This window comes from Clostridium acetobutylicum ATCC 824, from assembly GCF_000008765.1.
Classification (GTDB): Bacteria; Bacillota; Clostridia; order Clostridiales; family Clostridiaceae; genus Clostridium_S; species Clostridium_S acetobutylicum.
Genome location: NC_003030.1, coordinates 2,880,047 through 2,995,389, shown reverse-complemented (window position 1 = coordinate 2,995,389; position 115,343 = coordinate 2,880,047). Strand labels below are relative to the sequence as shown.

The 115,343-nt window shown below is 30.4% G+C and carries 104 protein-coding genes, 5 tRNA genes, 2 pseudogenes and 4 riboswitches (2 of these 115 running past the window's edge); of the genes and pseudogenes, 83 read left to right on the top strand and 28 right to left on the bottom strand.

What is annotated here, in order from left to right; genetic code table 11:
• From spoIID to CA_RS14715, 4 genes are all read left to right on the top strand, one after another.
• A protein-coding gene (spoIID, locus tag CA_RS14730) for a stage II sporulation protein D (RefSeq protein WP_242663032.1) crosses the window boundary here: on the top strand, positions 1–28 show its 3' portion. Its footprint begins 1,007 nt before the window's first position; 28 of the gene's 1,035 nt are visible here — the last part of the coding sequence; its start codon lies beyond the left edge, outside the window; it ends in the stop codon at positions 26–28.
• A 220-nt stretch (positions 29–248) separates the two neighbouring features.
• Positions 249–998: a M23 family metallopeptidase gene (locus CA_RS14725; RefSeq protein ID WP_010966144.1), complete on the top strand. Its 750-nt coding sequence runs from the start codon at positions 249–251 to the stop codon at positions 996–998.
• Positions 999–1,088: 90 nt separating this feature from the next.
• Complete coding sequence (gene spoIIID / locus CA_RS14720; protein WP_010966143.1) at positions 1,089–1,343, top strand: sporulation transcriptional regulator SpoIIID; 255 nt, start codon at positions 1,089–1,091, stop codon at positions 1,341–1,343.
• A gap of 180 nt (positions 1,344–1,523) precedes the next feature.
• Positions 1,524–2,546, top strand: coding sequence for a rod shape-determining protein (locus CA_RS14715; RefSeq protein ID WP_010966142.1), 1,023 nt, complete (start codon positions 1,524–1,526; stop codon positions 2,544–2,546).
• A 187-nt stretch (positions 2,547–2,733) separates the two neighbouring features.
• Here the strand turns inward: CA_RS14715 and yyaC are convergent, their stop codons facing one another.
• Positions 2,734–3,300 (bottom strand): spore protease YyaC, encoded by a 567-nt coding sequence (gene yyaC / locus CA_RS14710; RefSeq protein ID WP_010966141.1) that lies wholly within the window; start codon positions 3,298–3,300, stop codon positions 2,734–2,736.
• 236 nt (positions 3,301–3,536) lie between these two features.
• Between yyaC and CA_RS14705 the strand changes: the two genes are divergently transcribed.
• The 15 genes from CA_RS14705 to galT all read left to right on the top strand — a co-directional run bounded on the left by CA_RS14705 (position 3,537) and on the right by galT (position 19,715).
• Positions 3,537–3,621, top strand: a tRNA-Tyr gene (locus CA_RS14705).
• 13 nt (positions 3,622–3,634) lie between these two features.
• A tRNA-Val gene (locus CA_RS14700) sits at positions 3,635–3,707 on the top strand.
• Between the two features lie 18 nt (positions 3,708–3,725).
• Positions 3,726–3,801 (top strand) — tRNA-Thr (locus tag CA_RS14695).
• A gap of 5 nt (positions 3,802–3,806) precedes the next feature.
• A tRNA-Tyr gene (locus CA_RS14690) sits at positions 3,807–3,891 on the top strand.
• Between the two features lie 91 nt (positions 3,892–3,982).
• Positions 3,983–4,093, top strand: a riboswitch (SAM riboswitch).
• A gap of 67 nt (positions 4,094–4,160) precedes the next feature.
• Positions 4,161–5,336, top strand: coding sequence for a methionine adenosyltransferase (gene metK, locus CA_RS14685; RefSeq protein ID WP_010966140.1), 1,176 nt, complete (start codon positions 4,161–4,163; stop codon positions 5,334–5,336).
• A gap of 722 nt (positions 5,337–6,058) precedes the next feature.
• Positions 6,059–8,278: an SF1B family DNA helicase RecD2 gene (locus CA_RS14675; protein WP_010966138.1), complete on the top strand. Its 2,220-nt coding sequence runs from the start codon at positions 6,059–6,061 to the stop codon at positions 8,276–8,278.
• 7 nt (positions 8,279–8,285) lie between these two features.
• The gene (locus CA_RS14670; RefSeq protein ID WP_010966137.1) at positions 8,286–9,293 is read left to right on the top strand and encodes a hypothetical protein; all 1,008 of its coding nucleotides are present in this window, start codon (positions 8,286–8,288) and stop codon (positions 9,291–9,293) included.
• The gene (locus CA_RS14665; protein WP_010966136.1) at positions 9,266–9,946 is read left to right on the top strand and encodes a ComF family protein; all 681 of its coding nucleotides are present in this window, start codon (positions 9,266–9,268) and stop codon (positions 9,944–9,946) included. Before CA_RS14670 ends, CA_RS14665 begins: the two co-directional genes overlap by 28 nt.
• Before the next feature lie 294 nt (positions 9,947–10,240).
• On the top strand, positions 10,241–10,870 hold the full coding sequence (locus CA_RS14660) for a TrkA C-terminal domain-containing protein (protein WP_010966135.1): 630 nt from the start codon (positions 10,241–10,243) through the stop codon (positions 10,868–10,870).
• 192 nt (positions 10,871–11,062) lie between these two features.
• Positions 11,063–12,196: a betaine/proline/choline family ABC transporter ATP-binding protein gene (locus CA_RS14655; protein ID WP_010966134.1), complete on the top strand. Its 1,134-nt coding sequence runs from the start codon at positions 11,063–11,065 to the stop codon at positions 12,194–12,196.
• Entirely contained in the window at positions 12,189–13,760 is a 1,572-nt protein-coding gene (locus CA_RS14650) for a glycine betaine ABC transporter substrate-binding protein (protein WP_010966133.1), read from the top strand. Before CA_RS14655 ends, CA_RS14650 begins: the two co-directional genes overlap by 8 nt.
• A 486-nt stretch (positions 13,761–14,246) precedes the next feature.
• On the top strand, positions 14,247–14,771 hold the full coding sequence (gene hpf / locus CA_RS14645) for a ribosome hibernation-promoting factor, HPF/YfiA family (RefSeq protein ID WP_010966132.1): 525 nt from the start codon (positions 14,247–14,249) through the stop codon (positions 14,769–14,771).
• Between the two features lie 225 nt (positions 14,772–14,996).
• Positions 14,997–17,516, top strand: coding sequence for a preprotein translocase subunit SecA (gene secA / locus CA_RS14640; protein ID WP_010966131.1), 2,520 nt, complete (start codon positions 14,997–14,999; stop codon positions 17,514–17,516).
• A gap of 101 nt (positions 17,517–17,617) precedes the next feature.
• Positions 17,618–18,731, top strand: a protein-coding gene (gene prfB / locus CA_RS14635) for a peptide chain release factor 2 (protein WP_181244843.1) whose coding sequence is annotated in 2 segments (ribosomal slippage) — positions 17,618–17,695 and positions 17,697–18,731 — 1,113 coding nt in all. Because the reading frame shifts where the segments join, the coding sequence is not laid out codon by codon here.
• Positions 18,732–18,770: 39 nt separating this feature from the next.
• Positions 18,771–19,715 (top strand): galactose-1-phosphate uridylyltransferase, encoded by a 945-nt coding sequence (gene galT / locus CA_RS14630; RefSeq protein WP_010966129.1) that lies wholly within the window; start codon positions 18,771–18,773, stop codon positions 19,713–19,715.
• A gap of 42 nt (positions 19,716–19,757) precedes the next feature.
• Here galT and CA_RS14625 read toward each other — a convergent pair whose 3' ends face one another.
• On the bottom strand, positions 19,758–21,107 hold the full coding sequence (locus tag CA_RS14625; protein WP_010966128.1) for a M28 family metallopeptidase: 1,350 nt from the start codon (positions 21,105–21,107) through the stop codon (positions 19,758–19,760).
• Between the two features lie 150 nt (positions 21,108–21,257).
• Here CA_RS14625 and CA_RS14620 point away from each other — a divergent pair, with 150 nt between their 5' ends.
• The gene (locus CA_RS14620; RefSeq protein WP_010966127.1) at positions 21,258–23,414 is read left to right on the top strand and encodes a Tex family protein; all 2,157 of its coding nucleotides are present in this window, start codon (positions 21,258–21,260) and stop codon (positions 23,412–23,414) included.
• 53 nt (positions 23,415–23,467) lie between these two features.
• Positions 23,468–23,584, top strand: a riboswitch (FMN riboswitch).
• A gap of 80 nt (positions 23,585–23,664) precedes the next feature.
• Complete coding sequence (locus tag CA_RS14615; RefSeq protein WP_010966126.1) at positions 23,665–24,294, top strand: ECF transporter S component; 630 nt, start codon at positions 23,665–23,667, stop codon at positions 24,292–24,294.
• A 19-nt stretch (positions 24,295–24,313) separates the two neighbouring features.
• On the opposite strand, the gene rimI is transcribed toward CA_RS14615, so the two are convergent.
• From rimI to CA_RS14595, 4 genes are all read right to left on the bottom strand, one after another.
• Positions 24,314–24,754, bottom strand: a complete 441-nt coding sequence (rimI, locus tag CA_RS14610; RefSeq protein WP_010966125.1) for a ribosomal protein S18-alanine N-acetyltransferase — start codon at positions 24,752–24,754, stop codon at positions 24,314–24,316.
• Positions 24,747–25,460 (bottom strand): tRNA (adenosine(37)-N6)-threonylcarbamoyltransferase complex dimerization subunit type 1 TsaB, encoded by a 714-nt coding sequence (gene tsaB, locus CA_RS14605; RefSeq protein ID WP_010966124.1) that lies wholly within the window; start codon positions 25,458–25,460, stop codon positions 24,747–24,749. Before tsaB ends, rimI begins: the two co-directional genes overlap by 8 nt.
• On the bottom strand, positions 25,457–25,915 hold the full coding sequence (gene tsaE / locus CA_RS14600; protein ID WP_010966123.1) for a tRNA (adenosine(37)-N6)-threonylcarbamoyltransferase complex ATPase subunit type 1 TsaE: 459 nt from the start codon (positions 25,913–25,915) through the stop codon (positions 25,457–25,459). The genes tsaB and tsaE overlap by 4 nt, the downstream gene beginning before the upstream one ends.
• Positions 25,916–26,003: 88 nt before the next feature.
• A complete protein-coding gene (locus tag CA_RS14595; protein ID WP_010966122.1) occupies positions 26,004–27,257 on the bottom strand; it encodes an HDIG domain-containing protein in 1,254 nt (417 codons plus the stop codon).
• Between the two features lie 276 nt (positions 27,258–27,533).
• Between CA_RS14595 and CA_RS14590 the strand changes: the two genes are divergently transcribed.
• The 5 genes and pseudogenes from CA_RS14590 to CA_RS14570 all read left to right on the top strand — a co-directional run bounded on the left by CA_RS14590 (position 27,534) and on the right by CA_RS14570 (position 33,535).
• Positions 27,534–28,454, top strand: coding sequence for a metal ABC transporter substrate-binding protein (locus CA_RS14590; RefSeq protein WP_010966121.1), 921 nt, complete (start codon positions 27,534–27,536; stop codon positions 28,452–28,454).
• Positions 28,455–28,618: 164 nt separating this feature from the next.
• Positions 28,619–29,900 (top strand): annotated as a pseudogene (locus CA_RS14585) (GntP family permease).
• Positions 29,901–29,925: 25 nt separating this feature from the next.
• On the top strand, positions 29,926–31,068 hold the full coding sequence (locus CA_RS14580) for a glycerate kinase family protein (RefSeq protein WP_010966119.1): 1,143 nt from the start codon (positions 29,926–29,928) through the stop codon (positions 31,066–31,068).
• 146 nt (positions 31,069–31,214) lie between these two features.
• Positions 31,215–32,249: a CdaR family transcriptional regulator gene (locus CA_RS14575; RefSeq protein ID WP_010966118.1), complete on the top strand. Its 1,035-nt coding sequence runs from the start codon at positions 31,215–31,217 to the stop codon at positions 32,247–32,249.
• Between the two features lie 104 nt (positions 32,250–32,353).
• A complete protein-coding gene (locus tag CA_RS14570) occupies positions 32,354–33,535 on the top strand; it encodes a pyridoxal phosphate-dependent aminotransferase (protein WP_010966117.1) in 1,182 nt (393 codons plus the stop codon).
• Positions 33,536–33,581: 46 nt separating this feature from the next.
• Here CA_RS14570 and CA_RS14565 read toward each other — a convergent pair whose 3' ends face one another.
• Positions 33,582–34,277, bottom strand: coding sequence for a Bax inhibitor-1/YccA family protein (locus CA_RS14565; protein ID WP_010966116.1), 696 nt, complete (start codon positions 34,275–34,277; stop codon positions 33,582–33,584).
• A gap of 255 nt (positions 34,278–34,532) precedes the next feature.
• Here CA_RS14565 and CA_RS14560 point away from each other — a divergent pair, with 255 nt between their 5' ends.
• The 7 genes from CA_RS14560 to CA_RS14530 all read left to right on the top strand — a co-directional run bounded on the left by CA_RS14560 (position 34,533) and on the right by CA_RS14530 (position 40,786).
• Positions 34,533–34,808, top strand: a complete 276-nt coding sequence (locus CA_RS14560) for an acylphosphatase (protein WP_010966115.1) — start codon at positions 34,533–34,535, stop codon at positions 34,806–34,808.
• Positions 34,809–34,873: 65 nt separating this feature from the next.
• Complete coding sequence (locus CA_RS14555; protein WP_010966114.1) at positions 34,874–35,413, top strand: membrane protein; 540 nt, start codon at positions 34,874–34,876, stop codon at positions 35,411–35,413.
• A 227-nt stretch (positions 35,414–35,640) separates the two neighbouring features.
• The gene (locus tag CA_RS14550) at positions 35,641–36,027 is read left to right on the top strand and encodes a (deoxy)nucleoside triphosphate pyrophosphohydrolase (RefSeq protein WP_010966113.1); all 387 of its coding nucleotides are present in this window, start codon (positions 35,641–35,643) and stop codon (positions 36,025–36,027) included.
• A gap of 15 nt (positions 36,028–36,042) precedes the next feature.
• Entirely contained in the window at positions 36,043–36,651 is a 609-nt protein-coding gene (locus CA_RS14545; protein WP_010966112.1) for a class I SAM-dependent DNA methyltransferase, read from the top strand.
• A gap of 292 nt (positions 36,652–36,943) precedes the next feature.
• A complete protein-coding gene (locus tag CA_RS14540) occupies positions 36,944–37,549 on the top strand; it encodes a DJ-1/PfpI family protein (protein ID WP_010966111.1) in 606 nt (201 codons plus the stop codon).
• A gap of 295 nt (positions 37,550–37,844) precedes the next feature.
• Positions 37,845–38,291, top strand: a complete 447-nt coding sequence (locus CA_RS14535) for a YaiI/YqxD family protein (RefSeq protein WP_010966110.1) — start codon at positions 37,845–37,847, stop codon at positions 38,289–38,291.
• A gap of 14 nt (positions 38,292–38,305) precedes the next feature.
• On the top strand, positions 38,306–40,786 hold the full coding sequence (locus tag CA_RS14530) for a DEAD/DEAH box helicase family protein (protein ID WP_010966109.1): 2,481 nt from the start codon (positions 38,306–38,308) through the stop codon (positions 40,784–40,786).
• A 24-nt stretch (positions 40,787–40,810) separates the two neighbouring features.
• Here CA_RS14530 and CA_RS14525 read toward each other — a convergent pair whose 3' ends face one another.
• Positions 40,811–41,122, bottom strand: coding sequence for a nucleoside triphosphate pyrophosphohydrolase (locus tag CA_RS14525; protein WP_010966108.1), 312 nt, complete (start codon positions 41,120–41,122; stop codon positions 40,811–40,813).
• A gap of 241 nt (positions 41,123–41,363) precedes the next feature.
• Between CA_RS14525 and CA_RS14520 the strand changes: the two genes are divergently transcribed.
• Positions 41,364–42,362 (top strand): tetratricopeptide repeat protein, encoded by a 999-nt coding sequence (locus CA_RS14520; protein ID WP_010966107.1) that lies wholly within the window; start codon positions 41,364–41,366, stop codon positions 42,360–42,362.
• Between the two features lie 213 nt (positions 42,363–42,575).
• Complete coding sequence (locus CA_RS14515) at positions 42,576–44,612, top strand: methyl-accepting chemotaxis protein (RefSeq protein WP_010966106.1); 2,037 nt, start codon at positions 42,576–42,578, stop codon at positions 44,610–44,612.
• 47 nt (positions 44,613–44,659) lie between these two features.
• On the opposite strand, the gene CA_RS14510 is transcribed toward CA_RS14515, so the two are convergent.
• Both CA_RS14510 and CA_RS14505 read right to left on the bottom strand, forming a co-directional pair.
• Positions 44,660–45,949 (bottom strand): NCS2 family permease, encoded by a 1,290-nt coding sequence (locus CA_RS14510; RefSeq protein WP_010966105.1) that lies wholly within the window; start codon positions 45,947–45,949, stop codon positions 44,660–44,662.
• Between the two features lie 364 nt (positions 45,950–46,313).
• Positions 46,314–47,765: a UDP-N-acetylmuramoyl-L-alanyl-D-glutamate--2,6-diaminopimelate ligase gene (locus CA_RS14505; RefSeq protein WP_010966104.1), complete on the bottom strand. Its 1,452-nt coding sequence runs from the start codon at positions 47,763–47,765 to the stop codon at positions 46,314–46,316.
• Between the two features lie 156 nt (positions 47,766–47,921).
• Here CA_RS14505 and CA_RS14500 point away from each other — a divergent pair, with 156 nt between their 5' ends.
• The 13 genes from CA_RS14500 to CA_RS14435 all read left to right on the top strand — a co-directional run bounded on the left by CA_RS14500 (position 47,922) and on the right by CA_RS14435 (position 61,332).
• Entirely contained in the window at positions 47,922–48,761 is an 840-nt protein-coding gene (locus tag CA_RS14500) for an AraC family transcriptional regulator (RefSeq protein WP_010966103.1), read from the top strand.
• Between the two features lie 105 nt (positions 48,762–48,866).
• The gene (locus CA_RS14495) at positions 48,867–49,613 is read left to right on the top strand and encodes a hypothetical protein (protein WP_010966102.1); all 747 of its coding nucleotides are present in this window, start codon (positions 48,867–48,869) and stop codon (positions 49,611–49,613) included.
• Positions 49,614–49,820: 207 nt separating this feature from the next.
• Positions 49,821–50,369 carry a hypothetical protein gene (locus CA_RS14490; RefSeq protein WP_010966101.1) on the top strand — a complete coding sequence of 183 codons (549 nt, stop codon included), beginning with the start codon at positions 49,821–49,823 and terminating at the stop codon, positions 50,367–50,369.
• 472 nt (positions 50,370–50,841) lie between these two features.
• On the top strand, positions 50,842–51,297 hold the full coding sequence (locus tag CA_RS14480; protein WP_010966099.1) for a hypothetical protein: 456 nt from the start codon (positions 50,842–50,844) through the stop codon (positions 51,295–51,297).
• Between the two features lie 8 nt (positions 51,298–51,305).
• Positions 51,306–51,494 (top strand): tyrosine-type recombinase/integrase, encoded by a 189-nt coding sequence (locus CA_RS14475; RefSeq protein WP_010966098.1) that lies wholly within the window; start codon positions 51,306–51,308, stop codon positions 51,492–51,494.
• A 540-nt stretch (positions 51,495–52,034) separates the two neighbouring features.
• Positions 52,035–52,349 (top strand): hypothetical protein, encoded by a 315-nt coding sequence (locus tag CA_RS14470; RefSeq protein ID WP_010966096.1) that lies wholly within the window; start codon positions 52,035–52,037, stop codon positions 52,347–52,349.
• Between the two features lie 59 nt (positions 52,350–52,408).
• A tRNA-Trp gene (locus tag CA_RS14465) sits at positions 52,409–52,484 on the top strand.
• A 366-nt stretch (positions 52,485–52,850) separates the two neighbouring features.
• Entirely contained in the window at positions 52,851–55,037 is a 2,187-nt protein-coding gene (locus CA_RS14460) for a glycoside hydrolase family 15 protein (RefSeq protein ID WP_010966095.1), read from the top strand.
• Between the two features lie 344 nt (positions 55,038–55,381).
• Entirely contained in the window at positions 55,382–55,642 is a 261-nt protein-coding gene (locus CA_RS14455) for an HD family phosphohydrolase (RefSeq protein ID WP_242663031.1), read from the top strand.
• Between the two features lie 99 nt (positions 55,643–55,741).
• The gene (locus tag CA_RS14450; protein WP_010966093.1) at positions 55,742–57,961 is read left to right on the top strand and encodes a serine hydrolase domain-containing protein; all 2,220 of its coding nucleotides are present in this window, start codon (positions 55,742–55,744) and stop codon (positions 57,959–57,961) included.
• A 136-nt stretch (positions 57,962–58,097) separates the two neighbouring features.
• Positions 58,098–58,838, top strand: a complete 741-nt coding sequence (gene bglS / locus CA_RS14445; RefSeq protein ID WP_010966092.1) for a beta-glucanase — start codon at positions 58,098–58,100, stop codon at positions 58,836–58,838.
• A 99-nt stretch (positions 58,839–58,937) separates the two neighbouring features.
• Positions 58,938–59,891 carry a metallophosphoesterase family protein gene (locus CA_RS14440; RefSeq protein WP_010966091.1) on the top strand — a complete coding sequence of 318 codons (954 nt, stop codon included), beginning with the start codon at positions 58,938–58,940 and terminating at the stop codon, positions 59,889–59,891.
• A gap of 196 nt (positions 59,892–60,087) precedes the next feature.
• Complete coding sequence (locus CA_RS14435; protein ID WP_010966090.1) at positions 60,088–61,332, top strand: aminotransferase class V-fold PLP-dependent enzyme; 1,245 nt, start codon at positions 60,088–60,090, stop codon at positions 61,330–61,332.
• Between the two features lie 46 nt (positions 61,333–61,378).
• On the opposite strand, the gene CA_RS14430 is transcribed toward CA_RS14435, so the two are convergent.
• Positions 61,379–62,200: an MBL fold metallo-hydrolase gene (locus CA_RS14430; RefSeq protein ID WP_010966089.1), complete on the bottom strand. Its 822-nt coding sequence runs from the start codon at positions 62,198–62,200 to the stop codon at positions 61,379–61,381.
• Positions 62,201–62,410: 210 nt separating this feature from the next.
• On the bottom strand, positions 62,411–64,132 hold the full coding sequence (locus CA_RS14425) for a methyl-accepting chemotaxis protein (RefSeq protein WP_207717162.1): 1,722 nt from the start codon (positions 64,130–64,132) through the stop codon (positions 62,411–62,413).
• A 253-nt stretch (positions 64,133–64,385) separates the two neighbouring features.
• Here CA_RS14425 and CA_RS14420 point away from each other — a divergent pair, with 253 nt between their 5' ends.
• The 3 genes from CA_RS14420 to CA_RS14410 all read left to right on the top strand — a co-directional run bounded on the left by CA_RS14420 (position 64,386) and on the right by CA_RS14410 (position 68,039).
• Positions 64,386–66,269 carry an LTA synthase family protein gene (locus CA_RS14420; protein WP_010966087.1) on the top strand — a complete coding sequence of 628 codons (1,884 nt, stop codon included), beginning with the start codon at positions 64,386–64,388 and terminating at the stop codon, positions 66,267–66,269.
• A gap of 142 nt (positions 66,270–66,411) precedes the next feature.
• Positions 66,412–67,233, top strand: coding sequence for a tetratricopeptide repeat protein (locus CA_RS14415; protein WP_010966086.1), 822 nt, complete (start codon positions 66,412–66,414; stop codon positions 67,231–67,233).
• A gap of 128 nt (positions 67,234–67,361) precedes the next feature.
• On the top strand, positions 67,362–68,039 hold the full coding sequence (locus CA_RS14410; RefSeq protein WP_010966085.1) for a manganese catalase family protein: 678 nt from the start codon (positions 67,362–67,364) through the stop codon (positions 68,037–68,039).
• Between the two features lie 54 nt (positions 68,040–68,093).
• Here the strand turns inward: CA_RS14410 and CA_RS14405 are convergent, their stop codons facing one another.
• Positions 68,094–68,552, bottom strand: a complete 459-nt coding sequence (locus CA_RS14405) for a DUF1259 domain-containing protein (RefSeq protein ID WP_010966084.1) — start codon at positions 68,550–68,552, stop codon at positions 68,094–68,096.
• Positions 68,553–68,694: 142 nt separating this feature from the next.
• Between CA_RS14405 and CA_RS14400 the strand changes: the two genes are divergently transcribed.
• The 6 genes from CA_RS14400 to CA_RS14375 all read left to right on the top strand — a co-directional run bounded on the left by CA_RS14400 (position 68,695) and on the right by CA_RS14375 (position 73,719).
• Entirely contained in the window at positions 68,695–69,882 is a 1,188-nt protein-coding gene (locus tag CA_RS14400; RefSeq protein WP_010966083.1) for an NADH:flavin oxidoreductase, read from the top strand.
• A 120-nt stretch (positions 69,883–70,002) separates the two neighbouring features.
• The gene (locus CA_RS14395) at positions 70,003–70,434 is read left to right on the top strand and encodes a hypothetical protein (protein WP_010966082.1); all 432 of its coding nucleotides are present in this window, start codon (positions 70,003–70,005) and stop codon (positions 70,432–70,434) included.
• A gap of 164 nt (positions 70,435–70,598) precedes the next feature.
• A complete protein-coding gene (nirJ1, locus tag CA_RS14390; protein ID WP_010966081.1) occupies positions 70,599–71,783 on the top strand; it encodes a putative heme d1 biosynthesis radical SAM protein NirJ1 in 1,185 nt (394 codons plus the stop codon).
• An 11-nt stretch (positions 71,784–71,794) separates the two neighbouring features.
• Positions 71,795–72,802, top strand: coding sequence for a putative heme d1 biosynthesis radical SAM protein NirJ2 (gene nirJ2, locus CA_RS14385; protein WP_010966080.1), 1,008 nt, complete (start codon positions 71,795–71,797; stop codon positions 72,800–72,802).
• Positions 72,795–73,247 carry a siroheme decarboxylase subunit alpha gene (locus CA_RS14380; protein ID WP_010966079.1) on the top strand — a complete coding sequence of 151 codons (453 nt, stop codon included), beginning with the start codon at positions 72,795–72,797 and terminating at the stop codon, positions 73,245–73,247. Before nirJ2 ends, CA_RS14380 begins: the two co-directional genes overlap by 8 nt.
• A gap of 4 nt (positions 73,248–73,251) precedes the next feature.
• Positions 73,252–73,719, top strand: coding sequence for a siroheme decarboxylase subunit beta (locus CA_RS14375; RefSeq protein ID WP_010966078.1), 468 nt, complete (start codon positions 73,252–73,254; stop codon positions 73,717–73,719).
• A gap of 86 nt (positions 73,720–73,805) precedes the next feature.
• Here CA_RS14375 and CA_RS14370 read toward each other — a convergent pair whose 3' ends face one another.
• Positions 73,806–74,408 carry an RDD family protein gene (locus CA_RS14370; protein WP_275541663.1) on the bottom strand — a complete coding sequence of 201 codons (603 nt, stop codon included), beginning with the start codon at positions 74,406–74,408 and terminating at the stop codon, positions 73,806–73,808.
• A gap of 305 nt (positions 74,409–74,713) precedes the next feature.
• Between CA_RS14370 and CA_RS14365 the strand changes: the two genes are divergently transcribed.
• Positions 74,714–76,099, top strand: coding sequence for a radical SAM protein (locus CA_RS14365; RefSeq protein ID WP_010966076.1), 1,386 nt, complete (start codon positions 74,714–74,716; stop codon positions 76,097–76,099).
• A gap of 173 nt (positions 76,100–76,272) precedes the next feature.
• On the opposite strand, the gene CA_RS14360 is transcribed toward CA_RS14365, so the two are convergent.
• On the bottom strand, positions 76,273–76,437 hold the full coding sequence (locus CA_RS14360; RefSeq protein ID WP_010966075.1) for a hypothetical protein: 165 nt from the start codon (positions 76,435–76,437) through the stop codon (positions 76,273–76,275).
• A 257-nt stretch (positions 76,438–76,694) separates the two neighbouring features.
• Between CA_RS14360 and CA_RS14355 the strand changes: the two genes are divergently transcribed.
• The 8 genes from CA_RS14355 to CA_RS14320 all read left to right on the top strand — a co-directional run bounded on the left by CA_RS14355 (position 76,695) and on the right by CA_RS14320 (position 83,132).
• Positions 76,695–76,967: a hypothetical protein gene (locus CA_RS14355; RefSeq protein ID WP_010966074.1), complete on the top strand. Its 273-nt coding sequence runs from the start codon at positions 76,695–76,697 to the stop codon at positions 76,965–76,967.
• A 226-nt stretch (positions 76,968–77,193) separates the two neighbouring features.
• Entirely contained in the window at positions 77,194–78,270 is a 1,077-nt protein-coding gene (locus tag CA_RS14350) for a M24 family metallopeptidase (RefSeq protein WP_010966073.1), read from the top strand.
• Between the two features lie 15 nt (positions 78,271–78,285).
• On the top strand, positions 78,286–78,951 hold the full coding sequence (locus CA_RS14345) for a metallophosphoesterase family protein (RefSeq protein ID WP_010966072.1): 666 nt from the start codon (positions 78,286–78,288) through the stop codon (positions 78,949–78,951).
• A gap of 168 nt (positions 78,952–79,119) precedes the next feature.
• Positions 79,120–79,422: an MTH1187 family thiamine-binding protein gene (locus CA_RS14340; protein ID WP_010966071.1), complete on the top strand. Its 303-nt coding sequence runs from the start codon at positions 79,120–79,122 to the stop codon at positions 79,420–79,422.
• A 66-nt stretch (positions 79,423–79,488) separates the two neighbouring features.
• Entirely contained in the window at positions 79,489–79,680 is a 192-nt protein-coding gene (locus tag CA_RS14335) for an aspartyl-phosphate phosphatase Spo0E family protein (protein WP_010966070.1), read from the top strand.
• Positions 79,677–80,441: a prepilin peptidase gene (locus CA_RS14330; protein ID WP_010966069.1), complete on the top strand. Its 765-nt coding sequence runs from the start codon at positions 79,677–79,679 to the stop codon at positions 80,439–80,441. Before CA_RS14335 ends, CA_RS14330 begins: the two co-directional genes overlap by 4 nt.
• Positions 80,442–80,548: 107 nt before the next feature.
• A riboswitch (SAM riboswitch) is annotated at positions 80,549–80,657 on the top strand.
• 114 nt (positions 80,658–80,771) lie between these two features.
• The gene (locus CA_RS14325; protein WP_010966068.1) at positions 80,772–82,055 is read left to right on the top strand and encodes an O-acetylhomoserine aminocarboxypropyltransferase/cysteine synthase family protein; all 1,284 of its coding nucleotides are present in this window, start codon (positions 80,772–80,774) and stop codon (positions 82,053–82,055) included.
• Between the two features lie 144 nt (positions 82,056–82,199).
• On the top strand, positions 82,200–83,132 hold the full coding sequence (locus CA_RS14320) for a DMT family transporter (RefSeq protein WP_010966067.1): 933 nt from the start codon (positions 82,200–82,202) through the stop codon (positions 83,130–83,132).
• A gap of 112 nt (positions 83,133–83,244) precedes the next feature.
• Here CA_RS14320 and CA_RS14315 read toward each other — a convergent pair whose 3' ends face one another.
• The 5 genes from CA_RS14315 to CA_RS14295 form a co-directional block, all read right to left on the bottom strand.
• Entirely contained in the window at positions 83,245–83,787 is a 543-nt protein-coding gene (locus tag CA_RS14315) for a hypothetical protein (RefSeq protein WP_010966066.1), read from the bottom strand.
• A 264-nt stretch (positions 83,788–84,051) separates the two neighbouring features.
• A complete protein-coding gene (locus tag CA_RS14310; protein ID WP_010966065.1) occupies positions 84,052–84,348 on the bottom strand; it encodes a spore coat protein in 297 nt (98 codons plus the stop codon).
• Positions 84,349–84,367: 19 nt separating this feature from the next.
• Positions 84,368–84,565 carry a hypothetical protein gene (locus CA_RS14305; protein WP_010966064.1) on the bottom strand — a complete coding sequence of 66 codons (198 nt, stop codon included), beginning with the start codon at positions 84,563–84,565 and terminating at the stop codon, positions 84,368–84,370.
• A gap of 115 nt (positions 84,566–84,680) precedes the next feature.
• A complete protein-coding gene (rd, locus tag CA_RS14300; protein WP_010966063.1) occupies positions 84,681–84,845 on the bottom strand; it encodes a rubredoxin in 165 nt (54 codons plus the stop codon).
• Positions 84,846–84,905: 60 nt separating this feature from the next.
• Entirely contained in the window at positions 84,906–85,136 is a 231-nt protein-coding gene (locus CA_RS14295) for a glutaredoxin family protein (RefSeq protein ID WP_010966062.1), read from the bottom strand.
• Between the two features lie 319 nt (positions 85,137–85,455).
• Here CA_RS14295 and CA_RS14290 point away from each other — a divergent pair, with 319 nt between their 5' ends.
• Both CA_RS14290 and CA_RS14285 read left to right on the top strand, forming a co-directional pair.
• Positions 85,456–86,316 carry a DNRLRE domain-containing protein gene (locus CA_RS14290; RefSeq protein ID WP_010966061.1) on the top strand — a complete coding sequence of 287 codons (861 nt, stop codon included), beginning with the start codon at positions 85,456–85,458 and terminating at the stop codon, positions 86,314–86,316.
• Positions 86,317–86,430: 114 nt separating this feature from the next.
• Positions 86,431–87,294 carry a metallophosphoesterase gene (locus tag CA_RS14285; RefSeq protein WP_010966060.1) on the top strand — a complete coding sequence of 288 codons (864 nt, stop codon included), beginning with the start codon at positions 86,431–86,433 and terminating at the stop codon, positions 87,292–87,294.
• Between the two features lie 43 nt (positions 87,295–87,337).
• Here the strand turns inward: CA_RS14285 and CA_RS14280 are convergent, their stop codons facing one another.
• Together CA_RS14280 and CA_RS14275 are read right to left on the bottom strand one after the other, a co-directional pair.
• Positions 87,338–89,107, bottom strand: a complete 1,770-nt coding sequence (locus CA_RS14280) for a methyl-accepting chemotaxis protein (protein WP_010966059.1) — start codon at positions 89,105–89,107, stop codon at positions 87,338–87,340.
• 196 nt (positions 89,108–89,303) lie between these two features.
• Positions 89,304–89,918: a TetR/AcrR family transcriptional regulator gene (locus CA_RS14275; RefSeq protein WP_010966058.1), complete on the bottom strand. Its 615-nt coding sequence runs from the start codon at positions 89,916–89,918 to the stop codon at positions 89,304–89,306.
• 421 nt (positions 89,919–90,339) lie between these two features.
• Positions 90,340–90,441, top strand: a riboswitch (purine riboswitch).
• A gap of 315 nt (positions 90,442–90,756) precedes the next feature.
• Between CA_RS14275 and CA_RS14265 the strand changes: the two genes are divergently transcribed.
• The 8 genes and pseudogenes from CA_RS14265 to CA_RS14230 all read left to right on the top strand — a co-directional run bounded on the left by CA_RS14265 (position 90,757) and on the right by CA_RS14230 (position 99,515).
• Positions 90,757–92,046 carry an NCS2 family permease gene (locus CA_RS14265; protein ID WP_010966057.1) on the top strand — a complete coding sequence of 430 codons (1,290 nt, stop codon included), beginning with the start codon at positions 90,757–90,759 and terminating at the stop codon, positions 92,044–92,046.
• A gap of 391 nt (positions 92,047–92,437) precedes the next feature.
• Positions 92,438–93,829, top strand: a pseudogene (locus CA_RS14260) (amino acid permease).
• A 76-nt stretch (positions 93,830–93,905) separates the two neighbouring features.
• Complete coding sequence (locus CA_RS14255) at positions 93,906–94,430, top strand: peptidylprolyl isomerase (protein WP_010966054.1); 525 nt, start codon at positions 93,906–93,908, stop codon at positions 94,428–94,430.
• Between the two features lie 193 nt (positions 94,431–94,623).
• Positions 94,624–95,274 (top strand): TetR/AcrR family transcriptional regulator, encoded by a 651-nt coding sequence (locus CA_RS14250; RefSeq protein WP_010966053.1) that lies wholly within the window; start codon positions 94,624–94,626, stop codon positions 95,272–95,274.
• Position 95,275: 1 nt separating this feature from the next.
• Complete coding sequence (locus CA_RS14245) at positions 95,276–95,677, top strand: FMN-binding protein (RefSeq protein ID WP_010966052.1); 402 nt, start codon at positions 95,276–95,278, stop codon at positions 95,675–95,677.
• Entirely contained in the window at positions 95,674–96,633 is a 960-nt protein-coding gene (locus CA_RS14240; RefSeq protein WP_010966051.1) for an FAD:protein FMN transferase, read from the top strand. Before CA_RS14245 ends, CA_RS14240 begins: the two co-directional genes overlap by 4 nt.
• Before the next feature lie 164 nt (positions 96,634–96,797).
• Positions 96,798–97,553 (top strand): MCP four helix bundle domain-containing protein, encoded by a 756-nt coding sequence (locus CA_RS14235; protein WP_241393094.1) that lies wholly within the window; start codon positions 96,798–96,800, stop codon positions 97,551–97,553.
• Between the two features lie 246 nt (positions 97,554–97,799).
• On the top strand, positions 97,800–99,515 hold the full coding sequence (locus tag CA_RS14230; protein ID WP_010966049.1) for a methyl-accepting chemotaxis protein: 1,716 nt from the start codon (positions 97,800–97,802) through the stop codon (positions 99,513–99,515).
• Between the two features lie 67 nt (positions 99,516–99,582).
• On the opposite strand, the gene CA_RS14225 is transcribed toward CA_RS14230, so the two are convergent.
• The 4 genes from CA_RS14225 to CA_RS14210 form a co-directional block, all read right to left on the bottom strand.
• Positions 99,583–100,740: an FMN-binding protein gene (locus CA_RS14225; RefSeq protein ID WP_010966048.1), complete on the bottom strand. Its 1,158-nt coding sequence runs from the start codon at positions 100,738–100,740 to the stop codon at positions 99,583–99,585.
• The gene (locus CA_RS14220; protein ID WP_010966047.1) at positions 100,740–101,723 is read right to left on the bottom strand and encodes an FAD:protein FMN transferase; all 984 of its coding nucleotides are present in this window, start codon (positions 101,721–101,723) and stop codon (positions 100,740–100,742) included. Before CA_RS14220 ends, CA_RS14225 begins: the two co-directional genes overlap by 1 nt.
• 252 nt (positions 101,724–101,975) lie before the next feature.
• On the bottom strand, positions 101,976–103,424 hold the full coding sequence (locus tag CA_RS14215; protein WP_010966046.1) for a sensor histidine kinase: 1,449 nt from the start codon (positions 103,422–103,424) through the stop codon (positions 101,976–101,978).
• The gene (locus CA_RS14210) at positions 103,425–104,111 is read right to left on the bottom strand and encodes a response regulator transcription factor (RefSeq protein WP_010966045.1); all 687 of its coding nucleotides are present in this window, start codon (positions 104,109–104,111) and stop codon (positions 103,425–103,427) included. It lies immediately after the preceding gene.
• A gap of 224 nt (positions 104,112–104,335) precedes the next feature.
• Between CA_RS14210 and CA_RS14205 the strand changes: the two genes are divergently transcribed.
• Entirely contained in the window at positions 104,336–105,202 is an 867-nt protein-coding gene (locus tag CA_RS14205; protein ID WP_010966044.1) for a DUF1002 domain-containing protein, read from the top strand.
• A gap of 73 nt (positions 105,203–105,275) precedes the next feature.
• On the top strand, positions 105,276–106,145 hold the full coding sequence (locus tag CA_RS14200; RefSeq protein ID WP_010966043.1) for a hypothetical protein: 870 nt from the start codon (positions 105,276–105,278) through the stop codon (positions 106,143–106,145).
• Between the two features lie 49 nt (positions 106,146–106,194).
• Here CA_RS14200 and CA_RS14195 read toward each other — a convergent pair whose 3' ends face one another.
• On the bottom strand, positions 106,195–107,973 hold the full coding sequence (locus CA_RS14195; protein ID WP_010966042.1) for an ABC transporter ATP-binding protein: 1,779 nt from the start codon (positions 107,971–107,973) through the stop codon (positions 106,195–106,197).
• Complete coding sequence (locus tag CA_RS14190; RefSeq protein ID WP_010966041.1) at positions 107,936–109,666, bottom strand: ABC transporter ATP-binding protein; 1,731 nt, start codon at positions 109,664–109,666, stop codon at positions 107,936–107,938. The genes CA_RS14195 and CA_RS14190 overlap by 38 nt, the downstream gene beginning before the upstream one ends.
• Positions 109,667–110,065: 399 nt before the next feature.
• Between CA_RS14190 and CA_RS14185 the strand changes: the two genes are divergently transcribed.
• The 5 genes from CA_RS14185 to hcp form a co-directional block, all read left to right on the top strand.
• Positions 110,066–111,190 (top strand): jacalin-like lectin, encoded by a 1,125-nt coding sequence (locus CA_RS14185; protein WP_013913596.1) that lies wholly within the window; start codon positions 110,066–110,068, stop codon positions 111,188–111,190.
• Between the two features lie 92 nt (positions 111,191–111,282).
• Entirely contained in the window at positions 111,283–112,515 is a 1,233-nt protein-coding gene (locus CA_RS14180) for an MDR family MFS transporter (RefSeq protein ID WP_010966040.1), read from the top strand.
• Between the two features lie 297 nt (positions 112,516–112,812).
• Positions 112,813–113,394 (top strand): ECF transporter S component, encoded by a 582-nt coding sequence (locus tag CA_RS14175; RefSeq protein WP_010966039.1) that lies wholly within the window; start codon positions 112,813–112,815, stop codon positions 113,392–113,394.
• A 218-nt stretch (positions 113,395–113,612) separates the two neighbouring features.
• Positions 113,613–114,116 carry a GNAT family N-acetyltransferase gene (locus CA_RS14170; protein WP_010966038.1) on the top strand — a complete coding sequence of 168 codons (504 nt, stop codon included), beginning with the start codon at positions 113,613–113,615 and terminating at the stop codon, positions 114,114–114,116.
• 138 nt (positions 114,117–114,254) lie between these two features.
• Positions 114,255–115,343, top strand: the 5' portion of a protein-coding gene (hcp, locus tag CA_RS14165; RefSeq protein ID WP_010966037.1) for a hydroxylamine reductase. The gene runs 504 nt beyond the window's last position; the window shows 1,089 of its 1,593 coding nt (coding positions 1–1,089); it begins with the start codon at positions 114,255–114,257; the stop codon falls past the right edge of the window.

Here is a 115,343-nt window from a genome sequence, read left to right as displayed (position 1 = left end):
GGTAGAGATTAAGGATATAAGTTACTAAAGGCTATTTATAAGTTTGCTAATTAAACAAGTATAATTATAGAAATAGGTTAGTTTCAGAGAATAGTGGAATTATAATTTGAACAAGTTCATGTTATATTCTACTTCGATGAAACTAGCTTTTTATTTTTACAATTTTTACATTAGTTTTACAAAAAAAAGTCATATAAAATGTATTTTTTGCTATGTTATGGACACAATACTAAAAGGAGGTGTTAGCAATGAATAATGATTGGAAAAACAACAAAAGTAATAAACAAAGTAGGGTGATGGATTTTTTAAAAAGAAATGCTTTTTACATAGTGTTATTTCTTTGTTTGTGTATTATAGGTGCAGTTAGCATATATATGAACATAAAGACTAACACTAAGAGTGTTTCGGTAAATCAGCCTAGTCAGAAAAGTACTTTACAGAATAAAAATAAAACATCGAAAGTAACTGATAAGGGAAATGCAGCTAAAGAAAAAATAGAGAATGCAAAGCAAGTTAATCAAAATCAAAATTTAATTAAGAAAGATACTCAATCAACAACACAAGCATCATCTAATAACGTTGTAAAAAAGAGTTTTATGGAACCAATTCAAAATGGCAATATAGTAGTTAAATTTGATACTTGGTATTCTAAAAATGGAAAGTATACTAGTATACCAGGAGAATATATATCTCCTAGTAAAGATTCCAATGTTATAGCTGCTTGTGATGGAGTTGTAAAAGCTATTGATGCTGGTAAAGTTACTATTTCAAATGATCAAACAGGTTACACTACAGTATATGATAATTTAGATGAAAAGAGCATAACTGTTAAACCGAATGATAATGTTAAACAAGGTCAAACTATAGGTAAAATAGGTGACAGTAATTACAGTAATAAATTGATAACAGATACAAGTTGTTTGTATTTTGAAATTGATCAAAAGCAAAACGATGGAACTTATTTAGCTGTAGATCCTGAAAAAATTTTAGTTCATTAAGATTAATAAATTACTTTGAAAACACTCAAAGTAATTTATGGTGATATTAATGCATATTTATTAATTAGAAGGGTTAAGGAGGTAGCAACTTTGAAAGATTACATTGAAGAAAGAGTTATGGAAGTTGCGAAATATATAATTGAGTCTAAGGCTACTATTCGAAAAACAGCTAAAGTTTTTGGTGTTAGTAAGAGTACAATACACAAAGATATGACAGAAAGATTACCTCAAATAAATCCTCAAATTGCTGAGCTTGCTAAAGGTGTGCTGGAGTTAAATAAAGCGGAAAGGCATATAAGAGGAGGAAAAGCAACAAAAATGAAGTATAAAGCTATTGAAGGTTAAAAACATTCCGTTTATAATAATATAGAAGATATATAAATATATATTTTAGTATTATTACACTGTAGGATATATTGTTTAATTTTTTAATTAAGGGAAATGTAGTTTGGATATTTTAGGATTAAAAAATATATCTATATTTAAAACGTAGAAATAAACGTATGAGATGGAGTGAATAAAGGAATGTTTTTTGGTATAGGAAATGATATGGGAATAGACCTAGGAACCGCTACGGTATTGGTTTATTTAAAAGGTAAGGGTGTTATTCTGAAAGAACCATCTGTTGTAGCAATCAATCGTACTAATAATGAAGTTTTGGCTGTTGGAGAAGAAGCAAGGCAAATGATAGGTAGGACACCAGGTAATATTACTGCAATACGTCCATTAAGAAATGGTGTAATTTCTGACTATGATGTAACAGAGAAGATGCTAAAGCATTTTATCAGAAAAGCTTGCGGTAAGAGAAGAATTTCTCAACCTAAAATTATAATATGTGTTCCTTGTGAGGCTACTGGAGTTGAACAAAGAGCAGTAAAAGATGCTGCAAAAAATGCAGGGGCTAAAAAAGTTAGTTTGATTGAAGAGCCATTAGCAGCTGCAATTGGAGCAGGTCTCGATATTACTAAAGCAAGTGGTAATATGGTTATAGATATAGGTGGAGGAACTACAGATATAGCTGTAATTTCATTAGGTGGTATGGTTGTAAGAAGCTCTATAAAAGTAGCAGGAGATACATTTGACGAATCTATAATAAAGTATATAAGAAAAAAACATAAATTAATGATTGGCGAAAGAACGGCTGAAGATTTAAAGATAAATATAGGTTCGGCATATAAGAAGGAAATAGAGGAGACTATGGAGATTAGAGGAAGAGATTTAGTTACTGGACTCCCTAAAAACGTTGAAGTATCTTCTTCAGAGATGCGTGATGCACTTAAAGAGGCTGTAAGTTCAATTGCAGAATGTGCACATGCTGTTCTTGAAAAAACTCCTCCAGAGTTAGCGGCAGATGTATCAGATAAGGGTATAATGATGACAGGCGGAGGTTCTCTATTAAATGGACTTGATAAGTTCATACAAGAGGTAACACAAGTGCCTGTATATGTGGCTGAAGATCCTGTCTCATGTGTTGCCTTAGGAACGGGTAAATCACTTGAGTATATAGACAAGATAGATATGAATGATGAGTTAAGTCTTATTAGGTAACTTTAGTTATAAATTATAGTTAAGAATAAAATTTGTAAGCGAGAAAATTAAATTTAAAATATAAGTATTCATTAAAGTCAATTTTTATATGCAAATTATAAAATATTCTAAAAATTGAATGGGCATGCTGCCCTTTCAATTTTTCCTTTAATGACTAGAATGTATTTTAATTATATTTTCTCGCTTTCTATTTTAGTGTAGATGCGCTATCTGGAAAAATACTATCACTAAAAGTTTTATGAAGATAATAAGAATGAATAATCGTTTGAACTATGACTTTTGACATTTCAAAGATTAAGTTTAAACGTATATTTCTATTAGTAAATAATTCGCTGCTTTCACAGGAATCAACTATTCCAACAATAGAAACTTCGCCAACATCTGGAAGTGACTTTCCAACGCCCTTTCCAGGATGAATAGCATAATCTCGTACTTGAATCTCACCTATATTTTCAGTATCACCTAAGCAAGCATCTATGCCTATTATTGTTGAATTTGTATGATCTTTTTTTATTTTGTACAGTTTTTTATCTATATTTAAAGCGTGGATAGGTTCCGAAATTGTCCCGTAAACGTTTAGTGGAAAGAACTTTTCCTTAAGCATTGTTCCAACCATAGGGCCAAGGCAGTCACCTATGCAGCGATCTGTTCCTATACATATTATTATTGTATTATCATCTATATAATGTTTTAAAAAATTTGAGAGCCTGTAGTATGCCATTGGTAGGTTATAAAAAGCTTTGATTTTGTTCAACAGAATCACCTCCTAGATAATTTATATGTACTTAACACTTTTAATATCACTAATAGATTTTAAAATAATAATATATATAAATGATTTGCGTGCTAAAAGTGGAGTAATTAAGAGATATTGCTGAAAAATATAATGATATTTGCCGATAATGGTCTATTATGGCCATTGATTTTTAAAGGGTATCAACGTATAATATTACTTGTTGACGCGGTGAAAACTGCTGATGCAAGTCTTGTGGAGGAATTCCCGAGTGGCTAAAGGGGGCAGACTGTAAATCTGTTAGCTCAGCTTTCCATGGTTCGAATCCATGTTCCTCCACCATTTAAATAAACTAGGGCGTTTAGCTCAGCTGGGAGAGCATCTGCCTTACAAGCAGAGGGTCACAGGTTCGAGCCCTGTAATGCCCACTTAATAAAATTTAATAAGCTGGCATAGCTCAATTGGTAGAGCAACTGACTTGTAATCAGTAGGTTGTGGGTTCAATTCCTACTGCCAGCACCAAATGTGGAGGAATTCCCGAGTGGCCAAAGGGGGCAGACTGTAAATCTGTTAGCTCAGCTTTCCATGGTTCGAATCCATGTTCCTCCACCATAAAAGACACACAAGTGTCTTTTTTTAAGTTTATATTGACTAAGATTGTTATAAAGTGTATTATTTAGTGTGTAATATAATTGAATGGAAACTCTTATCAAGAGAGGTGGAGGGAAAGGGCCCGTTGAAACCCGGCAACCGATGTATTAATTTAAGTACATAATGGTGCCAATTCCTGCAGAATTATTCTGCAAGATAAGAGAGAGAATGTTAAGTCTCTTCTTATTGAGGAGACTTTTATTTTTATATTGTAGGAGGAAGTGGATATAATGAGAAAGTTATTTACATCTGAATCAGTAACAGAAGGGCATCCAGATAAAATCTGCGATCAAATATCAGACGCTATTTTAGATGCCATATTGGAAAAAGATCCAAATGGAAGAGTTGCTTGTGAAACTACAGTGACTACAGGAATTGTTAATGTTATGGGAGAAATATCAACAAATTGTTACGTTGATATTCCTAAAATAGTAAGAAAAACTGTAAGAGAGATTGGATATACTAGAGCTAAATATGGTTTTGATTGCGATACATGTGCAGTTGTAACATCTATTGATGAACAATCAGCTGATATTGCAATGGGAGTAGATGAAGCTTTAGAATCTAAAAAAGGTGAAATGGATAAAATTGATGCAGTTGGTGCAGGAGATCAAGGTATGATGTTTGGTTATGCGACAAACGAAACTAAAGAATTTATGCCTATGCCTATTGCGCTTGCTCATAGATTATCTAGAAGATTAGCAGAGGTTAGAAAAGACGGTACTTTGGACTATCTAAGACCAGATGGAAAAACTCAAGTTACAATAGAGTATGAAGATGATAAGCCAGTAAGGGTAGATGCTATTGTAATATCAACACAGCATGGACCTGAAATAGGACATGAGCAGATTGAAAAAGATTTAATTGAAAAAGTAGTAAAGTATGTTATATCACCTGAACTTTTAGATGAAAATACAAAATATTATATAAATCCTACTGGAAGATTTGTTGTAGGTGGACCTCAAGGAGATTCAGGACTTACAGGAAGAAAGATAATAGTTGATACTTATGGTGGATATGGAAGACACGGAGGCGGTGCTTTTTCAGGAAAAGATCCAACTAAGGTTGATAGATCAGCAGCTTATGCAGCAAGATGGGTTGCAAAGAATCTTGTAGCAGCAGGAATTGCTGATAAACTTGAAATACAGCTTGCATATGCAATAGGAGTTGCAAAACCAGTATCTATTTCAGTTGACACTTTTGGTACTGGTAAGATAGAAGAAAGTAAGATTGTTGAAATAGTAGAAAAAGTTTTTGATTTGAGACCAGGAGCTATAATAAGAGATCTTAACCTTAAGAGGCCAATATACAGACAAGTAGCAGCTTATGGCCACTTTGGTAGATTAGATGTAGAATTACCATGGGAGCAGTTGGATAGAGTTGAAGCGATAAAAAAATATTTATAATAAATGCTTGATATAAGAATGGCACTGAAAAGCTTATAGTTTTTCAGTGCCATTCTTATAAGTGGCTATTTTTATTCTAGGATAACTTTAAAATATATTAGTATAATATTATACTTATGTTAAAATCTTTATATAGGATATTTTAAATTTATATATATTATGATATTATAAGAGTATTGGTTATGAGAAATCAAAATGAGAATTAATTCATAGGGAAATGGATTAATTCTTGTTCGAGGTAAATAAATTAGTAGTATACTTATTTTGTATAATATTATAAAAGAAGGTAGAGTTATGAAAAATCCATATGAGGGTGGATTTTTGCATATGATTTGGAACGTGAAGAATTTCATGATAAAGGCTTTGGTTTTTGCATTAGTTATATCTTTGGGATTGACATTTTTAGCGATTAAAACTTTCCTACATATTTTAAACCATTTGTACATTTTTGCGGGGAAGAGAGTTAGCATTGAAATATTATATCTTTCAATTTATATAGGTATTATACTAGTTCTGGAATTAGTTGAAATCATTTGCAATAAGCATCTTACAAAAATGTAAAGGTATGAGGGGGGTACATAAATTTATTGTATCTCTTTTTTACGTGAATGTTAATATTAATGTAATTATAAAATATTTATAGTGAAACTGAATTAACTACAAATACAGTTGTATTTTTTATAATAGCAAAAGAGGAATCACTATAGTAAGGAGAAATCTATATGGTAGAACTTCGTTGTGTTATTGAAGCTGTTGTGTTCAAAAATGAAGAAAATGGGTATGTTGTTGCAAACGCAAATGCAGAAGGAAAAGATAAAATTACAATTGTTGGATGCATACCGTATATTATGGAAGGCCAATCTTTAAAGATTTCAGGAGAATGGATTGTTCATCCACAGTTTGGAAAGCAATTTAAAATTGAACGCTGCGAAGAAATACTACCTAATTCTTTATTAGGTATAGAAAAATATTTGGCATCAGGAATTATATCGGGAATAGGTCCTGTAACAGCAAAAAAGATAGTTAATAAATTTGGAGAAAAAACTCTTGAGATATTAGATAATGATATATATAGATTAAGTGAAATAGAGGGAATAGGTAAAAAGAAAATAGATAAAATATATGAGGCGTATTCAGAACAAAGAGAAGTAAGAAATATTATGATTTTTCTTCAGAATTATGGCGTTACGCCTAAACAATGTGTGAAAATATATAATCACTATAAATCTAAGGCTATAGAGGTTGTGAAACAAAACCCATATATTCTTGTAGAAGAGATATCAGGAATAGGTTTTAAGACGGCAGATAAAATAGCTCGTAGTCTTGGAATACAAGGAAACTCTCCATTTAGAATTGAAAGTGGAGTATGTTATGTAATAAATGAATTTTGTGCTTTAGGTAATACATATATGCCTATAGATAAACTTGTAAAGAACTGTATTAATGTATTAAATGTAAAAAAAGAAGAGGTTGAAAAAGCAATATATGAATGTACTCTTTCTCAAAAGATAAAGGTTGAAATAATAAATGGGGAAAATTGTGTTTTTACAATGGAATATTACTATTGTGAGATAGGAATAACAAGAAAGATAATAACTCTTGCCTATGATAGTTATAAAAGCTTAGAGATAGATGTAGACCAAAAGATAATACAGTTTGAAAATGAAAATAAAATAAAATTTGCACCATCACAAGTAGAAGCTATTGAAGGAGCGTTTTCAAATGGTATAGAAGTAATAACAGGAGGGCCTGGTACAGGTAAGACAACAATAATAAGATGCATAACATATATATTTGAAGAATTAAATATGAAGGTATTTATGGCAGCACCTACAGGAAGAGCTGCAAAAAGAATGTCCGAATCAACAGGTAGGGAGGCCAAGACCATACATAGAATGCTGGAGCTTGGATATGAAGATGAGGTGTTTTTTGATAATAATAACTATAGTACACTTCAATGTGATGTTGTAATAATAGACGAGGCATCAATGATAGATGTTGTTTTAATGAACAGTCTATTGAAGTCAATAGGTATGGGTACTAGGGTTATTATAGTTGGTGATGTAGACCAGCTTCCTTCTGTGGGACCTGGAAATGTGCTGAGAGATATAATTGAAAGTAAATGTGTAAAGGTCATTAGATTGAATAATATTTTTAGGCAAGCAAAGGAAAGTATGATTACAGTGAATGCGCATAAAATCAATAGTGGTGAAATGCCCCTTCTAAATAAAAAGGATAAGGATTTTTATTTTATACGAGAAGATAATGCAGAAGCTATAACCAATACTATAATTAGTTTGGTTTACAAGAGACTGCCACTTTTTAATAAGTCTTGGAAGGCTGCTAGGGATATACAAGTGTTAGCACCTATGAAAAAGGGGATAGCAGGTGTTGCAAACTTAAATGTAAGTCTTCAAAGCATTATTAATCCTCCTCATAAAAGTAAAGATGAAATAAAATTTAGAGATAATATATTTAGAGTTGGCGACAAGGTTATGCAAATAAAAAACAATTATATGTTAAAATGGAATAGAATAAATGGAGATGGCGAAAAGACAGGAGAAGGAGTTTTTAATGGAGATATAGGGTTTATAAGTAATATAGATGAGGATAATAATGTGATAGTTATTTTTGATGATGAAAAAGAGGTTACATATGAAAGAATTAACTTAGATGAACTTGAACTTGCATATGCAATAACTATCCATAAAAGCCAGGGAAGTGAATTCCCAGTAGTGGTTCTTCCTATGACTATGGGGCCACCTCTTCTGATGAATAGGAACCTTCTTTATACAGGAATTACAAGAGCAAAGCAGCTAGTTGTAATAGTTGGGTTTCCAAAAGCAATAAAATTTATGATAGATAACGATAAAAGTTTTGAAAGATATTCAGGTCTCAAATGGAGAATCGAAGATATAATAAAAGAAGAGAGTGAGGAGTGAGAGTTTTATGGAAAAATCATGTATTAAAATTAGAGAAGAATATAGCAAGATATCTCAAACTCTTTTAAAATTATTGAGTGGTAGGGAAAGATATATAAATTTAAACTCACCTCCATATAATACTTCAAAGATTTTCTTGAATATTATAATTGATTATATAACAAATGGAAAAAGTGTACTGTATATAACAGATGAAATTGAAAGTGAAGTTGAAATAATAAAGTTAATAAAAAAAGCTAGGCTTAAAGATTATACATATTATAGGGGAAAAAGGCTATATACAACGTCTAATTTTATGATATGTAATTATGAAAATGCTTTTGATCTAGATCTTGATTTCAATCTTGTTATTTATGATGATATAAGAAGCTTTCCAATGCATAACAGAAGGGAAATAATAAGGCTTTTGGAGAAATTTGACACAAGGAAGTGTAAATTTATAGCTTATTCCGTGGATTCTATATTTGATAGAGGAAGAGAAATAATAATACCTATAAATGCTACAGGAATGCCAGTAGTTGAACCTAGAGTTATATTAACAAGAATAGACATAAATAAAGACATGCCTTATGTGGTGTATGATTATTTAAAATGGTCTGTTAACACAAACAAAAACACTATAATACCTGTTAAGGATAGTAATAGAATGAATAGTTTTTTTCATTATTTAACTAATTATGAACTTGGTTTTAAGGGAAGAGTGTTTGAATATTCTAAAGAAAATAGAAAAGAAGGATTAAAAGATCTAAAAAGGTCAATAATTATAACAGATAGGTTTGATGATATATCTAAGGATGAGAGTGATGTAAATATAATGGTGTATTTTAATGAGGACAATAGATTTAGCTTTAAATCGTTAGTTTACTTTTGTGGTAGAACTGGAAAAAGTGATATTTCAAAGAGAGGAGAGGTTATATTTATAGCTAACAAAGAAACGGAATGTATGGATATGGCTAAAAGTATAACGAGAAACTTCAATAAAATAGCATGGGAAAAAGGATTGTTAACTATTTAAAATATGTTTTTGATGCTGTAATAAGTATTATATATTATAATGATGAGAAATGTGCGGTTTGTAAAAAGGAAATTTATGATGATGAAAATATATGTAAAGAGTGTCTAAACAAGGTAAAATTTTGTGATAGTAGATATTTTATAGAGAAAAATGATATTTCATTTGAGGTATATTGTACTGCATATTATTCCAGCGTTATACGTGAAATGATAATAAAACTTAAATACAGAAAAGACTTTTTGTGTGGTGAGGTATTAGCGGAACTTATGCATAAGGTACTAATTGAGAAAAATATTCAATTTGATGAAATTGTATTTGTTCCTATGACTACACATGATTTAAAAAAAAGAGGTTTTAATCAAAGCGAATTTTTAGCTTCTAAGCTTTCAAGTAGAGTTGATAAGCCTTTGAAAAATTATATAAGAAAGAATTTACAAACTAAGGACCAAATAGGACTTACAGATGAAATGAGATGGGATAATTTAAAAAGAAGCTTTAGTTTTTATGGACCAGAGAAAATAAAGGATAAGGTTGTACTTCTTATACATGATGTGTTTACTACGGGAGCGACAGCCTTTTTTTGTTCAAAAGAATTAATAAATAATGGAGCAAAAAAAGTTATAGTATTGACTGTAGCTAAAAGTAGTATATAATATTATTATATTAAGTTAGGTTTGTGGTTGAAAGTCGATGCCAGTCGCAGGCAAAACGATCCACGTAAGTTAAACAAAGTTTTAATGAGCATGGTGCGGCTTAGAAGTAAGTCCTGCCGCTTTAGGCGAGAGTATTAGTAGTGAGAGGGTAATTCCGGGTAGCGAAACTTCCAGCAGGCGAGTGTGGGGTCAAAGACCAGGTCAACTAACTTAATATATTTTATTTAGTTATTATGAAATCGATTATAAAGAGGAGGTTCTCCATCGTATAATTTTAGGTGGAGTTTTAAAGTAATGTCTCAACATATAACAAAACCTGTTTATCAAAAAATTGCTATTGATATTGCAAACAGAATAGTATCTGGAGATTTTTCAGTAGGAATGAAATTATATGGTCGTTCTCATCTTGCAAGTCAATACAAAGTTTCTCCTGAAACCATAAGACGTGCTGTTGCTATATTAAATGATATGGATATAGTAAAAGTTGAAAAAGGTAATGGTATAATTATAGAGTCTATGGACAAATGTCTTGAATTTATAAAAAAGTATAAGGACACAAATTCATTAACATCCTTAAAAGCAGAAATTGAAGAATTAATAAATAGTAGAAATGAATTGGAGAAAAGGATAGACAGCATTACTAATGAATTAATAGACTATTCGAGTAGGTTTAGTAAAACGAATCCATTTATTCCATTTGAATTTAAAATATATGACAATTTAGATGTTGTTGGAAAAAGAATTTCAGAAACTAAGTTTTGGCAAAATACTGGTGCCACAATAATAGGTATACGTCGTCAAGGTGAGCTTATACTTTCACCTGGTCCATATGCAACATTTAAAAATAATGATGTATTTATAGCGATAGGTGATGAGGGAAGTTATTACAGAATTAAAAATTTTTTATATGATGATACAAAATGATTTAATAGATTTGAAGTGAGCGAAAGCTCATTTTTTTTATTTCCTTTTAAGCCATGATATATAAGGGTTTAGCGTTTGTACCGAATTGAGATTTAATATCATTATCCTTTACAAAGTCCTCGTCCTATAGTATAATAAGTGACAACTTCATTTTTTTGCGAAGTTGTCACTTACTGTGCAGGAGGTGTTCTTTTGATAGAACTAAAAAATATATATAAAAAGGTTAATAACAGAATTATACTAAACAATGTAAATTTAACTATTAATAAGGGAGAGCTTGTAACATTAATAGGTCCAAGCGGTTGTGGAAAAACAACTACCCTAAAGATGATTAATAGATTAATACGCCAAACTTCTGGTGAAATTTTAATTAATGGAAATAAAATACAGAATGAAGACGCTATTAAATTAAGGAGAAATATAGGCTATGTAATACAACAAACAGGACTTTTTCCTCATCTGACAGTAGAAGAAAATATTTCTATGATATTAAAAATTGAGAAAGTAGATCAAACTAAGATTGATAAGAAAGTAGAAGAATTATTAAATTTAGTCGGAATGAATCCTGAAGATTATAAATATAAGTATCCAAGCCAATTAAGCGGTGGACAGCAGCAAAGAATAGGCATTGCACGTGCTCTTGCTATGGATCCTGAAATAATACTTATGGATGAGCCATTTAGTGCCTTGGATCCATTAACAAGAAATCAACTTCAAGATGAGATCTTTTCGATACATCAAAATTTAAAAAAGACTATAGTTTTTGTGACACATGATATGGATGAAGCACTTAAATTAGCAGATAAAATTTGTATTATGAAGGACGGAAAAGTAATTCAATACGATACTCCAGACAAGATACTTAAAAATCCTAAAGATGATTTTGTGAAAACTTTTGTTGGAGAAAATAGAATATGGAATCAGCCTGAATTAATTAAAGTTAAGGATATAATGATAAATAATGTGATAAAATCTAGTCCTGAAAGAACTTCTATTCAAGCATTAGAGATTATGAAATCAAATCATGTGGATAGGTTAATTGTAGCTTCAAAAGATAATAAATTACTTGGAATTGTTACCTTAAGAGAATTGAAATTTAGTATAAATGAAAATAAAAAACTTAAGGATATTATGAAAAATAACATAACAACAATAAATGAAAATGATTCTATAGTAAATGTATTAGATATAGTTGAGAATCAAAAGATTGGTTTTATACCAGTTATAAATAATGATTCGAGCCTTGTTGGTCTTATTACAAAAAGTAGTTTGCTTTCTGTATTAAGCAATCAATTTATAAACAAGGAGGTTAATTTATATGAGTAGCTTTATTAATTTTACAATTGACAGAAAAGATCAAATTTTAAGTTTATTTTTGCAGCATATTGAACTTACTTTATTTGCAGTAATTGTTTCAATAATTATAGGTGTTCCTATAGGAATTTTAATAACAAGAGTACGGAAAATTTCTTCAACGGTTATAGCACTTGCTAATGTAGTTCAATCTATTCCAAGTATGGCTTTACTTGGATTTTTAATTCCTGTCTTTGGTATAGGAAGTAAGCCTGCAATAGTAATGGTTGTTTTGTATTCGCTTTTGCCAATTATAAAAAACACATTCACTGGATTGAAAAATATACAGCCGCATATAATAGAGGCTGCAACGGGAATAGGACTTACTAAAAATCAAATACTAGTAAAAATAAGTTTACCGCTAGCCATGCCTGTAATAATGTCTGGTATAAGAATTTCTGTAGTAACTGCTGTAGGACTTATGACTATAGCTGCATTTATTGGTGCGGGTGGTCTTGGATATCTTGTTTTTTCAGGAGTACAGACAGTTAATAATAACATGATACTAGCTGGTGCAATACCTGCCTCAATACTCGCTCTACTTTTAGATTTAATAATAGGTAAGATAGAAAACTTAGTTACCACAGAAGGAAAAAAGAATGAGGATTTAATAAAATCTAAGAAATTAAAAAAAGGTAGAAATAAAAAGTATAAAATAGTTGCGGCTATTCTTATAGTAATAACTATAATTTCAGGTTCAATAATGTTCTATAATAGTCAAAATAAAAAGGTTATAGTTATTGGGTCAAAGAATTTTAATGAGCAACTTATACTCGGTAATATGGTTGCTTCATTAATAGAACATAATACGGACTATAAGGTTGAAAGAAAATTAAACCTTGGTGGTACGAGTGTAGCTTTTAATGCTTTAAAATCTGGAAATATAGATATGTATGTTGAGTATACAGGTACAGGACTTGTGGATATAATGAAAAAGCCAACTATAAGTGATGAAAAAAAGGTTTATAATGATGTAAAAAGCTTTTTTGATAAGAACTATAATATAGAATGGCTAAAGCCTATTGGTTTTAACAATACTTATGCACTTGCAATGAAAAAAAATGTTGCTTCAAAATATAATATAAATACTGTATCTGATTTATCTAAAGTGAGTAATAATATGATTTTAGGTAGTACTATGGAATTTTTAAATAGATCAGATGGATATCCTGGATTAAATAATAAATATGGGTTGAAGTTTAACAGTACAAAAGGTTTAGACGGAGGCTTAAGGTATTCATCATTAAATAAAAATGAGACGCAGGTAACAGATGCCTTTTTAACAGATGGTCTATTACAGAAGTTTAATTTGAAGGTTTTAAAAGATGACAAAAACTTTTTCCCACCTTATTATGCTGCTCCTATTGTAAGGGAAGATACTCTAAAAAAGTTTCCTAAATTAAAACCACTTCTTATGAAACTTGCAAACAAAATTACAGATTCTGAAATGAGAGCACTTAATTATAAAGTTGATAATGGACAAGATCCTCAAAAGGTAGCAGATGAATTTTTAAGAAGTAAACATTTGATTAAATAGTTAAAAGAAGGGTGTTCATAGCTATGTTTTAAATCGCTATGAGCATCTTTTTAATTATAGAAATTATTTTAGGTTAAGAATTAGATAAATAGTATATTTTTATTTTCCAAAGTATACTATTTATTTTGTATAAGAAATAATAGGTTTTAAATAGTAACAAGAAAGTTCATATTTGTGAAGAGTTAAAAACCAAAAAAAATCAAAATTTATTATAAGAAAATATAAAATGCATATACTAATATAAAACAAAAATTTAACAGAATAAACTGAAAATATGTATAATTCAGAAAGAAAAGGTTTAAAACTAGTAGTAAACGCAAGTAATAGTGATTTAAACTCGTTTAATATATAGTTTATTTGGTTTATTCTACTTGTTTTGTCATTTTGAAAAAGTTAAAATGTAGTTATAGAAGTTAATATTAAGTTAAGATATATGATTGTAAATCAATTATACATCTATATTGGGTTTAGAGAGGGGCTGAAATTATGAAATTAATAGTTAGTGGAAAAAATTTAGAAGTCACAGAAGGCCTTAGAGAGGCTGTTGAAAAGCAAATATCCAAACTTGAGAAGTACTTTAAACCTGAAGTAGAAGCACATGTCACTCTAAGTGTCGAGAAAAATAGACAGATAGTAGAAGTTACAATACCTTTTAATGGAGTTATTTTAAGAGGAGAAGAAACAAATAATGACATGTATGCTTCAATAGATATTGTTGGAGATAAGTTGGAAAGACAAGTCAGAAAACAAAAAACAAAATTAGAAAGAAGAAAATATTCGGATTCGCTTAAGTTCCAAAATATTCCTGATTATCACAAGGAAGAACAAGAACCAGAAATAGTAAAAACTAAAAGATTTGCTATAAAGCCAATGTCTGAAGAAGAAGCAGTACTTGAGATGGAATTATTAGGACACAACTTTTTTGTATTTCAAAATGGAGATTCAAATGAGGTAAATGTTGTATATAAACGAAAAGATGGCAATTATGGATTGATTGAACCTGAGTTTTAGTAAAAGAGTAAGGAATTTTCCTTACTCTTTTGTTTGCAAATGTTAATTTTTTGTAGAAATTAATATTTAAAGACCATATGAAGTTGAATGATTATTGAATAAATGATATAATCTATTAGATATTAATTTATTATATTAAAGGTAAAAAATAATGCTAATATTATAAATGTATAGTATTGTGGCATTTTTAGTAATTTTATAAAATTTATAGTGAGGATGAATATTATGGGACTGTTAGAGAAAATATTTGGTACATATAGTGATAGAGAAGTGAAAAGGATTATTCCTCTTGTTGATAAAATAGATGCACTAGATGGATCAATGCAAGCTTTAAGTGAGGATGAACTTAAAGCTAAAACTGCTGAATTTAAGCAGAGGTATGAAAATGGGGAAACACTTGATGATTTACTTGTTGAAGCATTTGCGGTGGTAAGAGAAGCTTCATCAAGAATTCTTGGCTTAAAGCATTTTAGAGAGCAAATTATAGGTGGTATTGTACTTCATCAGGGAAGAATTTCAGAGATGAAAACCGGTGAAGGTAAAACATTAGTTGCAACACTTCCGTCATATTTGAATGCAATTACAGGTAAGGGAGTTCATGTAGTAACAGTAAATGATTACCTTGCAAAAAGAGATATGGAATGGATGGGACAGCTTTATCAATATCTTGGATTAACTACAGGGGTAATAGTTCATGATCTTGATCAAAAACAAAGACAGGAAGCTTATGCAGCAGATATAACCTACGGTACAAATAACGAGTTTGGATTTGATTATTTAAGAGATAACATGGTTATATATAAGGAAGAAAGAGTTCAAAGACCACTTCACTTTTGTATAGTTGACGAGGTGGACTCAATCTTAATAGATGAGGCAAGAACACCACTTATAATATCCGGAGAAGGAGAAAAATCCACTGAATTTTACAAGGTGGCTGACAACTTCGCTAAGATGTTAAGGAAAGAAAAAGATTTTACTATTGATGAAAAAACTAATTCAGCAATACTAACAGATGAGGGTGTTGAAAAGGCAGAAAAATATTATCATATTGACAACTATGCAGATCCACAAAACATGGAAATACAACATCATACATCTCAGGCATTAAAGGCAAATTATTTAATGAAACGTGATAAAGATTATATGGTAAAGGAAGATGAAGTAGTAATTGTAGACGAATTTACCGGAAGACTTATGGAAGGTAGAAGATACAGTGATGGACTTCATCAAGCAATAGAAGCAAAAGAAGGTGTTAAGGTTCAAAAAGAATCTAAGACACTTGCTACAATAACTTTCCAGAATTATTTTAGAATGTATGAAAAACTTTCTGGTATGACAGGTACTGCATTAACAGAGGAAGTGGAGTTCAGAGAAATATATGGTCTTGACGTTGTTGTAATACCAACTCACAGACCTATAGCTAGAATAGATGCACCGGATATTGTATATAAGACTGAACTAGGAAAGTTTAAGGCAGTAGTTGAAGATATAGTAGAAACAAATAAAAATGGGCAGCCTGTACTTGTTGGTACTGTAAGTATAGAAAAATCAGAACTTCTGTCATCATTGCTTAAAAAAAGAGGAGTACGTCATCAGGTTTTAAATGCTAAGTATCATGAGCAAGAAGCAGAAATAATTTCACATGCAGGAGAAAAAGGCATGGTTACTATAGCAACTAATATGGCAGGACGTGGTACCGATATAAAGCTTGGAGAAGGAGTTACTGATGTAGGCGGTCTTAAGATAATAGGTACTGAAAGACATGAATCAAGACGTATAGATAATCAGCTTAGAGGTCGTGCTGGTCGTCAAGGAGATAAGGGATATTCAAGATTTTATGTTTCACTGGAAGACGATCTTATGAGAATATTTGGTTCCGATAAGCTTAAAAACATGGTTGAAAAATTAGGTCTTGGAGACGACGATGCAATAGAAAGTAAGATGGTAAGTTCGGCTATAGAGAATGCTCAAAAGAAGGTTGAAGGAAACAATTTTGACATAAGAAAAACTCTTATTCAGTACGATGATGTAATGAATAAACAGAGAGAAATCATCTACAAACAGAGAAGTGAGGTTCTAGAAGGTGAAAACCTAAAGGATCAAATAGAAGGAATGATAAAAGACCTTATTTATAACGCTGTTAATTCACACATAAGTGGAGTAGATGAAGAGCTTGAATCAGATATCGAAGCAATTCTAAATTACCTTGATGATATATGTCTTCCTAGAGGTATAGTTGAGGTTGAAGAACTTGCTACTATGTCAAATGATGAAATTAAAGAAAAGCTTTATTCTTTAGCTAAGGAAATATATGAAAGAAAAGAAGAAGAGTTTTCTAGCGATCAAATGAGAGAACTTGAAAGAGTAATATTACTTAGAGTGGTTGATACAAAGTGGATGGATCATATCGATAGTATGGAACACTTGAAACAAGGAATAGGACTTAGAGCATATAAGCAGCAGGATCCTACTCAAGCATATCAGATGGAAGGAAGCGATATGTTTGAAGAGATGGTAGAGAACATAAAAGTAGAAACCGTTAGGTATCTATTCCATGTTCAAGCTGAAAGAGCTCCTGAAAGACAGAGAGTTGTTAAAGAAACAGAGATAAATTACAGTGGACCAGATGCTGGAGATACTAAGAAAGAGCCTGTAAGAAGAAAAGAAAAGAAGATAGGAAGAAACGATTTATGTCCTTGTGGCTCTGGTAAAAAGTATAAGGATTGTTGTGGAAGAAGAGCATAATATATAAATAGTCATTTAATATATACCTGTTCCAAAATCTTTAATTATAGGGGTTGCGGTGCAGGTATAAGTTTATGTTTAAAACTGAGAGGGTGATTTTTTTGCTAATAAAGATTGAAGAAGCAGCTTCTTTAATAAAAGAAATAGAAATTAAGGCAAGAGAAATGAGGGCTTCTCTTTGACTTCGATAAAAGTAGAAGTAGAATAGATGAACTTGAAAGAGATATGCAGGAGCCTGATTTTTGGAATGATGTAAAAAGAGCACAAGAAATAAGCATGGAGATAAAATTTCTTAAAGGAAGAATTGATAGATTTAATTCTATTGAAAGCAGAATTGAAGATGATAATGTACTTATAGAAATGTGCAGAGAAGATGAAAATGAAGAAGAAGCGGATGAGATACTAAAGGAAGTTCGTGACTTACATGAAGAGGTAGATAATTTTAAGATAGAAATAATTCTTTCAGGAGAATATGATAGAAATAATGCTATTTTGAATCTTCATACAGGCGTTGGAGGTACCGATGCACAGGATTGGACACAAATGCTTTTGAGGATGTATACAAGATGGGCGGAAGCTAAAGGGTTCAAGGTAGACATAATTGATATGCTCCCAGGAGATGAAGCAGGTATAAAAAGTGTAAGTATAAATATTGATGGAGAATTTGCTTATGGATATTTAAAGGCTGAAAAAGGGATACATAGATTGGTCAGAATTTCACCCTTTAATGCAAATGGTAAAAGACAAACTTCTTTTGCATCTGTTGAAGTACTTCCACAATTAACTCAAAGCCAAGATATAGTTATACGACCTGAAGATTTAAAAGTGGATACTTATAGGGCCAGTGGAGCAGGTGGTCAGCATGTAAATAAAACAGAATCAGCAGTAAGAATAACCCATCTTCCAACGGGAATAGTTGTACAATGTCAGTCTGAAAGAAGTCAGCATTCTAATAAGGAAACTGCTATGAACATGTTAAAATCAAAGCTTGTTGAGTTAAAAGAAAGAATGCATAAGGAAAAGGTAGAAGACTTAGCAGGAGAACTTAAGGATATGGGATGGGGAAATCAAATAAGGTCATATGTATTTCAACCATACACAATGGTTAAGGATCATAGGACTGGTGTAGAGACTTCAAATGTAGATGCTGTTATGGATGGAGAAATTGATAAATTTATAATAGAGTACTTAAATAAGGAAAACAGCCAGAAATAATGCTAGGTAGTCATTTTACTGTAGAGGAGATGCATTGTTTTGAGTATAAGAAGAAATAGCATAAATAATACAACTGTAATAATAAACAAAAAAAGAGCAGAAAGACCTGTTGAACTAAAGAGTAAAAAGAAGAAGGAAGAAAAGGTACAATATGAGAAGGAATGTCCATTTTGTATTGGTAATGAATATAGAACACCAGCAGTAATCTATGACACAAAAGAACCATACCATGTAAGAGTTTCTGAAAACAAATATCCTATTGTTAAAGAAAAAAGCATGGATAATAATGAAGTATTTGGGAATCATTATGTGGTAATAGAAGGTAAAAATCATAGTGATAATATGTATGAGTTTACCAAAGAACAAATGCGAGAAATTATAAAAGCATATAAAAATACAGTATATAAACTTTATGAAAATGAAGATATAAAGTATGTTCAGATATTCAAGAATTGTGGTAAAGACTCTGGTGCATCACTTAAACACCCACACTCTCAAATTGTTGGAATAAATATAGTTCCTGATGAAATATCTAGGGAAATAAAAGGTACTAAAAAGTACTACGAAGAGAATAAGGAATGCTTTTATTGCAGCAGACTAAAAAAAGAAGTTCAATATAAAAAGAGAATTATTCATATGGGTAAATATTTCACTGCTTTTTGTCCGTATGATTCAACTTATCAGTACAAAGTTACCATAATGAAAAATAAGCACCAAAGCAATTTTGGTCTTGATGAATTAGAAATGATGGAATTAGGGGAAATAATAACATTAATATTAAAGAAATTAAATAATATAAGTTATAATTGCAGTTATAATATGTGTTTCCATTTTTTAAAGGAAGAAAATGAGTTCTATCATTTTTATGTGGACATTATACCTAGATTAAATCCAATGGGAGGATTTGAGATTGGTACTGGAATAATGATAAACACAGTTGACCCTGAGGTTGCAGCTGAAATTTTTAGAAATATCCAGTTATAATGAACTTATGCATGTATTAAGTTTACATGCATAAGTTTAGTTTTACTTTGCCTTTTTTATAGCAAGTACAATTATAATCAAGGATGATAAAGTAAAACCGCACAAAGAAAATAAAATTATTTGATTAGTGTACATTATAAATATGTTTGATGCATATGCTTTTCCAACTATTTCCTTTGAGGCCACCTCAAAACATCTGTCTATAGAAGAAGTCGAAATGTATGAAATAGTATCAGAAGGTGTATGAATTCTAAAATTATCATCATCACAGAAGGTAAGAGCCGATATTTTATTATCTCTAAAAGGAGAATGATCGCTAGCATTTTCAAATAAATAGTTAAAGTATACATGGTCTTTTGAGCATATATCTGCTGTTTCTTTTATTAAAGGAGTATTGGCAGAATCTTTTTTTGCCCCCATAAGGCATAGAGGAATTGATTTTTGTGCACCAATCATGTCAAAATTGAATACACTTGCTCCCTTAAGAGAGGATAAGTATTTATTTACAAAGGCTTCTGATCCTTTAAGCCCAAATTCTTCTCCATTAAAGGCAGCAAATATTATATCTCTATCAGGGGTGCCCAAGGATTTTAAAAATTTACTCATCTCAAGGATAAAGCTTACACCAGAAGCATTGTCTAGTGCACCATGATATATTTCTCCATTTAAATCTTCTCCAACATGATCAAAATGTGCAGATATAACTACAGGGTTCTTGGAGCTTTTTCCCTTAATGCAGCCTATTATATTTTTAAGGTTGGCAGAGCTATTTTGATATGGAATGAAGCAGTCAACTATGTAGCCGTTTTTTAAATAATTTTTTAGCTCATTTAAAGTATTTTCAGTTGTGACTATAAACATGGAATAAGGGCTGTTTCCATCAAAAGAGCTTCTAAAAGACAGGTTATCGTTTTCTGGACAATAAAAGACATATACATTGTTTCCAGAGTGAACCTTAATATAATACTTGCTCTCAGCAAAACTGAAGTTTTTGTAAAGGATAGCATGGTTTTGCTTAAAGCTGAGCATATCCTCTTTAAAGTCTTTACCGTAGGTATAGGTTTTTACTACCTCATTTGTGCTACTTATTACTTTTAGGTATGGGGCACCATCAATCTTTTGAGGATAAGCCGTTTTAAACACCTGGTAATAAAGGTTTGAATTGAATTTTTCAAGGTTCTCATTTTTAAATTGAGATTGTATATACCTTGCCGCTTCTTCATTTTCTAGGGTACCGCCCATTCTGCCTTTATAGTAGCTGCTGGATAAAAGAGCTATGTTATTTTTTACAGCATTGGCATTGAATTTATGTATGCTGTGATATTTATAAAAGGTAAAACTAAATATTGATGCAAATAAAATAAGAGGTATTAGCATAAGTTTAATTTTCATATATCTCCATCCTATAAATTCATTCATATATTTGTATGTGTTGGAGAAGAAGTATATTACTTTAAAGTTGAAATACTAAAAGTTTTTGTTTTATAATATTAAGGTATTAAAATCGTTAAAGGGTTAACATTTTTGGAGGTAAAATTATTTATGAAAGATATAAGTACTAGATTAGCCGAAAAGCTAAAAATAAATGTAAATCAAGTTAAGAATGTAATAGAAATGTTGGATGAAGGAGCAACAGTGCCTTTCATAGCAAGATATAGAAAGGAAAGAACAGGTGGATTAAGTGATGTTACACTAAGGGAATTAAATGAAAGCCTTATATATCTTAGAAACCTTGATGATAGAAAAGAAACAGTAATAAAGTCAATAGAAGAGCAGGGAAAGCTTACAGATGAACTAAAAGAAAAAGTATTAAAAGCAGAAACAATGACAGAGGTAGAGGATTTATATAGACCTTATAAGCCTAAAAAGAGAACAAGAGCGACTATAGCACTTGAGAAGGGATTAAAATCTCTTGCAGATGAAATTTTAGGAGGCAAATTTAAAGGTGATATAAATGAATTTGCATCTTCTTTTATAAATGAAGAGAAAGGTGTTAATACAATAGAAGAAGCACTTAAAGGTGCAGAAGATATAATAAGTGAAGTTATATCTGATAATGCTGAATTTAGAAAGTGGATAAGAAAATATACTTATAAAAATGGTGTTTTGGAAACTCAGGGAAGCAGCGAGGAGCCAACTCCATATGAAATGTATTATGATTTTAAAGAAGCAGTAAGTAAAATACCTCCACATAGAGTTCTTGCCATAAATAGAGGAGAAAAGGAAAAGATTTTATCCGTAAAGATAGCTACAGATGATGAAAAAATAATAAATTATCTTGTTTTAAACTGCCTTACTGGAAATGAGATAACTGATAAGTACATAGAAGAAAGTGTTAAGGATTCTTTAAAGAGACTTATATATCCTTCTATAGAGAGGGAAATAAGAGCAGAGCTTACTGAAAAAGGCGAAAATTCAGCTATTGAAATATTTAAGGCTAATTTAAAAGCTCTTTTAATGCAGCCACCTATAAAAGGAAAAGCGGTACTTGGATATGATCCAGGGTTTAGAACAGGATGTAAAATTGCTGTTTTAGATGATACAGGAAAACTTTTAGATACGGCTACAGTTTATGCAACAGCACCTCAAAACGATGTAGAAGGGTCAATAAAGACTTTAAAAGAACTTATTTATAAACACAATGTTGGAGTTGTATCTCTTGGTAATGGAACTGCAAGTAGAGAATCAGAGGAAGTTATTGCTAGACTTTTAAAGGAAATAAAAGAGGAAAAAGGAATAGACGTTTATTATGTAATAGTTTCAGAAGCAGGAGCATCAGTTTATTCAGCCTCAGAGCTTGCAGCTAAAGAGTACCCAGATATAAATGTTTCCTTAAGAGGAGCAATTTCTATAGGTAGAAGACTCCAAGATCCTTTAAGTGAACTTGTAAAGATTGATCCTAAATCTATAGGTGTTGGACAATATCAGCATGATGTGGCTCCTAAGAAGATGGACGAATCACTTAAAGGAGTAGTTGAAGACTGCGTTAACAATGTAGGAGTAGATCTTAATATAGCAACACCGTCTTTACTTTCATATGTATCAGGTATAAATGCAAATATTGCAAAGAATATAGTTGATTACAGGGAAGAAAACGGAGCGTTTAAAAACAGAAAAGAGCTTTTAAAGGTAAAAAGATTAGGACCAAAAGCTTTTGAGCAGTGTGCAGGATTTTTGAGAATAATGGATGGAGATGAAGTTTTGGATAACACTTCAGTTCACCCTGAATCATATAAGAAAGCAAAGGAACTTTTAAAGAAGTTGGGGTATGAGGAAGAAGATATAGCAAATAACAAACTTAAAGATATTGACAGCAAGGTAAGTTTACTTGGAATAGAAAGCTTAGCTGAAAGTCTCGATATCGGAATTCCAACACTTACAGACATAATAAGTTCTATAAAAAAACCAGGAAGAGATCCTAGAGAAGAAATGCCAAAGCCAATATTAAAGACAGGTATTATGGATATAAAACAGCTTAAGTCAGGTATGACACTTATGGGAACAGTAAGGAATGTAGCTGATTTTGGAGCTTTTGTAGATATTGGAGTGCATCAAGATGGACTTGTTCATATAAGTCAGCTCTCAGATAGCTTTGTAAAGCATCCTCTAGATGTTGTAAAAGTAGGAGATATAGTGGAAGTTAGAATTTTAGAAGTCGATGAGAAAAGAAATAGGATATCTCTGACAATGAAAAAATAGCCTAAAGGACTTGAACTTGTTATAATTATGATATATAATATAAAAAAATAAAGAATGATCTTCAGGGCAGGGTGAAATTCCCTACCGGCGGTATAGCCCGCGAGCCTTTTTAGGTATGATCCGGTTTGATTCCGGAGCCGACAGTAAAGTCTGGATGAAAGAAGATATATAGCATTATTTTGATATGTATGCCCTGACGTTTTTCGTTGGGGCTTTTTTAATGCTTCTGAAGATTTTAGGAGGGTTTAAGTTGAAGAATTCAAAACTCAGTACTTTAATCAAAATTTCACTTTTATCAGTAATAGGATTTATACTTATGTTTATCGAGGTTCCACTTCCGATTTTTCCAGGTTTCTTAAAAATCGATATAAGTGATCTTCCAGCACTTTTAGGAGCCTTTGCTATGGGACCTGTAGCAGGAATTATAATAGAATTTGTGAAAAATGCTTTACATCTTTTAAGAACACAAACTGCAGGTACAGGAGAATTAGCTAACTTTATAGTTGGAGGTGTACTAGTATTAGTTTCTGGAACAATGTACAAGTATAAAAAGACAAGAATCAATGCTGTAATGTCTCTTAGTGCAGGTGTTGTTGCAATGTCAGTGGTTGCAAGTTTGTTGAATTATTTTATATTCTTACCACTTTACGAAACATTGCTTCATTTCCCAATAAAAGAGATTGTAAAAATGGGTCATGCAATAAACCCAGCTATAAATGATTTAAATAGTTTTGTAGTGTATTCAATTTTGCCTTTTAACCTAATTAAAGGTGTTATGATATCAGCCTTAACTATGGTTATGTATAAAAGGGTTTCTCCAATGCTTCATAGAGAAACTGAACTATCTTCCAATAATAAGGTAGAGAGTATGCTAAAATAGCAGGCAAAAGCCTGCTATTTTAATTTCTCCACATTATAAGTGCATCCTCATCATTGTCACCGTAGTATTTTTTTCTTACTCCTGCTTCTTTAAAGCCAAATTTCTTATACAGATTTTGTGCTATTGTATTTGAAATTCTAACTTCTAAGGTCATAGAAGGTATATTTCTTTTTTCACATAGTTTTATAAGTTCTTCAAGAATTTTGTTTCCAATTCCCATTCCTCTAAACTCAGGATGAACAGCTATGTTTGTTATATGCCCCTCATCAATTATAAGCCATAAGCCACCATAACCAACTACAAGGTTATTATTTTTTATTACTACATATTTTGCAAACTTGTTTCTTAATTCACCTTCCATAGATTCTTTAGTCCAAGGAGTAGGAAAACATAAGTTTTCAATTTCAATGATTGAATCTATATCGTCCTTTTCTAGGGTATGCACTGTTAGGTTAGTCATCTATACTCATTCCTGTCCTTTTTTCATATTCTCTCTCTGCTTGAGATTTTCTTATGTATATAGGAGCTGAGGTTATTAAATCATCTTTAACGCCTGACTTTAATAGTTCCATGCCAAGCTCACATAAGCTTGAGGATCGCACTAAATTAAGATGTGCAGGAGCAAATTGCACATTTTCAACATTTTCATCAAAAAAGTTTCTGAATTTGTATACAGCATCACCTATAAAGGTTACTTGTGAATCATAGCCTTTCAGTAGTTCAATAAGCTCCGTAATGTGAATAGCATCATATTCGGTAAGTCTTTTTAATGAATTTCCTTCAAAGGTGTACAGGGCTGTATAAACATTGTCTCTAAGAGCATCTAGTACCGGACATATTATTCCAGGAGTATATGCCATATTATAAGCTAAGGCATCAAGAGAGGATACACTTACAAATGGTTTTTTGGAACCTTCACTTAAGCCTTTAACAATTGACATTCCTATTCTAAGACCTGTAAAAGAACCAGGTCCCTTTGACACAACAAAACCGTCTAGGTCTTCCACTTTTAAATTAACTGTATTTAACATATCGTCAATCATGCTCATAAGTATTACTGAATGTTGTTTTTTATAGTTAAATGTAATTTCCCCTAAAAGTTTATCATCATCCATTACCGCACAAGTGGCGGCTTGTGTAGCTGAATCAATTGCTAAAAGTTTCATATCTTAATCTCCTTTACATAATCATATCTTTTACCAGTATGAGTTATAGTGATTTTTCTATAATCCGGACCCATATCTAGGAGTTTTTTTATATTAACTTCAATATGCTCATCTGGTATTATGCTGCTAATATAATGGGACCACTCTATAACACTTACAGCATCGCTGAAGATATATTCATCAAAGCCTATGGCGTAAATTTCATCTGGATCATTTACTCTGTATACATCAAAATGATGTAATTTAAGTCTTCCTGTATATTCATTTACTATGTTAAAAGTTGGACTCGTTATGTAGTCTTCAATATTAAGTCCTTTTGCAATTCCTTTTGTAAAATGTGTTTTACCTGCACCTAAATCTCCATTAATACAAACAATATCTCCGGGCATAGCTAAAGCACCTAATTGTTCTCCAATACTAAAGGTTTTATCAACACTATCCACAATAAATTCCATAAGATCACCTCTTTTTGTGAATTTTATCCCTATTAAGTTTATATCAAATGTGCAAAAAATAAAAGAGATAGGGCTTAAAATTAAAGCCCTATTTTATAGATTGTTTCATATTGATCTTTTTTAAAGCACCATTTAATTGAAATACAGCTTTTTCACATATATAACCATCAGATGTCATATGGTTAAGTATTTTAAAAGCTTCTTCATGACTTAGACCTTTTCTGTAGGGTCTATCCTCTGTTAAAGCTTGATATATGTCACAGACTCCCATTATTCTGCATTCTTCTGATAACTCACTTGCGGTCAGATGTCTTGGATATCCTGTTCCGTTTAGTTTTTCGTGATGAGAGGAGGCCCAATAACTTATATCATGTATATCTTCAATACTATCTAGAATTATTTTTGTATAGTATACATGAGATTTTATAATTGAAAACTCATCATCTGTAAGAGAACCGTTCTTATCAAGTATAGATGTAGGTATAGCAAGCTTTCCAATATCATGAAGAAGGCCAGCAATTTTCATTTTAAGGCATTTTTCTTCGGAGTATCCAACATACTTTGAAACTTGAAAAGCAAGATTAGATATACTTCTTGAATGCTTAGCTGTAAAACTACTTTTACTATCTATTACATCTGATATCATAAATGCAAAGCTTTCAAATTGCTTTAAATCTAATTTGTCATCTATATCAGGAGATATATTATCCAATATAAAATCTAAGAAGGATATATTCTCCATATCAAACCAAAACATTTCCTTACTAGCGATAGACAAAAAAGCTTTTAAAACCTCTTTATCGAATAAAGGGTTTTCACAAACTAAATTAATTATATCCTTATGCTGTTTGAAGGCATTGATATTTTCTTCATAAAGTGTTTCAACCATGTCAGCTAAATGAATGATTCTACTTTCAATAGGTATTTGATCATATTTTAATTTAAAAGGTCCAGTACCATTATAATTTTCATGATGATAGTGTATTATGGGAGATACACTGTTAAATATGGGGAGATTTTCAGTTATTGCAGCTCCTTGAATACAATGTTGTTTGATAAATTCACTAGAAGTATGACTTGCATTAAGTGAATTAACAGCACCAATATCATGAAGAAGCGACGCTATGTATAAATTTTTCATAGAATTATTGCTTAAATTAAGTACTTTTGCTAGTTTTAAAGCAATATAAGTAGTACGCTTTGAATGGTTATAAAATTTGTGACTTGAAAAGTTTACATTTGATATATTTTTTTCACAATTAGGATTTTCGGAAGAGCTAATTTCTGCTAAATCTAGTGCTAAAGATACAGAGCGTATTATTTTTTCAAAGCTTATGTCCATAGTTATCCTCCAACAATTAAAATGTATACTAATAATTATCGTATAAAAACAGTGTTAACTTCATATAAAATTATATTTAAGTAAATATTAATAATACTTAATATAAAAAAATAATTTATTATATCTAAATAATTTTACTAAAAAGGGTAAATGTATCATAAGCAACTTAATAGTTGAACTGACTAAGCTATACAGGTATAATGTATTATGAATGATTTTTTATTATTTTAGAGGTCTTATAAATTATGTTTTCTAATTTGCAATAGAGGTGGAAATATGAAAAAGTTTCTTTGTTTTATTATGAGTGTTGGTTTAATACTTTCACTTGTAGGATGTGGGAAATCCGGAAAAACCAACATAAAGGTTCCTGCTAAAAGTATAGATGGAAAAGATTCCAGTATTAGCCTTGATATAATGGCAACAAATAAGTTTCTTTATAATGTTATTAAAGATATTTCAGGTAATAGACATAATGTTCAATTTATGTTTAAAAATGATATAGATGTAAAACAATTTGATTATACATCTGACAGTATAAATAATGTTTCTAAGTACAATATTTTTATGTATCTAGGTGCTGATTTTGAACCGTGGGCATCAGATTTTATTGGTAAACTTGATAAAAACAGTATAGCAACGGTTGACATGTCTAGAGGAACTAAAATTTTAAATTTAGATGATAAAGTTCAATATGGAAATATAACTGTAGAAAAGAATTCATATTATTGGACGGATTTAAATAACTATAAGACTATGTTAGTAAATATAAAGAATTCCCTAGAAGAAAAAGATCCTAAGAGCAGAGATCTTTATGAAAAGAATTTTGCTGCATACATAAAAAAAGTAAATGACTGCGAGAAGGAATTTAAAGGAATAAACGATAAGTTAAAGGGATATACCTTTGTAACAAATAGTTCTAATTTTGATTATTTCTTTAATTATGCAGGTTTAGACAGCGTTAAAGTATCAGAAGATGAGCTTAGTAAACCGGATACTTCAAAAGAGCTTAATGATAAATTAAAGGATAAAGAAAAGATATGTTACATATATAGTGATGATGGAAGTGTACAAAGTAACAATGCGGTAATACAAAAGTATAAGATGAAGACACTTAAATTTGTTACATATGATGAAAATTCAGATTACATATGCATAATTAAAGATAATATAAAGTCTATGAAAGAGCTTATAAAGTAGAAAAGCTTATTAATGTTAGTGTATAGAATCAATTGCACTAACATTTTTTGTGCAATTGAACAAAAAAAATCATTAAATAAACAATAGTAAGAGTATAGTAAATATATTATTATTAATACTGTTATACAACAAAAGAAAACGTTACCGTAAAGGGAGGAAGTTATATGTATATTATTCATTGGGGAGGAGCAGTGGTTGGTTTAGTAATTGCGATAGTGCTTATACTTAGGAAAATCAATCCTGTATACTCACTTTTCACAGGAGCAATTTTAGGAGCACTTGTTGGAGGAGCAAGCTTACCACAAACAGTTGACGTTATAATTTCTGGTACAAATAGTGTAATGGGAGCAGTTGTCCGTGTAATAGCAGCTGGAGTTTTAGCTGGTGTTTTAATTGAATCAGGAGCGGCAGAAAAAATTGCTGAAACTATAGTAGATAAGTTAGGTGAGAAAAAGGTTCTTTTGGCAATTGCACTAGCTAGTATGATAATTACAGCAGTAGGAGTGTTTATACCAGTTACAGTTATTATAGTTGCACCAATAGCACTTCCAGTAGCAAAAAAAGTTGGAATAACAAAGTCTTCTATACTTTTAGCTATGATAGGAGGAGGAAAGGCTGGTAATGTTATTTCCCCTAATCCTAATACTATTGCAGTTGCAAAGGGTTTCAATGTTGAATTGGCTAGAGTTATGATTGGAGCTTTTATTCCTGCTATAATAGGACTTATAATTACTTACATAGTTGCAACATTAATTAGTAAAAAGGGAGAAGCTATTAAAGCAGCTGAAATTAATGAAGTTGTTTCAAACAAAGGAAATATAAGCTTTGGAAAAGCAATGGTTGCACCAATAGTAGCTATAATACTTTTAGCATTAAACCCTATTGGAAGTATACTTCATATAAAGATTTTAACAGAACTTAAGATAGATGCTATGTTTATACTTCCAATTGCAGGTTTAGTTGGACTAATAGCAATGGGAAAAATTAATAAAACTATCGAATATACTACATCAGGTTTAAATAGAATGACGGGAACAGTAATGATACTAATTGGAGCAGGAGCAATTGCTGGTGTTATTTCAAAATCTAATTTAAGCAGTGTAGTTGTTAGTACAATACATTCTTTTGGAATATCGGGAGTATTCTTAGCACCAATATCTGGTATACTTATGGCAGCAGCTACAGCTTCCACATCAACAGGATCTATTGTTGCAACGGGAACCTTTAGTAAAGCTATACTTTCTATGGGAGTAGCACCTTTAAGTGCAGCAGTTATGATTAACACAAGCTGTTGTTATAGATCATCTTCCTCATGGTAACTTCTTTCATGCGTCTGCGGATGCAGTAAAGATGAATATTAAAGAACGTATGAAGTTAATACCATATGAATCTATAGTTGGAGGTTCAATAGCACTGACAGCAGTTATTATATATGGATTACTATAATTTATGTAGGTTAGGAGAATGTCTTATGAAAAGTTTTACTATTGTATTAGCGCCGGATTCTTTTAAAGAAAGCATGACTGCAAAAGAAGTCTGTTTGGCAATGGAAAAGGGAATAAAGAAGGTTAATGATAGAATTAATTGCATACATGTTCCAATGGCAGATGGCGGAGAAGGTACAATGCAGTCTCTCGTGGATGCTACAAATGGAAAAGTATATTCACTAAATGTAATGGGACCTCTTTTAGATAAGGTTGAGGCACAATACGGGATTTTGGGTAATGGAGAAATTGGAGTAATTGAAATGGCAAGTGCCAGCGGAATTCATTTGGTTCCAAAGGAGAAGAGAAACCCTTTAATTACAACTACATATGGTACAGGAGAACTTGTTAAAGCTTGTCTTGATAGAGGCGTGAAAAAAATACTTATAGGTATAGGTGGAAGTTCAACTAATGATGGAGGAGTAGGTGCTATTAAAGCACTTGGAGCTAAATTTTTAGATGAAGAAGGAAAAGATATAGGTTTTGGGGGAGGAAGCTTATCTAAGCTAAGAAAAATAGATTTGTCTGAGCTTGATGAAAGATTAAGTAAAGTGGAAATTGAAGTTGCATGTGATGTTAATAATCCACTTTGCGGTAAAAATGGAGCTTCTAATATCTTTGGACCTCAAAAAGGTGCTACAAAAGAAATGGTTGAAACATTAGATGAAAATCTAAAGCATTATGCTAAAATAATAAAAGAACAGTGTAAAAAGGATGTTATTGACATGCCAGGAGCAGGAGCAGCAGGGGGCCTTGGAGCTGGTCTTGTAGCATTTTTAGACGGTAAACTTGAGCGTGGGATTGGATTGGTTATAAAGTATTCTGGACTAGAAGAAAAAGTAAAAGACTGTGATATTGTTTTTACAGGGGAAGGAAGTATAGACTATCAAACTAAGTTTGGAAAAACACCAATTGGAGTAGCTAAGCTTGCTAAAAAGTATGACAAACCAGTTATTGCACTTGCAGGAAGAGTTGGGGACAACATAGAGGATTTGTACGAAGAAGGCATAGACTCGATATTTGGAATAATAAGAGGTGTAAAGACTCTTGAAGAAGTTCTTAAAGACGGAAAAGAAAATATTGAAAAGACATCAGAAAATATAATGAGATTAATAAATTTAAATATATAAATATTTTTTAAAATAACTTTATTAAAATGATTAAAAAGTTGAAGGGCGATGGTCTCTTCAACTTTTTAAGTGCTGCATAAAGAATTAAAGGTTTACACAGCGTGAAAATTTGTTTAATATATGTCTAGGTGGAGAGGAGTCATAAAATGAGGTTATCAAAAACTATAGCTCAAAGTATAGTAGAAGAAATGATGAATTTAATTCCCTACAATATAAATGTAATGAATGAAGAAGGGATAATAATAGGAAGTGGAGATTTAAGTCGTATAGGAAATTTACATGAAGGGGCATTAGAAGCAATTAAAGAGAAGTCTTTAAATGTAATATATAGTGAAAAAAATAGTGTTAAGCCTGGAGTAAACGAACCTATAATAATTGATGGGAAGGTTATTGGGGTGATAGGTATAACTGGCTATTCTGATGAAGTGAAAAAATTTATAAAGCTTGTCAGAGTAACGGCAGTGCTGTTAATAGAACAAGCAGAGGCAAATGAAGAAAGTCAAAATAGAAATCTTAAACGTGAGAGGTTCTATTATGATCTTATAAATAGAAAAACACCTTATGATGAAAAATTCTCTAAAATAGCACAGGACTTTGGCTTCGACATTTCAAAAAAACATAGAGCAATTTTAGTGTATGGTAATAATACTTCAAAGAAATTTTATGACCTTAAAAAGAAATATATTTTTAATTATGATTTAGATATTAATAAAACTGCATTTTTTATCTCTGATGATTACAAATATAAGCTTCTAATTGATGAATTAAAGCACTATAAGGACATAGAGAAAATAGGAATAGGTGAAAAAGAGGATATTGCAGCAATATCACTTGAAAATTCTAAAAAGGGTGTAGAGCTTGGAAAGAAAATAAAACCTAATTCAAAGATATATGAATATGAAGAATTAAAATTTTTTATACATTTGCACCATAAGAATAAAGAAGAAATTGTAAATTTGATTTCAAGTATAGATAAATCAGAATATAAGCTTGAACTAATTCAAACAATACAAATTTATGTGGAGGAAAATGGGCAAATAAATGATGCAGCATTAAGGCTTAATATTCATAGAAATACTTTAAATTATAGACTTGAAAGAATTAAAAAGATTACAGGAAAAGATCCTAAGAATTTTTTTCAGCTTTTTGAACTTTTCTGTGGGCTTATTTGGAGGGAATAATATATTTTGTTCCTTTTTTTAATATGGAAATTGATGTTATAATATAAGTATCATTTAAAATATAGTGGTTGTAAATAATTTACTTAAGGTAGGAGGAATTTCACATGGTATCAGAAAAAATGTATGAACTAGGAAGTAAACGCTCAGTTATAAGAGAAATCTTTGAATTCGGAAAAAAGAGAGCAGAAGAAGTAGGGGTAGAAAATGTATATGATTTTAGCATTGGAAATCCAAATGTTCCAGCACCAGAAGCTGTAAAAAAGGCAATCCTCGAAATTTTAGAAGAAGAAAATCCAGTTGATATTCACAGCTATACAAGCGCTCAAGGAGACTTAAAGGTAAGAGATACTTTAGCTGAATCAATAAATAAAAGATTCTCTACATCATTTAGTGGAAATAATCTATATATGACAGTAGGAGCAGCTGCTTCTATACATATATGTTTTTCAGCTCTAGCAAATCCCGGAGATGAATTCATAACCTTTGCACCATATTTTCCTGAGTATAGGTGCTTTGTGGAAGCTGCCGGTGGAAAGCTTGTAGTGGTTCCTGCAAAGATTGAGGATTTTCAGATAGACTTTGAGGAATTTGAAAAGAGGATAAATGAAAAAACAAAGGCTGTTATTGTAAATACTCCAAATAACCCATCAGGAGTGGTTTATACAGAAGAAACAATAACAAAACTTGCTAAAGTACTTGAAAATAAAGCTAAAGAATATGGTCATGCTATTTATCTTATATCAGACGAGCCTTATCGAGAAATTGCATACGATGTTGAGGTGCCATATTTAACAAAGTACTATGATAATACCTTTGTGTGTTATTCCTACAGTAAGTCTCTATCACTTCCTGGAGAAAGAATAGGTTATATTGTTGTACCAAGTGAAATGGAAGAGTTTAATAAGGTATATGCAGCGATATGTGGAGCTGGTAGAGCCCTTGGATACGTATGTGCTCCAAGTCTTTTTCAAAAGGTTGTAGCTAAATGTGCAGGTATTACAGCGGATATTTCTATTTATAAGAAGAATAGAGATTTACTATATGAGGGTCTAATAAAATTAGGTTACAAGTGTGTTAAGCCAGAGGGAGCCTTTTATCTATTTCCACAGGCTTTAGAAAAAGATGCCTATGCTTTTACGGAAAAAGCAAAAAAGTATGATTTACTAATAGTTCCAGGAGATGACTTTGGCTGTCCTGGTCATGTGCGTATTTCTTATTGTGTTACAACTGATCAGATTTTAAGAGCGCTTCCTGCCTTTGAGAAGTTAGCAAAAGAGTATAAATAATAAAAAATGTTAGCAGAGAATCCTCTGCTAACATTTTTTTTGAAAATTATCTTTTTCGTCCAAATAATCTTAAGATATAGATAAAAAGATTTATAAAATCAAGATACAATGTAAGAGCTCCAAGTATACTTCCTTTCGCAGAAGCTTCTACATCACCAGAATAGCTTGAAGATAAAGCCATTGCCTTAATTCTTTGAGTATCATATGCAGTGATTGCTACAAAGAGAATAACTCCTATAAAGGATATAATAAATGAAAACATATCGTTCATTATAAAGATATTAACTATTGATGCAAGTATTAGTCCTACTAGACCCATAAGACAAATATTACCTATGCTTGTGAGATCCTTTTTGGTAAAGTAGCCATATGCACACATAGCACCAAAGGTTCCAGCAGTTATAAAAAATACACTTGAAATTGAGCCTAAATCATAAACAAGAAATATCCATGAAAGTGTAAAGCCATTAACAACTGAATATACAAAGAATATTGCTGTTGCAACTTGTGAAGACATTTTATTTATTCTTCTTGATAAAAAAGCAACAATAAGAACTTCAGCTAAAATTAAAACAAAGAAAAGTGATCTGTTTATAAAAAGAGTTTCAATTAAGCTTGGTGAAGTTGATACGGCAAGAGCAACTCCAGCAGTGGTTAAAAGGGCTAATGTCATCCACATATAAACCTGTTGAATGAAACTGCGAGCTTCTTGATTTTCATGATTTAATCTTAAGTTTTCCATAGGAACCTCCATGTAAATTATATTTATTTTATCAGTCTACATTCTATCACATATGATGCTGAAATTTAATATTTTTTTGTGCTTTATTAAAATTATTTAAAATATATTCATAAATGTACTATAATAAAGGGAAACAATGCTAAATATAGGTGTGGCGATTTCCTTATAATGTGTAAAAATGATATAATACACATGTTAGAGGCGGATACATAATTCTTACAGTATGCACTTATAAATCTATACATTGAGGTGAGATTGATGGAAAGATACTTAATAAAAGTTTTAGGAAGAGTTCAGGGTGTAGGATTTAGGTACTTTGCACAGTCTTTGGCAGGTACTTACAGCATAACAGGTACAGTTAAAAATTGTGAAGATGCTACAGTTAGAATAGAGGCACAGGGAGAAGAAAAAAATCTTAACAAGTTTTTAGCTGAAATAAGAAAAGGCAATAGGTTTGTAAAGGTAGAGGATATAGTTGCTAAAAAAATACCAACTGCTGATAATGAAAAATCCTTTAAGATAGTGTATTAAAGGTGGTTTACTTAAGATAAGTCTTTCATTTAAAGTTATGAAAGGAAAATATATGGAGGAAGTTAATGGTAAAAAACAATATTAAAGCTTTTTTGATTCATATTTTTGTTGCTCTTGTTTGCTATGAAATTATTCATTTTAAGGTTCCGATTATGGTAAAGTTCATAAACACACGGTACATGGGATTAAGTGACTATAGAAGGGCAGATTATATTTTTGGAACATTTGTTTTAATAGTTGCAGTGATTTTATATTATATTTTGGGAAAAAAGTTTCTTAAAAGAAGAGAGAAGATTAGTGAAAATATTGTATCTGTTATTCTAGTAGGTATTGTTGGAGTATTCGCTTGGAAGTTATCTTGGAGATTATTAATTGGAGGAAATAACTACTTGAGTTTTTATTATTCATATGCTGAAACGCTTATTGAGGAGACCATGTTATTTTCTGCACGTATAGTTCTTTTGATTTCCTTCATACCTAGTATAGTTATGTTTCTAGCTATTACGTTTAAAGGAAATAAACTCAAGATAAGTGGAATAAATAAAAAAGTTGAGGAAACTGACGAAGAAGCAGTACTTAGAAAGTATACAAATGTGAATAAATAGTGTAACTAAAGTAATATTTTTATTAATATAAATATATATATCTAATGAAGAAGTATTCCTACAGAGTATATAGTGGTATAAGTTAGCTAGATGGAATAAGCCCGAAGGTAAATTACTTTTGGGTTATATTTCTATATTAAAATTTTCAAATTAAATAAAGAAAACGATTATATGTATTTTTTTGTTAAATTATCTTATAATAATATTAAGAGAAGAGGTGTATTTAAATGTTAGACGTAGTTGCAGCTATTCTCACAAATGAAAATAACGAGATATTGATAACAAGAAGAGCGGAAGGAAAAAATAATGCTGGATATTTTGAATTTCCAGGTGGTAGAATTGAAAATGGAGAAACTAGAAGGGAAGCCCTTGCACGTGAAGTAAAAGAAGAGCTTGATGTCGATATCGCAGTTGGCGAATATTTTGGAGAGAGTACTTACGATAATGATGGACTTGGTGTTAAGCTAAATGCATTTAAAGGAAAAATAATTAGTGGAGATATAAAGCTTTCTGTTCATGATGAGTACAAATGGGTTAGGAAAGAGGAGCTTAAAGAATTTAAGTTTTCACCAGCTGATGAAAAGTTAGTTAATGAACTAATGGAGGAACAGTAGAAAGGCGGTTTTGGGATGAATTTTGATAAGTATGCTAAAGAGTGGGACGATGAGGAAAGAATTAATAGAGCCAAGATAATATCGGAAAAAATAGAGAAAACTATTCCTATGAATAAAGATTATTCTGTAATGGAATTTGGTTGTGGTACTGGGCTTATAAGTTTTAATCTTCAGGATAAGTTTGGAAAAATTACATTGGTAGATTCATCAGAAGGTATGATAGAAGTACTTAATTCAAAGATGGATAAATATAAGGTAAATAACATGACTGCAAAAAAAATTGATATATTTAATGAACCAATTGAAGAAAAGTTTGATGTTATTTATAGTTCTATGGCGCTTCATCATGTTAAGGACACTAAAGGTATAGTTGAGATTTTTTATAAGCTTTTGAATGACAATGGATACTTATGTATAGTTGATTTAGACAAGGAGGATGGAAGCTTTCATAAAAGAGAAGAGAATTTCAATGGACACAATGGCTTTGACCAGAAAAATCTAAAAGAGCTTCTAATAGCTTCTAAATTTAAAGATGTTTATTCAGAAACATTTTTTAAGGATACAAAGAACATATGGGGTAAGGACATTGATTATTCATTATTCATAGTTAGTGCTAAAAAATAATATTATTCAAGAATGCTAGTAGTCTTTGGAGTGCTAGCATTTTTTATAGAAAAATTGATAATACAATTTGTAAAAAAATGATTCATCAATATAAGTTCAAAATAGTTAGAAAATATTCTAAAAACCCAAAGGACTATACAGTTTTTAATTATTGATTTAATGTAAAAAAGAAATCTAGTAAAATAGTAGTATAAGAATTGGTAACAACCTATTGGGTAAGGTGTGGAGATTTTTTATGAGTGAACATAGAATTAATAATGTGATTTGATTTTTAAAATTAGGAGTTGATAACATGAGTTATAGGATTGATGTACTTTTATTCAATAAATTTGAGACATTAGATGTATTTGGACCAGTTGAGATATTCGGAAATTTACAAGATGATTTTGAATTAAATTTTATATCGTCTGATGGTGGGCTTGTTGAAAGTTCTCAAAAGGTAAGGGTAGAGACAAGTTTATATACAAGAGATGAAAATATTGAGAAGATTTTATTTGTGCCAGGCGGTAGCGGTACAAGAGAAAAGGTTAATGACGATAATTTTATCAATTTCATTGGAAATATGGTTAAAGAATCAAAATACATAATTAGTGTATGTACAGGTTCAGCTTTACTTTCTAAAGCAGGAATTTTAAATGGAAAAAGGGCAACAACTAATAAAAGATCATTTAAATGGGTTACAGAACAAAATGAAGATGTGCTATGGGTAAAAGAAGCACGATGGGTAAAGGATGGTAATATATACACATCTTCTGGTGTATCAGCGGGAATTGATATGACATTGGGTTTTATAGAAGATTTAATTGGAAAAGAAAAGGCATTAGAAATTAGCCGAAGTATTGAATATTTTTGGAATGAAGATAGCAACTATGATCCGTTTTCAAAAATATATGGATGATTAATTTATTGTGTTTAGAATATTGACCTTGCCCAAAGTGGTATTGTGTCAATATCTTGAACACAGAATTGAAGTAATAAATATACTTATGAAATAAAACTTAAAAATAAATAATACGATGATTACAGAATATATGAATATATATAATAAATACATGGCGAAATTATGATACTGATGATTGTACATATAAATATATATAGGCTAAAATACAGTGATTCCATATAAAAAATAAAATTTATCAGTCTTATATGATATAGTAAAGTATATATTTAAATTTTAAATGGATGTGATATGAATGAAAATTTACGTTGATGCTGATGCCTGTCCCGTAGTTTCTATTGTGGAGAGGGTGGCTCAAGAAATGAAAATACCGGTTACATTATTATGTGATACAAACCATATATTAAATTCTACTTACAGCGATATTAAGATAATAGGAGCAGGTGCAGATGCTGTGGATTTTGCACTTATTAATCTTTGCCATAGAGGAGATGTTGTTGTTACGCAGGATTATGGTGTGGCAGCTATGGCACTTGGAAAAGGCGCCTATGCTATTCATCAATCGGGAAAGTTGTATGAAAATGATAATATAGATAGAATGCTTATGGAAAGGCATATAGCTAAAAAGGCAAGAAGAGCTTCTTCAAAGAACCACATGAAGGGTCCAAGAAAGAGAACTTCAGAGGATGATGAAAGGTTTGAAGCTGCTTTTAGAAGGTTAATTATGAGGGGGAAGGTATAGAGAGGGAAGATGCTATGAACAAAGAATCAACAATAAAACATAATTTAACTTACAAGGATATAGAGCCATTAAACTGTATAACGGGAGATACTAATCATCTTCTTCCACAATTAAAAGCTTCTATTACAAAAGCTAAGTCTATAGATATAATAATAGCTTTTTTAATGGAATCTGGAGTTAAACTTATTGTTAAGAATTTAAAAGAGGCTGTAAATAAAGGTGTTCCTATAAGGATTTTAACAGGAAATTATCTTAATATAACTCAGCCTCAGGCATTATATCTTTTAAAGGATGAACTTAAAGGTGAAGTTGACCTTAGATTTTACAACATACCTAATAAATCTTTTCACCCTAAAGCATATATATTTGAATATGAAACTGGTGGAGATATATTTATAGGCTCTTCAAATATATCAAGATCAGCTTTAACAACTGGTATTGAGTGGAATTATAGAATTTCAAAAGATGCACATAGTGATGATTTTAAAGAATATAAAAGAACCTTTGAAGATTTGTTTTTAAACCATACAATCATAGTGGATGATAACGAACTTCAAAGATATTCAAAAACTTGGAGAAGACCAAGAGTTTTTTCAGATATAGAAAAATTAGAGGATAAGGAAAAAGAAAATGTAATTCAATTTCCAACGCCCAAGGCAGCTCAAATAGAAGCATTGTATGAACTTAAAAAATCAAGGGAAGAGGGCTTTGATAGAGGTATTGTGGTTGCAGCAACAGGTATTGGAAAAACATATTTAGCAGCATTTGACTCAAGAAGCTTTAAAAAAGTATTATTTGTAGCACATAGGCAGGAGATTTTAGAACAAGCAGAGAATGCATTTAAAAGTGTAAGGGAAGACAGCGCTACAGGATTTTTTAGTGGTTGTGATAAGGCTACAGATTGTGATATTGTGTTTGCAACAGTTCAAACATTAGGACAAGCTAGATATTTAGCTGAAGAGTATTTTGAAAAAAATTATTTCGATTATATTGTAATAGATAAGTTTCATCATGCTGCTGCTAAAAATTATCAAAATATAATAAATTATTTCACTCCAAAGTTTTTACTTGGAATTACTGCAACACCTGAAAGAATGGATAATAAAGATGTATTTGAAATATGTTATTACAATGTTGTTTATGAGGTAAGGCTTAAAGAAGCTATAAATAAAGGATGGTTAGTACCTTTTAGATATTATGGGATATTTGATGAAACTGATTATAGTAAGATAACCTTTAAAAATGGAAAATACAACGAAGAAGAGTTAGAGAAGGCATTTATGATAGAAAAACGTGCTGATTTAATTTTAAGTCATTACAGAAAATATAACAGCGAAAAAGCATTGGGGTTTTGCTCTAGCAGAAAGCATGCAAATTACATGGCAGAATATTTCTGCAATAATGGAATAGAAGCTTGCGCTGTTTTAAGTGGAGATTCGATGAGTTATTCTATGGGTAGAAAAGAGGCTTTAGAGAAATTAAGGCAGGGAAAAATTAAAGTAATATTTTCAGTAGATATGTTTAATGAGGGGTTAGATGTACCTAATATAGATATGGTTATGTTTTTACGACCAACTGAATCAGCAGCTATATTTTTGCAGCAGTTAGGACGTGGACTTAGAAAATCTTGTGATAAGAAATATTTAAATGTACTAGATTTCATAGGAAACTATAAAAAGGCAAACTTAGTTCCATATCTTTTAAGCGGCGATGTGAAAAGTATGGGTAATATAAGAAAATCAGTTCCAAAGGAAGAAGAGTATCCAGAAGGTTGCATTGTGGATTTTGATTTTAAACTTATTGATTTGTTTAAGAGAATATATCAAGCTCAGAAGAAAATAACAGAGATTGTAAAGGAAGAGTTTTATAGGATAAAACAACAACTAGAAAGAGTTCCAAGTAGGTATGAAATGTATAAATATATGGATGACGATATTTATAATAATATTAGGACTAATGCTAAAGTAAATATTTTTAATGATTATATTGGTTTCTTAAAAGCTATAGATGAGGTTGATCAGGAAGAAGAGAAGCTTATTAAGACTAGTGCTCACGATTTTATTAAAAAGCTAGAAACTACATCTATGTCGAAGACTTATAAGATGCCACTTTTGCTTGCTTTTTATAATAATGGACAAATTAAGTTATCTATAAATGAAGATGAGATATATTTAAGTTTTAAGAAATTTTATAGTAAATCATCGAATGCTGTGGATTTGTTAAGAGATAAATCTACAAAAAGCTACTTGAATTGGGATAAGAAAGCATATTTGAAAATTGCTAAAAATCCAAGAGCTGCTTTTGTAAATTCAGCCTCAGAGTTTTTTGAAGATAAAGGTGAGGTTTATAATATAAAAAGTATACTTAAAGAATTTCAACATAATAAAGCCTTTATAAGGCATTTCAAGGATGTTATAGATTACCGAACTATAAAATTTTACAAGGAAAGACTAGAAAAAAAACATGAGGAAGTATATGGAGTTAAAAAAGCTTAGACATAAAAAATCTAAGCTTTTTCTTTACTCATAAACTTTTTCTAACACAATACCTTTTTGAAAACCGCCTCTTTCAGCTTTTTTTTCATTTCTTTTTTTCATAAGCTCTTCTTCAGAAAATCCAAGTGCAGAAGCTAAACCAAGAACAACCTCCATTAAATCAGCTAGTTCCTCAAGGTTTTTATCCTCTGAAAATTCTTTTGCTTCTTCTAATAACTTTGCTTCAAGTAAAGCTGTTAAATCTTCTTTTTTAGCATAATGTATATCGAAAGTTTTTCCTGAGTTTTCTATTATTTCAGGTATTTTATCTCTTACAAGTTTATTATAAATTTTCATAGTAACCTCCATAAGTTTATAAATATATAAATTCCTTCTAAAATATTATAATAGAAAGTCATAGCATTGTAAAATAAATTATGTAACTGTAATGCGTATTTCTAAAATAAATTTAATTAAATTAAAAAATACTTGATATAATTATGTAAATATAATATAATATTCTGGTAAAATTAACTATAAATATATTATAGTAGGGCCAATTAAATTATTTGGTTTTACCACATGCAAAGGAAGAAATATGATTAATTATAAGAAAAAAATTGCAGCATTAATGCTTTTAGCTACCTGTTTAAGCGGATGTAGTTATGATTTGAAAGACTTACAACATTTAAAATCAAAATCTAGTTTTGACACAGTGGGAATCAAAATATTATGTGAGCACAAGAAATATTCTGAAGCAATGAAACAAATTGATGATTATTTGAAGAAGCATCCAGATGATAAGGTTGCCCTTTCAGAAAAAGGATATGTGCTTGTATCTCAAGATAAAAATGAGGATGGATTACTAGTATTATTAAAGGTTAATGATAAGTATCCTAATTACGATGTTACCTTAAATAATATAAGTTGGGCATATAACAATCTTAAGATGTATAAACTTGCAAACAAATATGCAGATTTAGCTTTAAAACAAACACCTAATTCTTCAGAGGAGCTTAGCAATAAGGGAACTGCTTTGTTTGGATTAAAAAATTACAAAGCAGCTGAGAAATACTATGATAAAGCACTTGAAAAAAAATCAACTGATAAAGTTGCCATATGGGGAAAAGCTTTGAGCTTATATAAAGAAAAGAGTTACAGCAAGAGCTTAACTTATTTTAAAAAATATGTAATAGTTGATTCGAGTGATATACAGGCAAGCTATTATATGGAAAAATGTTATATAGCTCTCAATGATGTAGATGGTGCTATAAAGGAATTTAAAAGTGATATAATAGCAGATCCTAAAAATAAAGGGAATTACTTTGCTTTAGGAGATATGTATAGAAAAAAGACTGATTATTCTAGTGCATTAAGTTGTTATGACACTTTATCTGAAATTGATCCTGAAGATCCTGAAATATACTTTCAAAAGGCAATATGTCTTGTGAAAAGCGGAGATAAAGATGGTGCTTGTGAAAACTTAAAATTGACTTTAAGTTATGACAGTGAATATGTTAGTGACATTGAGGAAGAACCAGCCTTTGATGCACTTAAGGATTATGATAAATTTAAAGAAATACTCAATTCAAAATAGCTTAGGCGTTTTGAATTGAGTATTTTTTATTATGTGTAGCCTAAATACTAAAAAGCATAAATTACCATTGAATGTAATAAAAAAAGTATATTATAATTATAAAAACGTAAATACAAATTTCGATAATATAAGATATAATAGTATATATTTTACATGCAATTCTAAACGGTAATATAGTGTGATTAAAATATTCAATGAAAGTGGGGGCGCTTAATGAAAGTAAGAAGTATCAGAACAAGAACTTTGGTATCAGTATTGCCTGTTATAATAGTTATATTAATGGTGTTGGTGTCTATTAGTTATTATTTTTCTAGAAATATGTTAACTAAAGAGATTGATTCTAAAATAACAAATAATATAAATCAATTAAAAGAAACTATTTCAGGTAAGCTTCAGGCTCATCAAAGAGTGGCTGAAACACTTGCAAGAACTATAGAGGCTGATAACTTTACTATAGCTAATAATGACTATTCAGGGTTACTTTCTAAATATGCAATGATAAATGAAGATACCTTAGGGGCGGGAATCTGGTATGAACCTTGGAAATTTAGAAGTGATTTAAAATACTTTGGACCATATGTGTACAATGATGGGAGTAAAGCAGTGTATACAGACAGTTATATGACATCTGACTATGATTATCCTAATCAAGATTGGTATAAAGACAGTAAAAATAGCAAGGTAAACTGGACAGCACCTTATTATGATCCTACAACAAAGGTAACCATGTCTACAACAGCGGTTTCCTTTTATGATAAAAATAATAATTTTTTAGGAGAAACCACTGCTGATATAAATTTAAATAAGCTTCAAGCTATGATAAATAATCTAAAAGTAGGGAATACAGGCAGGGCCTTTTTAGTAACTAAAGATGGAAAATATATTGCGGGAGTAAGTAGTAATAAAGTTATGAAAGAAACCATAAAGAATGATAGTAAATTCTCAAATATATCAGAGGAAATACTAAGTGGTAAAAGTGGAAGCAGTAAGTACAGAGATGGAAGTGATAAGAGGCTTATATATTATACTTCTCTTGGACAAACTAACTGGGTTTTAGCAATAACTATATCAGAAGCAGAAATATATAAACCACTTAGCAATTTATTAAACATTTTAATTATATTAAGTGTTGTAATGATTGCTTTGGTATCAATTACTATAGTGATATACAGTAATTACATAACTAAAAGTATAGTAAAGGTAAATGAGCTTTCAAAGAAAATTTCTGAAGGTGACCTTACAAGCACTATAGAAGTAACCTCTGAAGATGAATTAGGAAGTATGACTCGAAATTTAAACACAATGGCAGAAAACCTAAAAGAAGTATTTAGAACCTTTGGAATGAATCTTGATAGTATTGTTGGAACTTCGCAGGAATTGACAGCCAGTGCGGAAGAAACGGAATCAGCTTCAGAGCAAGTTGCGGTAACAATGCAGGATATTTCAGGACAAGTAGAATTAGAGGCAAATAGTACAAGGGAAATATCAGGTGAAGTAGAAAAAATAAATGCAGCTATTAAAAAAATAAAGGATAGCATTTCGGAAACTTTTTCTCTTTCGGATTCTGCATCAAAAGCAGCGGAAAATGGAGATAAAATAATTGGAGAGGCTATTGAAGAGATAAATAAAATGTCATCTAATGTTAATGAAACTTCGATCATGGTAGGTATTTTAGGAGATAAATCAAAGAAAATTGACAACATAACTTCAATTATAAATGATATATCTTCTCAGACAAATTTGTTGGCATTAAATGCTGCAATTGAAGCTGCTAGAGCAGGAGATGCAGGAAAGGGGTTTGCGGTTGTTGCAGAAGAGGTTAGGAAGCTTGCAGGTGAATCTAGTAAAGCAGCAGATGAAATAGGAATTTTGATTCAAGATATACAGCGTGAGATAAATAGCACTATAGAATCTATGAAAAATGGAGCTTTTGCAGTTGAAAAGGGAAGTGAGCTTATAAAGAATGCAGGAAACTCCTTTGATGAAATTGTAAGTTCTGTAAGGAACGTTTCAGATAATATAAATAAAGTTGTTAGTGAGGTAGATGGAATTTATATAAATTCAAATAACATGACGGATAATGTTTCAAGTATTGCGAGTTCATCAGATGCAACTTCAGACAATATACAGAGTGTTGCAGCAGCTTCAGAAGAACAATCAGCTTTAATGAAACAAATTGTTGAGGCATCAGAGGCTTTAACTCAAATAGTAATTAATGTTCAAGGTGAAATAAATAAATACAAGATATAAAGAAGAAGACATATTTCCAAGCTAGGAAATATGTCTTTTATATATTATTACATAAATACAAAGTATAAAACCAATGGGATACAAAGCACATAAATTCCCCAATGTAATTCTTTAACCTTTCCACAAACAAGTTTTCCAAAAGCATAGGCAATTATTCCAATACTTATACCATTTGATATACTTGAAGTGAAGGCAGTAAATACTATTGTTGCAAAAGCAGGAAAAGCCTCTGTAAAGTCTGAAAAATCAATATCTTTGATTCCGGATATCATGCTTAAACCTATGGCTATAAGTACAGGTGCAGTTGCAGAGGATGGAATCATAGTTGCAATAGGTGTAAGGAACAAAGTAAGAAGAAAACATAAAGCAGTAATTACTCCAGTTAATCCAGTACGACCACCTTCTTCTACTCCAGCAGCTGATTCTATGTAAGCTGTAATTAAGGTTGAACCAAATAAAGAAGCTAATATTGCAGAAATTGAATCTACAAGAAAAGGTCTCTGTATGTTTTCTAAATTACCATCCTTATCTAATAGTCCTGCTTTAGAGGAAACTCCAAGTATAGTTCCAAGAGCTGAGAAGAAGTCACCTATAAAAAATGTAAATATAATAGGGAAAAAGCTTAGTTTTAAAACTGACAAAATATTAAGTTTAAAAGCGATTGGTGCAATAGATGGTGGCATAGATATAAGAGAAGCTGGAACTTTAGTTATTCCCATAGGTATACCAATTAAAGTTGTTATTAAAATAGACCAAAGTGCAGCTCCCTTAATTTTATTTGCCATAAAAGCAATGGTAATAGCTAGTCCTATTAGAGATAACAGTGTTGCAGGGCTTTTAAGGCTTCCCATTTTAATTGAGCCATCCACAATGCTCATTATGTTTCCGTCTCCAAAACCAATTAGCACAATATAAAAACCTATAGCAACGCCTATAGATAATTTGATATTCTTAGGTATTATCTTGACTATGACTTCACGAAGACCAAGTACTGTTAATAGAAGGAATATAACTCCTGAGAGAAATATCATTCCAAGGCCTTCCTGCCAAGTTACAACACCACCTTTTACTAAAGTTATAGCAAAGAAAGCATTACTTCCCATAGCTGGTGCAAGGGCAAAAGGTAGATTAGTATAAAAGGACATAAGTAAGGTACATACAGCAGATAATAAAGCGGTTACAACTACAACGGCACCGGCGTTCATACCTGCTGATTTCATCAAGGAAGGTTGAACCATTAATATGTAGGACATTGTCATAAATGTTGTTAAGCCAGCTATTATCTCTGTTTTAACATTTGTGTTTCTATCTTTTAATTTGAATATTCTTTCTAGCATTTTAATCCTCCTGAGTTTATTATGTTGATTTTAGACATAGCAATAAATAGCTATTTACAGCTATCCAGCACAACAAAGATATCAGTGAATATATTATTTTTTGACAAATTAAAACCGAATGTAACAATTTTAATCAGCGTTAATTATTGTACTCGTTTTTTATGGAATAATCAACATTTTTATAAAAAATAATATTAATGTTAGTATGGAAATTTGAGGAAAAAACTACAGAAGTGCTATTATACAGGCGTGTGAATGGATTTTATTATGTATAAAATATTTGACACGATTTATAGAATAGTTCGTATTTTTATATTGAATAAGTAAAAAAAGGCACACCATTTATAAAAGGTATGCCTTAAAATTATCCTAGTAATTCATTAACAACTTCTCTATCATCAAAGTGTACTTTGTTATCTCCAATAATTTGATAGTCTTCATGTCCTTTTCCAGCTATTATTAGTATATCCTCTTCTTTTAGGATTTCAATCCCACGTTTAATTGCACAGCGTCTATCCGTAATTTTTTCATAAGATGAATTTATAGTTTGCATGCCGCGTTCTATATCTCTAATTATATCCTCTGGCTTTTCATGTCTAGGGTTATCAGAGGTTATTATGCAGTAATCAGAAAGTATTCCAACTGCCATGCCCATAAGACCTCTTTTACTTTTATCTCTATCACCACCACAGCCAAATACTGTTATTATTCTGCCATTTGTCATTTCACGAGCCATTATAAGAAGCTTTTCAAGAGAATCGGGAGTATGAGCATAATCTATTATTATATTTTTATTTAATGGATTATTTATTGTTTCTAATCTTCCTAAAACAGGTTTTATGCTTGAAACAAGCTTTAAAATACTTTCAAAATCAATGCCGAGGCAAAGTAGGCTTCCTATTGCAGCTAAAACATTGTACACAGTAAATTCACCAGGTACATTTACCTTGACTTTAGAGGATATACCTTTGTAATGAACATTAAAGCTTACGGAATTAGGCTTATAAACCATATCGCTAGCTGTAAGATCTGCATTAGTTAAAACTCCGTAGGTGAAAAATTCACAAGTTCCTTTTTCAATAATTTCACCTGCAATATTGTCATCTAGATTTATTACACCTACAGGACACATTTTGAATAATTTAATTTTCTCATTTTTATAATTTTCTATAGTGCCATGTTCATCAAGATGATCTTGAGAAAGATTTGTAAATACGCCTACTTTAAAACTGCAATAATCAACTCTATGCTTCATTAAAGCAGAAGAGGTTACCTCCATTACAGCGTTTTTTGCACCCTTGTCTATAAAGTCCCTTAAAATTTGGTTAAGCTCTAAAGCCTCTGGCGTAGTAGGATTAATTTTTTCTACATTTATTTCTTTATCCTTTAACTCATAACCAAGAGTTCCTATAGTACCAGTGCTATTGCCAAAGGCTTCAAGCATATCTCTTATGTAATGTATAACTGTGGTTTTTCCATTGGTGCCAGTTACACCAACCAAGTTAAGTTCTCTAGAGGGCTCCTCATAAAATAAATTGCATAGGCAAGCTAAAGCCACTTTTGAATTTTTAACTTTTACTAAGGTTGTATTCTCTATTGAATCATGAAAATCTTCATCTATAATAACTGCCGCAGCCCCATTTTGTGCAGCTTCTTTTATGAAATCATGACCGTCAAATCTTGCTCCTTTAATGGAAACAAAAACGTAATTTTGTTTAACCTTTTTAGAATTATAGCTTATTCCTTCTATATTTATATTAATGTCCCCTTTTATTAAATCGTAATCTATGTTTTGTAAAAGTTGTTTTAATTTCATTTGTAACCCTCCATATTAAAGTGCTATATTGTTTTTTTATTTAAACTTAACTAGAAAACCTATATTTATTATATACGAAATTTTAACAATGAATAGTGTATATATTGCTTGATATATTGCAAAAAATGCTCTATGATTTTTTTGAGGTGTTTTAAAATGGATAATAAAAAAGGCTATCTTAATGAAGATTTTCAGCTTTTTCATTTGAAGGATAGGAAGAGTCAAAGCTTTGAATTTCATTATCATGATTTTAATAAAATAATAATATTTATATCTGGCAAGGTTACATATCTCATAGAGGGAAAAGCCTATGAGCTTAAACCTTGGGATATACTTCTTGTAAATAATCATGATGTACATAAGCCTATCATTGATTCTTCTAAAGTGTATGAAAGAATAATTATATGGGCAAATTCTGATTTTATAAAAAAGCATAATTACGAGGATTGTGATCTTTCAAATTGTTTTAAACTTGCAAGGGAGAGGAGCTTTAACCTTGTAAGACTTAAAACTGAGCTTCAGGATAATATGAAGTTTATTATAAATTCCTTAGAGCAGTCTCTTAAATCAAAGGAATTTGGAAGCAAGCTATTCAGTAATTCACTTTTTATTCAACTTATAATTTATTTAAATAGAGTCCATCTTGAAAATATGTATTTAACGGGAAAAGAAACTCTTAGATATGATAAGCAAATTGAAAAAATATTAAAGTACATAAATGCCAACTTAAAAGGAGAGCTTTCAACGGAGGCTTTAGCGCGAGAGTTTTACATGAGTAAGTACTATCTTATGCACAAATTTAAAAAAGAAACGGGATATACTCTGCATAACTATGTGCTCCAAAAGAGACTTCTTCTTTCAAAAGATATGATAAAAAAGGGGGATGCCATAACTAAAGCTTATATGCAATGCGGTTTTAAGGATTATTCATCTTTTTTTCGTGCGTTTAAGAAGATGTTTGGCAGGTCTCCTAGAGAATTCTGTAATGATATTTAATAAGAGAGCTATGCTTTATTTTTTAGATAAAAATTAAAATGTTGACAAAAGGCACTAGGTAATCTATATTTTAATGAATGTTTTACTAAGAAAGGAATAACTTTAATGAAAAAAAGCAAAAGAAGAAAAGGACGAAAATTAATAAATTTAACAAGAGAAGCAGAAAAATTAGATGTTGAAAGAAAAGCTAGAGCTTTAGAAAGCAGCTATAAGTACAAGCATCCTGTAGCTACTTTGGTATATACCATCATAATTTTATTTGTTGATATTTTTTTAGCACTATGGCTTGGGAATAAGTTGCCAGCTTATAAGTCAAATCTTACGAATGTACTTTTCTATGAAAAACCTCCCAGCAGCTATATTGCATATACTTTTTTTAGTATCATAGTACCAACAGTTGCTTCTTTATATATTATTAAAAGCTGTAAAATTAAACATAAAGCTATGAAAAGTATAATTTTTCAGCTTGTTTGTAACATAGTTGCTATTGTGATCTTTTACAATTCTTATAATATAATAACCAGTAATAGAGTATATACTAAGAGATTGTTTAAAGAAAATATGTATATGTTCAGTGATATAAAAACCTTAAAAGTTGAAGCTGAAAACAGGAGAGGTGAAAAAGAATGTGGATTTACAATAGAATTAAAAAATGGAAATGAAATTGGAATTGTGTCAAATCCCAATAGAGATTTTGAGAAGAGCTATGAGTTTATAAAATTTGATAAAAGCTGTATAGGAGCCAAAAGGTATATAGATAAAGAACTTAGAGGTGAATATAAGAAGATTATTGTATCAAAATTTGGTGAAAAAAATACTGAATACATATTAAAAAGTTATAAAAACAACTAAAACATAAGTTTATATTGGAAAAAGTTTTGAATTGTTTTAATTATAATTTAAAAAATATATTAAATAACTTGACGAACTATGTAGAAAATGGTATAGTCAGTTTATAAAAAACACCTAAATTGAATATGTATCAAATTACTCCCCCTTAAATTTTAAGAGGGAGTAATTTAATAAAAGAAATAAATTAGGAAGTAGGAGAGGGGAAAAATGAAAAACATCAAAACAAAAATTACAGCTATAATTTTAGGAATATTTACAGTAGTGAGTTTAGCAGGATGCAGTTTATCAAAGGCAGAGGATAAAGATTTATCTTCAAGAAAGTATAGTTATGAAAAATTTTTAAAAGTAAAAATTGGAATGACATATGATGAAACTAAGAAAATATTAGGAGAAGGAAAAAAAGATACTACACAAAAAAGTGCTGGAATATATAGATGGAAGAATAGCGATAGTTCATACATAGAAGTTATATATAGTGGTTCAACTAATAAAGCAACTGAAAAGATAGAATATAAGCTTAGTAATAATAAGGTGAAAGTATCAAAGGAAAAATACTACGAGGTAAATGGAAAGCAAAACTATCAGGAAGTAAAAGCTATATTAGGTGGAGAAGGAACTTTAACAGAAGAAATCGAAACTGGTAAAGGTATAAATAAAACATATATGTGGGGAAATGATAATGATAAAAATGGTTATATATCAGTTTCCTTTACAAATGGATATGCTTCCTTTGAAACAGGAAACTATCTTAAATAGCAAAGGTATAATGATTTTCTTTCAAGTGCCATTTATGATTGAGGTAGAAATTGTTGTAAAGTTGTAAAGTTAAAACAATTTCTACCTCATATTTAATAGATAGTCATAAGAAAGTCGATTTATTATCGGATATAATACAATAGCTGAGTTATCAGCCCCGCTATTTTTTGTTTATTCTTGAGTTGGTAATTTCGTCGACCTTTGCTTTCACACTTCTTACATAGAGTCTCTATACCCGTCCTTTTTATAATCTCCTCAACGTAGATTTCAAATTGATACGTAAAATTGTTTATAATTACTCTCATTTTAACGCCTACTAAATATCTTTTTCTGAGTATTTAGTAAAAGAGCTTCTATTTGTTACAACCACACCCCAAATATAAATTTTGTTAAGAGTGAATAGATATCCCAAAAGTACAAAAGCTATATAAAAATTATATTTATAACACGATATTATATTGGAGGAGAAAACATGGAGAACAAAAAAGCTTTAAACGATACTAATGTTATTATTGCAGGATTAATAGGTATTGTTTCTACTATTGTCGGAGAAATTTGTTCACGGATTTTTATTTATTTTGGAATTGGAAGGTATAGTGCATATCAACTAAACAGCCTTATTGTTACTTATAATAGGCCGTCAGCAATATTGGGTTTTATGCTAAATTTATTAATTGGTGGTATTATAGGAGCGGCCGTTTATCTAACAGCCCAAAAATGGGGTGATAAACATGTTATTCTGTTAAGTCTTGCTTACACTTTAGTTGCATGGATGTTTTTGGAAATTATTTTCAATGTTGTAGTTAACAAAAGAATAGTTACAACAAGAGAATTTAGTGGATATTACAACCAGTATATAAGTGCTGTAATCCATGCAGTTGCCAAAGGATTAATGTTAAATTTCTTTATATTCAAAAAAAGTAAGTAGAAGAAGAGTTGTTTAATCGACTAAGTGTAAGAGCCATCCAAAAGGCTTTAAAGATAGTAACGGATTATTTGGGGCTAGAGTATATTTCTACTCACTCATTTAGAAAGCTCTACGCCGTAACCGCTTATGAGGCTAACGGAAATAATATAGAACTTGTTAAGGAACTATTAAACCATACCTCAATAGCAACAACTTAACGTTATATCAGAGTATCGTAACAAGCGATTAATAAGGCAAGTAAGGAAATAATGTTCATATAGAAGAGGGAGTAAAATAGGCTCTCTCTTTTTATTATCCTCGTTTACCTCTGTATAAGGACTGAGGGCTCGTATAACGCGCGAGAGTATTAACGACATAAAAAAACCATCTAGCGCCGTAATTACACGGCTTTAGATGGTATTTAATCAGGTTATTAACGAATTAACTCTTAACGGGTTTTCCTTACGGAACTTACGCTCTTTTTATCTATCATATTTCTTATTGTTCTTATAGTTATAACGTTTCTCCCCTTCCTCTAATAATATCCGTGTTGCGAAACTAATAGAGGAGTATTTCACAGAATACGAAAGATACCACGAGACCTTAGCGTTAGATAAGTTAGGAAACGTAATATTAAAAAAGGAGCTTAGGGATAAAACAAGGATAAAGGTCTAGCTCAAAACGGCAATTATTTTAAAAAGCGTACAATAAATAATGATAACAAAGATATTCAGGAGGCAGATATATAGTATCGTTACGTGTACTTTTTACATGTTTATGCCCTAGTATATAGTGGTTCAACTAATAAAGCAACTGAAAAGATAGAATATAAGCTTAGTAATAATAAGGTAAAAGTATCAAAGGAAAAATACTACGAGGTAAATGGAAAGCAAAACTATCAGGAAGTAAAAGCTATATTAGGTGGAGAAGGAACTTTAACAGAAGAAATCGAAACTGGTAAAGGTATAATGATTTTCTTTCAAGTGTTATTTGGGATTGAGGTAGAAATTGGTTTAAGGAAAATTATTTTTTATATAAAAAATTACAAATTTAGCTTGACAGCTTGTGCATAATATAATATAATATTACTTGTTGATAGCGACTTTATAGAAATTATTGTAAAGTTAAATATAGGGGTATAGCTCAATTGGTAGAGTAACGGTCTCCAAAACCGTCGGTTGTGGGTTCGATTCCTACTGCCCCTGCCAAATTAAAGTTTAGGCGTCTCAAGAATTTGAGGCGTTTTTTTTTATTTTTTGAAATAATTATTTTATATGTTAGAAATTTTGCTAAGATTCAAAATAATTGGAGTTTTTAATAAAGCTTCAAGTTATAAATACCTTATACATATATAATTATAATTCTAAAAACACTTTACACAATACAATATTTTATAACATAAATGTAATATATTGACTGTAAACGTTTATTGTACTATAATGTAGATAAATACATTATTAAAAGTTTTTACAAGCTATTATGTGAAATTGTATTGAAAGTAAGTATGTATGAAAAGAGGTGATAATAGAATATTTAGATGCTTTGTTAAAAATTAAATGAAAGGGATGATTAGATTGAAAACAAAAAGTATAATGCAGAAAGTAGCTTTAGCACTTTTATCATTTACATTTTCCACATCAATAGTAGGGATTACCCCCTCAAGGACAATGGCAGAGGAAACTTCTTTTAATATACATCACTCTCTTGAAAATTTAACAACTTCTAATGGACTTGCAGCGGCTACATATTCAGAGAAAGACCGAAAGTTGAATAGGTTTCAGCCGCATATATATAGCAATTATGATGCAAATACATCCACAAAAAATTATTTGTCAGATGCATATTTTGGATATAAGATTAATGGAAAGAGTACTTGGTTAACAGGAGTTCCGATTACTTCTGTAAACTATGTAAACGGAACCAATATCATTAATACAGTTCAGAAGGATGGAAATTTTCAATTTGAGTCTTATTATTTTACTCCATTTTCAGGAGATAAGGAATCTAGAATGTTAGTCATGTTAGTAAAAGCTACAAATAATGGACAAGACCAAAAAGATTTTTCACTATACTCTGAGCAAAATTTAAACCTAGGTGGCAATGAGGATAACAAAGAGGAAAGATCCTATTACAATAAAAGAAAAGGATATTTGAAAGAATATAAAGGAGACAATATTGCTATTTACAAGAATATAAATCAAGAAGGTTCCCATTATACATCTGGAATAGGAGAAAATTCTCCAGTAGAGATTACAAATAGGGGTGGACATTATTTAGATAAAACTACTTTAAAGGCTGATAATTTGGTCTGTGGATACGAAAATAGAAATCAGTGTGGAGATGTATTCAAAAAAGGTACTTCAAGATGGTATGGCGTAGTTATTGGTCTTACTGAAGATGGAAATGAAAAGAAATTGAGCAAAGATGTGAACTACCTTGTGAATAATAAAAATCCGGAAAACTTGTTACAAAACGAGAAAAATTGGTGGAATCAATGGCATCAGGGAGAAATAGGTCCTAAAGGATTATCTGCTTCTGAACAAGCTGTATATAGACAGTCTACTGCCGTACTTAAGATGGCGCAATGCAGGGAACATGGGAAAAGTCATGGTCAGATTCTTGCAAGTTTAATTCCTGGAATGTGGAGCATTGCATGGGTACGAGACGGAATTTACTCTATTCAGGCTCTGCTTGCATCGGGTCATACAAAAGAAGCAAAAGAAGGACTTAAGTTTATGCTTAATGCTGATATGCGTAAAGATGAAACTAATCCTACTAAAAATTATTACCAGAGATATATTGAAAGTACAAATAAAGGAGCTCCGGTTTACGGACTAGGTGTAGATTTAGGAACTAATTATGCTATTTCGGTTTGTCGTTATTATGGAAATGGAACAGAGGAATCTGACAAGAATGATAACGGTTACAACGTCGAGACTGATGGATGGGGACTAGTTCTTTGGGCTGCAGACAGTTATATGAAGAAAACAGGTGATAAGACTTTCTTAAATAAATATTGGAACACTTTATCAAAACATGATGCAGATCTTTTAGTTAAACTTGTAGATTCAAAAGACGGATTAATGCAACCGGATTCATCCATATGGGAGGAACATTGGACACCGTATAAAGTTGGAAATGGTATTCGTCAGAGATTTGCTTATACTAACATCACAACTTACAATGGTCTTAAGGCGGCAGCGCATCTTGCTACTTTGAATAAAGATAAGCAGAAGAAAGAACTTTATACTGAAAAAGCAGATTCAATTAAGGATGCGGTATTAAATAAAATGGTTGTGAAATCCAATGTTACTGGAAAAAATACTTTAGGGTCTTCTCTTGAAAAAATAGCGGAAGGAACAGGTTATCATGATGCAGCTGTGGTAGAAGCAATTAATTTTGGTTTGGTAAATCCTAAAGATTCCTTAGCAACTGGAATTATTGATTCGTTTAATAGAACTCTTCGTATGAAATCAGGAAGTCCAGGATATATGAGAAATCAGGATGGTGGAGATTACGATTCTAATGAGTGGGCATTTGTTGATCTTCGAGTAGCTACAGCTTTAAAAAACATGGGGAAAGATAAGGAATCTAAGGTTTTGATAGACTGGCTTACGAACCAAGCACATGCAAATTTTGATTTGATTCCGGAACTTCTTACAAGGAATAATTCAGATTACTTTGGGTCTATCCCAATGGCTGGCTTTGGATCTGGTTCTTACATTCTTTCAATTAACAATTATTATAATAATTTAAGATAAAGATAAATATCTGCAAATGATATTTATAAAAATTAAGATATTAATTCTTACTTTCTATGATATATTAAGGTTTAACGTCTCAAAGATTTGAGGCGTTTTGCCTTATAATAATAGCAATCAAATCAGTGCATTGATTAGTGAAAGTTGATTTGTTATTAACAATACTTTGGGTTACATTCCAATTATTAATTATAAGATATATGGATAAAGATAATAAAGAAGAGTGGTGGAGTTATGAATTTACTGTATGATAAAGATTATATTAAAATAATTAATACTACAGACAATATTACATCTCCGCTATTTTTATGAAAGAAATATTTAAAATTAGTGATAAGAGAATAGTGTTACCCATAAAATATCACACAACATTAAGAAATGGTGCATCTAATTATGAAATGGCACTATTTGTGTCTGATAAATTATCATGGGATCAAAGTGGAACACCGCCATATTATGATGTGGTAAATAAAGAATTAAATAAGTCAATATATCATGCGTCCTTAGCATATATAAGGTATGTACTAGATAATAATATGATTTTAATGCCGCATAGATGGATGCTAGAAGCAAAAGTTTGGCTTGAAGAATATTGCAAGGATTAAAAGATACAGCTGTGAATTACATAAAATGTATGATAATATAATAATATACAAATATATATATTATTTGTTATAGGATAAAAGAAGGGAGTATAAATTAAAATGAAAATGAAAAAATGCCTAGTTTCTTGCTTGTTAGTGGCATTAATTAGTATACCACCAATGAAAGTTTTTGCTGCAAATCAAACTTCGATGAGAATCTTTGAGCCTAATGCACAAAATAACTCAATTGTATCAGATTTTTCACTTAAAACGGTAGATGGACAAGAGGTACATATACCAAACGTAGACAAGTCTCAACAATTAGATAATAAAGTTAAAAGTACTTCGCAAGCTAATTATTCTCAAACAAAAGCTGTAGCAGATGAAAAAGCATCAACCCTAATAAATAAGGATTACGGAAGTACAAGTGTACAATATGCTTTAATAGACAATGGAAAGATTGTACTATCTGGTAATGCAGGTGTATATTCAAAGGAAGATAATAAACCTGTAACAGCTGATAACATGTATGGTATAGGTTCTGTCAGCAAGATGTTTGTAACCACAGCAGTAATGAAATTAGTGGATGAGGGGAAAATTGAACTTGATGCTCCAGTTACTAAATATATTAAAGAATTTAAAATGGCAGATGGGAGATACAAAAAAATCACAGTTAGGATGCTGTTAAATCATTCATCAGGATTAATGGGGTCTAGTTTTTCTAATGCCATTCTTTTTGGGGATAACGATACCTATTCTCATGATACTTTTTTAAAGCAGTTATCTAAACAACGTTTAAAAGCTGATCCTGGGGCTTATTCAGTATACTGTAATGATGGTTTTTCTCTTGCAGAAATTTTAGTGGAGCGTGTAGCAGGGGTTAGTTATACAACTTATATAACTAATAATATTACTGATATCTTGAAGATGAACAACACTAAAACGCCTGCTAGCAAATTTGATAGAAATAAATTAGTAAAAACATATTATGATGGAGTACCTAATGCTTTACCTGTAGAGAATTTAAATAGTTTTGGTGCCGGTGGAGTTTATTCAAGTGCAGAAGATTTGTGCACTTTTGCAAATACTTTTACTAAAAATTCAAATGGAATTCTTTTAAAAAAAGCATTAAAAGCAATGGAGAATAAAGAATACTTAAGAGGTATTTGGCCGGAGGGGAAAGATAATATACTAGCCTATGGACTAGGTTGGGATAGTGTTAATTTGTATCCATTTAATCAATATAACATTAAAGCATTATGCAAAGGTGGGGATAGTGAATTCTATCACAGCGGCTTTATTGTTTTGCCAGAACAAAATATGGCAATGGCTGTAGTGAGTTCAGGTGGACTTAGTACGTATGATGAGGTAATGGCAGAGAGGGTGCTTTTAACTGCATTAAAAGAAAAAGGAGTAATTAAAAATATCATACCAGATAAGACCTTTACTCCACCACAAGAAACAGCAGTCCCTTCAGAAATTAAAAAGTATGAAGGTTCATATTTAGCACCTTCAGGCTTTATTAATGCGAAAATTGATGATGCAGGTAAATTAACCTTATTAAATACTCAGAACCAGCCTATGCAAACTTATATTTATACTAAGGGAGGAAGTTTTGTATCTAGTGATGGATCAACTAGTATGAAATTTGTAACTGAGAGAAATGGGAGGATATACCTTCAGGAAACTATCTATTCTAATATGAAGTACTTAGGTCAAACGGTGGAAAATCTATATATAGCACAAAAAGAAGATGGTAATAAATTAAAAGAAAATGTGGCGAAAGCGTGGGAAAAAAGATCTGGAAAAAGGTACGTTTTATTAAACGAAAAGTATTCTTCAGTAGAATATATGATGGGATGTCCAATGGCGTTGATTGCATTTACAAAGGGGTTTGAAGGCTATTTAGGAGTAGACAAAATAGCAGATAAAAATTTAGCAGTGGCTATATTAGATGGACCGGGTGTAATGTCACGAGATCAGCAGGATTATAAATTATATAAAAAAAATAATCTGGAATATTTAAGTTCAAATGGAGGTATTTATATAGATCAAGATGCGTTAAAAACTTTGCCAATAGATGGCACATTCTCAAGTACTATTAACAAAGATGGATATGCTGAGTGGTACAAAATTGGCGATGAAGCTGCAGGTAAGGAAATTAATGTGGATATACCACAAAATGCAGCATTTGCAGTTTATGACAGCAATGGGGCGGTAATAAATGATTCCTTAGTTACGGGAAGTACAAGTGCTAAATTGCCTCAAAATGGAACAATCGTATTCTTAGGTAGCCCTCAAGCTAAGTTTACAATTAAATATAACACAGTTTTAAAGTAAGTAATTTATTATAATTAAAGGCAAATAACTCGAAAATTTGAGTTGTTTGTCTTTAATTACATATATAGGTGGAAAAAATACAAATTATAATGTATACTTATTTATGTAATATTAATTAAAATATGGAGGTAATAGTATGTTAAGAAAAAAAATAAAAACAATAATTTATTCTTCATTATTATTGGGTGCTTTTGTTTCAGCAACTGTATTGCCTGTGAATACGTTTGCAGCAAGTACAACTGGATTTTTTGATAATTTGAAATCTTTTAATACAAACATTTGGGCAAAGTCTGATGGTTGGACAAATGGTAATCCTTTTAATTGCACTTGGAGAGCTAGTAATGTTAATTTCAATAATGGAATGGAGCTTTCTATAACTAAAGATGCAAAAGGTGGAGCAATACCTTATGCAGGTGGAGAGTACCGTTCAAATAATAGATATGGCTATGGACTTTATAGAGTAAGCATGAAGCCTGCAAAACATATTGGAGTAGATTCTTCTTTTTTCAGCTATACAGGTCCTTCTGACAATAATCCATGGGATGAAATAGACATAGAATTTTTAGGGAAAGACACTACAGAAGTACAATTTAATTATTATACAAATGGTGTTGGAAAGCATGAATATCTTTATAAATTAGGCTTTGATGCATCAAAGGGATTTCATACCTATGGCTACATTTGGGAGCAAAATTATATAGCTTGGTTAGTTGATGGAAAAGAAGTATATAGGGCGACTAGTAATATTCCAACACATCCTGGAAAAGTTATGATGAATTTATGGCCAGGAATTGGTGTTGATTCTTGGCTTGGTGCATATGATGGGGTAACTCCAGTAAAGGCATACTATAATTGGGCAATGTATAATCCACAATAATAATTAAAATAAATTATAAAAAGTACACTTAACCTCTACTTAATAGTAAAGAGTTAATATATATTTATAAACTAATTAAGTATTGGGGTGAGAATATAAGTGTTGAAGGAAATATTAAAAACAATAATACTTTTACTTCAAAGAATTTTTAAGGGTGGAAGTAGGGAAATCAAACAAAAATTCAAAGTTGCTTTTAAAGAAGGAAAATTTAAAATTGTACAATTTACAGACTTACATGAGCATGCTGTAAAGAATGAATATACAATAAAACTTATGGAAAATATACTTGATTCAGAAAAGCCTAATTTGGTTGTTATAACAGGAGATTGCGTTGATGGAAGGTACTGCAACGGTGAAAAAGAAGTTAAAGGTGTCATAGATAATATTGCAAAGCCAATGGAGGATAGAAGAATTCCTTGGGCAGTTACACTTGGAAATCATGATAGTGAAGCTTGTCAAGTAAGTAGAGAAAGGCAAATGGAAATTTATATGTCATATAAGTATAATCTTAGCGATAAATTTTCAACTGTTAGCGATAAAGCAGGAGACTACAATATCGTTATTCAGGATGAAAATAATAAACCAGTATACAATTTGTACATGCTTGATTCAGGTAGCTATACAAAAGATGGATATGGTTATGTAGAAAAGGAGCAAATAGCTTGGTATGAAGACACGGCAAATAATTTAAAAAAATGCTTCCAAACGAGAATACCTTCTCTCATGTTTTTTCATATTCCATTAAAACAGCAGTATGAGGTTTGGCAAAGTGGAAAAGCTGTTGGCGAAAGGAATGAAAATGAATGTTGTCAGGGAGAGGATACCGGCTTGTTTTCTAAGCTTAAGGAAATTGGCGATGTCAAAGGTGTGTTTGTTGGACATGATCACACTAATGATTACTGGGGAAGTTTGGATGGAATTGCTTTATGCTACGGAAGAAAGACAGGTTTCAATTGTTATGACAAGGAGGGTTTTATAAAAGGAGCAAGAGTAATTGTTTTAAATGAAAATCACCTAGAAGAATTTAATACTTACGAAAAATTAGATGTGTAAATTGTTAAGCTTTAAGGATTTCTATAACTAAGTAAAATTGGTTATAGAAATCCTTTATTATTATATATTAATTTGAGACAGTAGCTTTTTGAAAAGCAATAATATAGTATAACAAAGTTTATAATCAAAACCATTAGAGGTCTTTGTTCATATAATAATATGTGATTGAAAAATATTAGGAGACGAAGGCTTAATAATGGATTATAGAAAATACTTTGAGAAACTAAAAAGTGATTATGTTTATCTTGATAATGCTGCAACAACTCCTCCTCTTAAAAGTGTTATGAAAAAAGCTTTAGAATTTCTTGAAAATTACAGTAGTATTCATAGAGGAACTGGCTATTTAGCTAAAATGAGTACAGATTCCTATGAAAACTCAAGAAGGGTTATAGGAGAATATCTACATGCAACTAAAGATGATGTAGTAGTTTTTACTGCAAATACAACTGATTCAATAAATAAATTTGCTCTTTTATATCCATTTATGGGTAATGAAGGTGTGCTTATTAGTGACATAGAACACAGTTCAAATATGCTTCCTTGGTTTAAAAATTCCGGAAGAGTAAAAATGTTTAACACAGGTAAAAGCAATAAGATAAATCCATACAGCATTGAAGAGGAGCTTTATAGGAATCCACAAATTAAAATTGTTTCAATATGCGGAGCTTCTAACTTAACGGGCTATCTTACTCCTCTTAGAGATATTTATAAGATATGCAAAAAATATGGAGTATACTTGCTTGTGGATGCGAGTCAAATAGCTCCGCATTTCAAGATAACTTTAGATGATTGTGATTTTATAGCTTTTAGTGGACACAAAATGTATGCTCCCTTTGGTGCGGGTGTACTTGCAGGAAGAAAGGATGTTCTTTCACATATTGGGTTAGCACCTACAGGTGGTGGAAATATAGTTTATATAGGTAAAAGGGGAGAAGTTATATATAAAGAGCCACCTCTTAGTTTAGAAGCAGGAACACCTAATGGGCTTGGAGCTGTAACTGTAGCAGAAGCTATGAGAGTTTTAAATGAAGATATTGGATGGGAAAATATGAATCAGCATAACAAAAGAATAAATGAAATTGGATATAAATATTTATCAGATCTTAGCAATATAAAGCTGTACTATCCAAAGGATCAGGATATTAGAATAAATAGAACACCAACCTTTGTATTTGATTTTAAAAATGTAGGTACAAAAGTAGGGTGTGATATTTTAAAAGAAAATAAGATAGGTGTAAGATGCGGTACTTTCTGCTTATATAGATTAATTGAAAAAGTAAAAAATATAGATGAATATGAGAGAAAAAGGCTTTACAGAAATTATATTGTGCCGAATAGGGAATTACCTGAAAGGTATAGTCTAGTTAGAGCTAGTGCAGGACTTATGACAACTGAAGAGGATTTCCTAAGACTTAGGGCTGCAATAAAGAAAGTAGAGTGAAATAATAATAGAACCTATAGAAAAATTTATTCTATAGGTTTTACTATTATTTATTAGTTACAAACTGTCCTTCAGCTGGTTTTGCAATTTCATCAAAATTATTAATTAAAAGTTCTAGATGTTTAGTTAGTTCTTCACCTGACAGCTCTTCACCATGGCTTGGTATAGCTATAAGTGGTTTTAGATTTTTTAAACATATTATTGAGTTTTTAGCTTTTGCCCAATCTGTGGTTAAATATTTTGGAGGACCACTTATCTCTTCATGATGTGTAATTACAGATAACAAGGATTCTTGCTTTGTAGTGCAAAAAGCGTCGCCTACAATAAGTACATGATCCTTTTCACGAAATAGAGAAATATGCCCATCGGTGTGACCGGGAGTGTGTATCCATTTCCAATCTGGCATATAAGGAATACTGGAATCAGAAGGAAGAGGAGAGACATTGGAGCTTATGTCTATACTTGTATGAGGGAAGGTCTGTGAAATTTTTGCTACCATACCTTCATCTACAGTAGGATCAGCTAGAGGGTAATCTTTTTTGCCTGTTACATATGGCATTTCCAATTCATGAATGTATACAGGAACACTCCAAAGTTTAGAGAGTTTTATAACAGAACCAACATGATCAAAGTGCCCATGAGTAAGAATAATCGCTTTTGGTACACTACCTTTACCAAATCTTTTTTCAGCAGCTTTAAGTATAAAATCAGCTGAGTTTTCAAGAGCTGTATCCACAAGTACCCACTGCGTTTTATTTCCAATTAAAAAAGCGTTCACAATTGTAAAATTCATAACAAGTATATCTGAAGTTACTTCTTTTGATGAGGTAGTAATTTTAGATAAGCTGTTAACTAATTTGTTTCCCATTTTTAAAACCTCCTACTTTTTATTTAAATACTAATAGTATGTGTAATTGTGTTAAAGCTTATCTAGATAATTTTTCTTTTAATCTAAGAGTACAGCTGTGTAGTAAGTTAATCATATGTATCGATTATATGTGTTTAGTTTAAAGCATCCTAATAAGTTAATAGTTAAAAAAGGTGCTTCTAAATAGAGGCACTTTTTTTAAAAGAATAATTAAACTTTAAACTCATTAATTAAAGCATCTAATTCAGCAGCAATTGTTTTTAAATCATTGGCAGACTTCATTATTTGTTCTAGGTTTGAAGATTGTTCCTGTACGGCTGCAGATATTTGTTCCGTTCCAGAAGCTGTTTGTTCTGAAATTGCAGATACATTTTCAAAGGTAGCTACAACATCATTTTTTTCCTTATCTATATTCTTTATATTTTCTAAAAGTATATCTATTTGATTAATAAAATTATCAACACAGGAAGCAATAGATTTAAATGCTTTATCTGTATTTTGTGAGGCATTTTGTGTGGTTATTATAACGCTCTTTACGTCAGAAACCTCTGATTTTACATTAGATATCATGGTTTGAATCTTCTCTAAAGTACCTTCTATTTCATTAGTTGAATTAGAGGTTTCATCGGCGAGTTTTCTTATTTCATCAGCTACAACGGCAAATCCTCGGCCTGCTTCACCAGATTTTGCGGCTTCTATGGCGGCATTCAATGATAATAGATTTACTTGAGAGGTTATAGATTTTATTGCGTCAGTTACTTTTTTGATTTCTTTAGAATTTGTGTCTAGAGCAGAAACTTGACTTGTAACTTTTTCAGCAGCTTTAATATTTTTGTCTACAGCATTTTGCAGCTGGAGAATGCAATCAAAACCCTTTTCATTTGCTTTTTTAGTTTCAGATATATATTGCTTCATAAGCTCAGTGCTGTGAGCTACCTCATCCATCTCCCTGGATAGATTTTCAATTTTCTCTGCTCCTTCTTCTGCATTTGATGCAAGGTTTATTGCAGCATGAGCAATCTCATTTGAAGATTTTGCTACAGCTTCAACTGAAGAAGAGGTTTCATTAATTATATCAGAAACATTTTTTGAGGTTGTTGTTACTTTAAATGAGTTTTCCTTTATAATAGTTATAATGCTTCGCAAATTTTCTATCATCTTTTTTAAAGAAGAGGACATTATCTTCATTTCAGAACTGAAGTGTTTTGAATTATTGGAACTATCTTTATTGGAGGTTAAATCAAAAGTTGAAGCTTTATTTAAGAATTTTACCATTTTATTCATGGGAGTAACTGTTTGACTTAAAGTTATAATTCCAAGTATTGTGATAAAAATTGTACTAATAATTATTCCTAATATGAGAGATATTCTTACGTAGGCTGCTTCATTTTGTGCTTCTTTTAATATCTTAAAGCTGTCATTAGACACTTCTCCCATTTTATTTAACGGTGTTCTTGCCTTATTGAAGTCTATTTTAGAATGTTCAAGTGTTTTTCTAGCTTCATTTCGACTTTCAGGGGTATTTTTCTTAAGAAGATCAATAATTGTATTTATTTCTGAAATCCACGTATTTCTTGCAGTTATATGATCATTTACTAAAGTCAATTCATTTTCACTGGCAAGCTTTTTATATATATCTACTCTGCTATTGATTTGGTTTATATTTTTATTAATATCCTTAACATAGTTATTCCAATCAGGGCTATTAGGAGTAGCGTAAAATATCAGAAGCTCATCAATTGAAGTTTGATACATATCCCTATCTGCATTTATTGCATTATTAACCTTAGGAAGTGTTGTATTGTTTAAATAGTTTACTTTATTTGTAATGCTATAAACGCCTATTATACCTATTAAACATAGTATAGCAGAGGTTACTATCATAATAGTAATCATAATTATTAATTTTGTTTTTAGTTTCACTTGTCCCATCCTTTCTCAGTGTTCTTTGCTATATTATATGTTCAATTAATTAAAGGGTGATTTAAAAGTGGGCTACTTGTGATGCAATATCCAGCTTATTGAATTAACTCCATATAATACTGAGTGGAATTTATAAAATTATAAGAATATAGTTATACTTTGTTAATAATAAAATAGTATTATAGGAAGAGTGTTTTTATGAACTATTTAAACAGGGAAGTAGGGTACAAAAGATAAAGCAAATTTATGAGGTGATTTTTTAGTGCACATTAATATCGTTAGAGAAATGGCTAAGAAAGAAAGTATCGTAGAAAATTTTAAAAAGGTAGCTTGTTTTTTATGGAGAAGCAAGCTGTTTTATTACACAGTAATTATTTTATTTTTTAAATCACTTTTAGTTATAAGTGCTATAAGCTATGAAAAACCAACAGTTGAACAAGTATTGACATCATATACAAAGATATCACATGCATACATATATATTTATTTTATAGTGTTAATTGTATCTTTTTCTTATCTATTCAAAAATAGATCACGTATGTGGTTTTTAATATTTTCTAATTTATGTTTATCTATTTTGTTTGTAATAGATGTATGGTACTATAGAGGATTTAGTTCTCTTCCAACTCTTTATTCTTTAAATCAAACAGGAAATTTGGACAATCTATCTAGTACTATAGTTTCTTTAATACATAAATCTGATATTTTATTTATTGTAGATTTATTTGTTATAGTACCTTTTAGTATTATAAATAGAAAAATCTATGAGAAACATTCTAGAAATATTGTATTGTTTTTAGTATTATTTTCAGTTTCCGCAATATACACTATATATGTTCCTTTTAAAGTGAATACACTAAATAAATATGATGTGGAACAAACTTTTTTTGAAATAAAGTGGAAACCAAGTATAACAATTTGTAATGCATCTCCAATAGGATATCATTATTTGGATATTTATAATTACATCAAAAATTCTAAGCGTTTAAAATTAACAACCGAGGAGAAAAAGGAAATTAAGACTTGGTTTCAAAATAAAAATAAAAAGAACTTACCTGATAATGAATACAGTGGAATGTTTAAAGGAAAAAATTTGCTTGTAATACAGGTTGAGTCTCTTGAAAATTTTGTTATAAATAAAAGTGTAAATGGTCAGGAGATAACTCCAAATTTAAATAAATTGCTAAAAAACAGTCTTTATTTTAGCAATTATAATGAGGAGGTAAATCAAGGAACTACCTCTGACGCTGAGCTTATGACAAATACTTCAATTTATCCTGTATCCACGGGAAGTACTTTTTTTAGATATCCTGATAATAAATACTATAATTCACTTCCTAAAATTTTAGAAAGACAGGGGTATTACACTCAGGCTATGCATGGTGATAAAGGTTCATACTGGAATTGGAAACCCGCTCTTAAGTCCATAGGTTTTCAAAATATAGTTGATTCAACTGGATTTAAGGATGATGAAAATATAGGACTAGGACTTAGTGATGGAAGCTTTTTGAGACAGGCAGAGCCAATGGTAGAGGCAAGTAAGGGACCATGGTATAATTATGTTATAACAATGTCAGGGCATGCTCCTTTTGATTTACCAACTAAGTATAGAGAACTTAAAATAAATAGCGAGCTTGATAGTTCGTATCTTGGTGGATATCTTCAAAGTGTACATTACGAAGATAAACAAATAGGAATTTTCCTTGATAATTTAAGAAAAAGTGGTGCACTTGATAATACTATGGTAGTAATATATGGAGATCATTGTGGAATTCATAAGTATTATCAAAGTGATGTAGAAACTACAAAAGGTGCTGAAAGTTGGATGATTGACAATCATAAGGAAGTTCCACTTATTGTATACAATAGTTCTCTAAAAGGAAAAGAGATAACAACAACGGGTGGACAAATAGATTTGATGCCAACAATTTTATATCTTATGGGAATAGATAAAAACGAGTATCTAAATACAGCAATGGGACGTAATTTATTAAATACAAATGAAAGCTATGCTGTATGGTCTAATGGTGAGTTTATAGGAAATGCTAAGAATAAGAATAAGAATGATAAGGATGAAGCTATAAAAGGACTTAATATAGCGGATAAAATTATCAGCAGTGACTATTTTAAAAGTTATCCTAAATAATTAGTGTAAGTGAGTGGGTTATGCACTCACTTATATTTGTTTTTTGGGGGATTATTTATGATTTTTCAACATATATAAGGAATTTTAACCTATATAAAATTGTATAATATTAATGGCAGATCGTTAGTGAGGAGATTTTTATGTGTTAAGAAAAATAATTTTTATAATTAAGATAATGTCCATTTTTATGCTGCTATTGAGTTTACTTGGATGTACACCTAAAGGGAATCCTGAGAAAGTACTTGATAGTTATTATAGATATATAAAGAATAATAATGCAGAAGCGGCGTATAGCGCACTGTGTAATCAGAGTAAGAGGAATTTTTCAAAACATGATTTTCTAAGGCTATTAAATATTCAATCGAAGACAAACACGTTAAGAAGTTTTAAAATTAGTAGGAATGAACAGTATGGTAAAAGCAAATTAGATGGTACTTGTTATAAAAATGTGGGTATATTTACAGTGACAGAGAATAACCATAACAATTATGAAAATAGAGATATTGAGATAACTTATAGAAGATATGTAGTTAATGATAATGGGAAGTGGAAGGTATATAGAGGACAGGAAAATGGAAAAGAGACACTTGCTCAAGCAATGAATATGTTAGCAGCTATGTATATTGATGGTAAAGGGGAAAATAAAGATTTAAATAATGCAGTGAATATATTAAATGATTCTATAAAACTTGATAGAAATTTAGATAAAAGTTATTATTTGTTAGGAAATTCTTATACTGAATTAAAGATGTATGATGAGGCAATTATTAGTATACAAAAATATTTGACAATGGTTAATGATAATGGATCAAAATCTGAGGCATATAACATGCTTGGAGTGGATTATGAATTTAAAGGTGACTATAACCAGGCACAAAATTACTATAATAAAGCAGTTGATTGTAATCCCAATAATCAGTATGCTAAAACAAACCTTCAAAGAGTACTTAAAAATTCAAATTAAAGTCTATAGATGCTATATGTTAAAACTTCAGCAGTATGCCGGAGTTTTTTTATTATGTAAAAAAAATGCATAAATATAGTGATTAATCAGAAAATATAAAGGCAAATAAAATATGGAGGTGGCATAACTTGTTTAAACACGAAAAACAATTGTTAAATGGAATGCAAGTAAAAGTAGAAAGAGAAAATCCTCAATATGCAGTTCTTATGCAGGAACAACTAGGTGGAGCAAATGGTGAATTAAAAGCAGCAATGCAGTATTTATCTCAAAGCTTTAGAGTAAAGGATCAGGCATTAAAGGATTTATTTCTTGACATTGGTACAGAAGAATTAAGCCATATGGAGATAGTTGCAGAAACAATAAACTTATTAAACGGACATAGTGTTAACTATGAAGTTGTAGGAGTCGGAGAAGTTGAAAGTCATGTTCTTTCAGGATTGACACCATTTTTAGTAAACTCTTCGGGTGAGCCATGGACAGCAAATTATGTTTCAGTTACTGGTGATATTGTGGCAGATTTGCTTTCTAATATAGCATCTGAGCAAAGGGCTAAGGTTGTATACGAATATTTATACCGTCAGATTAATGATAAAGAAGTTAGAAGAACTATAGATTTTCTTCTAAATCGTGAAGAAGCGCATAATGCATTGTTTAGAGAAGCATTAAATAAAGTTAAAAACGAAGGATCTAATAAAGATTTTGGTGTAACAGAGGATTCTAAATTGTATTTTGATTTGTCTACGCCAGGCAGATATGTTCAAGATCCTAATCCTACAGAACCAAGTTTTTCCAATCCTAGAAGATAAGAAATAGGCTTATAGCTATACTTAACATTTTAGTATAACTGTAAGCCTATTTTTTTATCTTAAAACTCTAAGGGCTTCAGCTACTTTTCTTGCAAATTCAAGCGGTCTTTCTATGGATTGCAGATGAACATATATTAATTTTGGAGTATCATATAGCCAGTGATTGTGAATTGCAGTAACATCAATTCCGTTTCGTCTAAGTACGGTTATAAATCTGTTTACTTCCTCTTGTAAAACAGCCACTTCGCCTACATTAAGAGCTCTGCCTGAAGCATCAAGGGATTGGTAAGAAAATTCTGCTTTAACTACTGTAGTTAGAGGTTTCCCCATTATAGTTATACGTAGATTTTCTCTATCTCTTTCAACACTACAAGATCTCGGCTTTGATTCTGTAACCTTTGCACCAAGAATGTTAGCGAATTGACTACATAGATTTTGATTTTGCTGTCTCGTATCTACATCAATATCTTCTCTCATGTATGGGCAAAAATTTTGATCTTCTGGTATATACATGTTAAACCTCCATAAAACATAACTAATTATAGTTTATGTATAAAAATTTAAAAGGGTGATGAAAATTTATTGTATATAAGTTGAATGCAAGGAAAAAGTTTGAAATAATAGATATATAACTTTTTATTAAGAGGAGAGTTTAATGAGAAAGGTATTTGAAGAATCTAAGATAGGAAATATTAAGCTTAAAAACAGAATTTTACGTTCTGCAACCCATGAAAGCATGGCAGATAGTGAAGGAAAGCCAACTGAGGATTTAATAAAAAAATATATGGAGCTTGCACAAGGCGAAGTTGGGGCAATTATTACAGGATATACAGGTGTTATGCAAAATGGAAAGTCACCAGCTAAAAATATGTTGATGCTAGATAAGGATGAAAATATTACTTCTTTTAAAAATATGGTGAATGAAATCCATAAGTATGATGTGCCTATAATTTTGCAAATAGCTCACTGTGGAAGACAAACAAGCGAAAAAGTAACAGGAAAACCAACAGTTGCACCGTCACCAATAAGAGATAAAATTTATAGGGGTTCTGTGCCACATGAGTTAACGGATGTTGCGATAAATGAGATTATAGAAGCCTTCGTAAATGCAATAGAAAGAGCAATAAAGGCTGGCTTTGATGGAGTGGAATTACATTTAGCTCATGGGTATTTGCTGTCATCTTTTTTATCACCACATATGAATAAAAGGAAGGATAAATGGGGTGGAAGCACTGAAAATAGATTTAGAATAGTAAGTGAAATAATGAAGAGAGCAAGACAGAAGTTTAAAAACTATCCAATATTAGCAAAAATAAATGGATATGAAGCATCTAAAGATGGAATTAAGCTTGAAGAAGCAATAAAAATATCTAAAGCTCTTGAAAATTCAGGAATAAATGCAATAGAAGTATCTTGTGGTATTGCAGAAGAAGGATTCGTAACAATTAGAGGAAAAGTTCCTTTTGATATGATACTTAAATGCGATCCAACTATGAAAAGGATTCCTGAATTTTTAAAACCTATAGTAAAACATGTAGGTAAATTAATAGTAAAAAGTCCAGAACCGCATTTTTTATATAATTTGAATAATGCAAGGGAAATAAAAAATAAGGTTACAATTCCGGTGATAGTAGTTGGGGGAATAAGAAAGTTTAGTGATATTGAAGATATTATTGCTAAAGATTGTGATTTTGTTTCAATGTCAAGACCATTTATAATTCAGCCGAGTATTGTAAAAACATTTAAAGAAGGTAAGGAAAAGGAATCTAGATGTATAAATTGCAATTACTGTCTAATTGGTGTAGAGACTAATGAATTAAAATGCTACTACGGCAAAATATAAAAATAAAATAAAATAAAATAATAAATAAAGTTTTATTAACTATAGTGTAATATGTAGAAATTAGTTCTCAAAAAGGGTAGAATCAAAATGATAGTATAAAAGAGAGGTGTGAGAGATTATATGGATATAAGTCAAATATTGCAAAGCATGCAAACAAGTGGACTTCAAGGTATATCAGGTACAAAAGTTAGCTCGAATTCTAATGATGCACTTTTTAAGATGCTTCTTGATAATGCGATTGAAAAGCAAACAGATAAGGGAACATCAGCTGTTAATACAAGCAGTACACAAAAAACTGGTACATCAGAAACGTCAGCGGCTAAGGAGTTAGAACTTATGCTTCAACTTCAAGCACTGCAAAGTATGTCATCATCATACTCAAGTGTAGACAGTGCTTCAGATGATAGTAGTTCTAGTGATAGTACAACAAGCAGCTTTGGAGGAAATAATAACTATGCTTATCAGATATTGAATAGTTTATCAGGTACAGCAAATGGCAGCACAGATTCAAGCGCACTTAGTCAAACTAATGGTATAGATAGTTTAATCTAAAAATTAGATAGTAAAAGCATTGATTTGGAATTAACTTAAATCAATGCTTTTTTTTATACTCTTTAAAACGTGGTTAAGCTGTAAAGTGAAAGTATTAAAGAATAATTTCAAAGCTTTGTAAATATACTTTACAGAAAATTTATTTAAAACTAAGGAGTTAGTATATGATAGGAATATCTAAACTTTTATGTTCAAGTGAGAGTTACGGAGATAAATTAAGATATGTAAAAGAAGCAAAAAATCAGAAAAATGGAGCTACAAGTAATTTAGGACCTGTTGTAGTTTTTAATTGTACAAAAACTTGTAATTTAAGATGTAAGCATTGTTATGCTGGTTCTGATGGAAAAACCTATAAGGATGAACTTTCAACAGAGGAAGCATATAGCTTAATTGCAGACTTAAGTGATTTTAAAGTTCCTGTAATAATATTTTCAGGAGGAGAACCTTTAATAAGAAAGGATATATTTGAACTTATAGAATTTGCTAAAAAAAATAATATAAGAAGCACACTTTCAACAAATGGAACGCTTATAGATAAAGAAACTGCTAAAAAGATAAAAAAAGCTGGTGTAAGTTATGTTGGTATAAGTATTGATGGCATAGGAGAAAAAAATGATGATTTTAGAGGGAAAAAGGGAGCTTATGATAAAGCAATTGAAGGAATTAGAAATTGCAAAGAGGTTGGACAAAAGGTTGGACTAAGATTCACTATAAATCAATATAACTATGGAGAAATTGAAAGTATATTTAAATTAATTAAAAAAGAAGAAATTGATAGAGTGTGCTTTTATCATCTTGTATATTCAGGAAGAGGAAGCTCAATGATTAATAAAGACATATCTAATAAAGAGGCCAGAGCAGCAATGGATTTAATTATGGATAAAACTCTTGAGCTCGGAAATAAAGTAGAAATATTGACAGTGGATAACTACGCAGATGCTGTTTATCTTTACTTAAAAGCAAAGGATAAATTTAAGGATAAAGAAGAGGATATTCTTAAATTTCTTGAAATAAATGGGGGTAATCGTTCAGGAATAGCTATTGCAAATGTTGACTATAGAGGAAATGTACATCCTGATCAATTTACGTCAAACCACAGCTTTGGAAATGTTAAAGATAAGAAATTTAAAGATATTTGGACTGATTATTCAAATTCCATTCTTAAAGGGCTTAAAGATAGGAAGAAACTATTAAAAGGAAGATGTGGAAAGTGCAAATGGCTTTCTATATGTAATGGGAATTTTAGAACAAGAGCAGAAGCTGTTACAGGGGATTTTTGGGCATCAGATCCAGCGTGTTATTTAACAAATAATGAAATAGGTGTTTCTGAAAATGAAGGATTGATTTGAGGTGATTTAGTATGATTATATCTTGGAATACTACTAATAAGTGTAATATGCATTGTGAACATTGCTATAGAGATTCTGGAAAGGGTGCAGAGGGAGAACTTAGTACAACTGAGGGAAAAAAGCTTATAGATGAGATAGCAAAGGCAGGATTTAAAATAATGATTTTCTCTGGAGGGGAACCTTTACTTAGAGATGATATTTACGAATTGATAGGCTATGCTTCAAAAATTGGCTTAAGATGTGTTATAGGTAGCAATGGAACGCTTATAACATTAGAGGCGGCCCAAAAATTAAAAAAAGCAGGAGTTATGCGTGCAGGGATAAGCTTAGATAGTTTAAAGGCAAAAAAGCATGATAGTTTTAGAAATTATTCTGGAGCATGGGAAAACACTATTATTGGAATAGAAAATTTGAAAAAGGCTGGTATTTCGTTTCAAATAAACACAACAGTAATGAAATGGAATAAAGATGAAGTAAAAGATATAACCGATTTTGGAGCGAATTTAGGGGCTTCAGCTCATCATGTGTTTTTTTTGGTGCCAACGGGTAGGGGAGCAGAGCTTCAGGAGCAAATTTTAAGCAAGAATGATTATGAAAATCTAATTAAGGAGATAATGTTAAAGCAAGCACATGCAAATATAGAAATAAAGCCTACTTGTGCTCCTCAATTTGTGAGAATTGCAGAGCAAAATAATATTAAGACTAGATTTAAGAAGGGATGTCTTGCAGGAATAAAATATTGTATTATTAGTCCTACGGGAAATGTTCAGCCTTGTGCATATTTAAATTTTTCTGCTGGAAATGTAAAACAAAAATCGTTTGGAGAAATATGGAGGGAAAGTCCTATTTTGAAAAAGCTTAGAACAATGGAATATGGGGAAAAGTGTGGCACTTGTAAATATAAAAATAAATGTGGTGGGTGTAGGGCGCGTGCAGCCTTTTATAATAATGGAGATATTATGGCTTCTGACACATGGTGTATTTATAATGAGTATGAGGAGAACAAAATTAATGGATGAAAAAAAAGTTCGAATTTTAAATATGCTTCAAACTGAAATTCCTTTAACTGAGAGACCGTTTTTAGAAATTGGAAAGAAGCTTAATATAACTGAAGAAACAGTGATACAGATTGTTAAAGAGCTTAAGAACAATGGTCTTATAAGAAGAATAGGAGGAATATTTGATTCTAAAAATTTAGGATATCATACTGTACTATGTGCACTAAGAGTTTTAAAGGAGAATTTAGATGAAGTTGTTAAGGTTATAAATAGATATGAAGGAGTTACTCACAATTATGAACGCGATAACTATTATAATGTTTGGTTTACTATAACGGCAAAATCAGAAAAAGAGATTGAAGAATTTTTAGAAGAACTTAAGGACACTCTTAAAATTGAAGAAATACTAAAATTACCGGCAGAGAAAGTATTTAAAATAAATGCAGTTTTTAAAGTGAAGGAGTGAAGATATGCTTAGTCCTTTAGAAATAAAAATTGTAAAGAGGCTTCAAGAGGATATTCCTATAGTTGAAGAACCATATAAACAAATTGCTTCAGAGATTGGAATTTCTGAAAAAGAATTAATGAATAAGATAGATGAGTTTTTTAAAAAGGGTATTCTACGCAGATTTGGAGCTATAGTTAGACATACAAATGTAGGATTTAAATCAAATGTTCTTGTGGTATGGAAGGTTCCAGAGGATAAAATAGAACAAGTGGTTAAAATCATGGCAAGCTTTAAGGAAGTAAGCCATTGCTATAAAAGGAAATCATGTAGTAAGTGGCAATATAATATATATACTATGATTCATGGAGAAAATAGAGCAAGTTGTGAAAATACTATATGTAATATTGTAAAGTTAAGTGGTGTAAAAGAATTTGAAGCTTTATATACTCTAAAGGAATTAAAGAAAAAAAGTATGAAATATTTTGTTTAAAATATGCAAGGTAAGTTTTCTAATAAGATGCTTAGCTTGTTTTTTTATTATACATATAAAAAGAGACAGACAAGAACTGTCACTTTTTAACGTATAATTACTAAGGTTTTTATTAAAATATCATGAATACCTTGTTTTTTATTAGAGATTAATATGGTAATTAGCATCACTAATTTATATATGAGGTATATTAATGATGAAGAAATTAGTCCATAAAAATAAAAAGAATTAATTTTATATGGATTGCAGGAATGATTTATAATTATTTGGTTTGAGACATTATAAAGTACAAGTGCATAGAAAAAATATGCTGGATATAATAGGATATTGGCAATAAAAAAGCGGCAAAAAGCCTGAAAAATAGACACCTTATCACCATTTAGCTTAACTACCTTAATATCTGCGATAAGTTTCCCTAGAGTTCCTTGAAAAGAGGAGCTTTCCATTGTTATGTAATAAAAAAATGCTACTAGAAAATGTAGTGAAAAATAAATTAAGTATATATGATTAATAAACTCATCCAAATATCTGAAGGAAAAAATAGTCATAATAATAAAAATAATAATAGATAAAAGATAGGATAAGGCTGATATTATTACATTATCGAAGAAAGAAGCCATTAATCTTTTTGATAAACTTGAGTAGTGAGTATTTAATTTTGGTAATTTATCATTTGTGCCTAAATTCATATAAGTAATGCCCTCCATATAAGTAATACCTACATAATTATATATGAAAAAATTTAATATAACAATTTAAATGATGTATTTTTATATAATAATTATGTCACATCAAAAAAAATATCGTAATATATCCTTATAATGTAAAATAAATTTGTGGAATAAGGTATTTACATAGGAAAAAGTTGTATAGGAAATATGTGTTAAAAGTATTACCTAAATACTATAATGTATATGATAGGATTAATATTTATTACTTTAACTTAAGGACATTCATATTAGTCATATGTATTAATTTACTAGGAGGAATTCCAATGGAGATAAAAAATGCTTTGGAAAAGGCTGCTAAGCAAGCTATAGTAAACAAAGTAGTTGATTATCTTGACAAGAATCCAGAAAAGAATGTAAATAAGATATTTGCAGCTGTAAAAAAGTTAAACAAGAAGGATAAAGTGGCGCTAGAACAAATCGCTGTTGTTGAGGATTACTACAACAACGATGAGTGCAAACACAAGTATATACAAGATATTTTGACAAATACAGATAGTAAATGTCTAAAAAAATTCTTCACTAATTTTTTTGCAAATGCTAATTGGTATGCTGGACCTAAAAAGGATAAGTACTTAGAAAAGGAAGATACTAAGATACCTTTTGTTATGCTTATAAGCCCATCTATGAGATGTTCTCTTCATTGTAAGGGCTGTTATGCTTCAAGTTATAGCAAAAAAGATGATATTCCACAAGAAGAAGTTGATAGAATCATAAAGGAGGCAAGAGACCTTGGAATATATTATGTTATTGTTTTAGGTGGGGAACCCTTCTTTAATGATTATCTTCTTGACATATACGAAAAGTACAATGATATGATGTTCACTCCTTTTACAAGTGGTCTTTTGATTAATGAACAGGTTGCTGATAGGATTAAAAAATGTGGAAATGTAATACCAATGCTTTCAATAGAAGGCTTTGAAAAAGATACAGATGACCGTAGAGGAAAAGGAACCTATAAAAAGGTTTTAAAAGCTATGGATATGCTCAATGAGAGAGGGATATTATTTGGAGTATCCTCAGCGGTTACAAGGACAAATATAGATACGGTGCTCAGTGATGAATTCACGGATATGTTAATTGAAAAAGGCTCTAAGATGAGCTGGTATTTTTTGTTTATGCCTGTAAATGGTGAGACAATTGATTTTGATATGATGCTTACAGCAGAGCAAAGAGATTATCTTGGGAAGAGATCAAGGGAAATAAGAGCTACAAAGCCATATTTCACCATAGATTTTTTCAATGATGCACCATATGTTGGAGGATGTATAGCAGGAAAATATTATTTTCATGTAAATTCAAGAGAAGATGTTGAACCATGTATATTTTCACATTTTTCAACAGTAAATTTAAAAGGAAGACACCTAATAGATGCATTTAGAGATCCATTCTTTAAAAAACTGAGGGCTATACAACCTTACAATAAGAATATGCTTAGACCATGCATGATGATTGATAATACTGATGTTATAATTGATGTATGTAAAGAGGTGGGGGCAAAGCCTGATGATTTAGGAGCAGAGAAGATGCTTCATGACAGTGAATTCCATGAGAAGATAACTAAGACAGCAGAGGAATTTGCACCTTATGCAGAAAAAACTTGGAAAGAAGTATTTAACGAGAAAGGAAATGATGATTTCGCAAAAGGGTAATAGTAATAGGTGGGGTTTTTAAAACATTAATGTTTAGAGCTTTATTGATAAAGTTATACTAGAAACCCTTCAGATAATAAAAAGATGCCATTGTTAAAGTATGGCATCTTTTGTTGTGGTAATTTTCTAAGAAATTTATTTGAGTTGTAGTGTTTGGGATAATCTACCACTCATTATTTATCATCAGTGGAGTTTTTTATAGTTGAAGTCCACTGATTATTTAAAGCTGATTTTTCACTTTTACCTTTAGATTGAGATTTATCAAAATTTTCTTCGGGAAGTGAAGACCATTGATTATTTGTAGCAGATTTTTTTTGATACTTTTTTTCTTTTGGCATTTTTAAACCTCCTTTACATGTAAAAAAGTTTATGTCTTAGATAGTGTTCCTATAGTAGTCTTCTTCCAAATTAAAAATTAATTCATTATATTGCTAAATTATTGTGGATAAATATTTTTTATAAATGTATAATAAATATATAGAAAGTAATATTTTGTGCAGGGGTTAGTTATAAATATTAGTTAATTTCATGATTTTTGTATTTTACCTTAATACCGTAACTTAGGTATTCATTTAAAAAAATGAAGGTGATAAATATGAATCAAATCTATAAAAGAAACAAATATGTAATAGTGCCTGTATGTAATGACTATCTAGTAATAAATACAAATAAAGTTTTTAAAAAAGGCCACACACACGTCAAGAAAATTAATACAGCAAAGATGTTAATAAATTTTGCTATATTTAAAGAGATCCCTAAGAATCCTTATTTTATAGGAAATTTGATAAGAATTAGCGATGACGAGAGTTATATTGAGAAATTGAAAGTATCAAGTGTAAAAAATAAAGAATTGAAGGTTGGTGGATAATACATCAAAACACTATATTAGGATATATATAATTAAGTGGATAGATGTATAAGGACATCTGCCACTTATAAATATTCACCTTTGATTATTACATAGATAAGACGTGATTTAACTGCCTAGTATAGGGAAATAAAGCTAGTATAAAAACAATTCTCCTATATAGTAATGGCGGTTATTTTTATATTGATAAATGTATTCATAAGGATAATAAAGAGGAGTGAAATTTGTGAATAATAGTAGAATAAAAAGAGTAATAGAAAATATGAAAAAACATAAATTGAATCAAATGCTTGTAACCTCAGCTTCAAGTATATTTTATCTTTCAGGAGCTTCTATAGATTCAGGAGAAAGGTTAGTAGCTATGTATATAAATACAGATGGTAAGGTTACTTTTATCATGAACAGTCTTTTTAAGAATAGTAAAGGGTTAGATAATAGTGAAATCATAACCTATGACGATAGTGAAGAGCCAATACCAGTTCTTTTAAATGAGATAGATAAAAACGATACGCTTGGAATCGATAAAAATTGGCCAGCACATTTTTTAATTGAACTTATGGAAAAATCAAATATGAACTTTGTTAATTCCTCTCCAATTGTAGATGAAGTAAGAATGATAAAGGATGAAGAGGAAATAAAAATTTTAAGGGAGTCCTCAAAAATAAATGATAAGGTTATGGAGGAATTAGTAGATTATATAAATAAAGATAAAACTGAAAAAGAAATGGCTAAAGTAATACAAGGAATATTTGAAAAAAACGGAATAGAGAAACTTTCTTTTGATACTATTTGCAGCTATGGTAAAAATGGAGCAGATCCTCACCACATGCCTGATGACACTGAGCTAAACAATGGAGATACTATAGTTATAGATATGGGAGGAGTATATAATAATTACTGCTCTGATATGACAAGAACTTTTTTCTATAAAGAGGCATCAAAAGAGGCGAAAAAGATTTATGAAACAGTGAAAAAAGCAAATGAAGCAGGAAAAAAAGCTGTAAAGCCAGGTGTGAAATTAAGTGATATAGATAGAGTGACTAGAGAAGTAATCGAAAAAGAAGGATATGGAAAGTACTTTACACATAGAACAGGGCACAATATTGGAATAGAAGATCATGAGTTTCCTTCAGTCGGAGGTAATTCTGATATAGAAGCTCAAGTAGGAATGGTATTTTCAATAGAACCGGGTATATACGTTCCTGGGGAATGTGGAGTTAGAATAGAGGATTTAGTAGTTGTAACCGAAACAGGCTGTGAAGTTTTAAATAATGTTAGTAGAGAGCTTAAGATACTACAATAATCAGGGAGACGATTTATGGCAAGGTATGTGGTAAGTGATTTGCATGGATGTTATAATAAGTTTACTGAACTGCTTAGACTAGTGAGATTTTCTGATAAAGATGAGCTATATATTATAGGTGATATTTTTGATAGGGGACCAGAACCTTTAAAAATTCTAGATTATATATATGAAAATAAAAATGTATATCTTATAAAAGGAAATCATGAATATATGTATCAAAAGTATTATGAAGATAAAAATCCAGATTTATGGTTCTTAAATGGAGGAAAAGTAACCTTTAATGAGATAATAAAAAGAGGTAAGTCCTTTAATGATAAGCTATATGAATATATTAAAAGTTTACCAATATATAAGGTTGTAGATAATAATATTTTAGTACATGCACAGTTGCATTTTCCACCATTTTATAGCGAATTGAGTATCAAAGAGATACTGCGTTTTCAGCTTGAAGAAACTGTTTTGTGGAGTAGGCATAACATAGGTAAAGAAAAGAAAATTAAAGGATATAACATTATATGTGGACACACTCCTGTTCAATCAATAAAAAATACAACAGAAGTAAAAATATTGAGAAGAAAAAACACTTTTTATATTGACTGTGGTTGTGTTTATGGAGATAAGGCAGGAGGAAAATTGGCCATGTTAAGGCTAGAGGATTTCAAAGAGTTTTACGTTTAATAATGAGGTTAATGTTATGGCTTAAGTAAGCTACATTAACCTTATTTATTTTGCAAATAATAGGCTTATATAAATAGAATAATTATAGGCTTGAGAAAAAAACTATTGTAAGTTGAGGTATAATATTCATAAGAGTTTTAATTTTATAAAAATATGGAGGCGATTAAATTGGCTATTGCGCAAGCAACAATAATACCAGTAGGAACAGGCTCTACTAGTTTAAGCAGCTATGTAGCAGCATGTGAAAATATACTTAAAGCTGAAAAGGAAATAAAATACAAATTAACTCCAATGTGTACAATATTTGAAGGTGAAATTGATACAATAATTAGGGTTATAAGAAAAATGCATGAAATTCCTTTTGAAAATGGAGCAGAAAGAGTAATTACATCCATAAGTATAGATGATAGACGTGATAAGAAGGCATCGATGGAGCAAAAATTAAATTCTGTTAGAGAAAAATTAAAATAAAACCAATTTTTTTCAATATGAATAATAAACACTTTTATGTAAATAATAACAGTTGAGGTGTTTATTATGGTAAATGTAAAACTATTGTTAAAACATATAGAAAATTTGAGAGATAATTTGTACAATGAGATAAATGGAAAAAATGCAAAACTTACAGATAAGTTAGTGCTAAGAAATAGCTGTGCACTAAACAAAGAAATAAATGAGTATTACAGGCTCGTTGATAAAATAAGAAAAAGATACAGTAAAGTTAAATGATTATAACTATTTTTATCATTGGAACTATATTTGGAAGCTTTTTTAATGTGTGTATAGCTAGATTACCAAAGGGAGAGTCTATTATATATCCTCCCTCTAACTGTACTAAATGTCATAATAAGCTTAAGTGGTATGATCTTCTGCCATTAATTAGTTATGTTATTATAAAAGGAAGATGTAGGTACTGTAAAGAAAAAATATCATATAGGTATTTTGCATTTGAATTTTTGTCAGGAATTATGTTTTTGGCGATATACCTCAAGTATGGATATCAATTAATAACGCTTAAATTCATAGTACTTTTTTCATTTTTATTTATTATTTCAATTATAGATTTAGACACGACAAATGTATATTTGTGTACAACTCTGCCAGGTATAATATCAGGTATAATTTTTATAGCTATAAATATATTTTATAAAAATCATATTTACGGTTATTTATTTGCTGCTTTTTTGTATTCAGGAGTAATTGTTTTAATAAATATTATTACTAAAAAGATAATTGACATGCCAGCGTTTGGCAGCGGAGATGCTGAGGTTTTACTTATGTGTGGACTATTTTTAGGAATGAAACTTGGAATGTTTATGTTATTTATATCTTTTGTACTTGCTGGATTTGTATCAATAGGTTTAATATTACTTAAAATTAAAGATAGAATGGACTATATAGCTTTTGTACCCTTTGTAGCAGCAGCATCCGTTATAACTATATTATATGGACAAAATATTTTGGATTTTTATAATAAATTAATTTTATAATTGAAAATCTATTGACAGATTTATATAAAATGATATAATTTAATCATAAAGTAAAATAAACGATTCATATATGAATAGTAGGAAAAATTGAATATATTTATGATAAGGTCTTATCAAGAGAGGTGGAGGGACTGGCCCTATGAAACCCAACAACCAGCATTTTTTAATTAGATGTATGGTGTTAATTCCTGCAAAGTTAATTTTGAGAGATAAGAGGATTATAAAATTTTAGAAAGCTAAAATCCTCTTCAACTAAGAAGAGGATTTAATTTTATATATTTTTAGGTTTAGATATTGAAGTTAAAATATAATAAAAAGGGGATTTTAAAAATGAGTGAAGAAAGAAAATTTGGTTTTGAAACATTACAGGTTCATGCAGGACAAGTTGCTGATCCAACTACAGGATCAAGAGCTGTACCTATTTATCAAACAACATCATATGTATTTAAAAATGCTGATCATGCAGCAAATTTATTTCAATTGAAAGAACCTGGAAATGTATATACAAGGATAATGAATCCAACAACTGATGTATTTGAACAAAGAGTAGCAGCTCTTGAGGGCGGAGTTGCTGGACTTGCAACAGCATCAGGACTTGCAGCAATTACCTATGCTATTTTAAATGTGGCAAGTGCTGGGGATGAAATTGTTGCAGCAAGTACCTTATATGGTGGAACATATGAATTATTTGGGGTTACTCTTAAGAAGCTTGGAATAAAGGTTGTTTTTGTAGATCCAGATAATCCTGAAAATATAAGAAAAGCAATAAATGATAGGACAAAAGCTGTATATGGGGAAACTATTGGAAATCCAAGAATAAATGTTTTGGATATAGAGGCAGTAGCTAAAATTGCCCATGAAAATAAAATACCACTTATAATCGATAATACATTTGGTACACCGTATCTTATAAGACCTATAGAATTTGGAGCAGATATAGTTGTACATTCAGCAACAAAGTTTATAGGAGGACATGGAACTACTATAGGTGGAATTATAGTTGATGGTGGAAAATTTGATTGGAGAGCTAGTGGAAAGTTTCCTGATTTTACAACACCGGATAAGAGCTATAATGGACTTATATATGCTGATCTAGGTGCACCTGCTTTTGCTTTAAAAGCAAGAGTTCAACTTTTAAGAAATACAGGTGCAACGCTTAGTCCACAAAGTGCTTTTTATTTCCTACAAGGGTTGGAATCACTTTCACTTAGGGTTCAAAAACATGTTGATAATACAAGAAAGGTAGTTGAATTCTTGAAGAACCATCCAAAAGTTTCATGGATAAATTATCCTGAACTTGAGGAAAGTCCTTATAAAGAGTTAGCAAATAAATATCTTCCAAAGGGTGCAGGCTCAATATTTACATTTGGAATAAAGGGAGGACTTGAAGCTGGTAAAAGATTTATAAATAGTGTTAAACTATTCTCTCTTTTGGCAAATGTTGCAGATGCAAAATCACTTGTTATACATCCTTCAAGTACAACTCATGCTGAACTTAATGAAGAAGAACAAAAAGCAGCTGGTGTTACTCCAGATATGATAAGACTTTCAATAGGAGTAGAGGATGCAGAGGATTTAATATGGGACTTAAATCAAGCTCTCGAACAAGCTTAATTGCTTAAATAAAAGGTGTATACAATAATTGAATATATGTGAAATTATGTTATCATATTTATATGATAACTTCTACGTAAATCGCTGAAGATATTTCATCTTTAGCGATTTTTACATAAGATATAAGTGAAAGGATGCTTAAAAATGAATTCTAAAAAAATTTTCACTGATAAAAAACTTGTGGTTTTATTTGCATCTATTTGCTGCTTCCTGTGGGGGAGTGCTTATCCAGGTGTGAAAATAGGGTACAAACTATTTAATATAAAATCAAATGATGTACCAAGCGAATTTGTATTTGCAGGATACAGGTTTGCCTTAGCAGGAATAATGGTTATTATAATATCTATAATACTTCACAGGAATATGAAAATTTTTAATAAAAAAAATATAGTGCAAATTTTTGTGCTTGGAATTACACAAACCTTATTGCAGTACATATTTTTTTATGTAGGGCTTGGATACACAACAGGGACTAAAGGTTCTATAATGAACAGTACTGGAACTTTCTTTAGTATAATACTTGCAAATTTTATATATAAGAATGATAAGCTTAATATAAATAAAATTATTGGCTGTATTATAGGGTTTATAGGTGTTATAGTTGCCAACTTTAATTCTGATATCTTAAAGTTCTCATTTTCATTTAAGGGAGAGGGCTTTATTATGGCAGCGGCTTTTGTGCTTTCGGTTTCAAGTATATATGGTAAAAGAATAACACAGAAATTAGATTCTATGATAGTAACAGGCTATCAGCTTTTTATAGGTGGGGCTTTTCTTGCAGTCTTGGGATTTTTTAATGGTGGGCATTTAACAGGTTTTCATGTTGAATCAATATCCCTGCTAGTATATTTGGCAGTACTCTCAGCAACTGCATTTTCATTATGGGCAGCACTTCTTAAATATAATAAAGTTGGAATAATATCGGCTTTTAATTTTTTAATACCTATATTTGGTGTACTTTTATCTGGAATATTTTTAAAAGAAAATATCCTTCAATTAAAAAATTTAGCTGCTCTTATCTTAGTGTGTTTTGGTATAGTACTTGTATATATTGAAAAGCCGACTGCAAACAATTAAGATATGGAAAAAATTAAAGATAATTTTGGAGTGAAAAAATATCCCAAGAAGAGAAATCAGCTTGGGATATTTATAGTTTAAATGTAGGTTACACTAACTATAAGGTTAGATTCTAATGATTATGCCACCACATATTTTTACAATATGGAAAATAAGGACATAAAGGTCTTCTTCTTCTCCTTCTTCTTCTCCTTCTCCTATGATGATTCCTGTATCCATCATCATTATCATAAAGATCATCACTATCGTAATCATCATCATAGTCATTGTCATAATATTGCTGATCATCATAATCATCAAAATCTCTGTTGCCACAACTAGAACATGTAGAATAATTTTGATTTGGATAGTTCATCATCTGCGGCATCATAGGACAGAGAGGATATACACTTTGCGTTCCTTGAGAAACCATAGGATAAAATGGATTCCCAGCATTCATTTGAGCTTGATTATACATTACGGGTAGATAATTCATAAATGGGCAGGAATGAAAATTTATATCATGTTCATAATCATCATCTGTCTCATATCCGTGGTCGTGATTATGGTTATTATTGTGATTATTAGTATTATGATGATGGTGGCGACTGTCTTTATTAGAAGGTGAAGTTTCATCTGATGATATGTCTGCACATACATATTTATTATAGTACATATAATCCTCCTGAAAATTAACTTCATGAGTATAGTATGAAATTAGTCAGAAGAAGTTTACAGTTTTATTAAAAATATGTACTATTGTAATAGTGTAATACATAATGAAATTACAAGTTGTATACATATATGAAAAAATTTAATTATTAATAGATTGTTTTAATAAAAGAAATATATAGTACATATTTTTAATGTAATATTCTAATCAAAGATATATAGATATTGTCCTCATCAAAACGCCAGTATTTTTACTGGCGTTTTAATTTTATGATTCCATTATACGTTTTGAATCAACATAACTATTTTTCAATTGTTGAGAAGCATCATCAAATGCTGGATACCAAGATTTTTTTACCATCATATCTGAAAGATTATGTTGATTATTTATAGCTGAAATAAGTTGAGCATCAAATACCTGTCTTAATTGTGGGTTCATAGTTTGACAAGTAGCAGTAGATAAAGAAACTATAAAATCATCTAAATTCATCATAAAATCTGACGCTATATCTTTATTTGTAAGTGTTTTGTCACCTGTTCCAGTTAAGTTTTCTATTATTTTCATAAAAGTACCTCCCATAAGATTACTCATCACCTATAAAGTTTTGTATTGATTTTATATTATTTTTTTGCTCATCTTTCATTTTGTTAAAAAACGCCTTTAAATCTTCGTCTGTAGTCATTTTAGATACGGAATCAATTTTTTTATATGTAGTTATCTCACTATTTAATATTTTTGTTAAATGAAGAACTTCAAATGGTGCTAATTTAGAAGACTGCATATTAAATACCTCCATTACTTATATTATTAAAATTATTATACGTAATTTCAATAAATGTATACAATAAAAATTGAACGAGGAGACATTAATAAAATATCTACTCGTTCAATTTTTTTTATTCTTCAGATGGCTCAAATTGATCTTTACCAACTCCACATAAAGGACAAACCCAATCATCAGGAATATCTTCAAAAGAAGTTCCTGGATTAACCCCATTATCTGGATCACCTTCGGCTGGATCATAGATATAACCACATACTACACAAACATATTTTTTCATTATAATTGCCTCCTTTTATTGGGATATACCATTTTTTAAATGGTATATCCTTATAATTATTTATTTTAAATTTAAAAGTTCATCAATCTTGTCTTTATCAAAGCCTACTACTATGTTTCCGTCTATATTTATTACTGGAACACCGCTTTGATGTGATAGATTTAACATTTCATCTCTTGCATTCATGTCATCTTGAACATTTGCATCTATAAAATCTATATTTTGAGAAGCCAAGTAGGACTTTGCTTTTTTGCACCATGGGCATGATGTTGTTGAATATACTTTTACCATAATATACGCTGTTAATACAACAGCTTCGCCTCACTTTCGTATAATAATTAATATTAATTAATAATTGTTATCGCTTAATTATATTATAGCACTTTATCCAAAAAAAGCAATAGATAGATTTAAATAAAAATATGCTATTAAAATATAGTATATGCGCTTAATAATAAAATAAACAAAATAATAAAATTTTATTTGGAAGAGAAAATTTTAAATAAGGCAGAAAAAAATTTTTAACATTGCTAAGTAATATGTTAACTTGAATGTTTTTAAATCATAATATAGTATGAGATGAATTTTTTTAACTATAGGGGGTAAAAAAGTGGGGGAATTTAATTTTGCTGCAACTGGTACAACTTATATTTATTCTGCGACTCCAACGAAGAACTACAGCACATCAGATATTATTTTTGTAGGCAGAAACGTTAATACAGCAGATATTTATAGGGGAATCGTTGTATTTGATATATCATCTATTCCAATTGAAGAGTCGATATTATCTGCAACTCTTAAATTGTATGTGAGCTATAATTATAATTCACAGTTAAAATCTATTAAATTTTATAGTATATTACAAAAATATTCTATTAATACTGTAACCTATAATACTCAACCTATTATAGATACTAATTATGTAGGAATTACGAATATGACTAATGAGATAAATGAATTTATTAATGTTGATTTATCAAATATAACAAGTCAATGGCATAATGGCAGTGTAGCCAATCTTGGAGTGATGATTCATGGAGATGAATTAAACAGCGGCTCTATAGTTGGTTTTGCTGGAATAAGTGCTATTAACAGTAGCTTATGGCCTAGATTAAATGTTCAATTTTCGGCTAATTCTTCAGGAAGGGTGTTGACTATTTATACTATGGAAAGTTATATTACCTCGAATAGTATTTTAGCATCTAATCCAATACCGTTAGGAATAGGCAGTGGAACGTTTGCAATTAGCAACAATGGTTCTAATAGTGTAGAAGTTATAATACAATTGAGTAATGATGGAGCACAGTGGGTCTATGATGGTTTAACCTTTGAAAGTCCTATAATTTTAGGCCCTCTAGATACAACAGTTATAACATCAAGAGGAAATATGAAATTTATGAGAGTAGCTTATAAATCACACGAAACAGATAAACCTAGCAATATTACTATAAGTCCATCTATTTTGATTTAATATATTAAACTTATACATGTAAAATTCCTTAATTTTCATGTATAAGTTTATTTGATTAAATATATAATAATATGTTATACTTAAGAACAAAAAAACAAATCGGAGAGAAAATTAATGTTAATATGGATAGTTATAATTATAGTTGTGACATTGTTAAGTTTAAAATTGTTTATAGATAACAATATCTTTCAGGTTGTTAATTACAAATTATCATCGAAGAAATTGCCAAAGGAGTTTGATGGATTTAAGATAGTTCAGTTAGCAGACCTTCATAGTAAAGAATTTGGAAAGAAGAATTCAAAGTTAATAAAAAGAATAAAGATAATAAATCCAAATGTAATAATGGTTACAGGTGATATGATAAATGATGATGAAAATTATGATGTATGTATAAATTTGCTTGAAAAATTAAGCCTGGAATATAAGGTTTATTTTATTGTTGGAAATCACGAACAAAATTTACAGCTAATTAATCCACATAAGTACAATAATATGATGGCAGATTTAATGAAGATAAAAGTAGATGTTATTCAAAATGGAAAAAGAGAGATTTTATATAAAAATAAGAAAATAAATTTATATGGAAGTACAATGAAGTTAAGATATTATAGGAATATGATGAAAAAAGAATCAAAGAACATAGAATTTAGGTTAGAAGATTTAGAAGAAAGTGTAGGAAAATCTGATGAAAATGCCTATAATATTTTAATGATACATAATCCAATTTTCTTTAATGTGTATGATTTATGGAAAGCTGATCTTGTGTTATGCGGACATATGCATGGAGGAATGATTAAACTACCTTTAATAGGAGGTGTGTTTTCACCGGAACATACATTTTTTCCAAAATACTGTAGTGGGAGATTTCAGCAGAATAATACAAATATGATAGTTAGTAGAGGACTCGGAAGAGGCGGCTTTGGATTTAGACTTTTCAATAGACCGGAGCTCACAGTCATTACTTTAAAAAATAGATAGGTAGAAGTTATTATTTTAACTTCTACCTATCTATTTTTAGTAACTATATTTTAAAGCTATTTACAGTATTTAAAAGATTATTTGCTATAATATTAAGATTTTGAGCGTCTAATGCTACTTCTTGGGATGCATTTGAAAGGTTGGTTGAAGAGGCAGTAACATCATCAGAGGTTTTTGAATTTTGTATAGCTACAGAATTTAAAGTGTTTACCTTTGATAAGATTAAATCTTTAGAAGCTGCAATTTCATTCATAGAATCATATGAATTTTTAATAAGAGGAATTATAGTGTTAATGGATTCAAAAATGTTTTTAAAGGAAATGGAAGCATTTTTTACTGAAGAAGATTGATTTTCAAAATATGATTGCATATTATGTGTTGTTAAGATAACATCCTTTGTATTGGTATTTATGGTCTCAGTTAAGGTGGTTATTTTGCCTGTTAAATTTTGAGTTTGTTCTGCTAACTTTCGTATTTGTTCAGAAACAACGGAAAAACCTTTGCCAGCTTCGCCAGCTCTGGCAGCTTCTATTGCTGCATTTAAGGCTAATAGATTTGTGTCCTCCGAAATTTCATTTATGAATTTTGTAGTATTTATTATTTCATTTATCGATTCATTAAGAGCTTGTATTTTTTTTACTACAGATTCGAAGGTTTCTTTCATAGTGTCCATAGAATTAAATAGAGTATTAAGTTCGCTTTCTCCAGAGGAAATCTTTGAATTGGCAGCATCGCCTTCATTTTTTACATCCTCAAGCTTGGAATATATTATACTAATATTGTCATTGAAATTAGCTAATAGTCCTGAAATTTCACTTAAGTCAGATACTTGAGAACTGGCACCACTTGAAACTGTTGAAATTACTTTTTCTACTTCTTCAGTAGAAGATGAGAGTTCTTCAGAAGTAGAAGTTAGATTTTGTGATTTATCCTGTATTTCATTTGAAGAATTCTTGATATTAGATATTATAGTTTCAATTTTATCTAGCATTGTATTAAACGCAAGAGATATATCGCCAATTTCATCGTTATGTTTTATAGATACCCTTTCTTTTAGGTTTCCTGAAGCAGCATTTTTCATTACAGTTTTTAGGTTGTTAAGTGGATCTATTTTTTTAGATATAATTACATAAATTAAGCCAGAGCCTACTATCAAATTTAATAATGCTATAATAAGTGTGAAATTAAGTATGGTATTAGCAGGTTGATAGAAATCACTATCATATGCGCCTACATTGATATACCAATCCCATGGCTTAAAGTAACCAACTGCATTGGTTTTAGGCTTCATAGAACTTTCTCCAGGATTTTTCCAATAAAAATGGATAATGCCTTTATTTTTAGGATTAATACCTTCATTGATTATTAATTTCACTATGTTGTTTCCTTTTGGATCAACCATATCTGAAATATTATCGCCTTCTTTTTTCGGATGCATTGTTTCTATACCATTACTATCAATTGCATACATATAAGCACTTATATTAAGCTCCAAATTTTTGTTAAATGGACGTGTTTTTTTATCTGAACTTTTAGGGCCAAGCATTTTTTTACGAAAAATCTCCTGAGCGTCTTTAAGAGATAACTTTTTTTTATCAACCTGGTTTTGTAGTACCTGCATTTCTGTAAGTGCCATACTAATTCTGTTTCTTAATGCATTCTCACCTAAATTAGTAAGTGCTTTTTTGGACTTGGTGTAGATCATAAAGCTTAGTATGGACATAGTGATAAATATAATTACAGAAAATGACAGTACCAAACTAGTTTTAATTCCTAATGATTTTTTTACTTTAGCTTTTTTAGATATTGACATAAAGTACCACCCTCTCATAATTGTTATCGTATACAGATAACGTTAACAAAATTCCCTGATTTTAGTTAAAATAAAGTATGTAAAATATATACCTTACAATAATTATACAATTAAGCAAGATAATTTTCAATATTATAAATAACAGGCATAATTAACACAATTATGCCTGTTATTGTATTAAGATGTTTTTACAAAATTACAATGAATCTGTTATACAATTTAGATTTTTGCGGATGATATTCTCAGCTAGTTCAAGATAATCACCTGAATATATAATTGTTTTATTCGATAAAAGAGCAGCTAATCCATGAATAGTACTCCATATTGAAAGAATACTTAAATTTAAATCCTTATCACTATACTCAGTTTTTAAGGAGCTTAAATAACTTGAAGCAGTATTCTTAAAAGGATTAAAAGAGTCTCCTTGAATGCAGAGCATGCTCTTATCTTGTATGATTATTTTATTATTTAAGTTGTTTATAAATAGAACTTTAAAATAATCAGGGTTTTCAACCATGAATTGTATGTATCTTTTGCCAACTTCAATTACTTGAGTTTTGAAATCATGTTGGTATTTTATAGATGTTTCTTCAAGAGATTTTTTAAATTTCTGTGTTGCCTCAAAAATTATTGCAGAAATCAATTCATCCTTGTTTTTAAAATGTTTGTATGGAGCAGTATGACTTACGCCACACATTTTGGCAACTTTTCTTAAAGAAAATGCTTCGTAGCCTTCGGTAGTTAAAAGTTGTAATCCGTTTTTTATCATATCTTTTTTTAAATTACCATGATGATATTTACATTTTTCCATGCTATCATCCTTTCTGAAAATCTAGCTAAAATTATCGCTTTTATTTTTTCTTATGGTAGCTAAAAATAGCGGCAACAGTAAAAAATCCTGTAGAAATAATATATAGTTTATTACCAAGTAAATGATTGTTTTTGGAAACTATTGATGCAAATAAGAACATTAGTCCAGCAAAACATACACAGGCAGAGATATAATAGGTTTTATTTTTCCTCAAAATGGATCACTTCCGATTTTTATAATTTATAGGGTTCCATTCATTTTATAGCATTTAATAAAATTAAGTTTTAGTTTATTAACGTACAAAATTAGAAAAAATTTATATAGTTATTAAAAAAAGTGTGCAAAATTTCATAAAAAATTTAAAGAAATGTTGCTTTTGATAGAAAAATGGTGTAATATAAATCTGTAATAATTGAATAGTGAAAAGTAATAACATATTACCCGTATATGCTTAGAAATATGGTCTAAGCGTCTCTACCGGACTGCCGTAAATTGTCTGACTATGGGTGTTTATAAGTATTTTAGATATTTATAAGCTCCATAATTTTTTATGGAGCTTATTTTGTTTTAAAATAGTTTTAAGGTTAACTTTTGTATAACACATATATAGCTAAATCATTTTGATGGATAATTAAGTAATATATTGAAAAAAATGATTTGAGTAGTATATTTATTCTTTAAATTAGTTATCATATGCTTTATACAATGGTTTATAGTTAGTCAATACTAATTGTAGGAAGCTAAGTTAAAAAGTTGCAATTGCATTTTTTTAAGGACATAATTTTAAATTTTATCTTTGTTTCCCAATAAAATAATAAACAAATTTTAGGAGGTAATCATGTTAGACAAAATTTTTCACTTATCTGAGAACAAAACTAACGTTAAAACAGAACTCTTAGCAGGATTCACTACTTTCATGACAATGGCCTACATACTTATAGTAAATCCAAGTATTCTTAGTAAAACGGGTATGCCTGTTGCAGCGGTATTTACAGCTACAGCTTTAGCTTCTTTTGTAGGAACAATAATAATGGCATTTGTAGCTAATTACCCATTTGGAATGGCTCCAGGTATGGGCCTTAATGCATTATTTACTTATACTATATGTATTCAATTACACTTCTCATGGAAAACAGCTCTTGCAGCATCATTAATCGAAGGTATTATATTTTTAGTATTAAATGTATTTAAAATTAGACAGCTTATCCTTGATAGTGTTCCACAAACTTTAAAATATGCAATAAGCATAGGAATAGGATTTTTTATAACTTTTATAGGACTTCAGGATGCAGGTATAATAGTTGGATCTAAGGGAACATTAGTTACACTTGCTAGTCTTAAGTCTCCAGCAGTGCTACTTGCAGTTATAGGAGTTTTATTGATAGCAGTTCTTTATAATAAAAACATAAAGGGTTCTTTTGTTATAGGAATGTTAGTTATATATGTACTGGGGATAATTTTTGGAGTTGCAAAGGCACCTTCAGGTATAGTATCTTTTCCACCATCAGTTGCTCCAGTATTTTTACAATTTGATTTTAAGAGTGCAGCAGTTATTGGAATAGTTCCAGTAATACTTACAATGTTGTTTATAGATATATTTGATAGTATAGGTACGTTAATAGGATTATCATCAAAGGCAGGTTTACTTGATGAAGAAGGAAATGTTCAAAATGCAGATAAAGTTTTAACTGCAGATGCAGTTGGATCAGCTTTAGGAGCATGTCTTGGAACTTCTACTCCGGTTGCTTTTGTTGAATCAGCATCAGGTATAGCAGAAGGTGGAAGAACAGGACTTACAGGAGTTACAATTGCAGCTTTATTCTTATTATCATTATTTTTCTCACCAATACTTACAGCGATACCTTCTTTTGCAACAGGTCCAGTACTTATAGTTTTAGGTGCTGTAATGATGGAGCCAATAACAAAGGTTGATTTTTCAGACTTTACAGAAGGATTTCCTGTATTTATAACACTGATATTAATATTATTGACATACTCTATTACAGATGGACTTGCGTTTGGATTTTTATCATATGTTGTAATAAAGGTATTTGGAGGAAAAGCTAAGGAAATTCCACCAGCACTTTATGTTATAGCTATATTATTTGTTGGAATGTTTGCTCTTTAGTATATGTATAAAAAGAGTTGTACTAGTAAGGTTTGGTACGACTCTTTTTATTTGTAAAATATAAATAGGCTGAATTTATTATGATTAATTGAAAAAATAGCAATGGTAAATATTATATTGATAACAAATTGATAAAAATAAGCCCTTAAATTTTAAAAAAAGCATATAAAATGCCTTTAATAATTAATTTATAAATAAATGGGAACAATAATTACGATATTGAGAATTTTAAATCATAAACTAAAGAATTGAATAAAAATCAAAGAAATGCGACTTTTTTAAACATAATGCAATTATTTAGATGAAAATACAGCTAAAATTGAAGTTTCATATGGGTTTAATTAATTATATAATAAAATGACATTTTATAATACATATTAGGAGGACTATTATGAAAATCTTTAGAAAAAAATCCCTGGACAAGATGATGGTTAGTGCTGAAAAAACCCATCTTAAGAAAACCCTTAAAACTAAAGATATAGCAGCACTTGGTATAGGTGCGGTTGTAGGGGTAGGAATATTTGTAGCTACAGGTACAGGGGCACATAAAGCTGGACCCGGTATTATTATTTCTTTTTTACTAGCAGGTATAGTAGCTTGCCTTTGCGGATTATGCTACTCAGAACTTGCAACAATGTTTCCTGTATCAGGTAGTACGTACTCATATGCATACATAACTTTTGGAGAAATTGTAGCTATGATAGTGGGTTGGTGCTTAACGTCAGAATACTTGGTTGCGTGTAGTGCTGTTGCTTCGGGGTGGTCAGGAACCTTTATAGGTATACTGAAAAATGCAGGGATAGTCCTTCCAAAGGTTATTACTGCGTCGCCGAGTAAGGGCGGAATTGTTGATTTACCAGCTGTTCTTATAACTCTTATATTGACATATATATTGTATTACGGAATGAAAGAAAGCTCACGTGTAAATAACATAATTGTTATTGTGAAAATAGCAATTATAGTAATGTTTTTAGTACTTGGTGCTACGCATATAAAAATGACTAATTACAAACCATTTGCTCCTTTTGGATTTAAAGGAATATTTGCAGGAGCTTCTGTTATATTCTTCTCATATATTGGGTTTGATGCTATTTCAACTACAGCGGAAGAAGCTGAAAATCCAGGAAGAGATGTTTCTAGAGGACTTATAATTTGTCTTGCAGTTGTAAGTATACTGTACATTTCAGTGGCTTTTGTTTTAACAGGTATGGTTCATTACGATAAAATAGTTACAGAGGATGCAGTTCCAGCAGCACTTGCCAGTGTTGGAATAAGGTGGGGATCGGCTTTAGTTGGAATTGGTGCAATTCTAGGAATGATATCAACTATGATAGCAGTTCTTTAGGGACAAATAAGAGTATTCATGGTTATGTCTAGAGATGGTCTTATTCCTAAAGCACTTTCTAAGGTTCATCCTAAACATAACACACCTTATGTAGCTACAGTAATAACTGGAGTTACAGCAGCTATAATAGCAGGTTTCTTGCCACTTGATATTATTACAAACTTTTTAAGTATAGGAACACTTTTAAGTTTTTCGGTAGTGTCTTTAGCTGTCGTAGTACTTAGATACAAAATGCCTAATATGGAAAGAAAATTTAAGTGCCCTGGAGTTCCTTTTACACCAATAATAACAATAATATGCTGTATAATACTATTAACTACGCTTAAGCCAATAACATGGATTGCATTTTTAGGTTGGCTGCTTGTAGGAATATTAGTTTATATCTTTTATGGATCAAAGCATAGTTCACTTGAAAAAGAAGAACAGCAAATTAAGTAATTTAAAAATATGGATATAAGGACCTCCTTTTGGTATAATAATCTAATGTAGAATATATTACATGGAGGAATAAGATATGAAAAATCCAATAGTTACAATAGAAATGGAAAACGGAAATAAGATAAAAATAGAATTATATCCACATATAGCTCCAAATACTGTGAGTAATTTTATTTCTCTTATAAACCATAATTTTTACGATGGAGTAATATTTCATAGAGTAATACCAGGCTTTATGATTCAGGGAGGAGATCCTGATGGAAATGGAATGGGCGGTCCTGGTTATGCTATAAAGGGAGAATTCTCATCAAATGGTTTCCAAAATAATTTAAAGCATGAAAGAGGAGTAATATCCATGGCAAGAACTGGTTTTCCTGATTCAGCAGGATCACAGTTTTTCATAATGGCAGAAGATTCACCTCATCTTGATGGAGATTATGCTGCCTTTGGAAGGGTTACAGAAGGAATAGAGGAAGTTGATAGAATAGTTTCTGTTAAGAGAGATTATTCGGATAAGCCATTAGAAGATCAAAGAATTAAGACTATGGAAATAGAAACCTTTGGAGAAAATTATCCAGAAGTTGAGATAATCGAAGAATAAAAAGTATTAAAATAACAAGCTAAAGGATTTTGAAGTGAAATATCAAAATAATATCCTTAGCTTGTTATTTTTTATTAGAGGATTGTTGACTATTTTAAATAGGAGAGTCCTCTAATTTTATTTGACTTTTCTATAACAGCTAGTATACTAATAGTATAGTTAGTAAACTAACAGTATATCAAGGAGGACCAATATGGGGATTAATAGGCGTAAAGAAATAGAAAAGTTAAATAGAAAAATTAGTATAATTGATGCAGCTGAACGGGTATTTTTTATAAAAGGCTTCTATAATGCAACAATGGATGATGTTGCAAAGGAAGCAGAGTTTACTAAAAAAACTATATATTCATACTTTACAAGCAAAGAGGAAATATACTATGAAATAATGCTTAGGGGATATAAGATACTGAATTCTATGAATTATAAAATTTTAGAGGAAAGAAGAAGTGAAAGTGAAATACAAAATATAAGAATGCTTGGAGAAGTATATATAGAATTTACAAGACTTCATCATGGATATTTTAAAGCTATTTTAGAATACAAGAATAATGAGCTTTTAAAGAATCAAAATGTAAGAGAAGAGCTTTTTAATGAGGTTTATGAGGAAGGAGAATATTCTCTCAGATTATTAAGGGATATTATAGAAAGGGGAATGGACAAGAAGGAAATTATAGAGGAGTATAGTTCTTTGGATATAAGTCTTACATTATGGTCATGTATTCTAGGGGTTTCCAGTATATCAATGAATAAGGAGAATTATACAAAGAAATTTTATAATAGGAACTCAGAGGAAGTGCTTAAAAAGTCATTTGAAATTATTTTAAACTCTATAAGGAGGAAATGATATGGTGAAAAAGTTAGTTATAGCTGCTATTGGAGTATTAGTTTCTATAGGATTAGTGGTTGGTGTAAGATATTTTGTGTCAGTGAAGAACTATCAAAATAAAGTTAGGGATACTGAAATTAGAGAAGTTGCGTTATCAAAAGTTAAGGATGGCAATTATATTGGGAGTTATGATGCTGATTTTGTACAGGCAAAGGTAAAAGTGGAAATTAAATGTCACAGAATTACTTCTATAAAATTATTGGAGCATAAAACTGAAAGAGGTAAAAGAGCTGAGGTTATACCTTATATGGTGGTTAAGGCTCAGAGTCTTAAGGTGGACACTATAACTGGAGCAACAAATAGTAGCAAGGTAATACTTAAGTCTATAGAAAAGGCACTTGAGAAGGGTGAAAATGAGTGAATAGGGATTATGTTTGCAGCGAAATGTTTTGCATGGGAACGATCATAAGCCAAAAAATATATGGTGAGGATAAGAAAGAAGTACTATTCAAGGTAGAAAATGAAATGAGAAGATTGGAGAAGGCTATGAATTTTTATAGCAGCTCTAGTGAAATCAGTAAACTAAATAAGTTTGGATTTGAAAATGAAATTAAACTTAGCAAAGATGTTTATCACGTAATAAAAAATGCAAAAAATTTTTCTAAAAAAACTCTGGGGGCTTTTGATATATCACTAGCTCCTATCATAAAATTATGGGGGATTTTTTGCGAAAATGAAAGAGTACCTTCAGTTAAAGAAATTGAGAAAAATCTCTCACTTGTAAATTATAAGAACTTAGTACTAAATGATTATAAACGTACTGTTAAATTTTTAGTCGAAGATATGAAAGTTGATTTAGGAGGAATAGCTAAGGGATATGCAGCAGATAGGGCAATTGATATTTATAAGGGTGGAGGTGTTAAGTCGGCTTCCATAAATCTTGGAGGTAACGTATCTGTAATTGGAGAAAAGCCAGACGGGAAAAGTTGGTGTATAGGTGTTCAAAATCCCCTAAAGAAGAGGGGAGAAATAATAGGGGCAATTAGTGTGAAAAATAAATCTGTGGTTACCTCAGGAAGTTATGTAAGATACTTTGAAAAAGATAATATTAAGTATCATCATATAATAGATCCTAAAACAGGATATCCAGCTAAAGAAGAACTTTTAAGTGTGACAGTTATCTTTGAAAATTCAATGTTATGTGATGCTGTTTCTACTGCTGCCTTTATAGCTGGGGCTGACGGTGGGATAGAATTAGTTAAAAGGTTTCGTGATGTAGAGGCAATATTTATTACTAAAGATAGAAAGGTTATTATAACTAAAGGGATTGCTAAGAGTTTTTCCTTAGTAGAGGAAAGTGGATTTCAATATTTATAACTTTAGTAGTTTTATAAGATAGTATATTTAAGCGATATTTTATTTTGTTTTAAGCCAATATAATACTTTTTACGACATGATATTTAGTTCTGGATAAATATTTACGATACTATATTTAACAATATTATGATATTGACTTAACTAAAAGGGGGAAAATGAAAAGTATGGCAAGCCCTAAGATTTTTACTAAATTAATATTATCATTTATTTTTGTTGCAGTGATATCTGCATTTGCAGGAATTGTGGGGATTTTAGATATGAGCAAAGTAGATATAAATTTAGAAAGTATGTATGAAATAGATATGAAGAGGACTAATATTCTATATGAATTAAAGACAAATGTTAATGATATCAAAGCTGATACTAATTTAATTCTTAAGTCAACTAATGAGGTTAAAAGTGACAATATTATTGATAAAATAGCTAAGCTTGTAAAAGAGGATGATAGGCTGATTTATAATTATAAAAAAGTTATAGTAATGGAAAAAGATAAAGAGTTATTTTCTGAATTTGAAGTCAATTTAAAAAAATGGAGGGCATCGAGAAATAAGGTTATTTCTTATGTTGTTGCTGGAGAATATGAAGCAGCTATTAAGGAATTTGATAGCACCACATCGCATTACAGTGATATAATGCTTAATAAGCTTAACTTATATATAGATTATAGCAAAGATATTACAATTTATAATTATGGTGATATTAAAGGGCAATACAAAAGTGCAATAATGTTCTCAAGTATTTTGGTCATTGCTTCTATTGTAGTTGCAATTATAATGGGAATAGTTTTAGCTAAGTACATATGTAAAAATTTATTAAAAATAAAAAGTTTGCCAGAAAGACTTGATGAATTTGAACAAACTATTGATTTTGATAAGGTAGATAAAATTGTAAAGAAAGTTATAATGTCAAACTCACAGTAAGCACATCTAGTATAAAACTATCAGTTGTAAGCAATAAAATAACTAAAGCCCGCTACTATAGGCAGTGAAATAAATACATAAATTAAATATATATTAAAAAAGATGATTTCTGCATTAACAGGTATTATCTTTTTTTTTATGCAAAAATTAATATACGACTTTTTACGACAAAATACTTGAATGATGCAAAATTCATACGATAAATTAGTAATAATATTTAAATTAAATTAACATAAGGAGGGAAAAATGAAAAGGGTAACTGATTTAAAGATTTTTACCAAATTAATAATAGCATTTATTTTTGTAGCAGTTATATCTACTATAGCGGGTGTAGTAGGAGTTTTAAAGATCAACGGTGTTAACAAAAATTTAGATAACATATACAATGTAGATATGAAAGGTACCAATATTTTGTATCAAATAAGGGGATATGTTATTGAAGTAAGGGCAGATATACTTTTAATTATGGACCCAATGAATAAATCTAAAATTGACAGTATAGTTGGAGATATTGATGACATAGTACAAAAGGACAATGAATTAATAAAGGAATACAAAACTACTATCTTTACGGATGAAGATAGAACACTATTTTATCAGTTCCTAGATAATTTAGCTAAGTGGAGACAATCTAGGGAGAAGGTTATTGCTTACGCTAAAGCAGGAGACTATATGAGTGCTTCTGTTGAATTCAAAACACATACAACACCTTACAGAAACGCTGCGCTTCAGAAACTGGATGCAGATATAAAATATAACGCTAAGGTTGCAAAAAACGATTATAGTAGTAGTAAGGTTCAGTACAAAAGTGCAGTAAATATTTCAACTATATTTGTCATTATTTCAACTTTGGTTGCAGTTATTATGGGAGTAGTTTTAGCAAGACATATAAGCAAACCTTTATTAGGAATGAAGGAGCTATCGGAGAGACTTGCTGAATTTGACTTTTCTAAAGAGTTGGTTTATGACAGCAAGGATGAATTTGGACAATCAACTAAGGCACTTAATAAAGCTCAGGAAAATGTAAAAGAACTTATTAAAGTTATAATGTCAAATGCCCAAGAATTAAGTGCTTCAAGTGAAGAACTGTCAGCTACAAGTCAAGAGTTAGCTTCAAAAGCCATAAGCATCGATAATGAAATAACTAAAGTAGCTACGAGCATAGAGGAAAGTAGTGCAGCATCAGAAGAAATAAGTGCTTCAATTCAAGAGGTGGATACAAGTGTTAATAACTTATCTTCAAAAGCACTTGATGGAAGTAACAATGCTAGTGAATCCAAGGATAGAGCTTTAAAGGTAAGTAAAGAAGGAAAAACAGCATCACAAGACATGATAAATATGTATAGCGAAAAAGAAAAGAGTATACTAAAGGCTATTGAAGAAGGCAAAGTAATAGGAGATATAAGAATTATGGCAGATGCTATTGCTGAAATAGCAAATCAGACTAATTTATTGTCTCTTAATGCATCAATTGAAGCTGCAAGAGCTGGAGAAATGGGTAAGGGCTTTGCAGTTGTTGCAAATGAAGTCAAAGAGCTAGCAAAACAATCAGGAGATGCGGTAGAAGGAATTAATAAGACAATTGAAAAGGTTAATGCAGCATTTGAACACTTATCCAAGAATAGCAGCGAAATATTGAAGTTTATGGATGAAAATGTAAAAAGTCAATTTTCAAAGTTCATTCAAATGGGTGATCAATATGAAAAAGATTCGGAATTTGTAAGTGATATGTCTAGTGAAATTGCATCCATGGCTGAGGAGCTCGAGGCTACTATTGGACAAGTAAATGATGCAATGCAAAACATGGCTAATAATCAACAACAAGAAGCAGAAAGCTCAGAAGAAGTTAAAGGAACTATAAGTGAGGTAGCAGCTTCAGCAGATCAGGTTTCTAAGATGTCGCAAAGTCAGGCAGAAGTAGCAATGAAATTGAATGAATTAATTCTAAAATTTAAAATATAATTTTAAAGATTTGAAATGAATAGAAAAGATGTGTGTAGATATTACAAGTACACACATCTTTTTATGTTTATTTAGCTTTTTCTAAAGCATTTTGAACAGCTTCTATAATGCCATTACTACTTCTAGTAGCACCAGAAACAGCATCAACATTTGTAGATTGAGCTTTTATTATTTCGTCAGGAACAACACTAGAGGCTCTTTCAAAGAACTTAGGGGTTTCATTGTTAGATAAGAGTTCTATATTTGATATTTTATTGTCCTTAATCGTTACAGAAACCTGTAAATTAGGGCTAAAGCCAGTACCACTAGCAGTGTAAGTTCCATCTTTATATTTAACTTGAGGATTAGCAGTTGTAGTTGATATAGGTGGAGTAGTATTAGGCAAAGAAGAAGAAATAAAATTAGATCCAGCATACATACCTGCAAAGGTTGCTATTGCAATAGAACTAGCTAGCGTTGGGGTTATGTTTTCACCAACAATGTTCATTTGAGTATTTTTTCTTGGACAGACATCCAGACATTTTAAACAATCTATACATTCCCCGCTGGTAACCTTAGGATATTTATAAAGATCTATTCCCATTGCACAGTTATTTGTACACAATCTACATTTACCACATTTTTTAGTTGGTTTATTGATTTTAAACAATCTAAATTTAGAGGTTAGAGTAAAGATCCCACCTAGAGGACATAGGTATCTGCAGAAGAACCTCTCTACAAAGGCAGCTCCTACAATTATTATACCAAGTATTATGAAGCCTAGAGAATACTGAAAAATAGCAGTCTTAAGGTTCGGTATTTGGGCAAAGGCATTCCAAGGACTATAGTTATTAAGGTTGCTATTTTTTAACGTCCAAACAAAAATTCCTATGAGAACTAGAATAATGTATTTAAGAAGCTTGAGAAGATTATCTGTTTTTTCATCTACTTTAAATTTTGTTTTGAATATTTTACTGGATAACATATATATAACATCATTCATAAATCCAAAGGAACACATCCAACCGCAAAAAAATCTTCCAAGTATGATGGTTGTTAGTAAAGTAATTACGGCTATAGAGATTGAAGAAAATAGAGTTATTAAATCAAAGTTACCTTTTAGAATATTAGAGTATAGAATTCCTATTTGACTAAATGCTAATACAAATATGCCTGGGAGCAGAAAAAGAAATATTAACTGAGAAATAAATCTTGCTATCTGTAATTTTGAAATTTTTTTAATCATTATCCCACCTCTTTAAATTGAAATTCTTTATTTGAGATTTTGAAATTACTTTTTATATCATTTGTTAAATAGACTTCTTTTTTCTTTGTTACAAAAATACAATCAACACCTTTAATGGAATTTACTAAATCAATACCTTTTTTTACTCCCATAATGTAAAGACCAGTAGATAAACCGTCGCCATCTATAGATTCATCAGATATGACACTTACGCTTAAGACCTCATTATCTTCGGGATAACCTGTTTTAGGATTTATTATATGGTGATATTTTTTACCTTTATAAATGGAGTATCTTTCATAATTTCCCGAAGTCACCACTGATTTATTCTTTAGGTTCAATATTCCAATATAGCCTCCTCTTTCGGAAAATGGATTTTGAATTCCTATATTCCAGTTATGGGAACGATCTTTTTTTCCAACAACAAAAATATTCCCACCCAAATCAATTATTCCATGCTTTACTTTATAGTTAGTGAAAACTTCTTTTACCTTATCAGCTGCATAACCTTTAGCTATGCCACCTAAATCTACACTTTGCTTTTGCTTTTTTAGCATTATTGAAGAGTTTTTTTTATCAAGAACTATGTCAGTGTAATTAACGAGGCTAATAGAAGTAGAAATTTCAGACTCTTTTGGAATTCTAAAATTTTCTTTACCTATATTCCATAAGTTTACTAGTGGCTTTATGGTAGGATCAAAACATCCATTTGTTAATCTGCTATAGTATATTGAATTTTCTATTAATGAAAAGGCTTCAGAACTTAGTTTTATAAAATTGTTGTGAGCAGTTCTATTTATTTTAGAAACCTCACTTAAAGTTTTAAAAGCAGAAAATTTATCATCTATTTTCTCTAAAACTTTAATAGATTCATCTATAGCAGTTTCAGCATTTTTACCATAAGCAGTTAAATTTATGACGGTGCCAAGGCAATATAAAATTTTATTAAAAGAAGTATCATGAAAAAAGATATTTTTAAACATACTAGTTACCTCCCTTAGAACACATTAAATATTACAGCAAACCTCTTAGAGTATTATTAAAGTTTCCTTAGAATTTGCTGAGAAAAGTGTAAAAAGAGTATAAAATGGTAGTAGTAATTACAGAAATTTTGTAATTACTGGGTTTAAACAAATGCTTGCATAGTTTATAATGCTAAATGTAAAGTATTAATAAAATAATTGTTGAAAAATCAAGGCTATAATGAGATATCATTATAGCCTTGATTTATGGTATTAGATTCTTTTTAATTTTATATAAAATGAGGTTCCTTGATTTATAATACTTTTAGTAGAAATTTCACCACCATGACTTTGTATTATTGATTTTGCAATGGATAAGCCAAGTCCATATCCACCGGATTCTCTTGAACGGTGTGTTTCGCTTCTAAAGAATCTGTCGAATATGTGAGGAAGATCTTTAGAAGCTATACCTATTCCATTGTCTGATATCTTTAAAATAAATAGAGTGTCTTCTATAGACAAGGATAGTGTTATAATTCCAGTTTCTTTATCAGTGTAATTTATGGAATTTTGAACTATATTAAATATGACCTGCTTTATTTGATTTTTATTTCCCAAGAAATAAGCATTATTATCATATAAATTTAAATTTACTTGTCTATTTTTAGCAAGTATTTTTAGCTGAGGATAAATTTCTTCGATTATATCACTCATGTTTTGTTTTGTCATTTCAGTATGAGTACTCCGATCTAATCTAGTAAGAGTTAAAAGGTTATTGACTAGTTCAGTTAATCTTTCGCTTTCAATAAGAATAGTATTTAAAGCGAGTTTTAATTTCTTTTCGTCTTTATAAGAGCCTATTAATAAGACCTCAACAAATCCACGTATGGAGGTTAAAGGCGTTCTCAGCTCATGAGAGGCATCTGAAATAAATTGCTGCATTTTTTTCTTTAGCTCCTTTTCACGATTGAAGGAGATTTCTATACGTGAGAACATATTATTAAAAGCAGTTGCTAAGTGATCTATTTCAACTTGATTGTTGTTTTCTGAAAGCCTTTTGTTCAAATCACCTACTGTAAGATTATTTAAAGTATGTGCTATTCTATATAAAGGTTTTAAGGTATGTTTTATTAAAGTTCCTCCAATTAAAATACTTAAAATCAAAATAAGCACGCAAGCTACTATGTAGATGTAAATTTGTTTGTACAGAAATTGAGCTGCAGAATGGTAAGGAGTGGTTAACTGAATAAGTCCTAAAGGTGAATTTAAATTACCTATTTTACGCCATATAGTTATTTGTGGCTCTCCACATTTATTTTTAGTAATTGTATAACCTTCTAAATTGCCTTCTCTTTTCATTATAGCCTTGTATTCGGAGGCCGAAATTATAGGAGGAGAGGTAGGATGTTTATCCTTAATGTGAAATAGAAGTACGTTTCCATTCTTGTCTATAACAGAGGAAGTAGTATCAAAGTATAGAGATTTTTTTATAAGATACCCAGAATTTTTTTTAAGAGAAGCCTCTGAGTCTATAGTTGTCATTAAGTGAGCTACATTGTTTATTCGCGATTCTAAAAGCATTTCTTTATCTTTGCATATATAATGTCTTAAGAAAAAGTATTGAAATATTTCTAGAATTATAAGGAAACATATTAATAGCAAAAACATCCTTCTTAAAAGCTGCCATTTTAAGCTTTTTTCCTTAAATATTGATATATTCACTTATATCACCACCTTGTAGCCCACACCCCTTACGGTACGAATTATGGTGTGATTTTTATCTGAAATTTTATCTCTTAAATAACGTATGTACACTTCTACTATATTTTTTTCTCCTGTGAAATCATAGCCCCATACTTTTTCAAGTATTTGATCTTTACTCAAAGCTATTCCATTATTTAAAAGAAGATATTTTAATAAGTTATACTCTGTTGGAGATAGTGATAAAATATCATCTTTATAAATGATTTCGTGAGCACTATCTTTTATTAAAAAAGGTCCAATAACAACTTTGTTTAAAGTCTCTGAGAATGAATTTCTAAGTCTTGCGTTTATCCTAGCTAAAAGCTCTTTGAAGCTAAAAGGTTTTATCATATAATCGTCTGCACCTAAATTAAGACCTAGGACCTTATCGTCAATCTCATCCTTTGCAGTTAGCATTATAATTGGAATGTTTGAGGCCTTTTTTATTAAGGAACAAACCTCATAGCCATTCATGTAAGGGAGCATTACATCTAAAATTATCAAATTTGGATTTAATTTTCTTGAATATATTACTGCATCGTTTCCGTTGAAAGCAGTGTATACCGTAAAGCCTTCTGCCTCTAAACCCATTTTTAAAAATTCAACTATGTGCTCTTCGTCATCTACCACCATTATAGAAAAATTATTTTTAGTAATTAAGGACATAATTAGCTCTCCTTTTGTTAGTTTTCATGTGAAATATTTGGCTTGAAAACTAGATTAAGTTAAACCTTATATTAGAAAAAATTAATACACATTAAAATTTTAATTATATATTAACATAAATTTATAAAAATATATAATTAAATATGGTTTATTTATTTGTAATTTTGTATTTTATTATGTAATATATATAATAAGCTAATAATTAAAGTGAGGAGAGTTATATTATGAAACTTAGGAGTATTGTGAGTAAATTATTGGTTTTGTTTATACTAACATATGTAGTATCTGCAATGCCACTTAAAGCTAAGGCAGATGCTTTTACAAGTGTTACAGTAGGAGGTGATTTAAGCGAACAACAAAAATCAGATATGCTTAAATATTTTGGAGTAACAAAAGATCAGGTGAATTTAATACAAGTAAATATAGATGAGGAAAGAAAATATTTAGGCAATGTAGCAACAAAGGAACAGATAGGAACTAAGTCTATATCCTGTTCATATGTTAAGCCAACAGAAAATGGTGGATTAGATGTAACTACATATAATATATATTGGGTTAATTCAGATATGATCAAGAATGCCCTTATTACAGCAGGTATAAATAATGCAGAGGTTAAGGCAGCAGCACCCTTTAATGTATCAGGAACAGCTGCACTTACAGGAATAATGAAAGGTTTTGAAGCTAGTAAAGGTGGAAACCAAATAAGCGAGGCCAATAAACAAGCTGCAAATCAAGAATTGGTTACTACAGGAGAATTAGGGCAGAAAATAGGTAAAGATAAAGCTGCTGGATTAATGAATGAAGTAAAGAAGGAAGTAGTTGAACAAAAACCTGATAGTAAGGATGAAACTGAAAAGATAGTAAAAAATGTAGTGAATAACTACAATTATAATTTAAATGATAATGACATAAACAAAATAACAAATGTAATGTATAAAATAAGCAACCTTAATTTAGATTATAGCAAAATAAAAGGACAGCTTAATCAAGTAGCAAGCAAGTTGAAAAGTACATTACAAAGTGATGAGGCTAAAGGATTTTTTAGTAGAACATGGACATCTATTAAAAATTTCTTTCAAGGATTATTTTAAATACTAGGTAACTAAAGAAAAAGTAATGATCTTTATGTAAATTAAAGATTAGCAATTAAGTTAGGAGTTAAGAATGGAAAAGGAATATTTATACAGAAAGCATTTAAGAAAACCGGGTTTACTTTTTGGAAGTATGCTTGGGGTATTTATGCTATTTTATGTTGGAATGATTTTAATAGGTGTTTTAGACGTAGGAGGCAGCGCAGGAATAGATCCATCAGCAATAGGGATATTTGTAGGAGCTGGTATATTTGTTATTGTGCTTATAGGACTTGAATTTCTGTTACTTTATTTTATATTGTTCAGAAGGTTTAAAAATATAAATATTAAATTAACAGATGAAGGTATAGTATATAAGAATCTCAAGGGAACCGTATCAATTAAATACGATCAAATAACAAAAATTAAATTTCCATCAATACCTTACATAGGTGGATGGGTTAGAATTGTTTATAATAATAGTAACAATAGCAGTAAAAGTATAAGACTAACAGTAGTAGTGGAGAACATAGGAGACTTTATTTTAGATCTAAAAGATAAAATGGATTCTATGGGAAAAGAAGATGTATATATAAGAAGAAGAATGTTTAGTTTTTATAAAACTGCAAAGTATAGTGACTACAGTTGGGAAAGAATATATGATTACATTAAAAAGATTGGAATTTTCATTGTATGCAATTTTGTAGTATCAGTTATATTATCAAAACTATCTGTAAATATTCCTGCTAAATTCTTAATGGGATTTTCTGCACTTATAGTTCCTATTTTGGTATATTTATTGTGTGAAATAATACTAGGAATAAAGGCAGCAGGAAAATCAGTAGCAGAGAAATTTTACGTTCCAGACAGAGATAAGGCACTTGAAGGTAAAATATATAAATGTGCTTTTGCAATATATTCAGTTCTGTATATAGTACTATCAATTTTAATTGGAAGACTGTAAGAAAAACAATTTATACATCAAAAAGAGTGAGAAGTTTATTTTTAGCTACTCACTCTTTTTTCATACCCTCATATACTAGATTTCTGTAATACCCATCTTTTTTCATAAGTTCATTATGATTTCCCATTTCTACAATCTTACCATTATCTATAACTAGTATTTTATCTGCATTTCTTATAGTTGAAAGTCTATGAGCTATTATAAAAGTAGTTTTATCACGTGTAATATTTTCTATTGCCTTTTGAATGAGCTTTTCAGTATATGTATCTATGTTTGCAGTAGCTTCATCTAGAACAAAAATAGAAGGGGTATGAGCTATAGCTCTTGCAAAGGATAAAAGCTGTTTTTGACCAGCGGAAAAGGTTTTACCCCTTTCCATAACAGGTTCATTAAGTTTGTTAGGTAGTTTTTCAATAAAGTCTTTTGCAAAGGAAGCTTCAACTGCTGAGTTTATAACATCTTCTGGCACAAAATCATTAAGTGTTATATTGCTTTTTATGTTTCCTGAAAATAAAAATACATCTTGGAGCACCACAGCAACATTTTTTCTTAAATCTGAAGGTCTTATTGAATTTATGTTGACACCATCTATTAAAATTTCACCTTTTTGAACCTTATAAAAACCACTTATAAGACTTATTATAGTTGTTTTACCTGCACCGGTTTCTCCAACAAAGGCTGCTGTTTCTCCTTTATTTATTTTGAAATTTAAGCCTTTTAATATGAAATTTTTATTATCGTAGGAGAACCATACGTCTTTGAATTCAACGTCTCCCTCAATTTTCTTCATAGGAATTCCTTTATGCAAATCCTCAAGAATAATTTTTTTATCTAAAAGTTCAAATATTCGATCTGCAGAAACAAGAGCAGATTGAATTGTTGTGTAGCTATCTGCAAGATCAGAAATTGGATCAAAGAATTGTCTTATATAGCTTGTAAAGGCATATAAAACGCCTATTTGAATGGTATGGTTTGCGATTTTGGCCATTCCATACCAAAGAAGCAGTGCTATGGATAAATTTTGGAACACGTTTGAAGCAGGACGGAGAATACTATTTAAGCGTACTTGAAATAAGGTGGCATTGAAGTATTCATTATTTAAAGCTTTAAATTCTCTTCTCTTTTCCTTTTCTGCTGTAAAGATTTGAACAAGTTTCATTCCGGATAAATTTTCAGCCATAAAACCATTGATTTTACCTATTAAGCTTTTCATTTTAGCAAAGTTTCTTTTAATTCTCGTTTTCAAAGAAAAAACTAAAAAAAACATAATAGGTATTACAGAAAATGAAATTAAAGAAAGCTCTATATTAAGAGAAAGCATAGCATATATAATTCCTAAAAGTAGAAAAATATCTTGAAATAAGCTTATAATTACATCTGTGTACATTTCGCTTAAAGCTTCTACATCATTTGTAGCTCTAGTTATGAGACTACCGGAGGAGGTTTTATCTAAATAGGATAAAGGAAGAAGCTGTATGGTCTTAAATACAGAACTTCTAAGGCCTTTCATTATACTTTGAGCGGCCGAGTTTATTAGATTTGCCTCACTTATTGAAAAAAATCCTCCTAGAGCTACTACGCCAAAATATAAAAAGCCCATAGAAGATATGGAATAAAAGCCACTTTGGACTCTCTTTCCAACTAGAAAATCATCTATTGAGACCTTTAGTATGAAGGGTTTTAGTAACTCTGCTGCATTTACTAAAAGTACACATATAGCAGAAAGAATAATTTTTTTCTTGTAGGGTAGAGCAAGATGAAGAAGGCGTGTAAGGCTATTTAAGTTTTTATCATTTTTTGTCTTCGTATTGTTCTTTATATATGTCATAGTATATTCCCCCCTTTGCTAAAAGCTCTTTATGAGAGCCTATTTCGGCTATTTCACCTTTATTGAGTACAATTATCTTATCTGCATTTTTTACAGCAGAAAGCCTATGGGCAATAATTATTGATGTTTTTTCATTTCTAAATAACTTTAGATTTTCTATAATATTTGTTTCGGTTATGGTGTCAACAGCAGATAAGGCATCATCAAGTATTAATATTGGAGGATCTTTTATAACTGCACGAGCTATAGATACTCTTTGTTTTTGACCACCAGAAAGATTTATCCCCCTCTCTCCAAGAACTGTGTTAAAACCATCCTTGAATTTTAAAATAGTATCGTATATACAACTTATTTTTGCTGCTTTTTCTACTGCTGCATCGTCATACACATCTTTAAAAAATTTTATATTATCCTTAATTGTAGAAGAAAATAGAAAGTTATCCTGAGGTACGTATCCTATGTTATTTCTTATACATGCTAGGGTGTAATCATTTATGTCTCGACCATCAAAAGCAATACTGCCGTTTTCTACATTATAAAGCTTCAAAAGTAAGTTTACCAAGGTACTTTTTCCGGAACCTGTTTTTCCAATTATACCAATTAGTTCACCTTTTTTTATTGATAAATTGATGTTTTTTAGAGTTTTGATATCAGTGTCTTTGTATTTAAAGCTCAAATTTCTTATCTCTATATTTCCTTTAAGTGGTATATTTATTGATTTTTCACCATCGAGTATATCTTTTTTAGTACTAAAGATTTTATTTAACCTTTTAAGAGAAGCCATTCCTCTTTGAAATATTACAAGAATACGCCCAATAGACATTACTGGTGCCATTATCATTGCAAGATAAGTGTTAAAGGCAACAAAATCACCTAGGGAAACGGTACCTTTAAGAACCATATTTCCACCTATTATCAAATTTGCACAAAAACTTAAAGAAAAGCAAAGTTCAATTATAGGTGAAAGAGTTGATGATACCCTTACCATTCTTAAGTTTGCTATAGCCATAGCATCATTTAGTTTTTCAAAGTTTTCTACTTCTTTTTCTTCTTCAACATAGGATTTTATAACTCTAATGCCGTTTATATTTTCGTTAACTCTGTCAGATATGTTTCCAAAGCTTTCTTGTACTGTGGTAAAGCGTGCACGAATTAATCTACTAATTTTAATCATAATTATTACAATGAATGGAATCGGTGCAAGACAAAGCAAAGTAAGTTTTAGGCTTATTGAAAATATCATAGAATAAATGGAGGATAGGCAAACAGTTAAGCCATTTACAGTCATGGCTATAGAGGGACCAAAGGTTATTCTAACTGCTGAGATATCGTTTATAGCATAAGCTATTAAGTTTCCTACTTTTTCATTATTATAAAATTCAGGAGAAAGTTCTTGGAATTTATTAAATAATTTCTCTCTTAAGTAGCATTCAAGTGTTCTTCCGGTACCTATTATTAAGTTTCTCCAAATATATGTAAGTAAAAATGTAAAAAAGGCTATTAAAACTATGTACAAAATATTCTTTTTTACAGATATCATACTGAAATTATTTTTTTTTAGTATATCAATTGTATTTCCTAAAACCTTTGGAAATAGTGTCTGAATGTAGGAGGATAGAAAGACAAAAATTAACCCTATAATGTATTTAAATTTATTTCTGTAAAAAAAGTTTAAAAGTATGTTTTTATTCATGAGTACCTCCCAACCGATTAACTTTTTTAAAGTATTATAATTATATATTATATCATTTCAATATGGAATTATATACATAATGTTAAAGTTTGTGTTTATTATGTTATATCAAGGTTAAAAGTGATTTTAAAGTGTTTATTATGCATACCTTGCATGGTAATACGTAGAAAAAATGCATATTTTTTATGGAGGTAGTAAAATGTTTCAAAGAAAATAATTTTATCATTATGTTGTGTAGGAGCTTTTATATTAATTAACCCTAAAGTAGCTTTATATGCTAAAACTTTTTCTGTTATTGACTATAATGTTGCAGGTTTACCAGAAGGACTTTCAAGTAGTAATCCAGCTGCTAATACGCTTCAAATAAGCCCGCTTTTAAATGGCTATGATATAGCTTCAGTGGAGGAGGATTTTGCTTATCATAATGATTTAATAAAATATGTAACTTCACCTTATCTTACTGAAACCTCGGGAAATGTTCCTTTTGGAGATGGCCTTAATTTTATTTCAAAGTATCCTTTCTATGATACTGATAGAGTAACTTGGAATAAAAGATATGGTACTATAACTGATGGAAGCGATCAGCTTACACCTAAGGGCTTTATGTATTCACAATATGAATTTGAGCCAGGAGTTTATGTTGATATATATACTCTTCATGCAGATGCAGGTGATGATGAAGGGAGCTATGAAGCTAGAAGAGATAACATTGAGCAACTAGCAGCCTATATAAATGAAAACTCTAAGGGCAATGCCGTAATAGTTATGGGTGATACAAATACAAGATATACAAGGCAGCAGGATAATATAAAACAGGCTTTAGTTGATGCGTGTAATTTAAAGGATGCATGGGTGAAGCTTGATAGAAATGGAGTATATCCAAGCACTGGAGAACCACTTATGGATGAGACAAATAGAAATAGTGCTAATTTTGAGGTTGTTGATAAAATACTTTTCAGAGGAAGTAAATCACTAACTTTAGATGCACTTTCGTATAGACTTGAAGATACAAAATTTGTGGACAAAAGTGGCAAGCAGTTATCTGATCATTATCCAATAATAGCTCAGTTTAATTATACAAAAACTAATGATATAGCCTTAAGTGAAAGCTTTGGAGGAAAAGGGGGTATTGGCTTTAATTATATTGATAATATACCCAATAGCAGGATTTCTAAATTAACTATGAGATCTCAAAATAGATTAGATGCTTTATCTGTGGAATATGCTGATGGAACGGAACTATCAAGTGGAGGAACAGGTGGAGATGAAAACTCAATTACACTTAAAGAGGGAGAATATATAACAAAGGCATCCATATGTAAGGGACAAAAGAGTGGTACAAACACAGATAGGATATTCCATGCAAAATTTGAAACAAATAAAGGACAAGTATTAGAAGGAGGGACTAAAACAAATGACTCTGAAGTATTCACCGTACCAGAAGGATGGTATATAGCAGGATTTTTTGGAAGATCTCAGGACGAGGTGGATAAGCTAGGAGTAATTTATAAAAAAATACCGTAATAACACTTTTTTTAAAATACCCCCTATATTTATGTTATAATATTAAATACATTAGTTGAAATGTTAACAGAATGATAAATTAGGGGGATGAAATGAAAATAATAGAAAACTACAAGGGGCTGCCTAAGAGTATATATTTTTTATTTTTGGTGCAGGTTATCAATAGGTTGGGGGACTTTGTATTTCCCTTTCTATCACTGCTTTTAACACAGAAGCTAAAATTCTCAATGGCTACTACAGGAACTATTGTGATGATTGCTTCAGTAGTAGGAGTTCCAGCCTCCTTTATAGGAGGAAAGATAGCAGATAAGTCAAGTAGGAAGCTAACCTATATATTAGGACAAAGCTTTGCGGCAATTGTTATATTAATCTGTGGATTTATTAATATTCCTAATTTGACGGTTGCACTTTTAATAGCTTCATCATTTTTTAATGGCTTTGTAAGACCTACCATATCAGCAATGGTTGCAGATTTACTTCCAGCTTCAAAAAGACAAATGGGATCATCTCTTTTATATTTAGGAATAAATTTTGGAGTTGCAGTAGGTCCAATAATAGCAGGATTTTTGTTTAACAATTATCTCTCACTTTTATTTATAATAGATGCTTTAACATCTTTTATAGCAGTAATTATTGTTTTAATACTAATTCCAGACACAAAAGCAGTAAAGCATGTAGGGGAAGATAGAATTGAGGAGAAAGAGGAGAAGGGAAATCTTCTTCAAATACTTTTAAAAAGACCATTTGTAATATGTTTCTTTGGTGTAGATATGATATACAGCTTAGCCTATAGACAATGTTCATTTTCAATGCCAATTATGATGAATAAAGTGTTTGGCTATAGTGGGTCATCAAAATATGGATTTTTGATGAGTGTAAATGCTTTAACAGTAGTTGCACTTACTATATTTGTTATGCATGTAACTAAACGCTTTAGAACCCTCACAAATATGGCATTTTCAGGACTATTTTATGCTGTGGGCTTTGGAATGATAAGTATAATAGGAAACAGCTATTTACTATTTATAATTTCTACAGTGATATGGACTATGGGGGAAATATTAGGAGCAACTAATTTTGGAGTTTATTTGGCAAATAACAGTCCTAGAAACTGTAGAGCTAGATTTGGTGCGGTTGGAGAGCTAATATCCTCAATAGGGGGAGCAATTGGAATATTTGGTGCTGGTAAGCTGATAGAGAGTTACGGAATCAATATGATTTGGAGGGTGATTTTTATAATAGTGCTTTTAGGCGCTGGACTTATGCTTACACTTCAATATTTTCAGACAAAACGTGTAGAACAAAAGATAGCACATGAGATATAGTTTCATGTGCTATCTTTTTGTTTCATTAAATGTAGTGCTTAATATTTAGTAATATAAATATGATTATATGTAATTAAAACCATAATACCATTAAAAATAATCATGTAAACGTTGGGATGCATTGTTTTCGTTAGTCTTGACTTATTGAGAACTAAGTATAATTATTATAAAATTTAGGAAATCAGTGTTTTATAGGGATATAATAGTAATTACATTTATAAACTTTATAGAATATTGAATTTACTAAGTTGAAATTCGACTTATATCCACAAAAGGAATGAGAGCGAGGTAATTTAATTGATTAAAAAAATTTATGGAAGCAGACTTCAAACTAGACAAATAACTATGGTTGGGTTATTGTTTGCAGTTACTATTGTTTTGGGAGCCACAGGGCTTGGCTTTTTACCTATACCACCATTTAAAACTACAATAATGCACATACCTGTTATAATAGGAGGAATAGTAGGAGGACCTATAGTAGGAGCTATTACTGGACTTTTATTTGGAATTTTTAGTATTATACAAGCTATAAATACACCACTTCCCACATCCTTTATATTTATGAATCCAGTTGTTTCGGTACTACCAAGGGTTTTAATAGGGATTGTTTCTTACTATGTTTATAAAATAATAAAAAAGAAATCAGAAAAAGCTGGTGTAGTTACAGGAATTATTGCAGGTTCATTTACAAATACACTCGGCGTGCTGGCGATGATTTATTTATTATACATAGACGCTTATGCAAAAGCTCTTCATATAAGTTATTCAACGGCAGTAAAATCATTATTGCTCCTTGTGGCAAATGGAGTTTTATCTGCAGCTATGGCACTTGTTATTTCAGTCCCAATTATATTAATAGTTAAGAAAATAAGAAGATAGAGATTTAATAAAGAGTATTATCAAAACAAGGTGTACTAAAATGAGTACGTATTACTTTAAAATTTAATCTTTTATTTAAACTCGGGGGTAGATTGTATCTATCCTCTAATTTTATATATATTTATAAAAATAATAGTAGCTTTTATAGATATCAAGTATGATAATAGTTATAAGAAAAAATATTTTCGGAAAAAGTTTTAAGTATATGGAGGATTGAAATGGAATTTAAAAGAGCTAGTAAGTCAGATATAAACAATATAATGAATATTATAAAACAATCACAAGAATATTTTAAGCAAAAAGGAATAGATCAATGGCAAAACAATTATCCTAATTTTGAAGTTATAAAAGAGGATATAGAAAAAGAGGATTCATTTATTTTATTAAAGGATAGCAGAATTGTTGCTACAGCAGTGATTTCGTTTAGTGGGGACAAGAATTATGATAATATTTATGAAGGTAAATGGCTTAGTTACAGCAGTTTTGCAGTTATACATAGGATAGCTGTTGATTCTAATTGTAAAGGAGAAGGACTAGCATCTGTAATCATTAAAGAGGCTGAAAAGTTATGCTTAAATAAAGACGTTCATAGTATTAAAGTGGACACACATAAGAATAATTTATCAATGCAAAAGCTTCTTAAGAAGAACGGTTTTAAATACTGCGGAATAATTTATTTAGAAGATAAGAGTGAAAGATTGGCATTTGAAAAATTACTTTAAATTAGATATTATAAGCTGCTTAATGAGAAAATTAAAAATCTTTTTCTTATAAGTAACAATTGTTACGGAATTAAATTCTAGTCCATAATATAATTTACTCATAGACAAGAAAAATATGATTTTTATGGAGGTAGAGTAATGAGTATGTTTTGTTACCAGTGTCAGGAAGCAGCAGGCTGCAAGGGTTGTACAGTAAGAGGTGTATGTGGAAAGACTGAAGATTTAGCGAAAAAACAAGATTTATTAATATATACATTAAAGGTTGTTTCATTATACAATGTTGAGGCAAGAAAATTAAATTTAGTAAATAAAGAAATAGATAATTATATAGTTGATAGTCTTTTTGCAACAATAACAAATGCAAATTTTGATGAAAATATATTTACTGAGAGAATAGAAAAAGGAATTAAATATAAAGAAGAATTGAAGAAACAAATATCAGCAGCAGGAGGAAATGTAAATTTAAACGAAAAAACTGAAGCTGTAGGAGTTCTTTCAACTGAAAATGAAGATATAAGATCTTTAAGAGAATTATTAACTTATGGAATCAAGGGTATGGCTGCATACTTAAAGCATGCTCGTAACTTAAGCTACGAAGATAGCAATATACAAGGCTTTATGTCAAAAGCTTTGGCTGCAACATTAGATGATACTTTAGGTGCAGACGAATTAGTTGCCTTAGCTTTAGAGTGTGGAAAGTATGGAGTAGATGCAATGGCACTTTTAGATAAAGCTAATACAGAAACTTACGGAAATCCTGAAATAACAAAGGTTAATATAGGAACTAGGAATAATCCAGGAATATTAATAAGTGGACATGACTTAAAGGATATAGAGGAGCTTTTAAAGCAGACAGAGGGAACTGGAGTAGATGTTTATACTCACAGCGAAATGCTTCCAGCAAACTACTATCCAGCATTTAAGAAATATTCACACTTTGTAGGAAACTACGGAAATGCTTGGTGGAAACAAAATGAAGAGTTTGAAAGCTTTAATGGACCAATACTTATGACTACAAACTGCATAGTTCCTCCAAAAGCTTCATATATAGATAGAATGTATACAACAGGAGTAACAGGTTATCCAGGAGTAAAACATATTGAAAACGGTGAACCAAAGGATTTCTCAGCAATAATAGAGCATGCGAAAAAATGTGCGCCACCAACTGAAATAGAAAAAGGAGAAATAATCGGAGGCTTTGCACACAACCAGGTTATAGCTTTAGCA

Coding starts and splice junctions, on each gene's coding strand:
- CA_RS14725 (WP_010966144.1), top strand. CDS start 249: ATGAATAATGATTGGAAAAACAACAAAAGTAATAAACAAAGTAGGGTG.
- CA_RS14715 (WP_010966142.1), top strand. CDS start 1,524: ATGTTTTTTGGTATAGGAAATGATATGGGAATAGACCTAGGAACCGCT.
- metK (WP_010966140.1), top strand. CDS start 4,161: ATGAGAAAGTTATTTACATCTGAATCAGTAACAGAAGGGCATCCAGAT.
- CA_RS14675 (WP_010966138.1), top strand. CDS start 6,059: ATGGTAGAACTTCGTTGTGTTATTGAAGCTGTTGTGTTCAAAAATGAA.
- CA_RS14670 (WP_010966137.1), top strand. CDS start 8,286: ATGGAAAAATCATGTATTAAAATTAGAGAAGAATATAGCAAGATATCT.
- CA_RS14665 (WP_010966136.1), top strand. CDS start 9,266: ATGGGAAAAAGGATTGTTAACTATTTAAAATATGTTTTTGATGCTGTA.
- CA_RS14660 (WP_010966135.1), top strand. CDS start 10,241: ATGTCTCAACATATAACAAAACCTGTTTATCAAAAAATTGCTATTGAT.
- CA_RS14650 (WP_010966133.1), top strand. CDS start 12,189: ATGAGTAGCTTTATTAATTTTACAATTGACAGAAAAGATCAAATTTTA.
- hpf (WP_010966132.1), top strand. CDS start 14,247: ATGAAATTAATAGTTAGTGGAAAAAATTTAGAAGTCACAGAAGGCCTT.
- secA (WP_010966131.1), top strand. CDS start 14,997: ATGGGACTGTTAGAGAAAATATTTGGTACATATAGTGATAGAGAAGTG.
- CA_RS14625 (WP_010966128.1), bottom strand. CDS start 21,107: ATGAAAATTAAACTTATGCTAATACCTCTTATTTTATTTGCATCAATA.
- CA_RS14620 (WP_010966127.1), top strand. CDS start 21,258: ATGAAAGATATAAGTACTAGATTAGCCGAAAAGCTAAAAATAAATGTA.
- rimI (WP_010966125.1), bottom strand. CDS start 24,754: ATGACTAACCTAACAGTGCATACCCTAGAAAAGGACGATATAGATTCA.
- tsaB (WP_010966124.1), bottom strand. CDS start 25,460: ATGAAACTTTTAGCAATTGATTCAGCTACACAAGCCGCCACTTGTGCG.
- tsaE (WP_010966123.1), bottom strand. CDS start 25,915: ATGGAATTTATTGTGGATAGTGTTGATAAAACCTTTAGTATTGGAGAA.
- CA_RS14595 (WP_010966122.1), bottom strand. CDS start 27,257: ATGGACATAAGCTTTGAAAAAATAATACGCTCTGTATCTTTAGCACTA.
- CA_RS14590 (WP_010966121.1), top strand. CDS start 27,534: ATGAAAAAGTTTCTTTGTTTTATTATGAGTGTTGGTTTAATACTTTCA.
- CA_RS14580 (WP_010966119.1), top strand. CDS start 29,926: ATGAAAAGTTTTACTATTGTATTAGCGCCGGATTCTTTTAAAGAAAGC.
- CA_RS14575 (WP_010966118.1), top strand. CDS start 31,215: ATGAGGTTATCAAAAACTATAGCTCAAAGTATAGTAGAAGAAATGATG.
- CA_RS14570 (WP_010966117.1), top strand. CDS start 32,354: ATGGTATCAGAAAAAATGTATGAACTAGGAAGTAAACGCTCAGTTATA.
- CA_RS14565 (WP_010966116.1), bottom strand. CDS start 34,277: ATGGAAAACTTAAGATTAAATCATGAAAATCAAGAAGCTCGCAGTTTC.
- CA_RS14555 (WP_010966114.1), top strand. CDS start 34,874: ATGGTAAAAAACAATATTAAAGCTTTTTTGATTCATATTTTTGTTGCT.
- CA_RS14550 (WP_010966113.1), top strand. CDS start 35,641: ATGTTAGACGTAGTTGCAGCTATTCTCACAAATGAAAATAACGAGATA.
- CA_RS14545 (WP_010966112.1), top strand. CDS start 36,043: ATGAATTTTGATAAGTATGCTAAAGAGTGGGACGATGAGGAAAGAATT.
- CA_RS14540 (WP_010966111.1), top strand. CDS start 36,944: ATGAGTTATAGGATTGATGTACTTTTATTCAATAAATTTGAGACATTA.
- CA_RS14535 (WP_010966110.1), top strand. CDS start 37,845: ATGAAAATTTACGTTGATGCTGATGCCTGTCCCGTAGTTTCTATTGTG.
- CA_RS14530 (WP_010966109.1), top strand. CDS start 38,306: ATGAACAAAGAATCAACAATAAAACATAATTTAACTTACAAGGATATA.
- CA_RS14525 (WP_010966108.1), bottom strand. CDS start 41,122: ATGAAAATTTATAATAAACTTGTAAGAGATAAAATACCTGAAATAATA.
- CA_RS14520 (WP_010966107.1), top strand. CDS start 41,364: ATGATTAATTATAAGAAAAAAATTGCAGCATTAATGCTTTTAGCTACC.
- CA_RS14515 (WP_010966106.1), top strand. CDS start 42,576: ATGAAAGTAAGAAGTATCAGAACAAGAACTTTGGTATCAGTATTGCCT.
- CA_RS14510 (WP_010966105.1), bottom strand. CDS start 45,949: ATGCTAGAAAGAATATTCAAATTAAAAGATAGAAACACAAATGTTAAA.
- CA_RS14505 (WP_010966104.1), bottom strand. CDS start 47,765: ATGAAATTAAAACAACTTTTACAAAACATAGATTACGATTTAATAAAA.
- CA_RS14500 (WP_010966103.1), top strand. CDS start 47,922: ATGGATAATAAAAAAGGCTATCTTAATGAAGATTTTCAGCTTTTTCAT.
- CA_RS14495 (WP_010966102.1), top strand. CDS start 48,867: ATGAAAAAAAGCAAAAGAAGAAAAGGACGAAAATTAATAAATTTAACA.
- CA_RS14490 (WP_010966101.1), top strand. CDS start 49,821: ATGAAAAACATCAAAACAAAAATTACAGCTATAATTTTAGGAATATTT.
- CA_RS14480 (WP_010966099.1), top strand. CDS start 50,842: ATGGAGAACAAAAAAGCTTTAAACGATACTAATGTTATTATTGCAGGA.
- CA_RS14450 (WP_010966093.1), top strand. CDS start 55,742: ATGAAAATGAAAAAATGCCTAGTTTCTTGCTTGTTAGTGGCATTAATT.
- bglS (WP_010966092.1), top strand. CDS start 58,098: ATGTTAAGAAAAAAAATAAAAACAATAATTTATTCTTCATTATTATTG.
- CA_RS14435 (WP_010966090.1), top strand. CDS start 60,088: ATGGATTATAGAAAATACTTTGAGAAACTAAAAAGTGATTATGTTTAT.
- CA_RS14430 (WP_010966089.1), bottom strand. CDS start 62,200: ATGGGAAACAAATTAGTTAACAGCTTATCTAAAATTACTACCTCATCA.
- CA_RS14425 (WP_207717162.1), bottom strand. CDS start 64,132: ATGGGACAAGTGAAACTAAAAACAAAATTAATAATTATGATTACTATT.
- CA_RS14405 (WP_010966084.1), bottom strand. CDS start 68,552: ATGTATATACCAGAAGATCAAAATTTTTGCCCATACATGAGAGAAGAT.
- CA_RS14400 (WP_010966083.1), top strand. CDS start 68,695: ATGAGAAAGGTATTTGAAGAATCTAAGATAGGAAATATTAAGCTTAAA.
- CA_RS14395 (WP_010966082.1), top strand. CDS start 70,003: ATGGATATAAGTCAAATATTGCAAAGCATGCAAACAAGTGGACTTCAA.
- nirJ1 (WP_010966081.1), top strand. CDS start 70,599: ATGATAGGAATATCTAAACTTTTATGTTCAAGTGAGAGTTACGGAGAT.
- nirJ2 (WP_010966080.1), top strand. CDS start 71,795: ATGATTATATCTTGGAATACTACTAATAAGTGTAATATGCATTGTGAA.
- CA_RS14380 (WP_010966079.1), top strand. CDS start 72,795: ATGGATGAAAAAAAAGTTCGAATTTTAAATATGCTTCAAACTGAAATT.
- CA_RS14375 (WP_010966078.1), top strand. CDS start 73,252: ATGCTTAGTCCTTTAGAAATAAAAATTGTAAAGAGGCTTCAAGAGGAT.
- CA_RS14370 (WP_275541663.1), bottom strand. CDS start 74,408: ATGAATTTAGGCACAAATGATAAATTACCAAAATTAAATACTCACTAC.
- CA_RS14365 (WP_010966076.1), top strand. CDS start 74,714: ATGGAGATAAAAAATGCTTTGGAAAAGGCTGCTAAGCAAGCTATAGTA.
- CA_RS14360 (WP_010966075.1), bottom strand. CDS start 76,437: ATGCCAAAAGAAAAAAAGTATCAAAAAAAATCTGCTACAAATAATCAA.
- CA_RS14355 (WP_010966074.1), top strand. CDS start 76,695: ATGAATCAAATCTATAAAAGAAACAAATATGTAATAGTGCCTGTATGT.
- CA_RS14345 (WP_010966072.1), top strand. CDS start 78,286: ATGGCAAGGTATGTGGTAAGTGATTTGCATGGATGTTATAATAAGTTT.
- CA_RS14335 (WP_010966070.1), top strand. CDS start 79,489: ATGGTAAATGTAAAACTATTGTTAAAACATATAGAAAATTTGAGAGAT.
- CA_RS14330 (WP_010966069.1), top strand. CDS start 79,677: ATGATTATAACTATTTTTATCATTGGAACTATATTTGGAAGCTTTTTT.
- CA_RS14325 (WP_010966068.1), top strand. CDS start 80,772: ATGAGTGAAGAAAGAAAATTTGGTTTTGAAACATTACAGGTTCATGCA.
- CA_RS14320 (WP_010966067.1), top strand. CDS start 82,200: ATGAATTCTAAAAAAATTTTCACTGATAAAAAACTTGTGGTTTTATTT.
- CA_RS14315 (WP_010966066.1), bottom strand. CDS start 83,787: ATGTACTATAATAAATATGTATGTGCAGACATATCATCAGATGAAACT.
- CA_RS14310 (WP_010966065.1), bottom strand. CDS start 84,348: ATGAAAATAATAGAAAACTTAACTGGAACAGGTGACAAAACACTTACA.
- CA_RS14305 (WP_010966064.1), bottom strand. CDS start 84,565: ATGCAGTCTTCTAAATTAGCACCATTTGAAGTTCTTCATTTAACAAAA.
- rd (WP_010966063.1), bottom strand. CDS start 84,845: ATGAAAAAATATGTTTGTGTAGTATGTGGTTATATCTATGATCCAGCC.
- CA_RS14295 (WP_010966062.1), bottom strand. CDS start 85,136: ATGGTAAAAGTATATTCAACAACATCATGCCCATGGTGCAAAAAAGCA.
- CA_RS14285 (WP_010966060.1), top strand. CDS start 86,431: ATGTTAATATGGATAGTTATAATTATAGTTGTGACATTGTTAAGTTTA.
- CA_RS14280 (WP_010966059.1), bottom strand. CDS start 89,107: ATGTCAATATCTAAAAAAGCTAAAGTAAAAAAATCATTAGGAATTAAA.
- CA_RS14275 (WP_010966058.1), bottom strand. CDS start 89,918: ATGGAAAAATGTAAATATCATCATGGTAATTTAAAAAAAGATATGATA.
- CA_RS14265 (WP_010966057.1), top strand. CDS start 90,757: ATGTTAGACAAAATTTTTCACTTATCTGAGAACAAAACTAACGTTAAA.
- CA_RS14255 (WP_010966054.1), top strand. CDS start 93,906: ATGAAAAATCCAATAGTTACAATAGAAATGGAAAACGGAAATAAGATA.
- CA_RS14250 (WP_010966053.1), top strand. CDS start 94,624: ATGGGGATTAATAGGCGTAAAGAAATAGAAAAGTTAAATAGAAAAATT.
- CA_RS14245 (WP_010966052.1), top strand. CDS start 95,276: ATGGTGAAAAAGTTAGTTATAGCTGCTATTGGAGTATTAGTTTCTATA.
- CA_RS14235 (WP_241393094.1), top strand. CDS start 96,798: ATGGCAAGCCCTAAGATTTTTACTAAATTAATATTATCATTTATTTTT.
- CA_RS14230 (WP_010966049.1), top strand. CDS start 97,800: ATGAAAAGGGTAACTGATTTAAAGATTTTTACCAAATTAATAATAGCA.
- CA_RS14225 (WP_010966048.1), bottom strand. CDS start 100,740: ATGATTAAAAAAATTTCAAAATTACAGATAGCAAGATTTATTTCTCAG.
- CA_RS14220 (WP_010966047.1), bottom strand. CDS start 101,723: ATGTTTAAAAATATCTTTTTTCATGATACTTCTTTTAATAAAATTTTA.
- CA_RS14210 (WP_010966045.1), bottom strand. CDS start 104,111: ATGTCCTTAATTACTAAAAATAATTTTTCTATAATGGTGGTAGATGAC.
- CA_RS14205 (WP_010966044.1), top strand. CDS start 104,336: ATGAAACTTAGGAGTATTGTGAGTAAATTATTGGTTTTGTTTATACTA.
- CA_RS14200 (WP_010966043.1), top strand. CDS start 105,276: ATGGAAAAGGAATATTTATACAGAAAGCATTTAAGAAAACCGGGTTTA.
- CA_RS14195 (WP_010966042.1), bottom strand. CDS start 107,973: ATGACATATATAAAGAACAATACGAAGACAAAAAATGATAAAAACTTA.
- CA_RS14190 (WP_010966041.1), bottom strand. CDS start 109,666: ATGAATAAAAACATACTTTTAAACTTTTTTTACAGAAATAAATTTAAA.
- CA_RS14180 (WP_010966040.1), top strand. CDS start 111,283: ATGAAAATAATAGAAAACTACAAGGGGCTGCCTAAGAGTATATATTTT.
- CA_RS14170 (WP_010966038.1), top strand. CDS start 113,613: ATGGAATTTAAAAGAGCTAGTAAGTCAGATATAAACAATATAATGAAT.